This is a genomic window from Gordonia sp. WA4-43 (assembly GCF_020520305.1).
Taxonomy (GTDB): domain Bacteria; phylum Actinomycetota; class Actinomycetes; order Mycobacteriales; family Mycobacteriaceae; genus Gordonia; species Gordonia hongkongensis.
In genome coordinates this window covers 2,181,263-2,296,605 of sequence record NZ_CP084736.1, presented here as the reverse complement: position 1 = coordinate 2,296,605, position 115,343 = coordinate 2,181,263, and the positions used below count along the sequence as shown (strand labels likewise).

General features: G+C 67.6%; 105 protein-coding genes and 2 pseudogenes (2 of these 107 running past the window's edge). 59 read left to right on the top strand and 48 right to left on the bottom strand.

Annotation, left to right across the window (positions count from 1 at the left end; genetic code table 11):
* Positions 1–531, bottom strand: the 5' portion of a protein-coding gene (locus LEL84_RS10270; RefSeq protein WP_226513968.1) for an OB-fold nucleic acid binding domain-containing protein. Its footprint begins 501 nt before the window's first position; only the first 531 of its 1,032 coding nucleotides appear in the window; its start codon is at positions 529–531; the stop codon falls past the left edge of the window.
* Between the two features lie 91 nt (positions 532–622).
* Between LEL84_RS10270 and LEL84_RS10265 the strand changes: the two genes are divergently transcribed.
* Together LEL84_RS10265 and LEL84_RS10260 are read left to right on the top strand one after the other, a co-directional pair.
* Positions 623–1,660: an LLM class F420-dependent oxidoreductase gene (locus LEL84_RS10265; protein WP_137810444.1), complete on the top strand. Its 1,038-nt coding sequence runs from the start codon at positions 623–625 to the stop codon at positions 1,658–1,660.
* 235 nt (positions 1,661–1,895) lie between these two features.
* Positions 1,896–2,525 carry a PAS and ANTAR domain-containing protein gene (locus tag LEL84_RS10260; RefSeq protein ID WP_226513967.1) on the top strand — a complete coding sequence of 210 codons (630 nt, stop codon included), beginning with the start codon at positions 1,896–1,898 and terminating at the stop codon, positions 2,523–2,525.
* Positions 2,526–2,572: 47 nt separating this feature from the next.
* Here the strand turns inward: LEL84_RS10260 and LEL84_RS10255 are convergent, their stop codons facing one another.
* Entirely contained in the window at positions 2,573–3,394 is an 822-nt protein-coding gene (locus LEL84_RS10255) for a crotonase/enoyl-CoA hydratase family protein (protein ID WP_058253560.1), read from the bottom strand.
* Between the two features lie 101 nt (positions 3,395–3,495).
* Between LEL84_RS10255 and LEL84_RS10250 the strand changes: the two genes are divergently transcribed.
* The gene (locus LEL84_RS10250) at positions 3,496–5,121 is read left to right on the top strand and encodes an acyl-CoA synthetase (protein WP_078113618.1); all 1,626 of its coding nucleotides are present in this window, start codon (positions 3,496–3,498) and stop codon (positions 5,119–5,121) included.
* Between the two features lie 22 nt (positions 5,122–5,143).
* Positions 5,144–6,283 (top strand): NAD(P)H-dependent flavin oxidoreductase, encoded by a 1,140-nt coding sequence (locus LEL84_RS10245; protein ID WP_226513966.1) that lies wholly within the window; start codon positions 5,144–5,146, stop codon positions 6,281–6,283.
* Positions 6,284–6,328: 45 nt separating this feature from the next.
* Here the strand turns inward: LEL84_RS10245 and LEL84_RS10240 are convergent, their stop codons facing one another.
* From LEL84_RS10240 to LEL84_RS10185, 12 genes are all read right to left on the bottom strand, one after another.
* Positions 6,329–7,087 (bottom strand): DUF1275 family protein, encoded by a 759-nt coding sequence (locus tag LEL84_RS10240; protein WP_226513965.1) that lies wholly within the window; start codon positions 7,085–7,087, stop codon positions 6,329–6,331.
* 548 nt (positions 7,088–7,635) lie between these two features.
* Complete coding sequence (locus LEL84_RS10235) at positions 7,636–9,240, bottom strand: IS1182 family transposase (protein WP_226514242.1); 1,605 nt, start codon at positions 9,238–9,240, stop codon at positions 7,636–7,638.
* A 76-nt stretch (positions 9,241–9,316) separates the two neighbouring features.
* Positions 9,317–9,913 carry a hypothetical protein gene (locus LEL84_RS10230; protein WP_226513964.1) on the bottom strand — a complete coding sequence of 199 codons (597 nt, stop codon included), beginning with the start codon at positions 9,911–9,913 and terminating at the stop codon, positions 9,317–9,319.
* Positions 9,914–10,055: 142 nt separating this feature from the next.
* A complete protein-coding gene (locus LEL84_RS10225; RefSeq protein ID WP_226513963.1) occupies positions 10,056–10,262 on the bottom strand; it encodes a hypothetical protein in 207 nt (68 codons plus the stop codon).
* Between the two features lie 50 nt (positions 10,263–10,312).
* Positions 10,313–10,603 (bottom strand): hypothetical protein, encoded by a 291-nt coding sequence (locus tag LEL84_RS10220; protein ID WP_205334486.1) that lies wholly within the window; start codon positions 10,601–10,603, stop codon positions 10,313–10,315.
* A complete protein-coding gene (locus tag LEL84_RS10215) occupies positions 10,590–10,931 on the bottom strand; it encodes a hypothetical protein (RefSeq protein WP_205334487.1) in 342 nt (113 codons plus the stop codon). The genes LEL84_RS10220 and LEL84_RS10215 overlap by 14 nt, the downstream gene beginning before the upstream one ends.
* The gene (locus tag LEL84_RS10210; protein ID WP_205334488.1) at positions 10,928–11,200 is read right to left on the bottom strand and encodes a hypothetical protein; all 273 of its coding nucleotides are present in this window, start codon (positions 11,198–11,200) and stop codon (positions 10,928–10,930) included. The genes LEL84_RS10215 and LEL84_RS10210 overlap by 4 nt, the downstream gene beginning before the upstream one ends.
* 50 nt (positions 11,201–11,250) lie before the next feature.
* On the bottom strand, positions 11,251–12,627 hold the full coding sequence (locus tag LEL84_RS10205; protein ID WP_205334489.1) for a hypothetical protein: 1,377 nt from the start codon (positions 12,625–12,627) through the stop codon (positions 11,251–11,253).
* Position 12,628: 1 nt separating this feature from the next.
* Positions 12,629–13,039, bottom strand: a complete 411-nt coding sequence (locus LEL84_RS10200; protein ID WP_205334490.1) for a hypothetical protein — start codon at positions 13,037–13,039, stop codon at positions 12,629–12,631.
* 606 nt (positions 13,040–13,645) lie between these two features.
* A complete protein-coding gene (locus LEL84_RS10195; RefSeq protein WP_226513962.1) occupies positions 13,646–15,178 on the bottom strand; it encodes a long-chain-fatty-acid--CoA ligase in 1,533 nt (510 codons plus the stop codon).
* A complete protein-coding gene (locus tag LEL84_RS10190) occupies positions 15,175–16,299 on the bottom strand; it encodes an acyl-CoA dehydrogenase family protein (protein WP_226513961.1) in 1,125 nt (374 codons plus the stop codon). The genes LEL84_RS10195 and LEL84_RS10190 overlap by 4 nt, the downstream gene beginning before the upstream one ends.
* Before the next feature lie 168 nt (positions 16,300–16,467).
* Positions 16,468–17,670 (bottom strand): acyl-CoA dehydrogenase family protein, encoded by a 1,203-nt coding sequence (locus LEL84_RS10185; protein WP_058253575.1) that lies wholly within the window; start codon positions 17,668–17,670, stop codon positions 16,468–16,470.
* Between the two features lie 147 nt (positions 17,671–17,817).
* Here LEL84_RS10185 and LEL84_RS10180 point away from each other — a divergent pair, with 147 nt between their 5' ends.
* The 14 genes from LEL84_RS10180 to LEL84_RS10115 all read left to right on the top strand — a co-directional run bounded on the left by LEL84_RS10180 (position 17,818) and on the right by LEL84_RS10115 (position 33,348).
* Positions 17,818–18,012, top strand: a complete 195-nt coding sequence (locus LEL84_RS10180) for a ferredoxin (RefSeq protein WP_065629750.1) — start codon at positions 17,818–17,820, stop codon at positions 18,010–18,012.
* An 82-nt stretch (positions 18,013–18,094) separates the two neighbouring features.
* On the top strand, positions 18,095–18,985 hold the full coding sequence (locus tag LEL84_RS10175; RefSeq protein ID WP_137810435.1) for a 3-oxoacyl-ACP reductase: 891 nt from the start codon (positions 18,095–18,097) through the stop codon (positions 18,983–18,985).
* 63 nt (positions 18,986–19,048) lie between these two features.
* Positions 19,049–19,813 (top strand): MlaE family ABC transporter permease, encoded by a 765-nt coding sequence (locus LEL84_RS10170; protein WP_065629749.1) that lies wholly within the window; start codon positions 19,049–19,051, stop codon positions 19,811–19,813.
* A gap of 3 nt (positions 19,814–19,816) precedes the next feature.
* Positions 19,817–20,668 (top strand): MlaE family ABC transporter permease, encoded by an 852-nt coding sequence (locus LEL84_RS10165; RefSeq protein ID WP_137810434.1) that lies wholly within the window; start codon positions 19,817–19,819, stop codon positions 20,666–20,668.
* Between the two features lie 57 nt (positions 20,669–20,725).
* Entirely contained in the window at positions 20,726–21,877 is a 1,152-nt protein-coding gene (locus LEL84_RS10160; protein WP_226514283.1) for an MCE family protein, read from the top strand.
* Positions 21,841–22,899 carry an MCE family protein gene (locus LEL84_RS10155; RefSeq protein ID WP_065629748.1) on the top strand — a complete coding sequence of 353 codons (1,059 nt, stop codon included), beginning with the start codon at positions 21,841–21,843 and terminating at the stop codon, positions 22,897–22,899. The genes LEL84_RS10160 and LEL84_RS10155 overlap by 37 nt, the downstream gene beginning before the upstream one ends.
* Positions 22,896–24,116 carry an MCE family protein gene (locus tag LEL84_RS10150; protein ID WP_065629747.1) on the top strand — a complete coding sequence of 407 codons (1,221 nt, stop codon included), beginning with the start codon at positions 22,896–22,898 and terminating at the stop codon, positions 24,114–24,116. Before LEL84_RS10155 ends, LEL84_RS10150 begins: the two co-directional genes overlap by 4 nt.
* A 1-nt stretch (position 24,117) precedes the next feature.
* Entirely contained in the window at positions 24,118–25,392 is a 1,275-nt protein-coding gene (locus tag LEL84_RS10145; protein WP_226513960.1) for an MCE family protein, read from the top strand.
* Positions 25,389–26,672: an MCE family protein gene (locus LEL84_RS10140; protein WP_226513959.1), complete on the top strand. Its 1,284-nt coding sequence runs from the start codon at positions 25,389–25,391 to the stop codon at positions 26,670–26,672. The genes LEL84_RS10145 and LEL84_RS10140 overlap by 4 nt, the downstream gene beginning before the upstream one ends.
* Positions 26,672–28,105, top strand: coding sequence for an MCE family protein (locus tag LEL84_RS10135; RefSeq protein ID WP_058253545.1), 1,434 nt, complete (start codon positions 26,672–26,674; stop codon positions 28,103–28,105). The genes LEL84_RS10140 and LEL84_RS10135 overlap by 1 nt, the downstream gene beginning before the upstream one ends.
* Entirely contained in the window at positions 28,102–29,028 is a 927-nt protein-coding gene (locus tag LEL84_RS10130) for a hypothetical protein (protein ID WP_226514282.1), read from the top strand. The genes LEL84_RS10135 and LEL84_RS10130 overlap by 4 nt, the downstream gene beginning before the upstream one ends.
* On the top strand, positions 29,028–29,723 hold the full coding sequence (locus LEL84_RS10125; RefSeq protein WP_223259067.1) for a hypothetical protein: 696 nt from the start codon (positions 29,028–29,030) through the stop codon (positions 29,721–29,723). Before LEL84_RS10130 ends, LEL84_RS10125 begins: the two co-directional genes overlap by 1 nt.
* A 341-nt stretch (positions 29,724–30,064) precedes the next feature.
* Entirely contained in the window at positions 30,065–32,188 is a 2,124-nt protein-coding gene (locus LEL84_RS10120; RefSeq protein WP_226513958.1) for a heavy metal translocating P-type ATPase, read from the top strand.
* A gap of 113 nt (positions 32,189–32,301) precedes the next feature.
* Complete coding sequence (locus LEL84_RS10115) at positions 32,302–33,348, top strand: hypothetical protein (protein WP_226513957.1); 1,047 nt, start codon at positions 32,302–32,304, stop codon at positions 33,346–33,348.
* Positions 33,349–33,354: 6 nt separating this feature from the next.
* Here LEL84_RS10115 and LEL84_RS10110 read toward each other — a convergent pair whose 3' ends face one another.
* The 4 genes from LEL84_RS10110 to LEL84_RS10095 form a co-directional block, all read right to left on the bottom strand.
* Positions 33,355–34,056: an FABP family protein gene (locus LEL84_RS10110; protein ID WP_058253542.1), complete on the bottom strand. Its 702-nt coding sequence runs from the start codon at positions 34,054–34,056 to the stop codon at positions 33,355–33,357.
* A 345-nt stretch (positions 34,057–34,401) separates the two neighbouring features.
* On the bottom strand, positions 34,402–34,707 hold the full coding sequence (locus LEL84_RS10105) for a DUF1416 domain-containing protein (RefSeq protein WP_010840619.1): 306 nt from the start codon (positions 34,705–34,707) through the stop codon (positions 34,402–34,404).
* 5 nt (positions 34,708–34,712) lie between these two features.
* Positions 34,713–35,552, bottom strand: coding sequence for a sulfurtransferase (locus LEL84_RS10100; RefSeq protein WP_058253541.1), 840 nt, complete (start codon positions 35,550–35,552; stop codon positions 34,713–34,715).
* Positions 35,553–35,940: 388 nt separating this feature from the next.
* Positions 35,941–36,798 (bottom strand): DUF2993 domain-containing protein, encoded by an 858-nt coding sequence (locus LEL84_RS10095; RefSeq protein ID WP_226513956.1) that lies wholly within the window; start codon positions 36,796–36,798, stop codon positions 35,941–35,943.
* A gap of 211 nt (positions 36,799–37,009) precedes the next feature.
* Here LEL84_RS10095 and LEL84_RS10090 point away from each other — a divergent pair, with 211 nt between their 5' ends.
* Together LEL84_RS10090 and mshD are read left to right on the top strand one after the other, a co-directional pair.
* Complete coding sequence (locus LEL84_RS10090) at positions 37,010–37,816, top strand: winged helix-turn-helix domain-containing protein (protein WP_226513955.1); 807 nt, start codon at positions 37,010–37,012, stop codon at positions 37,814–37,816.
* Positions 37,797–38,726, top strand: a complete 930-nt coding sequence (gene mshD, locus LEL84_RS10085) for a mycothiol synthase (RefSeq protein WP_226513954.1) — start codon at positions 37,797–37,799, stop codon at positions 38,724–38,726. Before LEL84_RS10090 ends, mshD begins: the two co-directional genes overlap by 20 nt.
* Here mshD and LEL84_RS10080 read toward each other — a convergent pair.
* Complete coding sequence (locus LEL84_RS10080) at positions 38,717–39,298, bottom strand: hypothetical protein (protein ID WP_226513953.1); 582 nt, start codon at positions 39,296–39,298, stop codon at positions 38,717–38,719. The two genes, mshD and LEL84_RS10080, sit on opposite strands and share 10 nt — an antisense overlap.
* Positions 39,299–39,493: 195 nt before the next feature.
* Here LEL84_RS10080 and pstS point away from each other — a divergent pair, with 195 nt between their 5' ends.
* The 4 genes from pstS to pstB all read left to right on the top strand — a co-directional run bounded on the left by pstS (position 39,494) and on the right by pstB (position 43,467).
* Entirely contained in the window at positions 39,494–40,573 is a 1,080-nt protein-coding gene (gene pstS, locus LEL84_RS10075; protein ID WP_226513952.1) for a phosphate ABC transporter substrate-binding protein PstS, read from the top strand.
* 141 nt (positions 40,574–40,714) lie between these two features.
* Entirely contained in the window at positions 40,715–41,743 is a 1,029-nt protein-coding gene (pstC, locus tag LEL84_RS10070; RefSeq protein WP_065629737.1) for a phosphate ABC transporter permease subunit PstC, read from the top strand.
* Positions 41,744–41,745: 2 nt separating this feature from the next.
* The gene (pstA, locus tag LEL84_RS10065) at positions 41,746–42,645 is read left to right on the top strand and encodes a phosphate ABC transporter permease PstA (protein ID WP_226513951.1); all 900 of its coding nucleotides are present in this window, start codon (positions 41,746–41,748) and stop codon (positions 42,643–42,645) included.
* 45 nt (positions 42,646–42,690) lie between these two features.
* Positions 42,691–43,467, top strand: a complete 777-nt coding sequence (pstB, locus tag LEL84_RS10060; RefSeq protein WP_004022008.1) for a phosphate ABC transporter ATP-binding protein PstB — start codon at positions 42,691–42,693, stop codon at positions 43,465–43,467.
* Between the two features lie 77 nt (positions 43,468–43,544).
* Here pstB and LEL84_RS10055 read toward each other — a convergent pair whose 3' ends face one another.
* The 6 genes from LEL84_RS10055 to LEL84_RS10030 all read right to left on the bottom strand — a co-directional run bounded on the left by LEL84_RS10055 (position 43,545) and on the right by LEL84_RS10030 (position 50,176).
* The gene (locus tag LEL84_RS10055) at positions 43,545–43,694 is read right to left on the bottom strand and encodes a hypothetical protein (protein ID WP_165629676.1); all 150 of its coding nucleotides are present in this window, start codon (positions 43,692–43,694) and stop codon (positions 43,545–43,547) included.
* Positions 43,695–43,859: 165 nt separating this feature from the next.
* Complete coding sequence (gene phoU / locus LEL84_RS10050; protein ID WP_058253532.1) at positions 43,860–44,522, bottom strand: phosphate signaling complex protein PhoU; 663 nt, start codon at positions 44,520–44,522, stop codon at positions 43,860–43,862.
* Positions 44,523–44,629: 107 nt separating this feature from the next.
* On the bottom strand, positions 44,630–46,882 hold the full coding sequence (locus LEL84_RS10045) for an LCP family protein (RefSeq protein WP_226513950.1): 2,253 nt from the start codon (positions 46,880–46,882) through the stop codon (positions 44,630–44,632).
* 176 nt (positions 46,883–47,058) lie between these two features.
* Positions 47,059–48,225, bottom strand: a complete 1,167-nt coding sequence (gene dusB, locus LEL84_RS10040; protein ID WP_280361797.1) for a tRNA dihydrouridine synthase DusB — start codon at positions 48,223–48,225, stop codon at positions 47,059–47,061.
* A 59-nt stretch (positions 48,226–48,284) separates the two neighbouring features.
* Positions 48,285–49,277 (bottom strand): acyl-ACP desaturase, encoded by a 993-nt coding sequence (locus LEL84_RS10035; protein WP_226513949.1) that lies wholly within the window; start codon positions 49,275–49,277, stop codon positions 48,285–48,287.
* A 347-nt stretch (positions 49,278–49,624) separates the two neighbouring features.
* Positions 49,625–50,176, bottom strand: a complete 552-nt coding sequence (locus tag LEL84_RS10030; protein ID WP_078113633.1) for a nuclear transport factor 2 family protein — start codon at positions 50,174–50,176, stop codon at positions 49,625–49,627.
* Between the two features lie 105 nt (positions 50,177–50,281).
* Here LEL84_RS10030 and LEL84_RS10025 point away from each other — a divergent pair, with 105 nt between their 5' ends.
* The 3 genes from LEL84_RS10025 (at position 50,282) to LEL84_RS10015 (ending at position 54,543) form a co-directional block, all read left to right on the top strand.
* Entirely contained in the window at positions 50,282–52,174 is a 1,893-nt protein-coding gene (locus tag LEL84_RS10025; protein WP_226513948.1) for a serine/threonine-protein kinase, read from the top strand.
* A complete protein-coding gene (locus LEL84_RS10020) occupies positions 52,174–53,010 on the top strand; it encodes a hypothetical protein (RefSeq protein ID WP_065629731.1) in 837 nt (278 codons plus the stop codon). The genes LEL84_RS10025 and LEL84_RS10020 overlap by 1 nt, the downstream gene beginning before the upstream one ends.
* 132 nt (positions 53,011–53,142) lie before the next feature.
* Positions 53,143–54,543 (top strand): WS/DGAT/MGAT family O-acyltransferase, encoded by a 1,401-nt coding sequence (locus LEL84_RS10015; RefSeq protein WP_078113636.1) that lies wholly within the window; start codon positions 53,143–53,145, stop codon positions 54,541–54,543.
* Positions 54,544–54,860: 317 nt separating this feature from the next.
* Here the strand turns inward: LEL84_RS10015 and LEL84_RS10010 are convergent, their stop codons facing one another.
* Positions 54,861–56,882, bottom strand: coding sequence for an NAD(+) synthase (locus tag LEL84_RS10010; protein WP_226513947.1), 2,022 nt, complete (start codon positions 56,880–56,882; stop codon positions 54,861–54,863).
* Between the two features lie 89 nt (positions 56,883–56,971).
* On the opposite strand from LEL84_RS10010, the gene LEL84_RS10005 reads away from it, so the two are divergent.
* Complete coding sequence (locus LEL84_RS10005) at positions 56,972–58,576, top strand: IS1182 family transposase (protein WP_226514281.1); 1,605 nt, start codon at positions 56,972–56,974, stop codon at positions 58,574–58,576.
* Between the two features lie 167 nt (positions 58,577–58,743).
* Here the strand turns inward: LEL84_RS10005 and nadE are convergent, their stop codons facing one another.
* From nadE to LEL84_RS09990, 3 genes are read right to left on the bottom strand one after another with little or no spacing between them, the layout of a single operon-like run.
* Positions 58,744–59,568: an ammonia-dependent NAD(+) synthetase gene (gene nadE, locus LEL84_RS10000; protein WP_068970977.1), complete on the bottom strand. Its 825-nt coding sequence runs from the start codon at positions 59,566–59,568 to the stop codon at positions 58,744–58,746.
* 21 nt (positions 59,569–59,589) lie between these two features.
* Positions 59,590–60,084, bottom strand: a complete 495-nt coding sequence (locus LEL84_RS09995) for a SixA phosphatase family protein (RefSeq protein ID WP_078113639.1) — start codon at positions 60,082–60,084, stop codon at positions 59,590–59,592.
* Complete coding sequence (locus LEL84_RS09990) at positions 60,081–60,374, bottom strand: hypothetical protein (protein WP_226513946.1); 294 nt, start codon at positions 60,372–60,374, stop codon at positions 60,081–60,083. The genes LEL84_RS09995 and LEL84_RS09990 overlap by 4 nt, the downstream gene beginning before the upstream one ends.
* A gap of 115 nt (positions 60,375–60,489) precedes the next feature.
* Between LEL84_RS09990 and LEL84_RS09985 the strand changes: the two genes are divergently transcribed.
* Complete coding sequence (locus LEL84_RS09985) at positions 60,490–61,392, top strand: DMT family transporter (protein ID WP_226513945.1); 903 nt, start codon at positions 60,490–60,492, stop codon at positions 61,390–61,392.
* A 25-nt stretch (positions 61,393–61,417) separates the two neighbouring features.
* Here the strand turns inward: LEL84_RS09985 and LEL84_RS09980 are convergent, their stop codons facing one another.
* A complete protein-coding gene (locus LEL84_RS09980) occupies positions 61,418–61,858 on the bottom strand; it encodes a flavodoxin domain-containing protein (protein ID WP_058253830.1) in 441 nt (146 codons plus the stop codon).
* Positions 61,859–62,017: 159 nt separating this feature from the next.
* Between LEL84_RS09980 and LEL84_RS09975 the strand changes: the two genes are divergently transcribed.
* The 3 genes from LEL84_RS09975 to mmsB all read left to right on the top strand — a co-directional run bounded on the left by LEL84_RS09975 (position 62,018) and on the right by mmsB (position 65,687).
* The gene (locus LEL84_RS09975) at positions 62,018–63,550 is read left to right on the top strand and encodes a CoA-acylating methylmalonate-semialdehyde dehydrogenase (protein WP_226513944.1); all 1,533 of its coding nucleotides are present in this window, start codon (positions 62,018–62,020) and stop codon (positions 63,548–63,550) included.
* A gap of 6 nt (positions 63,551–63,556) precedes the next feature.
* Positions 63,557–64,738, top strand: coding sequence for an acyl-CoA dehydrogenase family protein (locus LEL84_RS09970; RefSeq protein WP_226513943.1), 1,182 nt, complete (start codon positions 63,557–63,559; stop codon positions 64,736–64,738).
* 79 nt (positions 64,739–64,817) lie between these two features.
* Positions 64,818–65,687 carry a 3-hydroxyisobutyrate dehydrogenase gene (mmsB, locus tag LEL84_RS09965; RefSeq protein ID WP_078113642.1) on the top strand — a complete coding sequence of 290 codons (870 nt, stop codon included), beginning with the start codon at positions 64,818–64,820 and terminating at the stop codon, positions 65,685–65,687.
* Between the two features lie 69 nt (positions 65,688–65,756).
* On the opposite strand, the gene LEL84_RS09960 is transcribed toward mmsB, so the two are convergent.
* The 3 genes from LEL84_RS09960 to LEL84_RS09950 form a co-directional block, all read right to left on the bottom strand.
* Positions 65,757–66,626, bottom strand: a complete 870-nt coding sequence (locus LEL84_RS09960; RefSeq protein WP_226513942.1) for a DUF559 domain-containing protein — start codon at positions 66,624–66,626, stop codon at positions 65,757–65,759.
* A 114-nt stretch (positions 66,627–66,740) separates the two neighbouring features.
* Positions 66,741–67,244: a MarR family winged helix-turn-helix transcriptional regulator gene (locus tag LEL84_RS09955; RefSeq protein WP_058253826.1), complete on the bottom strand. Its 504-nt coding sequence runs from the start codon at positions 67,242–67,244 to the stop codon at positions 66,741–66,743.
* 72 nt (positions 67,245–67,316) lie between these two features.
* Entirely contained in the window at positions 67,317–67,913 is a 597-nt protein-coding gene (locus LEL84_RS09950) for a TetR/AcrR family transcriptional regulator (protein WP_226514280.1), read from the bottom strand.
* 51 nt (positions 67,914–67,964) lie between these two features.
* Between LEL84_RS09950 and LEL84_RS09945 the strand changes: the two genes are divergently transcribed.
* Both LEL84_RS09945 and LEL84_RS09940 read left to right on the top strand, forming a co-directional pair.
* Positions 67,965–68,456 (top strand): DUF4188 domain-containing protein, encoded by a 492-nt coding sequence (locus tag LEL84_RS09945; protein ID WP_078113659.1) that lies wholly within the window; start codon positions 67,965–67,967, stop codon positions 68,454–68,456.
* 643 nt (positions 68,457–69,099) lie between these two features.
* Positions 69,100–70,704: pseudogene (locus tag LEL84_RS09940) on the top strand (condensation domain-containing protein); the annotation flags it as partial.
* Positions 70,705–71,209: 505 nt separating this feature from the next.
* On the opposite strand, the gene LEL84_RS09935 reads toward LEL84_RS09940, so the two are convergent.
* The gene (locus LEL84_RS09935; RefSeq protein WP_137810304.1) at positions 71,210–71,839 is read right to left on the bottom strand and encodes a TetR/AcrR family transcriptional regulator; all 630 of its coding nucleotides are present in this window, start codon (positions 71,837–71,839) and stop codon (positions 71,210–71,212) included.
* A 278-nt stretch (positions 71,840–72,117) separates the two neighbouring features.
* On the opposite strand from LEL84_RS09935, the gene LEL84_RS09930 reads away from it, so the two are divergent.
* The 9 genes and pseudogenes from LEL84_RS09930 (at position 72,118) to LEL84_RS09890 (ending at position 82,945) form a co-directional block, all read left to right on the top strand.
* Positions 72,118–73,707, top strand: a complete 1,590-nt coding sequence (locus LEL84_RS09930) for an amino acid permease (protein ID WP_226513941.1) — start codon at positions 72,118–72,120, stop codon at positions 73,705–73,707.
* Positions 73,708–73,741: 34 nt separating this feature from the next.
* Positions 73,742–74,593, top strand: coding sequence for an urea amidolyase associated protein UAAP1 (locus LEL84_RS09925; RefSeq protein ID WP_068971123.1), 852 nt, complete (start codon positions 73,742–73,744; stop codon positions 74,591–74,593).
* Positions 74,594–74,620: 27 nt separating this feature from the next.
* Entirely contained in the window at positions 74,621–75,301 is a 681-nt protein-coding gene (locus tag LEL84_RS09920) for an urea amidolyase associated protein UAAP2 (protein ID WP_068971122.1), read from the top strand.
* A gap of 58 nt (positions 75,302–75,359) precedes the next feature.
* Entirely contained in the window at positions 75,360–77,429 is a 2,070-nt protein-coding gene (locus tag LEL84_RS09915; RefSeq protein ID WP_226513940.1) for a 5-oxoprolinase/urea amidolyase family protein, read from the top strand.
* A complete protein-coding gene (gene atzF / locus LEL84_RS09910) occupies positions 77,426–79,099 on the top strand; it encodes an allophanate hydrolase (RefSeq protein WP_226513939.1) in 1,674 nt (557 codons plus the stop codon). The genes LEL84_RS09915 and atzF overlap by 4 nt, the downstream gene beginning before the upstream one ends.
* A 120-nt stretch (positions 79,100–79,219) precedes the next feature.
* A pseudogene (locus LEL84_RS09905) lies at positions 79,220–80,956 on the top strand (hypothetical protein).
* Positions 80,957–81,132: 176 nt separating this feature from the next.
* Positions 81,133–81,327 (top strand): hypothetical protein, encoded by a 195-nt coding sequence (locus tag LEL84_RS09900; RefSeq protein ID WP_058252431.1) that lies wholly within the window; start codon positions 81,133–81,135, stop codon positions 81,325–81,327.
* 182 nt (positions 81,328–81,509) lie between these two features.
* Positions 81,510–82,397, top strand: a complete 888-nt coding sequence (locus LEL84_RS09895) for a DUF3558 family protein (protein ID WP_226513938.1) — start codon at positions 81,510–81,512, stop codon at positions 82,395–82,397.
* Positions 82,394–82,945, top strand: coding sequence for a DUF3558 domain-containing protein (locus LEL84_RS09890; RefSeq protein ID WP_226513937.1), 552 nt, complete (start codon positions 82,394–82,396; stop codon positions 82,943–82,945). The genes LEL84_RS09895 and LEL84_RS09890 overlap by 4 nt, the downstream gene beginning before the upstream one ends.
* 7 nt (positions 82,946–82,952) lie before the next feature.
* Here the strand turns inward: LEL84_RS09890 and LEL84_RS09885 are convergent, their stop codons facing one another.
* Positions 82,953–83,780 carry an acyl-[acyl-carrier-protein] thioesterase gene (locus LEL84_RS09885; RefSeq protein ID WP_068971118.1) on the bottom strand — a complete coding sequence of 276 codons (828 nt, stop codon included), beginning with the start codon at positions 83,778–83,780 and terminating at the stop codon, positions 82,953–82,955.
* Positions 83,781–83,880: 100 nt separating this feature from the next.
* Here LEL84_RS09885 and LEL84_RS09880 point away from each other — a divergent pair, with 100 nt between their 5' ends.
* The 5 genes from LEL84_RS09880 (at position 83,881) to LEL84_RS09860 (ending at position 90,351) form a co-directional block, all read left to right on the top strand.
* Positions 83,881–85,557 carry an FAD-dependent oxidoreductase gene (locus LEL84_RS09880; protein ID WP_226513936.1) on the top strand — a complete coding sequence of 559 codons (1,677 nt, stop codon included), beginning with the start codon at positions 83,881–83,883 and terminating at the stop codon, positions 85,555–85,557.
* 2 nt (positions 85,558–85,559) lie between these two features.
* On the top strand, positions 85,560–86,834 hold the full coding sequence (locus LEL84_RS09875; protein ID WP_226514279.1) for a glycosyltransferase family 4 protein: 1,275 nt from the start codon (positions 85,560–85,562) through the stop codon (positions 86,832–86,834).
* Positions 86,821–87,552, top strand: coding sequence for a class I SAM-dependent methyltransferase (locus LEL84_RS09870; protein ID WP_205334103.1), 732 nt, complete (start codon positions 86,821–86,823; stop codon positions 87,550–87,552). Before LEL84_RS09875 ends, LEL84_RS09870 begins: the two co-directional genes overlap by 14 nt.
* Before the next feature lie 25 nt (positions 87,553–87,577).
* Positions 87,578–88,633, top strand: a complete 1,056-nt coding sequence (locus LEL84_RS09865; protein ID WP_226513935.1) for a prenyltransferase — start codon at positions 87,578–87,580, stop codon at positions 88,631–88,633.
* 113 nt (positions 88,634–88,746) lie between these two features.
* Entirely contained in the window at positions 88,747–90,351 is a 1,605-nt protein-coding gene (locus LEL84_RS09860; RefSeq protein ID WP_226514278.1) for an IS1182 family transposase, read from the top strand.
* Positions 90,352–90,791: 440 nt separating this feature from the next.
* Here LEL84_RS09860 and LEL84_RS09855 read toward each other — a convergent pair whose 3' ends face one another.
* Together LEL84_RS09855 and LEL84_RS09850 are read right to left on the bottom strand one after the other, a co-directional pair.
* Entirely contained in the window at positions 90,792–91,649 is an 858-nt protein-coding gene (locus LEL84_RS09855; RefSeq protein ID WP_058252424.1) for an LLM class F420-dependent oxidoreductase, read from the bottom strand.
* Between the two features lie 112 nt (positions 91,650–91,761).
* The gene (locus LEL84_RS09850) at positions 91,762–92,364 is read right to left on the bottom strand and encodes a TetR/AcrR family transcriptional regulator (RefSeq protein WP_171011674.1); all 603 of its coding nucleotides are present in this window, start codon (positions 92,362–92,364) and stop codon (positions 91,762–91,764) included.
* 162 nt (positions 92,365–92,526) lie between these two features.
* On the opposite strand from LEL84_RS09850, the gene LEL84_RS09845 reads away from it, so the two are divergent.
* From LEL84_RS09845 to LEL84_RS09835, 3 genes are read left to right on the top strand one after another with little or no spacing between them, the layout of a single operon-like run.
* Complete coding sequence (locus LEL84_RS09845) at positions 92,527–93,903, top strand: flavin-containing monooxygenase (RefSeq protein WP_065629706.1); 1,377 nt, start codon at positions 92,527–92,529, stop codon at positions 93,901–93,903.
* Positions 93,900–94,853 (top strand): alpha/beta hydrolase, encoded by a 954-nt coding sequence (locus tag LEL84_RS09840; RefSeq protein ID WP_065629705.1) that lies wholly within the window; start codon positions 93,900–93,902, stop codon positions 94,851–94,853. The genes LEL84_RS09845 and LEL84_RS09840 overlap by 4 nt, the downstream gene beginning before the upstream one ends.
* Positions 94,850–95,605, top strand: a complete 756-nt coding sequence (locus LEL84_RS09835) for an SDR family NAD(P)-dependent oxidoreductase (protein ID WP_065629704.1) — start codon at positions 94,850–94,852, stop codon at positions 95,603–95,605. Before LEL84_RS09840 ends, LEL84_RS09835 begins: the two co-directional genes overlap by 4 nt.
* A 21-nt stretch (positions 95,606–95,626) precedes the next feature.
* Here the strand turns inward: LEL84_RS09835 and LEL84_RS09830 are convergent, their stop codons facing one another.
* Positions 95,627–96,325 (bottom strand): class I SAM-dependent methyltransferase, encoded by a 699-nt coding sequence (locus LEL84_RS09830; protein WP_065629703.1) that lies wholly within the window; start codon positions 96,323–96,325, stop codon positions 95,627–95,629.
* Between the two features lie 50 nt (positions 96,326–96,375).
* Here LEL84_RS09830 and LEL84_RS09825 point away from each other — a divergent pair, with 50 nt between their 5' ends.
* The 4 genes from LEL84_RS09825 to LEL84_RS09810 all read left to right on the top strand — a co-directional run bounded on the left by LEL84_RS09825 (position 96,376) and on the right by LEL84_RS09810 (position 100,916).
* Positions 96,376–97,350 carry an NADPH:quinone oxidoreductase family protein gene (locus LEL84_RS09825; RefSeq protein WP_065629702.1) on the top strand — a complete coding sequence of 325 codons (975 nt, stop codon included), beginning with the start codon at positions 96,376–96,378 and terminating at the stop codon, positions 97,348–97,350.
* 75 nt (positions 97,351–97,425) lie between these two features.
* Positions 97,426–97,695 carry a DUF2277 domain-containing protein gene (locus tag LEL84_RS09820; RefSeq protein ID WP_058252418.1) on the top strand — a complete coding sequence of 90 codons (270 nt, stop codon included), beginning with the start codon at positions 97,426–97,428 and terminating at the stop codon, positions 97,693–97,695.
* A gap of 577 nt (positions 97,696–98,272) precedes the next feature.
* A complete protein-coding gene (locus LEL84_RS09815) occupies positions 98,273–100,102 on the top strand; it encodes an ABC transporter substrate-binding protein/permease (protein WP_171011673.1) in 1,830 nt (609 codons plus the stop codon).
* A 4-nt stretch (positions 100,103–100,106) separates the two neighbouring features.
* Positions 100,107–100,916 carry an amino acid ABC transporter ATP-binding protein gene (locus LEL84_RS09810; RefSeq protein WP_065629701.1) on the top strand — a complete coding sequence of 270 codons (810 nt, stop codon included), beginning with the start codon at positions 100,107–100,109 and terminating at the stop codon, positions 100,914–100,916.
* Between the two features lie 13 nt (positions 100,917–100,929).
* Here LEL84_RS09810 and LEL84_RS09805 read toward each other — a convergent pair whose 3' ends face one another.
* Genes LEL84_RS09805 through LEL84_RS09795 form a run of 3 tightly spaced genes read right to left on the bottom strand, consistent with a single transcriptional unit; the run spans position 100,930 to position 103,555 of the window.
* Complete coding sequence (locus LEL84_RS09805) at positions 100,930–101,844, bottom strand: amidohydrolase family protein (protein ID WP_058252415.1); 915 nt, start codon at positions 101,842–101,844, stop codon at positions 100,930–100,932.
* A 44-nt stretch (positions 101,845–101,888) separates the two neighbouring features.
* Positions 101,889–102,914 (bottom strand): alcohol dehydrogenase catalytic domain-containing protein, encoded by a 1,026-nt coding sequence (locus LEL84_RS09800; RefSeq protein ID WP_226513934.1) that lies wholly within the window; start codon positions 102,912–102,914, stop codon positions 101,889–101,891.
* Positions 102,914–103,555 carry a PaaI family thioesterase gene (locus tag LEL84_RS09795; RefSeq protein ID WP_205334098.1) on the bottom strand — a complete coding sequence of 214 codons (642 nt, stop codon included), beginning with the start codon at positions 103,553–103,555 and terminating at the stop codon, positions 102,914–102,916. Before LEL84_RS09795 ends, LEL84_RS09800 begins: the two co-directional genes overlap by 1 nt.
* Before the next feature lie 196 nt (positions 103,556–103,751).
* Between LEL84_RS09795 and LEL84_RS09790 the strand changes: the two genes are divergently transcribed.
* Genes LEL84_RS09790 through LEL84_RS09775 form a run of 4 tightly spaced genes read left to right on the top strand, consistent with a single transcriptional unit; the run spans position 103,752 to position 108,851 of the window.
* Complete coding sequence (locus tag LEL84_RS09790; protein ID WP_058252413.1) at positions 103,752–104,549, top strand: lysophospholipid acyltransferase family protein; 798 nt, start codon at positions 103,752–103,754, stop codon at positions 104,547–104,549.
* Between the two features lie 16 nt (positions 104,550–104,565).
* The gene (locus LEL84_RS09785) at positions 104,566–106,218 is read left to right on the top strand and encodes an AMP-binding protein (protein WP_226513933.1); all 1,653 of its coding nucleotides are present in this window, start codon (positions 104,566–104,568) and stop codon (positions 106,216–106,218) included.
* 3 nt (positions 106,219–106,221) lie between these two features.
* Entirely contained in the window at positions 106,222–107,676 is a 1,455-nt protein-coding gene (locus LEL84_RS09780; RefSeq protein ID WP_226513932.1) for a wax ester/triacylglycerol synthase domain-containing protein, read from the top strand.
* Complete coding sequence (locus LEL84_RS09775; RefSeq protein ID WP_226513931.1) at positions 107,673–108,851, top strand: alpha/beta hydrolase family protein; 1,179 nt, start codon at positions 107,673–107,675, stop codon at positions 108,849–108,851. Before LEL84_RS09780 ends, LEL84_RS09775 begins: the two co-directional genes overlap by 4 nt.
* A 250-nt stretch (positions 108,852–109,101) precedes the next feature.
* Here the strand turns inward: LEL84_RS09775 and LEL84_RS09770 are convergent, their stop codons facing one another.
* The 7 genes from LEL84_RS09770 to LEL84_RS09740 all read right to left on the bottom strand — a co-directional run.
* Positions 109,102–110,166 carry an LLM class flavin-dependent oxidoreductase gene (locus LEL84_RS09770; RefSeq protein ID WP_068972520.1) on the bottom strand — a complete coding sequence of 355 codons (1,065 nt, stop codon included), beginning with the start codon at positions 110,164–110,166 and terminating at the stop codon, positions 109,102–109,104.
* Positions 110,163–111,197 (bottom strand): ABC transporter substrate-binding protein, encoded by a 1,035-nt coding sequence (locus LEL84_RS09765; protein ID WP_226513930.1) that lies wholly within the window; start codon positions 111,195–111,197, stop codon positions 110,163–110,165. The genes LEL84_RS09770 and LEL84_RS09765 overlap by 4 nt, the downstream gene beginning before the upstream one ends.
* Before the next feature lie 46 nt (positions 111,198–111,243).
* Entirely contained in the window at positions 111,244–111,594 is a 351-nt protein-coding gene (locus LEL84_RS09760) for a ferredoxin family protein (RefSeq protein ID WP_058252408.1), read from the bottom strand.
* Complete coding sequence (locus LEL84_RS09755) at positions 111,591–113,213, bottom strand: FAD-binding protein (RefSeq protein WP_226513929.1); 1,623 nt, start codon at positions 113,211–113,213, stop codon at positions 111,591–111,593. The genes LEL84_RS09760 and LEL84_RS09755 overlap by 4 nt, the downstream gene beginning before the upstream one ends.
* The gene (locus LEL84_RS09750; RefSeq protein WP_226513928.1) at positions 113,206–113,979 is read right to left on the bottom strand and encodes an ABC transporter ATP-binding protein; all 774 of its coding nucleotides are present in this window, start codon (positions 113,977–113,979) and stop codon (positions 113,206–113,208) included. Before LEL84_RS09750 ends, LEL84_RS09755 begins: the two co-directional genes overlap by 8 nt.
* Positions 113,980–113,984: 5 nt before the next feature.
* Positions 113,985–114,860 (bottom strand): ABC transporter permease, encoded by an 876-nt coding sequence (locus LEL84_RS09745; protein ID WP_226513927.1) that lies wholly within the window; start codon positions 114,858–114,860, stop codon positions 113,985–113,987.
* 124 nt (positions 114,861–114,984) lie between these two features.
* Positions 114,985–115,343, bottom strand: the 3' portion of a protein-coding gene (locus LEL84_RS09740) for an alpha/beta hydrolase domain-containing protein (protein ID WP_211538285.1). 970 nt of this gene lie beyond the right edge of the window; 359 of the gene's 1,329 nt are visible here — the last part of the coding sequence; its start codon lies off the right edge, out of view; it ends in the stop codon at positions 114,985–114,987.

Sequence of the window (115,343 nt, the reverse complement as noted above, 5' to 3'; positions counted from 1 at the left end):
CTGGGGGGCGTCGGCGGTGTTGGCCGGAGCGGTGGCGGGTTTCTCGCCGGGGGCGAAGTACGCGATGTCGTCGATCCGGCCGATGCGCGCGGCGCCGAAGACGGCGTGGACCCGCAGGCCGGTCGACAGGTCGTCGGGCGAGTCGGTCGAAACCGCGTGCAGCAGTGTGGTGTCCGCGCCGTCGAGACGGATCAGCGCCCACGCGAACGGCGTGTCCAACGGTTGGCCCGGCACCGGCTCGGGGTTCCACGTCCACGTGGTCACCGTGCCGACGGTCGACACCTCGACGAACTCGGCGGACTGGGTGCCGGTGACGGGGTCGAACTCGACCGGGGGAACCGACACCTTGCCGTCGCTGCCCTTGGACCCGATGATCCGGCCATCGCGCAACGCGAGCGCGAACTGGCTCAGGACCGGGCCCAGCGACCGTGTGTAGTCGAAGGAGTTGGTCAGGGGAGCGGTCAGGATGGGGGACTTCGGCTCGGGCACCTCGGCGACGGGATTCGGGGCGGCCGGAGACGTTACGCTCATGCTCACATCTTGAGTAGAACACGTTCTAGTATTGGGCACAAGATGCATGTCAGGCCGTGGGAAGCGCGGCCCGGCGAGAAGGGGAGTGGTTGTGAAGCTCGGTCTGCAACTGGGGTACTGGGGTACCGATCCGATTCGCGAAGCGCCGGAGTTGATCGCCACCGCGGAGGAATGCGGGTTCGACGCGGTCTTCACCGCCGAGTCGTGGGGCTCCGACGCGTACACGCCGCTCGCCTGGTGGGGCGCGGCGACCTCGCGCATCCGTCTGGGCACGGCGGTGGCCCAGCTGTCGGCGCGGCCGCCGACCTCCCTCGCCATGCACGCGCTGACCCTCGACCATCTCTCCGGCGGCCGGCACATCGTCGGACTCGGGGTGTCGGGCCCGCAGGTGGTGGAGGGCTGGTACGGCGAACCGTTCGCAAAACCGTTGGCACGCACCCGCGAATACGTGCGCGTCGTGCGGGACGTGCTGGCCCGAGAGGACAAGGTGACCAGCGCGGGTCCGCACTATCCGCTGCCGTACCCGGGCGACGCACCCGGGGCGACCGGACTCGGAAAACCACTCAAGCCGATCACTCATCCGCTTCGCGCCGACGTCCCGATCTGGCTGGGTGCCGAGGGCCCGAAGAACGTCGCGCAGACCGCAGAGATCGCCGACGGCTGGCTGGCCATCTTCTTCAGTCTCGGTCTCGCCGACCAGTACAACGCGTGGCTCGATGAGGGTTTCGCGCGGCCGGGTGCGCGTCGTTCCCGGGAGGACTTCGAGGTGGCCGCGACGGTACAGGTGGTGATCACCGACGACGTGCCCGCGGCCATCGATCGCTACCGGCCGTCGACGGCGCTCTACGTCGGCGGAATGGGCGCCAAGGAGAAGAACTTCCATGCCGAGCTGTACAAGCGGATGGGTTACGCCGACGCCGTCGACGAGATCGTGAGCCTGTTCCTCAGCGGCAAGAAGGCCGAGGCGATCGCCGCAGTGCCCGACGAGATGGTCCGCGAGACGATGCTCGTCGGCACGGCCGACGAGGTGCGCTCTCAGATCAAGGAGTGGGAGGCGGCCGGCGTCACCATGCTCATGGTCACCGCCCGCGACACCGAGACGATCCGGGAACTCGCGACGTTGGTGTGACGACGCACCCGGTGTCGGCGTGTGCCCGACGGGACACGGTATCGGTGATCCGCCGCGTGCGACAGTCGTCGACGACTTCCTAACTGCAGAACCTGCGGCCGTGCATGCCGATCGAACATAGAATTTCTCGCGTGCAGCCAAGTGATCACGGCCCCGTTGCGGAGACGCCGACCACGGACGGGATGGCCTCCCGGCGGGTCGGCAGACCGACCGGTCCGGCCGGATGCCGTCGGGCATGCAACGTATCGGCGACTTCCGCTTCTTCTACGAGGGCGAGAAGTGGGAATGGTCCGATGAGGTCGCCGCCCTGCACGGTTATGCGCCGGGGGAGGTCGAACCGACCACCGAACTCATGCGCCGCCACAAGCACCCCGACGATCGAGCCCACTTCGACGCCGTGCTGGCCGAGATGCTCACCAATCACGCGCCGTTCTCGAGTCGGCACCGCATCGTCGACACGTCCGGGCGGGTCCGACCGGTCGCGGTCATCGCGCATTCCATCACCGACGCCACGCGGCGCGCCATCGGCACCGAGGGCTTCTACCTCGACCTGACCGACGCCGAGATGGCCGTGTGGCAACGGCGGGTCGACGACCAGGTACGAGCCTTCCGCGACAGCAGCGGCGTGATCGAGCAGGCCAAGGGCATGCTCATGCTGGTCTACGGAGTCAACGCCGACCGGGCGTTCGACGTGCTCCGGTGGCGCTCACAGCAGGAGAACGTGAAGATCCGCGACGTCGCCGCAGCCCTCGTCGACGAGATCCAGGCGGGCATGACCATCGAAGAGCATCATCGTCGGCGTCTCGACGAGATCGTGCTGCGCCCACGTAGGTCGTCGGAGGATACGTCGGACGCCGTCCGCTGACCGGGGGCGTCGCGGAAGTCGCTGCGCGGCGCGACCGCCCGGTGCCGCTACTCCCCGGTGAACTCCGGCGTGCGCTTCTCCGCGAACGCGCGGGGTCCGACCTTCGCATCCTTCGACTTGAAGACCGAGATGCCGATCTTCGCATCGATCTCGAAGGCGTCGAGTTCGTGTAGGCCCTCGGTGTCGCGGATGGTCTTGAGGATGCCCTGCACCGCGAGCGGACCGTTGGCCGCGATTTTCCCGGCGAGTTCGAGTGCCTTGTCGAGAGCGGTCCCGTCGTCGACGACATGGCCGATCAGTCCGTATTCGAGCGCCTCGCGCGCGGTGATGTGGCGGCCGGTCAGCAGGATGTCGCACGCCACGGTGTACGGGATCTGCCGGACGAGGCGAACCGCGCTGCCACCCATCGGGTACAGGCCCCAACGGGCCTCGGAGACACCGAACTTCGCGCTCTCGCCGGCGACCCGGATGTCGGTGCCCTGCAGGATCTCGGTACCGCCGGCGATGGCGGGTCCCTCCACTGCGGCGATGAGCGGCTTGGTGAGACGGCGTCCCTTCAGCAGGGCCGGCAACGAGGCCGGATTCCACGCACCGGAGTCGACGGTGTCGCCGGGAGCGTTCTTGTTCATGCTCTTCAGGTCGGCGCCCGCGCAGAAGTACCCGCCGGCGCCGGTGAGGATGGCCACCCGGATGTCGGGATCGGCATCGACCTGGTCCCACGCCTCGGTCATGATCCGCATCATCTCCGTCGACAGCGCATTGCGCGCCTCCGGTCGGTTCATCGTCACGATCAGGATGTGCCCGCGCTTCTCGACGAGGCACTCGGGTGCCTTTTCGGTGACGGACTCGGCGGGGGTTGCTGTGGTCATCGCTGCACTCCGGTGTCGCTGTGCTCGGGTGGTGATCAGGTGATGGTGGCGGGCGCGTATTGCCGCTTGCCCAGAACGATAACACGTTCTAATTTTGAACCATGGCCTACACAATCGCCGACCTCATCGAGCATGCCGTCGACCTTGTTCCCGAGCGCGTCGCGCTCGAGTCGGGCGACCGCTCGCGCTCCTACGCCGACCTGGAGGCGCGTGCCAACGCCCTCGCCCACAAACTCCGGGAACTGGGCGTACAACCGGGCGACCGAGTGGGCCTGTACAGCAGGAACACCATCGAGTCGGTCGAGGCGATGGTCGCCATCTTCAAGGCTCGCGCGGTGATGGTCAACGTCAACTACCGCTACGTCGAAGCCGAGTTGGAACACATCTTCACCGACTCCGGGATGAAGGTGCTGATCCACGAGCGGAGCTTCGCCGGTCGCGTGTGCAACACGTTGCCGAAAGCGCCCGATCTCGAGTACCGCGTCGTCATCGAGGACGGGTCGGACGAGGACCTGTGCTGCGCGGGCCACAGCGATGCGATCCGTTTCGAGGAGGCGATCGCGGCGTCGTCGACCGAACGCGACTTCGAGGAACGCAGCGACGACGACCTGTACATGCTCTACACCGGCGGTACCACCGGGAAGCCGAAGGGCGTGGTGTGGCGGCAGGAAGACGTGTGGCGCGTCCTCGGTGGTGGAATCGACTGGTACACCAGCGAACCCGTACCCGACGAGTGGCATCTTGCCAAGACCGGTGCCGAGGGCGGACAGCTCGTCCGGTACCCGATTCCGCCGTTCATTCACGGCGGCTCGCAGTGGGCGATCTTCCAGTCCCTCTTCGCCGGCGGAAAAGCGGTGGTGTACCCCGAGTTCAGCGGATCGTCGGCGTGGGACATCGTCGAACGACACAAGGTCAACGTCGTGTTCATCACCGGAGATGCGATGGGGCGCCCCATGATCGAGGCGCTGGAGAGCGGTGGGGACCGTGACCTGTCGAGCGTGCTGTCGATCGCGTCGTCGGCCTGCCTGTTCTCACCGAGCGTCAAGGAACAGTTCCTCGACCGGTTCCCGAATTCGGTCATCATCGACGCGATCGGATCGTCGGAGACCGGCTTCGGCGGGATGGGCGTCGTCGCGAAGGACACGCCGCACACCGGCGGTCCGCGGGTGAAGGCGGACAAGGAGACCCACGTCTTGCGGGAGGACGGTACGCCGGTCGAGCCGGGCAGCGGCGAGGTCGGTGTGCTGGCGCGATCCGGCCACGTACCGCTGCGCTACCACAACGACCCGGAGAAGTCGGCGAAGACGTTTAAGGTCTTCGACGGCGTGCGCTACTCGCTGCCCGGCGACAACGCCGTCCTCGAGGCCGATGGCACGATCACCATGCTCGGCCGTGGGTCGGTGTCGATCAACACCGGCGGCGAGAAGGTCTTCCCCGAGGAGGTGGAGGGGGCGCTCAAGGCCCACCCGGACGTGTTCGACACCGTCGTGGTGGGTGTGGCCGATGACCGGTGGGGTCAGCGCGTCGCAGCGGTCATCGCGACTCGGGACGGTGCGCGCCCGTCGCTCACGAGTCTCAACGACGTTGTCCGAAAAGAGTTGGCGGGCTACAAGTGTCCGCGCAGCGTGTGGTTCGTGGACGAGATCAAGCGTTCTCCCGCAGGCAAACCCGACTATCGATGGGGAGCGTCGGTCACCACCGAACGTCCCGCCGACGAGGCGCAGTAGAGCGCCGAAAGGGAGCTGAAACATGCGTACTGAACTGGTCGAGAAGTTCGGCATCGAGTATCCGATCTTCGGATTCACCCCCAGCCAGGACGTGGCGGCGGCGATCAGTCGGGCCGGTGGCCTCGGTGTCCTGGGTTGTGTCCGCTTCAACGAGGCCGAGGAGCTCGACGAAGTCCTGGAGTGGATGCACGAGAACACCGACGGCAAACCGTTCGGCGTCGATGTGGTGATGCCCGCCAAGATCCCGACCGAGGGCTCGAAGATGGACCTCGACTCGATGATCCCGCCGGAGCACCGCGCGTTCGTCGAACGCACGCTCGACGATCTGGGTGTGCCCCCGCTCCCGGGTGGAGACCGGGTCGACGCCGGGGTGCTCGGCTGGTTGCACTCGGTCGCGCGCTCGCATGTCGACGTCGCGATGGAGCATCGTCGTAAGTACGGACAGATCAAGCTGATCGCCAACGCACTCGGCTCGCCGCCGGCCGACGTCATCCAGACCGCGCACGACAACGGCGTCCTGGTCGCCGCGCTCGCGGGCGCGAAAGAGCATGCGCTGCATCACGTCGAGGCGGGCGTCGACATCGTCATCGCCCAGGGCTACGAGGGCGGCGGGCACACCGGTGAGGTCACCTCGATGATCCTGTGGCCGGATCTCGTCGACGCGGTCGGTGACACCGCGCCGGTCCTCGCGGCCGGTGGCGTGGGCAGTGGCCGCCAGATCGCCGCGGCGATCGCGCTCGGTGCGCAGGGCGTGTGGATGGGCACGTACTGGCTGACGGCGGCGGAGTACAAGCTCGGCGTGCCGGAGGGTTCCGACAAGCCGTCGACTGTCCAGCAGGCACTGCTGAAGGCGACGTCGCGGGACACCGTGCGCCGCCGCATCTACTCGGGAAAGCCTGCGCGACTGCTGAAGACGGCCTGGACCGATGCCTGGGACGCCGAGTCCGCGCCCGAACCGTTGCCGATGCCGCTGCAGAACCTCCTCGTCGCCGAGGCGCACGCACGGATCTCACAGGCCGACAATCCCGATGTCGTCGCGATGCCGGCCGGTCAGATCGTCGGACGCTGCAACGCGATCACGCCCGTCGCCGACCTCATCGCCGATCTCGTCAGCGAGTACGACGAGGCCGTAGGGAGGATGAACAAGACGCTGGGCGGCTGACCGGCCTGCCCAGGAGTCGACGCGACCGGCCGACGACGCGGCTGGTCATCTCAGCGGACGTCGGCACGCAAGAACTTGGGATGATCCAGACGCCAGGTGATCGCCGCGGCGACCACCGCGACCACGGCCAGGGTCAGCAGCGAGTTCCGTTCGTCGAAGGCGTTGAACAGCAGGCCGCCGAATCCTGCACCGGCGAGGAATCCCGCGTAGGTGCTCAAGTGAGCGACCCATCCCCATCGCTTGGCGCCCGGACACGTGCAACCCGGCGCCCTGGCCGATTTTCACCAGGGTGCCGGTCACGTAGGACAGAGGCATGACCACCTCGCCCTTGCGGCTGATCGAGGTGTTGAGTGCGCCGAGACCGAAGGCCAGGCAGAGAACCGGGCCGGCGCCGAATTCTCGGTTGCCGTTGTCGAGGTTGATGTCGATGAGCCACGCGGCGATCGTCGAGCCCGCGGTCAGCATTGTCGCCCCGTGCCGGGCCTTGCGCCAGACGTACATCCTGGCCAGGGTGGCCACGAACACGCCGAGAACGAACACCACCACGGTGAGCAGAGCGGTGAAGCCGAGCTGATGGGCCCCCTTGACGTGTTCGAGCACCAGTCGCTCGCTGTTGCCCGTCATGAAGGTCACGTACCACCCGGAGGAGTACAGCCACGCCGCCGCGCCGGTGGCCCCGGCCAACGCGGCGAGGACGGCGGCGAGAATCATTTCCCGCCCGTCGTGGAAGGGGCCCAGCAGCTCCGTTCGGGTTGACTGTCTGCGGGAGTCGGATTCGGGTGCGGTGCGTTCGGCTACGGTCATCGGTCGGCTCCAGTCCTGTCGATAGGGCTGTGGTCGTGATCGGCTTTCGAACGGGGGAGTGCGTCCCGGCGGCATCGGCGGTCTGTCCCGTCGGGGAAGCCCGAATTGAGCGGTTCCCTATCTCCCAGAGCACCGGAAGTCGGCCGTCGGCGCCACGTGAGTCCGACCACATGCGGGACCAGCCGGGCAATCGGTCACCAATCGACCCGTCTTCGGAACCAACGCGGTGGCACGACCGTTGCGTCGTGGCCGCCAGTCGTCTTGATCCCGCGCCAGCGGCCACCCCGCGCTGGTTGAGCCGGCAGGCAGGTGCCCGCGCGGTCGGCCACCCCCGCTGGTTGAGCCGGCACCGAGCGGAGCGAGGAGCCGAGTCGAAGCCACTGGGTGACCGGGCGAGTGTCCCCGACGGAAACGGCCTCGCCGCTTCGCTCAGGCTAGGAGCCTGCTGAATTAGGGTCCAGCCTGGGTTGAGGTTCCTGCTGCGGGGATGTGTCGGTTCCGGGGTGTGGTCGTGGTGATCGATCTAGGTGGGGCGGCGGTGCCGCGGTTCAGGCGGTGGCCAGTGTCCAGGTGCCGTTGGTGGTAGTCAGTCCGAGGGTGATCAGGCGGCGTAGGTTGATCGCGGCGGCGCGGTGGTGCAGCCAGTTGTTGTTGCGTTCGATTCCACGGTAGGGCACCCGCCGGTTACCGCGGGTGAGCCAGGCAATCGTCCGTTCGACCATGGGTCGATGCTGGCGGTAGGTGTCGGCAATAGTGTTGTCAGAGAAGTGTTGTCGGTGTTCGCGCTGGAGTTGGTGGTGTTCGCCGAAACTGATTTTGCGTCCACGAACCGCGGTGGTGCACCGTGCCCGAAGTGGGCAGTCGTGGCAGGCCGCACCGTAGGTGACGTGGCCTTTCGCGCTGACCGGTCGGGTCAGGTTGTTGGGGCAGGTCAATGTGTTCGAGTCGGCGTCGAAGGTGAAATCGTCGACGACGAAACCACCAGCAACCGCCGGCATGTGTGGCTTGGGTTTGATCACCGCGTTCCATCGTGTCCGCGCCAGCGTGGCCAGCATGTCACCGGAGGCATACGCTGAATCACCCAGCACCTCACGATCGTCGGCGTCGTCGGCGACGGTCGGATCGCTCAGCAACAACCGTGCCCCGACTGCTCCGTCGGAAGTGTCCGGACCAGCGGCTTTGGTCATCTCGATCGCGGTGACCAACCCGGTCTCCGGTTCATTGACGATGTGGCCCTTGAACCCGTCCTGCTGGCGTGCCCGGGTTTTGTGGGCGTGCCGGGTGTCGGTATCGACGGTGGAGATCACCCGGTCCGGGGCGGTCCGGGGCGCGATGCGCCAGCGTCCGTCGGTGCCATCAGAACCTGGTGCCGGTTCCACATCCTGGCCGGTCACCAATGCCAGCAATGCCACCGCCTGCGCCTGGGCCTCGTTACTCGGTTCCTTGTCGATGGCCTCGAGGTCCAGACCGTCGAGCACGGCCAACCCATCTTCGACAAGGGCGCTGATCAGGTCCTGTTGAGCACACTCATCATCCCAGGCGATCCGCGGCTTGCCGGGCCGGTCATAGCCGCCGCCGGTCAACGCGGCCAGACGAGTCGCGTGCTGCTCGACCACCACCGCACCACCGTCGACCTCTCGGGCGACCCGCCGGATCGCCGCGATCACCTGGGTGATGGCGTCCTGGCGGGCCACCGCGTCATCGAAGATCGTCGAATCCAGCGCTCGACGACTCTTACCCGCGAGCACCCCGGTGGTGGTGATGACCTCGCGTACCACCTCGAAAATGCGGTGCGGCCGGTCGCTGGCTGCCAGTCGCCGACGCCAGTACGTCAGAGTCGACGGATGAAAACCTTTGTTACCCAACACGAATCCACACGCCGCTTTCCACCGCAGATCGAAAGTGACCGCATCAGCGGCTTCGCGATCGGACAAACCCTGCAGCGTTTGCAGCACGATCACCGACGCCATCGTGGCCGGCGGGATCGACGGACGGCCCCGGCCGCTGGGAAACAGGTCCGCGAACATCTCCGCAGGAAACAACTGCTCGCGATGAGCAGCCAAAAACGCGAACACACTGCCCTCGGCCAGCAAATGCCCGACGACCGAGTTCACATCCAGAAACTCACCCTGACGATCCGGCTCACCCTGCATACCCACCAGGATCCCAGCCCACCAGGCAAACCCGCTCACCCCACACCGAAACGACACCGACTATTTCAGCAGTCTCCTAGGGCGAGGTGTACTCGCCCCACAGGTCGTCGACGATGTCGGCGACGTCGGGCGGGAGGCAACTCGCGTTGGGGCACGGCCCCGGCGGCATGGGGGTCGGTGCGATCAGGGTGCCGACTTCGGCGGGAAGTGTCAGCCGCGTGGTTCGTGCGGTCGACGGCTTTCCGGCCGGGCCCAGCGTGCCCCACTGTTCGACGCCTTCGAACCCCGGCACCGTCGTGCACCCCCAGTACAGGTCGTAGGCGCCGTCGGGCAGGACGGTGGACCCGCTCGGGCCCTCGTCGGTGAACACCTCGAGCGCCACGGTGCGCGTGCCGCCCGGCGCGATCAGTGCGCGCGGGTCGACCGGGTTGACGTATCCGAAGGGTGGTCGCGAGTCGCTGTCGGCCACGGACCCGGCCGGGAGCCCGAACATCTTGCACCCGATCACCGCCGTGGACCGGTTCGTGACGGTCACGGTGACCGAGTTGCCCGACACCGAGGGTGTGATCGTCACGTCGTTCGGTGCAGCGTTCGCGATCGTGGGGGAGAGGATTGCCGCGGTTGCGCATCCGAGTGCGATGCCCAGGGTGCGGAGCAGGTACCTACCGGTCATGGTTTCGAGCCTCTCGTCGGGCGTACCGGTGCCAGTCTCACCCATTCGGAGCGCATCCACCACCAATGGACAGAATCCTCATCGTCCCGGCGGGCGCAGGTGTCGAACCGTGGGGGGTTTGTGAGGCGGCGGGGTCGCTTCCTCAGGCGCTGGCGTACACGAGCAAACCTGCGAGAACCAGTACGTAAGTCAGGCTGCCGGCCACGAGGCCGGTGCCGATCTGGCGGGATGTGCCGGTGACGAGCATTGCCGCGCCGAGGACAAAGAGAAACAGAAACAGGAAGACGTTGGCGACCCACACGAACAGAAACGTGCACGGTGCTGCTGCCAGCGTAATGATCACTGTCATCGGAGTCGCGGGTCCGAAGAATCGGTTGTCGGGTGGCTCATCGCACGGGTTCACGGCCAACCCCCGTAGGGAATGACGGCCACACTCATGGTCACGGTAGCCGTCGTGATCGTGATAACCCAGCTGCGCGCAGCGGGACGTTTGACGATGGCGACGACACACGCGGTGGCCAGCGAGATCGTTACGAGGACGGGGAGAACGCGTGACGTGTCGGAGTTGAGCGCAGCGAGAAAGATCGCGACGGACAGAAGCAACGACACGAGTGTCTGTGCCGCGTAGCTCAATTGGGTTGGCTTGACAGATTCTCCGCCCACAGAGGCGACTTCGTCAGTCACTTCCATGTGACGTTTCTGGGTTGGGCGGAGCCGACAAAGACGATGTCGTGGACGGGCCGTCGCCAGTCTTGACGTAGTCAACGAGTATCAGGATGCCAAGTGCGGCAACGAAGGTGAGGTACGCGACAGTGATCCCGGTACCGACTTGACGAGCCACCCCCCGATTCGCCATGAGCGCGATGCCGACGAATACGAACACGATATTGAGCAATATTCCGATCACCCACAGGTAATTCACCGCAATCAAAGCGAGGGTGATCGCGGCAACGCAGATGTAGGGCGTGATCGGTCCGAAGAATCGGTTGGCCGATTGGCGGTCGTCGCGATTTGTCACATCACACCAGTTATGAGGTAGACGGGCACCGCGGCCGCAATGACCACGCCTCCCCACGAGCGGGTGCGACGAGGTAGGGCAAGGGCGCATCCGATCAGCAACGTCGTCGTGGCCAGCACCAAGGCTATTACGACTCGGTTATCGGCGAATAGGAACGGAACGCCGAAACTCGAACATAGGATCGCAACGACGGTTGCCGTTTGGGCAGCGAAGACGCGTTGACCAGCCTGGTCGTCGGGTGGTGCGTTGCTGCTTGATTCGTTGGTCATGGACGCCGTCCTCATTTTTTGCGGTATCTGTCAAGAACTGGTTTGAATGGTCATTTGGCCTGATTGACCCTAGGAGGGTCGTCCGCACCGCCGAACTCGGTCATCTCGTCGATGGGGTGGGGCGGTGGGCCGTAGACGACAGACCCGGCGTCCTTGGGGAATCGAGATAAGTCTGAGGTGTATTGCCCATAATGATGCTGAGAGGGGAGGTCGCGCAGTGGCCCGTATTCCGTATGATCGCCAGCGTCGTCCTGGAACATTATTCGAGTACGACCGTCAGGCATGTACTGGTACGTCTCCATCGAGGGAAAGTCCGTTCTTTCACCCGATACGCTGGCACCGTCGGCGCCCGGCGTGACAATGGTCTGGCCCCGTACACTCCAACCGATGTCCTCTGTATGAGGTGGCGCCAGGGGATCGGACGCGTCATATTTGATTGCCACGGTACCGTCGGGCAGTTGGCCCGCATGGACGGAAGGTGTTCCGGTCTTGACGTTGCCATCCTCATCGACCGAAGGGTTTTGCCGTGCCACGATCACGCCGTTCTCGTAATCGATGAAGTATGAGACGCGAGCGTCTTCTGGAGCGAAGTTCGGATCGAACCCGCGGGCGTCGCCGAGATTCCTCTTGAGTTCGAACTCGGAGAAGTTCAGCCCTGACACTACGCGCTCGGAGGGAATGAACAGCCCCGTGGCAACGACGCCCTGCCCGGGTACAGGATCGATCTTGATCACGCTGACAACCGGCGGGGCCCCTTTGTTCTTCGGATTGTAACTATGCGGGTCCAATGCAGCGGCGATCCGCCAGTCGTTGTCGCTGACCGGAACTCGATCGTAGACTTCGCGGAATGCGTCCACTTGGTTCGACACGCGTGTCATAGAACCGCTTGATGTGGAGATCGACGCCGGTGTTATTCCGCTCAGCGCAGCCAAAGCGGAGTTGACGGCTGCGCTCGTGTCGCTCACAGCCTGGTCCGCGGCGATACCGAGATTGCGCAAGGCGGTTTGATGTTGAAAGGCGACGTTCGCGTCGTACTCGGCGCCCGGCGGAGCCTTCGCTTTCTCGAAGGTCACCTCGTACTCGCGGCTTCCCCTATTCAGCACATAACCCTGGGACTCTGATGACGTTGTCCCGTTCTCGAGGGCAGTGACTGCTCCTTCGATGGAAAACGCGCCGCGGTTCATCGCATCGGCGAGATCGCCGTATTCGTCCGCGACGCCGCGGAGCCAGCGTGTGATGGCCTCCGCTCGGTCGTCGGCTGGTCCTCTGGCCTTACCCGTCCACTCCGCACCCGTCAGGTTGAGGACTGGGTTTCCAGCCTTGGGTGCCTCGGCGTCGAGACGAGCCTTCATGGCGAACAGTCCATTGGCGATGAACCGGAGTTGATCAGGCGTCCATGCCGTGACCTCGTTGTAGCTCGGCGGCATGCTACCGCGGTCCCCTCTCCGTGACGCCCAGGAGAATTTCGAGCGGAACTGGGTGGTCCGTCAGTGAGCCGGTCCTCGAAGGGAAGGCGATCGCGCTCGAAATGCGGTTCGCTCCGGATTGATCAGTGTCGACGGTGGTGTCGCGGGCGTTGATCACCAACTCAGCAAAAGCAGAGATTGCCTTCGAAGCATTCGACATCGACCTCGTGATCTGCGAATCACCGGAGCTCGCGATATCGCTCATGTCGTCGGTCGCGCCGCGGAATGAGCCGGCGAGCCCACCGAACGTCTGGGTCGCGTAGGTGGTCCCCAGTCCTGCACTGAGGTGCAACCCCCCGATGTTCGAGGCGCACTGTTGTATCTCGATAGCGGCTGTGATTAGCGCCGCCGGATCCACGGTCAGATCTGCCATCGTCTCCCCCCCCGAGAGTGTGCGTAGAAGCTAGCACGATCAGCGCATACCAGAACTGTGCGCTGTCAACGTAGTGCGTGATGATCGCGAATGGGGAACGGTATCCACAGGGGCGCAGAAGATCCGTATGACGTGATGCCCGGAAACCGGGCGTTACGTCATACGGATCCAAACGGGGCCCTTCGTGGCTCGTCGCTTGCGCTCCGCGGACCTCAGGGAGCAGGGGTGCTGTCGCCTTGCGCTCCTCGCAACTCAGGGAGCAGGGGTGCTGTCGCCTTGCGCTCCGCGGACCTCAGGGAGCAGGGGTGCTGTCGCCTTGCGCTCCGCGGACCTCAGGGAGCAGGGGTGCTGTCGCCTTGCGCTCCGCGGACCTCAGGGAGCAGGGGTGCTGTCGCCTTGCGCCCCGCAGACCTCAGGGAGCAGGGGTGCTGTCGCCTTGCGCTCCGCAGACCTCAGGGAGCAGAAGGGCTGTCGCTTCGTTCCTCGCACCTCAGGTAGCAGGGGTGGGTCGCCTTCGCTCGTCAGCTCAGGGAACTGTGCAGGAGCAGGTCTGTTGGTTCTCTCGGATCAGAGCACTGCACGGCCAGGGGAACGGCGGCGGCCGGCCTACGTCGGGGCCCGGTAGGCCCGACCGTCCCGAACCCACGTCGGTGGGGTGGCATCGGAGGCCAGGAGCCGCTTGACGGTCTTGAAGGTCGCGGTCTCGGGGAGTTCGTCGACGAGCCGCACCCGGTGCGGCCACTGTTTCGGGCCGAGATCTTCTTGCGCGGAGAGGAACTGGCTCAAGTCGTCGGCCGTGAGCACGTCGGCGACGAGGACCGCCTCGATCTCGTCACCGATCTCGACCGGCACGCCGTGCACCGCGACCTGCCGTATCGCCGGGTGACGCAGCAGGATTCGCTCGATGGGGCCGGTGCCGATGTTCTCGCCGTCGACGCGCAACCAGTCGCCGAGACGTCCGGCGAAGTGCAGGTAACCGGCGTCGTCGACCCAGGCGAGGTCGCCGGTGTGGTAGATCCCGCCGCGCATGCGGTCCGCGGTGGCGTCGGGATCGTTGTGGTAGCCGGCGAAAAGGCCGGGCCCTGAGAGGTTCACGATCTCACCGACCACGCCGGCCGGAACGGGCTCGGCGGTGTCGACGTCGACGACCGCGGTCGGTTCGCGCAGCGGGCCCAGGGCATCATCGGGTGTGTCGGGGGTGCGCGTGATGGCCACCCCGCCCTCGGTGGATCCGAATCCGTCGACGACGCGGCAGCCGAATCGTTCGGAGAACCGGAGCCGATCGCGGGCAGATGCCTCGTTGCCGTACATGATCCGCAGTGGACTCGCCGCGTCGTCGGGGCGCGGATCGGTCGCGAGGATGTAGTGCATCGGTTTGCCGACGTAGTTGGCATACGTCACGCCGTACCGGTGGACGTCGTCGACGAACCCACGCGCGGAGAAGCTGCGCCGCAACGCGATCGACGCCCCGCCCGCCACCGCGACGCACCACCCGGCGATCATCGCGTTCGAATGGAACATCGGCATCGAGAGATACGCGACATCGTTCGGCCCGATATCGAAGCGATCGGCCAGCATCGGACCGCTGGTCGCGAAGGTCCGGTGCGTACACCGCACGGCCTTCGGGTCGCCGGTCGTCCCCGACGTGAAGATCAGCATCAGCAGGTCGTCCGGCGCCGCGTCGGCAAGGGGTGCCGGCTTACCCGCGATCACCGCGGCCGCCCATTCGGGCGAATCGACATCGACAACGCGGGTTCCGCCCAGGTCGAGGCCGTCCAGCAGATGCCGGGTGTCGTCGCCGCACAGCACGATCTGGCATTCGGCACGGGCGATGTCGGCGGCGAGCGCGTCGCCACGCCGGGTGGTGTTCAGGCCCACCAGCACGAATCCGTGACGTGCCGCCGCGGCGAAGAGCGCGCTGAACACCGGCGTATTCGCCAGCAGCACGCCCACGTGACGCGGGCGGTCATCCGACAACCGGCCGCGCAACACCCCGGCCAGCAACGCCGCATCGGCGAGATGATCGGTCCAGGAGCGAAATCCGTCTTCGAACCAGACCCCGCGGTCGTCGATCTCGATCAGCGGAGCGAGCAGATCGGCGACCGTCGAGGCTTGCGTCGCCGCGACCGGTCGGTTCACGCCGGCGTGGCGGCCAGTTCGGCTCCGATGGCCCGCACCGAGGCGGTCGCGGAACCGAATGCGAACTCGTTGTGCTTGGCGCGCAGGAAGTAACGATGGACCGGGTGACTGGTGTCGAGGCCGACACCACCGTGCACATGTACGGCAGTGTGCGCCACCCGGTGCCCGGCCTCGGCGGCCCAGAACTTGGCGGTGGCGACCGCATTCTGCAGTTCCGGGGTGTGGCCGGTCGAATGGTCGAGCAACCAGGCCGCCTGCGTCGTCGTGAGTGCCAGCCCCTGGGCATCGATGTACCCGTCGGCGAGACGTTGGGCGACCGCCTGGAACGACCCGATGGCGCGGCCGAATTGCTCGCGATCGCGGGCGTACTCGGCGGTGAGCTCGAGGCCGCGTTCGACGACGCCGGTCTGTTCGGCGCAGCAGGCCAGGGTCGCACGCGCGATGAGCGTCGCGGCCGTGTCGGCGCCGCCGTCGAGAACGGCGTCGTCGGACACCGGCGTGCCGTCGAATTCGACCTGCGCCGACGGGATCAGCCCGGTGGCGGGGGTCGGGGTGACGACGACGCCCGGGGCATCGGCGGCCACGACCACCGCGACGACACCGTCGGGTCCGGACGCGGTGACCACGAACATGTCCGCGGCCTCGGCGTAGGGGACGTCGACCTTCACGCCGGTCAGGCCACCGTCGGACGAGAAGGTGGTTGCGGGCGAGGTGAAGTCGGTGGCCAGGTCCTCCTCGACCGCGACCGTGAGCACCGAGTCGCCGGTGGCCCCGGACCCGAGGATCCGCTCCCGGAGTGCCGACGAGCCGTGCGTGGCGATCACCGGAAGGGCGGCGATCGCGTGCGGACCGAACGGTACGCGGGCCAGCACGCGTCCGAGTTCGGTTGCCACGAGCGCATTCTCGACGATCCCGAGGTCGCCGCCGGCATCCCCGGCCGTCTCGGAGGACAACTCGAGGCCCAGGAGTCCGGCGCCGCCGAGTTCGCGCCACAGGTCCGCGTCGAGCGCGGCACGAGCCGTCTCCAGTTCGGCGACCCGCTCGGGGGTGCTGATCGACGTCGCGATGTCGCGGGCCAGCCCGCGGACGTCGGCGCCGGATTCGGGAAGCGAGAAGTCCATGGTGGGTCTCCAGGTTCGGGGTGCGGTTGGTGGTTTCGATACGCCGCGTGCTCGCTGCGCTCGCTCGGGGCTACTCAACCAGCGGGTGGGGCGGGTGCTCGCTGCGCTCGCTCGGGGCTACTCAACCAGCGGGGGCGTGCTCGCTGGCTGCTCAACCAGCGGTCGGGGCTATCTGCGCTGGTGCGGCAGGCCGAGGGCGAGCATCGCAATGATGTCGCGCTGGATCTCGTTGGTGCCGCCGCCGAACGTGAGGATCAGCGACGTGCGCTGGAACCGCTCCAGGCGACCGTTCAGGTGCGCGCCGGTGCTTCCGGTTCGCAGCGTCGCGGCCGGTCCGACGACCTCCATGAGGAGTCGGTAGGCCTCGGTGGCGAACTCCGTGCCGTAGACCTTCGTCGCGGAGGCGTCGGCCGGGCTCGGCGATCCGCCGGAACTCGCGACCGAGGCGATCTTCCAGTTGATCAGCTTGAGGAACTCGACCTTGGCGTGGACGCGGGCCAGGTTCTGCTGCACCCATGGGGCGTCGATCACCCGATGACCGTCGCCGGTCTTGGTCTGCTGAGCCCACGCGATCGTCTCGCGCAGGGCGGTCTGGATCGGCGCCGCGCTGCAGAGCGCGACCCGCTCGTGGTTGAGCTGGTTGGTGACCAGCGGCCACCCGCCGCCCTCCTCGCCGACGATCGACGACGTGGGGACCCGGACGTCCTGGTAGTAGGTCGCGCTGGTGTCCACCCCCGACATGGTGTGCACCGGCGTGTAACTGAAGCCCTCGGCGGTGGTGGGCACGATGAGCATCGAGATGCCCTTGTGCTTCTTGCCGCCCGGTTCCAGCGTCGACGGATCGGTGCGGCAGGCCAACCAGATGTAGTCGGCGTAGGCGACCAGACTGGTCCACATCTTCTGGCCGTTGATGACGTAGTCGTCGCCGTCGCGGACCGCGGTGGTCCGCAGTGCGGCGAGGTCGGTGCCGGCGCCCGGCTCGGAGTACCCGATGGAGAAGTGCAGTTTGCCCGCCGCGATCCGGGGGAGGAAGTACGCCTTCTGCTCGTCCGACCCGTAGTTCATGATCGTCGGCGCCACGGAGTTGATGGTGAGGAACGGGACGGGTGCACCCGCGATCGCCGCCTCGTCGGTGAAGATCAGCTGGTCCATCATCGACCTGTTCTGGCCACCGAACTCGGTGGGCCAGCCCAGGGCGAGCCAGCCGTCGGCGCCCATCTGCGCGACGACGTCACGGTACGCGTCGCCCTCGCCGAGTTCACCGTCGCCGCCCGACAGGGCGGCACGACGTTCCTCGGTCATGAGGCCGGAGAAGTAGTCGCGGAGTTCCCTTCGGAGCTCGGCTTGTTGGTCGGTATAGGCGATGCGCATCGACACTCCAAGGGGTGGATCGGCTAGCGTCCGGTCCCGGCTTATGGTCAAGTTGACAGACGAAGTGCTCGTGCACTTCTGAAACACGTTCTAACCTGTTCTCACAGCCCAGTCAACAGGTGACTTATCGACGAGGAGACGGTTCCGATGCGTATCAAGGCAGATTTCGACCTCTGCGAGTCCAACGCCATCTGCGTGGGGATGGCTCCGGACTTCTTCGATCTGGATGACAACGACTACCTGGTGATTCTCCAAGAAGACATCCCCGCGGACCGTGTCGAGGAACTGCGTCAGGTCGCCGCCAACTGTCCGAAGTCGGCGCTGACCGTCGTCGAGGACTGACCCGAGCGAAAACGCCGATATGTTCCATCCATCCGCGAACCATGCTAGAACAGGTTCTAGTTTTAGCTCAGGAGGAAATCGGGTGGGTTACACGTTGGACGGTCGCGTCGCGGTCGTCACCGGTGCAGGTGCTGGTCTCGGTCGTGCGGAGGCCATCGGACTGGCGGCCGAGGGGGCCACGGTCGTCGTGAACGACCTCCCCGCGGCGCTTGATCAGAGCGACGTGATCGACACGATCACCGCCGCCGGCGGCCGCGCGGTCGCGGTGCCCGGCGACATCGGCGACTCGGCCACCGCCGCCGCCATCATGACGACGGCGACCGACCAGCTCGGCTCGCTCGACATCGTCCTGAACAACGCCGGCGTGGTGCGCGACAAGATGCTGTTCAACATGACCGACGACGAGTGGGACCTGGTGATCCGCGTACACCTGCGCGGACACTTCCTGCTCACCCGCAATGCGGCGGCGCACTGGCGCGCGGCCTCCAAGGAGGCGGGCGGCCCGGTGTTCGGCCGGATCATCAACACCGCCTCGGAGGCCGGGCTGCTGGGTCCCGAAGGGCAGGCCAACTACGGCGCCGCGAAGGCGGGTATCACCGCACTCACGCTGTCGGCCTCGCGTGCCCTCAAGCGATACGGCGTGCGCGCCAACGCGATCTGCCCGCGGGCGCGGACCGCGATGACCGCCGCCGTCTTCGGCGACGCACCCACCGACGGAGTGGACCCTCTCGATCCCGAGCATGTCGTGCGGCTGGTCACCTACCTCGCCGGCTCCGACTCCGACGCCGTCACCGGTCAGGTGTTCGTCGTCTACGGTCCCAAGGTCACCCTGATGGCCGCGCCGACCGTCGACGAGGTCTTCGTCGCCGAGGGTGATGCGTGGTCCGCCGATGACCTCGCGAAGACCCTGACGGGACACTTCGCCGACCGCGATCCGGGACGCACATTCTCGGCAAGCGCTCTGGTCAACTGACCAATTCAGCTCGATTGTGCGTGATAGGTTTCGCGATGGTGCGAGGGTGAAGGGGGTTGGGCGATGCTGAGCAAACTGGCCACACCCCTCAGTGGAATCGGTGATTTCGTGGCGCTCGGCGTCGAGTCGGCGCGCGAGCTGTTCCACCGTCCGTTCCAGTGGCGGGAGACCGTCGAACAGTCCTGGGCGATCGCCCGCGTGTCGATGGTGCCCACCCTCCTGGTCGCCATCCCGTTCACGGTTCTCGTCAGCTTCACCCTGAACATCCTGTTGCGCGAGATCGGCGCGCAGGACCTGTCCGGCGCGGGTGCCGCTCTCGGCACCGTCACCCAGATCGGCCCGATCGTCACCGTGCTGATCGTCGCCGGTGCCGGCGCCACCGCGATCTGCGCCGACCTCGGCGCCCGGACCATCCGCGAAGAGATCGACGCGATGAAGGTGCTCGGCATCAACCCGATCCACCGGCTGGTGGTCCCGCGCATCGTGGCCTCCACCGGGGTGGCCTTGCTGCTGAACAGCCTCGTCTGCACGATCGGCATCGGCGGCGGATTCATCTTCTCCGTCTACCTCCAGGATGTGAATCCCGGTGCGTTCGTTGCCAACCTGACCCTGCTCACCGGGTTCGGCGAGCTGATGATCTCGATGGTCAAGGCCGCTCTGTTCGGTCTGTTCGCCGGGATGGTCGGCTGCTACCAGGGACTCAACGTCAAAGGCGGCGCGAAGGGCGTCGGCGATGCCGTCAACGAGACCGTCGTGTACTCGTTCATGGCGCTGTTCGTCGTCAACGTCGTCGTGACGGCGGTCGGTCTCAAGGCAACGGCGGGCTGAGCGATGGTACTTCCGTTCACCACCCGGTTCCGGACCGCGCGCGTCGCGGCCAAGCGAGCCGGCGAGGACTGGGATCAGATCGGCGACCAGGCGCTGTTCTACTGGGACAGCGTCGTGTCGATCCCGCGTGCGATCAAGCACTACAAGAAGGAGACGCTGCGGCTCATCGCCGAGATCTCCATGGGCACCGGCGCGCTGGCGATGATCGGCGGCACCGTCGTGGTCGTCGGGTTCCTGACCCTCTTCACCGGCGGCACCATCGCCGTCCAGGGTTACAGCTCGCTGGCCAACATCGGCGTCGAGGCCCTCACCGGCTTCTTCTCGGCGTTCATCAATGTGCGCATCGCCGTCCCGGTGATCTCCGGTATCGCCCTCGCCGCGACCATCGGTGCGGGCGCGACGGCGCAGCTCGGTGCCATGCGCGTCTCGGAGGAGATCGACGCGCTCGAGACGATGGCGATCTCGTCCATCCCGTACCTGGTGTCCACGCGCATCATCGCCGGGCTGATCGCGATCATCCCGCTCTACGCGCTGGCGTCACTGGCGTCGTTCCTCGCGAGCCGCTCGGCGACGGTGTTCCTCTACGGACAGTCGCCCGGCGTGTACGACCACTACTTCGACACGTTCCTCATCCCGTCGGACATCCTGTGGTCGTTCGTGCAGGCGATCTGTATGGCGGTCGCCGTCATGCTGATCCACACGTACTACGGCTACAACGCCTCGGGCGGGCCGGTCGGCGTCGGTGTCGCTGTCGGGAACGCGGTCCGCGCATCGCTCGTTGTTGTGGTCGTGATCACACTTCTGACCTCCCTCGCCATCTATGGCGCCGACGGCAAGTTCAACCTGGCGGGCTGAGCGATGAGCAGGAGACAAGAGCGTTCACGGGCGACCCGCCGGACGGCGGCGGTGGTCATGGTCGCGGTGCTGCTGGCCCTGATCATCGGGGCCAGCGCGTCGTTCCTCGGTGCTTTCCAGGGAACCCAGCAGGTCACCCTCGTGGCTCCCCGGGCCGGCCTGGTGATGAACCCCGACGCCAAGGTCAAGCTGCGCGGCGTCGAGGTGGGGCGCGTCGCGGAGATCACCGAGCGCGGGGGCGACGCGATCCTCACCCTCGACATCGCCGACGGTGATATGGCGAAGATCCCCGCCAATGTGGCCGCCGACATCAAGTCGAACACCATCTTCGGCGCCAAGGCCGTCAACTTCGTGGTGCCCGGCGAGCCGGAGGGTACGCTGACCGCGGGTGCCGAGATCCCCGCCGACCGCGTCGTCGTCGAACTGAACACCGTGTACCAGCAGCTCGTCTCGGTGCTCGCACAGCTGCAGCCGGAGAAGCTCAACGCGACGCTCGGTGCGATCGACACCGCGCTGCAGGGGCAGGGTGAGGAGATCGGCGTCGCCCTCGAGCAGCTGACCGCACTGCTCGGCAAGACCAATCCCCATCTGCCCGCGCTGAACCGGCTGTTCCGGGAAGGTGCGACCGTCACCAACGTGTACGCGGACTCGATGCCGGATCTGCTGCGCACCGTCGACAACTTCACCGTCGTCGGGAACACGTTGGTGGACAACACGTCCAACCTCGACGCCCTGCTCATCAATGCCACCGGGATGGCGAACACCATCAACGGGGTCATCGCGCCGTCGAAGAACACGCTCATCGGTGCGCTGTCCGACCTCGATCCCATTGCCGCGCTGCTCGGTTACAACGCGCCCGGGATCAAGTGCTTCCTGACCGCGAGTGCGGTCGCGTCGGAGGTCGCGGCACCGTTCCTCGGTGAGCGCAACGGCATGCTGATGCTCGACGCGAGCATCCTCCCCGGCAAGGATCCGTATCAATATCCGTACGACCTGCCCCGTGTCGGGGTAGAGGGCCCGCCGACGTGCCAGGGCGGGCTGGGTGATCCGGCGACCAAGGTGCACGCGCCGTTCTACGTCGGAAACAATGCGCCGCAGCCCTATCAACCCAGAACCAAGCCGAAGGCGAACTCACAGAAGCTGTTCCAGATCCTGTTCGGAGAGCCCCCCCCGTGGATAATCGCGCCCGCGCGTTCCGCGCGACCCTGATCAAGCTGGGCGCCTTCACGGTGGTGATGGTCCTGGTGTTCGTGGCGCTGGTGGTCGTCTTCAGCCGATACCGCTCCGGGGCGTCGAACGAGTACAGCGCCGTCTTCACGAGCGCCTCGGCGATGCAGTCGGGCAGCAAGGTCAAGATCGCCGGCGTCGAGGTCGGGTCCGTCGGCGGCGTCGAACTGAACCGTGACAACGACGCCGTCATCACCTTCAGCGTCGACCAGCAGTATCCGCTACCGGAATCGGTCCGCGCGCTGATCCGATACGAGAACCTCACCGGCGACCGGTATCTCGAGCTGCAACAGGGGACCGGCGACACCTCCACCTTCCTCGCCGACGGCGCCCAGATCCCGGTCGCCCAGACCGAGCCCGCGCTCGATCTCGACAAGCTCGTCGGTGGCTTCAAACCGCTGTTCCGGACTCTGGACGCCGACGAGGCCAATGCGCTGACCAGCTCGCTGATCGCGGTGTTCCAGGGACAGGGCGGCGCGTTGAACACGCTGCTGGAGAACACCTCGTCGTTCACCAACACGCTCGCCGACCGCGACGAACTGATCGGCGACGTCATCGACAACCTCAACACGACCCTCGCCACGCTCGACGGCGACCGCGAGGGCCTCGACACCAGCGTCGACCTCCTGCAACAACTGGTGACCGGGCTCGCCGAGCAGAAGGGCACCATCGGCAACGCGCTGACCCAGACCTCCCGTGTCACCAACGGTCTCGCCGACCTGCTGGGGACGACCCGCCCGACCCTGCAGTCGATGGTGACCAACACCGGTCGGGTCTCGGAGGAGCTGCTGGCCGCGGAACCCTTTGTCCGCAACCTGATCTCACGACTCCCCGAGGACTACAAGACGTTGTCGAACCTGGGCTCCTACGGCGCGTGGCTTCAACTCTACTTCTGCCGCATCCGGCTGATGCTGCCGGCGCCCGGTGGCCAGACGATCCTGTACACGTCGAACAACGTGATGGGCAATACCACGACGGCCGGCGGAAGGTGTGACGGCTCATGAGTCTTCCGTTCGGGGGCCTGTTCTCGAGCCGCAGATCCGAATCCGACGAGGCCGACGTCGCCCGCGAGGTGAAGCGCGGGCAGCGCAGCCGCGCCCAGGTCGGCGTCATCGGCATCGTCGTGATCGGTCTGGTGGTGATCACCGCCATGCAGATGGACAAGTTGCCCTATCTCTCGCCGATCAGCACCTACAGTGCCTATTTCGACGACGCCGGCGGACTCGCCAAGGGCGACATCGTGTCCGTGTCCGGGGTCCAGGTGGGCACCGTCGAGTCGATCGAACTGGCCGGTACCGACGCCGGGACCAAGGTCAAGGTCGGGTTCCGCATGGACGACACCGTCGAGATGGGGTCGGACTCCCAGGCCGCGATCCGGACCGAGACCGTCCTGGGCCGACGCAATCTCACGGTCATCCCGCACGGAGGCGACCGGATCAAGCCCGGTGGCTCGATCCCGGTCGGCAACACGATCTCGCCGTATTCGCTGCAGGACGCACTCGAAGGAGCGACCGACACCGTCGCCGACACCGACACCGACCAGCTCAACGAGGCGCTCAACACGCTGACGATCACGTTCTCCGAGACACCGGATCAGGTCCAGGGGGCGGTCAACGGTGTTGCGCGGCTGTCGAAAGCGGTCGCCGACCGCGACAAGGAACTGCGGGCGCTGCTCGCCAAGGCCAACCAGGTGAGCAAGATCGTCGGCGACCGCAACGAACAGATCAACCGGTTGCTCATCGACGCCAACGCGCTCGTCGGGGAGATCGAGATGCGGCGCTACGCGCTCAACCAGCTGATCAAGGGGATCGGTGACGTCACCGCTCAGCTGCGGGGCTTCATCGCCGAGAACAACGCGCAGCTGACGCCCGTGCTGCAGAAGTTCGACCGCGTCGCGACGATCCTCACCGACAACGAGAAAGAGCTGAAGGAGACGATCGACCGTCTCGGACCGTTCGCAAACACCCTCGGCGAAGCAGTGGCGTCGGGCCCGAACTTCGATTCCCTCGTCGGCGTGAACACCTTCGGCGACTACACCGCGGTGTTCCTCAACGCCCTGCGCGGTCGGTACCCGCAGCTGTGGCAGTCGCTGATGTACACGGGCAACCCGCTGCTTCCACAGGGCTGGAGCCTGGGACCTCCAGCGGGTAGCGATACGCCGCGCGGACCACTGCCCAGCCCGACCTATCCCACGCCCGCGCCGACCACGAGGGGGAGGTGACATGACCGTCGGAAGTATGTCCATCGGACGCAAGGTGCTCTTCGGGGTACTCGCCGTGATTCTCGCGGTCGCCCTGGTCCTCGTGGGCTGGAAGGTGTTCACCAAGTCGACGACGAATACGTTCACCGCCTACTTCGCCGGGGTCGCCAGTCTGTACAAGGGGGACCCGGTCCGGGTGCTCGGTGTGAACGTGGGTAGCGTCTCCGCGATCACCCCGCGCGAGAACGACGTGAAAGTCGAACTGCGCGTGGACAAGAGCGTCGACATCCCGCAGGACGCGAAGGCCGTCATCGTCGCGCAGAGCCTGGTCTCCGGTCGGTTCGTACAGCTGACGCCGGTCTACTCCGGTGGGCCGGAGATGTCCGACGGCGCCGACATCCCGATGGACCGCACCGCGGTGCCGATGGAGTGGGACGACATCAAGGCCCAGCTCACCCGACTCACCGAGGCCATCGGTCCGCAAGGGGCCGATCCGGGCTCGGCGGCCAAGGCGGTGAACGTCTTCGACGAGAATCTCGAGGGCAACGGCGAGGCGATCAACGCGTCGATCCGGGAGGTGTCCGACGTGATCGGCACCCTCGCAGCCGGCAGCGGCGACCTGTTCGCCACCGTCCAGAGTCTTCAGAAACTCACCGATGCATTGTCGGGAAGCCACGAGCAACTCGTGCAGTTCAACGGCCGGATCGCCTCGGTCAGTTCCGTGCTCGCGGACAACACGACCGAGCTCGATGAGGCGCTCAAAGGTCTCGACGCGGCGATGACCGATGTGCAGACCTTCATCGACACCAATCAGACGGCGCTGTCGTCATCGGTGGAGCGTCTGGCCGCGAGTACGAAGATCGTGGCGGACAAGGACGAACAGGTGCGTGGCGTGTTGCATTCGGCGCCCAACCAGCTCGCGAACTTCTACAACATCTACAACCCGCTTTCGGGATCCCTGTCGGGTGTCTTCGGTTTGGGGATGGGAACAAATCTCATCACTCTGTTGTGCGGAACCATGGAATCCACCAAGCGGCCGGGATCGACGATGGCGGATGTCGACAAGTGTGTGGAGATCCTGGCTCCGGTCCTGTCGTCGATCTCGATGAACTACCCACCGTTCCTGACCAATCCGGTGCAGGGTCGCAACGCCACGCCGAGCCAGCTCGAGTACCAGAACGCGAGCGTCCGGGCTCGTGCGAATGCCGGGGTCACCCGGCTCGACAACGAGACCCGTCGTGACAACCGGGGCAGCCCGCTCGAGGATCTGCTGGTGCCGTTCGGGGGTGAGCGATGAGATCGGTACGACCCCGTGGTTCGCTCATCGCGGGCGCGGCGAGCCTCGCGCTCGTCCTCGCCGGATGTTCCTTCGACGGCCCCAACTCGCTCCCGGTCCCTGGAGCCGAAGGTACCGGCGGTGAATCCTACGAGATCACCGCGGTCATCCCGTCGGCGGCCGGACTGGTCAACAACGCGCCGGTGCTCATCGACGACGCGACGGTCGGCAGCATCGGCGACATCGAGGTCCAGGACTGGAACGCGCTCGTCACGATGCGGCTCAACGACGGGGTGATCGTCCCGCGCGGTTCGCATGTCATGGTCGGGCTGACCAGTGTGCTGGGTTCGACGCACCTCGAGATCGTGCAACCGGCCGAGCCCGAGGGCGGCCGGCTCGAACCCGGCGACCAGATCCCCCTGACCAAGTGTCCCGAGCAGTCCAACATCGTGACCGACCCGTCGGTGCCCGCGGTGCCCGACATCAATGCGGCACAACAGGTGTCGGCGTGTACCTACCCCAGTACCGAGCAGGTGCTGAGTTCGCTGTCGGTGGTCCTCAACGGCGGTGGGTTGTCGCAGATCGGCGACATCGTGCACGAGATGAGCGACGTCTTCGGCGGACGCGAGGAGCAGATCAAGGAGCTCATCCCGCGGTTGAACACCCTCGTCGCCGATCTGGATGCGCAGAAGGGCAACATCATCCGCGCGACCGAGGGACTCGACCGGTTGTCGCGCACCATGAACGAGCAGAAGGGCACCATCGAGCGGGCGCTCGCCGACGCCCCGCAGATCCTGCAGTTGCTCGTCGACCAGCGTCAGCAGTTCCTCGACACTCTCGGTTCGGTCGCGACGCTGTCGAAGACCGCCAACGACATCCTCGACGCCAACTCCGAGGACATCGTGACGATCGTGGAGGGGATCGAACCGGCCCTCGATCAGCTCCAGGCCGCGGGTCCCGCGATGACTCAATCGCTGAACATCCTGCTGACCTTCCCGTTCTACGAGCCGACGATCCGACAGATCGTCAAGGGTGACTACGTGAACTCCGATCTGGTGCTCGACCTCACCGTCGAACGACTGAGCAAGAGCATGTTCGCCAGCCTCGGCGTCACCGGCCCCGAGGGCGTCTTCGGACGGCCCGCAGGCGCCGCCGCGCGCGGACTGAACCCGTTCATCGCGCCCCTGCAACCGGGCGGCGAACGCGTGCCCGACTCGGCCGAACCGATTCCGGCGAACATGGTCCCGCGGGTCTCGCCGACCACGCCGGCGGCAGTCCCGGCCGCGGGAGGTGGCCGCTGATGAAGATCACGAGATTCGTCCGGATGCAGCTGATGATCTTCGCCATCGTGACCGTGGTCGCGATGGTGGTGATGGCGCTGTTCTACATCCGCATCCCGTCGATGTTCGGGGTCGGCAGTTACCAGGTGCAGCTGCTGCTGCCCACCAGCGGTGGGCTGTACCAGAACGCGAACGTCAGCTACCGCGGCGTGTACGTCGGCAAGGTCGACTCCGTGCAGCTGACCGACACCGGCGTCGAAGCGGTGCTGACGATCGAGAACAGCGCGGAGATCCCGGCTTCGTCGACCGCGTCGGTGCGCAGCGTCTCCGCGATCGGTGAGCAGTTCGTCGAGTTCACGCCGGATCCCGAGGCGGGCGAGTCCGGCGAATACCTGCAGGACGGCGCGACGGTGTCGACCGACGAGGTCCCGGTGGAGATCTCGGCGATGCTCGACCAGGCCGACCGCCTGCTGGCCGAGATCGGTGACACCCGTTTGCGGTCGCTGATGGACGAGGCGTTCATCGCGTTCAACGGCACCGGGGAGGCGTTGCAGCGCCTGCTGGACTCGATGGTGCTGTTCGTCGACGAGGCGAACAAGAACACCGACACGACAATCCAACTCGTCGAACAGGGCGCACCACTGCTGGCAACCCAGTCACGTACGGCCGACGACATCCGTTCCTGGACAAGAAACGTCACCGCGTTCACCGATCAGTTGCGGGCGAACCGGCCCGAGATCGGCGACATCCTGCGCAAGGGGCCGTCGACCGCGTCGAAGAGTCAGGAACTCTTCGAATCCCTCGGTGCCTCATACCCGTTGCTCGTGTCGAACCTCGGTACGATCGCCAAGACCCAGGTGGTGTACCTGCCGAACTGGAAGCAGGTGCTCGTTCTCTATCCGCGACTGGTCAGTTCGTTGATCACGGCCGTGAACACCGGCACCAACCGGTTCGGTCCGAACGTGAACTTCTCGCTCGGTTTCCAGGACCGGCCGCCGTGCAACATCGGTTTCCTCCCCAAGGAGGACTGGCGTTGGCCGTCGGTGCAGACCGCCCGGGAGCTCCCGCCGGGAATGCTGTGCCGGGTGCCGCAGAACTCCAACATCGCCGTCCGCGGTGCGCGTAACTATCCGTGCGCGGAGTTTCCGGGCCGTCGCGCACCCACCCCCGCAGAGTGTGCCACAGGCTACGTACCGAAACCGGGCTCGGTCGACCCGTTCCAGAGTGGGCTGCCGTTCGGCCTGAAATGGCAGCCGGCCTCCTCCGGTACCGTGACACCCGGCACACCGAAGGACTTCGACGCGGAGCCCGCGGTGTATGCGACGACCTACGACCCGGACTCGGGTGACTTCATCGGGCCCGACGGGAAGACCTACAACGCCGGGGCCGGCAGTGATGAGCAGGAACAGAGCAGTACATGGCAGACGATGATCAGCGGGACGGTCACCCCGTGACGCCGGACGGTCCCGGCACGACGTCCCCGAGTCGGAGCGGCGCGGATCGTGCGGGTTCGGGCGATCGCCGGAATGCGAAGCGGCCCGTGCGATCGGCGCCGATCCGGCGTGGACGCCCGGTGGGGAAGAAGCCGTCGACGGCGGCCGTGTCGACGCCCGCACCCGAGGTTCCCGCCGACGCGAGTGCCGCGGCCGTCGAGCCGGCGGCCGGTGTCGAGGACGTGGCGCGGGAGACGACTTCGGTGGCATCCCCGGCAAAACCGGACTCGACATCCCCGGCAGAGCCGGATTCGGCGGAACAGGCGATCGCGCCCGACCCGTCCGAGGTCGAGAAGACCGTCAGCTACCGTGAGCGCCGGCGTGCCCGGACGGCCGCGGCGTCCACGGGCACACCGAAACGCAAGCGCGGCATCAGGTATCGCGGGTCCGGGCGGCGCTCGCCGCGAGCGGTCGTGGGCGTTGTGGTGGCACTGGTGGTCATCGTCGTCTGTGCCATCGCATCTGTCGTGTTCGCCCTGGGTATCGCGCGCCAGGACCGGACCGACGACCTGCGCGCCGAGTATTCGGCATTCGCCTCACAGGTTCTCGTGAATCTCACCAGCATGAATCCCGACACCGTCGACCAGACGCTGACCTCGGTGCAAGAGGACACGAGCGGCAAGGTCAAGCAGGAGGTTCAGAACAACATCCAGCAGGTGGCGGCCCTTGTCCGGGACGGCAAGCTCGAGACCCGCTCGCTCATCCTCTCGTCCGCGGTGACCAAGGCCGAACCCGACGAAGGCTCGGTCATCATGGTGTTCGGCTGGCATCAGCGATCGCTCGACGGCGAGGTGCCGTCACAGGAGAAGGTGTTCCGCTGGCGGGTGGACATGACGCGGATCAACGGCGACCTCAAGATGACCGACTTCGAGTGGGTGGCGTGATGTCGGCCCGCTCCGAGTCCGCGCCCCGATCCGAGTCCGCGCGGAAGTCGACCGGATCTCGATTCGCCCTGCGCAAGGGGCGCCTGGGTCTGATCGCACTCGGCGTGGTGCTGGTCGCCGCGATCGCCGTGACCGCATTTCTCGGTTTTCGCTTCACCCAGGGCCGCGCGGTCGAGGACGCTCGCGCATCGTCGCTGGCGGCGGCCCGGGACTATGCGACGACGATGTTCGGGTACAACGCCGAGAACGTCACCGAGCACATCGATCAGTCGATGAGTGTGCTCACCGGGCCGGCGAAGCCGGAGTACACGAAGCTGATCACCGACAACAATCTCGCCGCCGAGGTGCGCAAGCAGTCGGTGGTGTCCGAGGTGACGATCCAGGACGCGGGTGTGGTGACCAACACCGCGGACACCTCGCAGGTCCTGATTTTCATGAATCAGTCGGTGACCCGCGGCAACAAGGAACTCGTGAGCATCAACCCGTCGCGGCTGACCTTCGACATGAAACGTGAGGGCGACCGCTGGATGATCAACTCGATCGAGGTGATCACCGACGACACGTTCCGATCGAAGATCGAGGTCGTCGAGTCATTGCCGCCCGATGCGAAGCCGCTGCCCGGCCCGAGTTCGGCACCCTCCGGTGCGCCGTCCCCGGCTCCCGGTCCGTCCGTGGCGCCGGTGCCGACTCCCTGACCGCCTTAATCCGTTGCGGCCCGCCCGAATCGGGCGTACGTTCGCGGGTACACAAGGAAGGAGGTGGTCTGATAGTGATTTCTCATCGGACATGTGAGGTGACCATCCGTTAGCAGTTGACCGTGTGGCATTCGTGTCGCACCGAGGCGGGATTCCCGCCGGTCGGCGCAAGCGAATACCAGGTGGTCACCCGGCCCCCGCATCCCGACCCGGTCCGGTCGGCGCAGGCCCTTCGAGGGCGGTGCGGGGGCCGTTCCATGTCTACAGACGGCCCGGCAATACCCCTACCGGGTAGACGTACCACTGGCGTGGATACCCTAGGGGGGTATATCCTCGACTTCATGAACACGCACCACGACCATCCACCGACAACGCCGGCACCGGCCGACCACGCGCACCGCCCCCAGGTCGATCCCGGGCACGACGGCCACGAGGGGCGCGCCGATCACACCGGCCACGGCGGACATGCCAGCCATGCGGGCCACGGCGACCACGTCGCGCAGTTCCGGCGACTGTTCTGGATCATGCTCGTGCTGGCGGTCCCGACCGTGGCCTTCAACGACATGTTCGCCGACATACTCGGCTACGGTCTGCCCGACGCGGAGTGGGTCCGGTGGGTGTCACCGCTGCTCGGCACAGTTCTCTACCTGTGGGGCGGGCGCCCGTTCCTCGTCGGCGCGGCCGCCGAGCTCCGAGCTCGTCGCCCGGGGATGATGCTTCTGATCTCCCTCGCGCTCACCGTCGCCTTCGTTGCGTCCTGGGGTTCGACGCTGCACCTGTTCGACCACCACCTGAACTTCTGGTGGGAGCTGGCACTGCTCGTCGTGATCATGCTGCTCGGCCACTGGATCGAGATGCGCTCGCTGGCCCGGACGACATCGGCTCTCGACTCACTCGCCGCGCTCCTCCCGGACGAGGCCGAGAAGGTCGTGGGCACCGACATCATCTCGGTAGCTCCCGACGAACTGGTCGTCGGCGACGTGGTGGTCGTCCGGCCCGGCGGGTCCGTGCCCGCCGACGGCGCCATCGTCGACGGTTCGGCGAGCATGGACGAGTCGATGGTCACCGGGGAGTCGGCACCCGTTCGGCGGGAGGTCGGTGACGTCGTGGTCGCCGGCACCGTCGCGACCGATTCCGGACTGCGGGTCCGCGTGACCGCGACCGGCGACGACACCGCGCTGGCCGGGATCGGACGCCTCGTCGCCGATGCGCAGGCTTCGTCGTCACGGGCCCAGCGACTCGCCGATACCGCGGCCGGGTGGCTGTTCTGGTTCGCACTCGGCGCCGCGGTGCTCACCGCGATCGCCTGGACCGCGGTCGGATCGCCCGACGAGGCCGTCGTTCGCGTGATCACGGTGCTGGTCATCGCATGCCCCCACGCGTTGGGGCTCGCGATCCCGCTCGTCGTCTCCATCGCGACAGAGCGGGCCGCCCGCGCCGGGGTCCTGATCAAGGACAGGCTCGCCCTCGAGTCGATGCGCAACGTCGACGCCGTGCTCTTCGACAAGACCGGCACCCTGACGAAGGGAGAACCGACCGTCCTCGAGCTCGAACCGGCTCCCGGACAGGACCGGCGTCGAGTGCTGACCCTCGCGGCCGCCGCGGAGACGGGCAGTGAGCATCCGCTGGCCTCGGCGATCGTGCGGGCCGCTCGAGATGAGGGAATCGATCTGCCCGTCGCACAGGACTTCTCATCGTCGCCCGCGGTGGGGGTGTCCGCGTCCGTCGACGGCCACGGGGTCCGGGTGGGTGGACCCAACCTGCTCGCCGAGCACGGCTTCGACGAACTGCCCGTCGCGTCGTCGTGGCGGGAGCAGGGGGCGATCATCCTGCACGTGCTCGTCGACGATCGTGTCGTGGGGGCGTTCCGGCTCGCCGACGAGGTCCGTCCGGAGTCGCGTGTGGCCGTGGACGAACTCCACGCTCTCGACGTGCAGGTCGTGATGATCACCGGCGACGCGCAGGCGGTGGCCGACGATGTCGCCGGCCGGTTGGGCATCGACCGGGTGTACGCCGGGGTCCGGCCCGAGGACAAGGCCGCCATCGTCGCGGACCTGCAGCACGAAGGTCGTCGCGTCGCGATGGTCGGCGACGGCGTCAACGACGCCCCCGCACTCGCGCAGGCCGACGTCGGGATCGCGATCGGTGCCGGCACCGACGTGGCCATCGGCTCGGCCGGCGTCATCCTCGCCTCCTCTGATCCGCGATCGGTCCTGTCGGTCATCGAGCTGTCGCGTGCCGGCTACCGGAAGATGGCGCAGAACCTCTGGTGGGCAGCGGGTTACAACCTCATCTCGGTGCCGTTGGCGGCCGGGATCCTGGCGCCGATCGGGTTCGTCCTGCCCATGAGTGTCGGCGCGATCCTGATGTCCGCCTCGACGGTGGTCGTGGCGCTGAACGCACAGCTGCTGCGTCGACTCGATCTGCGTCCCGGTTCCATCCGAAACCGATCCGGGCGCAGGTAGGGCAGCGCTACGAGATTCGCGTAGCGCAGTACTCGCGAAACCGCGGCGCGAAACCGCTGGACTGGGAGCAGAGTCCACGGCGCCCGCCGGGGCGTCGAGAGGGAGAAGAAGAGATGGTGACCATGCATGTCGCCGCGGCGGTCGGGACGCAGGATCGCGATCGCATCGAACCCGTGGTGGGCGAGAACTACTGGACCCCGGGCGACCCGGACTTCGGGGCGGCGTCGGCACCCCGATTCGCGTTCGCCGACCCGCACGCCGCCGGCTTGTTCCACGCCGAGGACCTGTCGCGGGAGGCCGGTGACCGCATCGCCGTCCACAACCGCGGTGTGCACGACGTGGCTGCCGTGGTCCTGCTCGCGGATGGCCGGTCGTATGTCGAACTCTTGACTCCCGGTTCGGAAATCGCTCTGCCGGAGATGGATTCGCTCACCTACCTTCAGGCCCCCCGCACCGCGGACGGCCGGCCGGTTCTGTACGGCGCGGTGTGGGTGCGCGACGGGCGGGTGATGCCGGTGACGGTTCCGATCCCCACCCGCCGCGAGTTCCTCGACCAGCGATATCTCACCCCGTGGAGCGCGGAGTGGAACGGCGGTGTCTCCGGTCGGCACATACGCGATGCCGCGGCGGCCGGTGTCTCGTACCAGTACCGGACGGGCGGTTCGACGTTCGTCGTACGCAACTCGGGCAGCGACTGGATCGGGGTGGTCCACCGGTCCGGCACGGAGTTCACCTTCGTCGAATGCCCACCGGGTGGGCGTGCCGTCTTCGAATTCTCCCCGCAGTCCGCCCGCGCCGAGGTGTTCTCGGTCGTCGGTCGCCGGGGTGGCGGCACGGCCGGGCACGCCCCGTACATGTCGAGGTCGGGAACCGTGCATCCCGGTTGGGCGGGACGGCCGGGGGAGGTCACCGCCTACGGTTCGGTCGTCATCATGCTCGGCGCGCCGGTGTACAGCGCGCTACCGAAACGCAATCTGTACCTTGCGTTCTCGGATCGGCGGCCGAGCCGCCGGGAGCGAAGCGAGCGGGGCGAATGTGCGAGCCGCCGGGAGCGAAGCGAGCGGGGCGAATGTGGGAGCCGCCGGGAGCGAAGCGAGCGGGGCGAATGTGCGAGCCGTCGGGAGCAGGGCGCGCGTCCCTGCCGCGGGTTCCGTCGATGAGGTGGATCAGCCGACGTGGCGGCGCAGCTTGGCGGAGAGCCGTGGGGTGAGGTCCCCGTCGGCGTCGACGCGCTCCTCGACGTAGGCGAGGTCGCCGTCGGCGACGAGTCCGTACAGGCGTTTGGCGCCGCCGGTGCGTTGACCTGATTCGGCCTTGATGACGACGTCGGTGGCGAGTTCCCAGGTGGTCTGGTTCAGGGGAGTGCCGTAGAATAGTTCGATCGAGCCCTCGGCGTGGGCGAGGAGCAATTCGATGGTGTCGTCCTCACCGATCCGCCAGAACCCGGACTCGCGGAGGTCGGGCCGCTGGTAGGCAGCATCGTCGTCGATCACCCATGAGCGGGACTCCCAGGTGAGGAAGTTCTGGCCATCGTGGGACACGACGATCTGCTGAGCGAAGTGATAGTCGGTGTCCGTCTGGGGATCGTGCCCTTCGCCCTCGCCGCGCCATACGCCGACGAGCGGGAGGAGTGCGAGGAGGCCCGGATGGAGGTCGGCGCCGAGGCGGAGGTTGGCGGTGTCGGCCGGGAGCGGCAGGTCGTCCCATGTGGGGACGTTGCGTTCACGGCTGCCGGACTCCACCGCCCGGGCCTCGGCCTGACTGATCGCCTCGTCGCCCGACCGGCGGGCTTCGGCGGCGAACCCGTCACCGGATGACTCCGCGCCGGCGGGGCCGTCCGCGGCCGGATCTCCGGGTGAGGACGTCACGACTCGTCGGTCACCAGACGGTACAGGGTGTAGACACCGAACCAGGTGATCAGCACGGCGGCCAGGATCAGCAGGATTTCGAAGAAGAGGACCACGAGGGAAATTCTAACCCCGGCGTGGTCAGGGCGCCGTCGAGGGGTGGGCCCTTCGTGACGGTCGCAGGCTCCCTCCTCAGGGGGCGGCGGTGGCGGTCGCAGGCTCTCTCCTCAGGGGGCGGCGGTGGCGGTCGCAGGCTCTCTCCTCAGGGGGCGGTGGCGGTCGCGGGCTCCCTCCGCAGGGGCGGTGAGAACGAGACAGCCCGGTCACCGCGGGTGCGGTGACCGGGCTGCCGGGTCGAGCGTGGCGTCACTTCGAGACGGTGATGTCCTTCTCGTGGATGCCGGGGCCCTCGGGGCTGATCGTCACGTCGCCGTTGCCCACCGCAGACAGGGCGCGCAGCGTCCAGGTGCCGGGGGCGGCGAAGAAACGGAAGTCGCCGGTGGGCGATGCCACGACCTCGGCGGTGAACTCACCGGTCGAGTCGAGCAGACGCACGAAGGCGCCGGCGACGGGCGAACCCGAGCCGTCGGTGACCTGTCCGGTCAGGACGGTCTCCTTCTCCACGTCGACGCCAGCGGGCAGCTTCTGTCCCTGCTTGGGTGCAGCACACATATCTCTTACTTTCCTTCTCCGAGTTCGATCGGGACGCCGATCAGCGAGCCGTACTCGGTCCAGCTGCCGTCGTAGTTCTTGACGTTCTGCTGGCCGAGCAGTTCCTTCAGCACGAACCAGGTGTGGCTCGACCGCTCGCCGATGCGGCAGTACGCGATGGTGTCCTTCGAGCCGTCGAGTCCGGCCTCGCCGTAGAGCTCCTTGAGCTCCTCGTCGGACTTGAAGGTGCCGTCCTCGTTGGCGGCCTTGCTCCACGGCACGTTGATCGCGCTCGGGATGTGACCGGGACGCTGGCTCTGCTCCTGCGGGAGGTGGGCCGGCGCGAGGATCTTGCCGGAGAACTCGTCCGGGCTACGCACGTCGACGAGGTTCTTGGTGCCGATGGCATCGACGACCTCATCGCGGAACGCGCGGATGCTGACATCCGGCTCGCCGGCCTTGTAGGTCGTGGCGGGACGGCTGACGGCGTCGCTGGACAGCGGGCGCCCGTCGAGTTCCCACTTCTTGCGGCCGCCGTCGAGGAGCTTGACGTCGTTGTGGCCGTACAGCTTGAAGTACCAGTAGGCGTACGCAGCGAACCAGTTGTTGTTGCCGCCGTAGAGGATCACGGTGTCGTCGTTCGCGATCCCGCGCTCGGAGAGCAACTTGCCGAACTGTTCGGCATCGACGAAGTCGCGGCGGACCGGATCCTGCAGGTCGGTCTTCCAGTCGAGCTTGACGGCGCCGGCGATGTGCCCGCCGTCGTAGGCCGAGGTGTCCTCGTCGACCTCGACGAAGACGGTCTTGTCGGCATTGAGGTTCTGCTCAGCCCATTCGGTGCTGACCAGGACGTCGGAACGTGCCATGGCGGTGTCCTTTCGGAGTGGATCGGTGATGGTCGTCGAACAGATGGAGATGGTGGAGACGGTGAGGCGCGAGAAGGATGCCCGCGTCTCGGGGAGATGAGCACGGGTGACGGCGCATGGGAACGAGGTCGCAGACCTCGGTGGAGACGCCCCCGTTCTCATCGACGGTGTGGGCGGACCGGCTGCTCACGCAGCACGGGTTGGTCACACCGTCAACGGCGAGTGCGACAACAGCAGTCGGCGACACGACAGAAGTCGATCGCCCGGCGTCGTGTGAGCAAGTACTCACGGCGCTGCTGCATGCCCACGAGGGTACAACAGAGCCGATCGAGCCCCCAACGGCCGGGGTGCTTTGCCGCCGAGGCCGGGAGAACACGGTCTGAACTGCTCAGAAGCGGTCGAGGCGCACCGATGCCGGACCGGAGTCGCCGACCAGTTGGACGTCCCCGCCGAAACTCTCCGCGCGATCGGGTTCGACATCCCAGGCCATCGGCAGGCGCGGGAGCGTCAGGCTGAACCGATCGAGCACGGCGGCGCGGACTTCCGCCGGGACCTCGGCGTCGACGTGGCGTTCGGGGCCGGTGTAGAAGCCGGTCGCCCGGATGTCCAGTGCGCCGTCGACGACGGAGAGGTCGACGGAGACACTCACGCGCACCTTGGGGCCGTCGTAGGACGACGCCGACGGCGGGTCGGCGGGATCGAGCCCGTCGCCCGGCGGCAGTGCGACCGTGCCGGTGAGCACGACGCCGGTCTCGCGACTGACGATGCCGTCCTGGGGCCCGCCTGCGCCCGCCGTGTCGTCCGGTCCCGGGGTGCTGACGGTCAGGTCGACGATGCGCAGATATCGGGCCAGGGTGACGGCATCGAGGCGGGTGTACGCCGAGATCGAGGAGGTGTGGAGAACATCACTCGCCGAGAATCCGCTGCCGTCGGCCACGTCGAACGGGCCGAGAGAAGCACCCAGCTCACCGCGGCAGACGCCGCGGGCGGGCGGACATCCGGGTAGTTCGACGCCGCGGGCGGCGATCGTGGCCCCGTCGAAGTGACCGGCGGACGACTGCGAGGTGAACGGGAAACCCGCGATGGTGACCTCGGGATCGAATGTCACGCGGGGGGATTGGGCGAGGGCGCGGGAGAACTGATGCTCCCCGCGAACGGCGGCCCCGACGTCGACGCCGAGCGCGACCCCCGCGGCGGCCAGGGCGGCGACCACACCGATGACAAGCACTTTCCGGATGCGCGGCATGCTCGGCCGATCACCCTCCCCGTCGTGGTCATCCGGCGGTCGTGGTCGCCTTGTTAACAGGTGAGCGCGCCGGTGGCGCTATTCTGTCACCTATCTCGCACACGTTGGTAAGGCGGCGTAAACAATCGCCGAGCCACGCGCGGGTGGCGTTCACGTCGTGGTGAGCGATCTGGATGGTCCGGGACGGGGACGAACGAGATCGGAGTGCTGGGTGGATCTCTTGTTGTTGACGGCCGACCCGAATCCGGAGTCGGTCTTGCCGTCGTTGTCGCTGCTCGCGCACACGGTGCGGACCGCTCCGACCGAGGTGTCGTCACTCATGGAGGCGGGGAACGCCGATGTGGCGCTGGTCGATGCCCGCGCCGACCTGGCGGCGGCCCGCGGGCTGTGCCGCCTGTTGGGCAGCACCGGCTCCTCGGTGCCGGTGGCGGCGGTGCTGACCGAGGGCGGGCTGGTCGCGGTCAACGCGGACTGGGGCATCGACGAATTCCTGCTGCCGGGTACCGGCCCGGCCGAACTCGACGCCCGGTTGCGCCTGCTCGTGGTCCGCACCCGCGGAGTCGCCGCGGAGGAGTCCTCGGGCAAGGTCACGCTGGGGGAACTCGTCATCGACGAGGGGACCTACACCGCACGCCTGCGCGGACGTCCGCTCGACCTGACCTACAAGGAGTTCGAGCTCCTGAAGTACCTGGCGCAGAACGCGGGTCGCGTGTTCACGCGCGCCCAGTTGCTCCAGGAGGTGTGGGGGTACGACTTCTTCGGCGGCACCCGCACCGTCGACGTCCACGTCCGTCGACTCCGCGCCAAACTCGGCAGCGAGCACGAGTCGCTGATCGGGACCGTCCGCAACGTCGGATACAAGGCCGTTCGTCCGACGCGTGGCCGGGCGCCCGCGGCCGACGCCGACCTGTCCGAGGACGCATCCGGTCCCGATGCGGTCGACACCGATGACTTCGACGACGCGCTCGACCGTCCCGATCCGTTCGACGAGGAGTTCAGTGCCAGTGCCGGGAACTGAGGACCCGCAGGTGCGTCGAGGCGCACTGCCCGACGACGTCGCTGATTTCGCTCACCGGCTGGTGCGCGAGGCGAACGACGCCGATGGTGTCGCCCCGCTCTCGGAGGGGGCGGTCGCCGCGATCGACGCCCCCGAGGGTTCGCCGATCGTGCACGTCTGGTCGAAGGCGGGGTACGCCGTCATCGTCCCCGGTCGCGACGGTGAGGCGGCGATGATCGAGGCGGTTGTCGACCCGGCGCACCGACGGGAGGGACATGGCCGGGCGCTGCTCGATGCGGCGTTCGCGGCGGCGTCGGCGCCCGAAACGGGGTCCGGGGTCCGGGTGTGGGCTCATGGGGACCTGCCTGGCGCGGTGGCGCTCGCCGCGGCGATGGGGCTGACGAAACGTCGCGAACTACTGCAACTGCGTCGGCCGGTCGGCCCCGGCCACGAACTCCCCGAACTCGTCGTCGACCCGACGGTCGACCTGCGAACCTATGCCGGACCGGCCGATGACGCCGAGATCCTGCGGGTGAACAACGCGGCCTTCGACTGGCATCCCGAGCAGGGCGGCTGGTCGCCGGAGCAGATCCGTGAACGGGTCGCCGCGGACTGGTTCGATCCGGCGGGTTTGTTCCTCGCCTTCGACCGTGCCGGAGACGGATCGGGCGGGGGAGATGGCAAGCTCCTCGGGTTCCACTGGACCAAGCGGCACGATGCGGACCTCGGCGAGGTGTACATCGTCGGCGTCGATCCTGCGGCGCAGGGTCGCGGACTGGGTCGGTTGTTGACGCTCGCCGGCCTGCATCATCTTGCGCGCGAGGGCGTCTCGGAGATCAACCTCTACGTGGAGGGTGACAACGTCGCCGCGCTGCACACCTACGAGCGCCTCGGGTTCACCCGATACGCCGTCGACGTCGCCTACGGCTGAGGCTGCCCGAGTGCGGCGCCGATGGCGTCGACGATGTCGACGATGTGGGGCTCGCGAACCACGGACAGGTGGTTGCACTCGAGACGGAGGACGTCGACGTCCCCGGTCACGATGTGCCGCCGCCACACCGACGGGTCGTCACGATTCTCGCTGCCCTGCACCACGAGCGCGCGACCGGTGTACGGGCGGGGGCGGTGCAGCCGCGCCACTCGGACACCGAGTTCCTCGAGTGCCTGCGCGTCGGCGGTCGGCGAGGTTCTCACCACACCGGCGAGTGGAACACGAATTCGTCGGCGCCACAGTTCTTTTCGGGGTAGCGGTTCATATGTGGTGGTCGTCGTGAGAGACGGGTCGGCGCGCTTGGCGCGATGCAGCACCCGCGGTGGGACGAACGTGTCCACCACGACGACCAGATCGACACGGTGCCCGTCGGCCTCGAGGCGTCGCGCGGCCGCCGGTCGTCGGGCAGGCCACCGGGCGGTCTCGCCGGTGGGGCGAGGGCAGGAGCCCGCCCCGGGTGTGCGGGCCGATTCGCGCGAGCCCGACGATCCGTCCTGTAGCCAGGTGCCCAAGTCTCGAATGTCGGGTTACGCAGATCACGTACGATCACGCCTGGGCAGGTCGCACCCCGTCTGCCTTGGCCAGTTCACCTGTCGTTCATCTTTTGGAGGGGATCAGTCCACCACGCCCCCATAGCTTTCCACTCGGACACTCCGGAACCGACGCCAGTCGGTGCGGGGAACGCGAACGGAAAGGCAACACCAGCGGTGAAAATCAATCGGAACGGCGCCCTGGCGTCGGTGTCGGCGATCGCGGCACTGACACTCGTCACGGCGTGCGGCGGTGGGGGAAGCGAACAGACTGTCAGCGGCGAGGGCTCGACCGCGCAGCAGAAGGCCATGGAGCACTTCAGCCAGGTCCTCACCGACAACAGCGACATCGTGCTCGACTACACCGGCAGCGGCTCGGGCGACGGCATCAAGAAGTTCATCGCGGGCGACGTCGACTTCGCCGGCTCGGACTCGGCCCTCAAGGACGACGAGGTCACCGACGCCACCGCACGTTGCAACGGCAACGCCCCCTGGCACCTCCCGCTGGTCGTCGGGCCCGTCGCGGTCGCCTACAACCTCGACGGTGTCGAGGACCTCAAGCTCAACCCCAGCGTCATCGCGCAGATCTTCAACGGCAAGATCACCACCTGGAACGATCCCAAGATCGCCGCGCTCAACCCCGGTGTGTCGCTGCCCACCACCGACATCGTCCCGGTCTACCGCTCGGACAGCTCGGGCACCACCGACAACTTCCAGCGCTTCCTGGAGAACTCGGCCCCCGCTGACTGGCCGTACGAGCACAGCAAGGAATTCGCACCCAAGGGTGTCGGTTCCGGTGCCTCGAAGTCGACCGGCGTCGGCGACACCGTCAAGAAGACCCCCGGTTCGATCACCTACGTCGAGTGGGGCTTCGCCACCGAGAACGATCTCGGTGTCGCCCAGGTCGACTTCGGTGCCGGCCCGGTCGAATTGAACGCGGAGAGCGCGGGCAACGCGCTCGAGTCGCTGGCCTTCGCCGATCCGGCCAGCAAGGACCTCGTCGTCGACACCGACGCGCTGTTCGCCTCGAAGGCCCCGGGTGCGTACCCGCTGCTGCTCACCCCGTACTCGATCGTCTGCTCCGCGGGCTACGAGGACGAGGCCACCAGCCAGACGCTGAAGGACGCGTTCACCGCGGTCCTGAACGACGGCCAGGCCGGTCTCGAGGAAATCGGCTACGTGCCGGTACCCGACGCCTACAAGACCAAGCTGCAGGGAACCATCGACTCGCTGTCCGGTGGGTCCGGGAACGCCTGATCAATCCCCTCAGATCGCGTGCGCGGGGCCGCCTCGGTTGCGGCCCCGCGGATGTGGTTGACACACTGACACGACATTTCGCGTGTCCACGAGACGGCGGGAAGTGACTCAATGACCAGAGCCGAATCACAAGAAGGACGCATGACCTCGCTGAGCAAAGAGGGTGGCACGACTCCGCCGGACACCGGCGAGTTCCGCCCCACCGGGTCATCGCCCGACCAGCCCGAATCCTCGCTTCATTCGGCCGCGCATCACCGCGTCGCCGACCGGGTGTTCCGCACCCTGGCCGTCGGCTCGGGTTTCGTGGTCTCGATCGTCATCGGGCTCATCGCACTCTTCCTTCTGGCGCAGGCGATCCCGTCGCTGGCGAAGAACGAGGAGAACTTCTTCACCTACACCGGCCAGTGGATCACCAGCGGTGATCAGCTCGCCTTCGGAATCCCGCAGCTCTTCTACGCGACAGTCGTGGTGTCGGTCATCGCGCTGCTGATCGCCATGCCGGTCGCGCTCGGTATCTCGATCTTCCTGACCGAATACGCGCCGAAGCGGTTCGTCGGACCGATCACCTACACCGTCGACCTCCTCGCCGCGGTCCCCTCGATCGTGTACGGCCTCTGGGGCATCCTCGTGCTCGGCCCGGCGCTGGTGCCGGTCAACGAGTGGCTCGTCGGCAATCTCGGCTTCCTGCCGTTCTTCCAGGAACCCACTCAGGTCGCCAACATGAGCACCGGCGGAACGCTCCTGACCGCGGGCATCGTGCTCGCCGTCATGATCCTGCCGATCATCACCGCCGTGACCCGCGAGGTCTTCATGCAGACCCCGAAGGGCCACCGCGAGGCGGCACTGGCGTTGGGCGCCACCAAGTTCGAGGTCGTGAAGGTCGCCGTGCTGCCGTTCGGGTTCTCCGGCTACATCTCCGGTTCGATGCTCGGCCTGGGACGCGCGCTCGGTGAGACGATGGCGCTGCTGCTCATCATCTCGACCGTCGGCCCCATGAACTTCAACCTCATGGAGAGCGGCGAGACCTTCGCGACGAAGATCGCCAACAACGCGGCGGAGTTCGACTCCCCGGCCAAGACCGGCGCCTACATCTCGGCCGGCCTGACCCTGTTCGTCCTGACCTTCATCGTCAACGCCGCCGCCCGCGCGGTCGTCGCCGGAAAGAAGTGACCATGTCTGTGACCACGACATCTTCCGCCGCCGATCCGGTCAAGAAGCCTTCTGGCTTCACCCCGATGTCCGGGCGCCGGCGATTCACCGACGGGACCGTGCGCGTCGCCGTCATGGCCGCCCTCCTGCTGGCGCTGGTTCCCCTGCTCTGGCTGGTCTTCACGCTGGTGTCGCGCGGTATCGGCGCGATCATCGACATCGACTGGTGGACCCAGGCCGAGCGTCGCGGCGGTGCGGCCAACGCGATCATCGGCACCCTGATGCAGACCGCGCTGGCCGCGGTCATCTCCATCCCGCTCGGCATCTTCGTCGCCATCTATCTGGTGGAGTACGCGACGAAGAAATCGCTCCTCGCGCGTGTCACCACGTTCATGGTCGACATCCTCTCGGGTGTGCCCTCGATCGTCGCAGCGCTGTTCGTCTACGCGGTGTGGCGCACCACCCTCGGATTGCCCCGCTCGGGATTCGTGGTCGCGATCGCGCTGGTGCTGCTGATGGTCCCGCTCGTGGTGCGCGCCACCGAAGAGATGCTGAAGATCGTCCCGCAGGACCTTCGCGAGGCGTCGTACGCCCTGGGTATCCCGAAGTGGAAGACGATCGTCAAGATCGTCCTGCCGACGGCCCTGTCGGGCATCGTCACCGGCGTGATGCTGGCCATCGCCCGGGTCATGGGCGAATCGGCGCCGGTCCTCATCCTCGTCGGTGCCACCCGCGCGATGAACTGGAATCCCTTCGACGGCAACCAGCAGTCGCTGCCGCTGATGATGGTGCAGCAGTACAACAACGGACCGGGCGCCTTCGATCAGGTATGGGGCGCGGCGCTGACATTGGTGATCCTCGTTGCCATCGTCTACTTCGGCGCCAAGGCGGTGTCGAAGATCTTCGCCCCCAAGACTTCCTGACCTCCCACCCTTCTCGGGTCATCTTTTCCAGAACGGACCAATGACATGGCAAAGCGCCTCGACATCAAAGACCTGAACATCTATTACGGCGACTTTCACGCGGTCAAGGACGTCACCCTCGAGGTGCCGCCGCGCTGCATCACCGCGTTCATCGGCCCGTCGGGCTGCGGTAAGTCGACCGTGCTCCGAACCCTCAACCGCATGCACGAGGTCACCCCGGGTGCCTACGCCAAGGGCAGCGTGCTGCTCGACGGCGAGGACATCTACGGCAAGACCGTGGACCCGGTGAGCGTGCGCGCGACCATCGGCATGGTGTTCCAGCGGCCGAACCCGTTCCCGACGATGTCGATCCGCGACAACGTCGTCGCCGGCCTGCGTCTGCAGGGTGTGCGGAACCGATCACAGCTCGACGACGTCGCCGAGAAGAGCCTGCGCGGCGCCAACCTCTGGGAAGAGGTCAAGGATCGCCTGGACAAGCCGGGTGGCGGACTATCGGGTGGTCAGCAGCAGCGTCTGTGCATCGCCCGCGCCATCGCGGTCTCTCCCGACGTCCTGCTCATGGACGAGCCGTGTTCGGCGCTCGACCCGATCTCGACGCTGGCCATCGAGGACCTGATGGGTGAACTCAAGAAGGAGTACACCATCGTCATCGTGACCCACAACATGCAGCAGGCCGCCCGCGTCAGCGATCAGACCGCGTTCTTCAACCTCGAGGCGGTCGGCCAGCCGGGACAGCTCGTCGAGATCAACGACACCGAGACGATGTTCTCGAACCCGACGAAGAAAGAGACCGAGGACTACATCTCCGGCCGCTTCGGCTGAGCCTCCGCGCGCGAACAGGCCCGCTCACCCGTCCGGGGGAGCGGGCCTCGTCGTGCCTGGGTCGTCGTGTCGGGGTGTCACATGTTGAGCAGCAGGATCACCAGCAGGGCGACCAGCGACGCGGTCACACCCAGGTAGGCCAGGATCTTGCGGCGGTGGGCGGCAGCCTCTGCGTCCTCGTCGGTCACCGCATTGAAATCGGGCTCGGTCGGATAGTGCTGGGCCATGTCGCCACCCTAACGACGACCTCGGCGCGTGTGAAATCTCCTCGACGTCGCTGGGGCCCAGATATTCACGGACATGAAAAAAGGCCGAGATTCAGTGTCGGAAACTGAATTCTCGGCCTCTTTCGGTGTGGCCCTCGCTCGATGTTCAGCACCGAGCGAGAGAAATCACCCCACGCTCTGGAACTGCTCCGGGGTCTTGCCCGTCGCGGTGAACACCACGCGGCGCCCGATGAGTACGGCGTGGTCGGCGAACCGTTCGTAGTAGCGGCCGAGCAGGGTCACGTCCACCGCGGCGGCGACGCCGTGCTTCCATTCGCGGTCCATCAGGACGGTGAACAGGTGGCGGTGGAGGTCGTCCATGGCGTCGTCGTCTTCCTGGAGACGAAGGGCGGCCTGCGGGTCGCTGGTCACGAGGACCTCATGTGCGTTCTTGGCCAGGGTGACGGCCAGGCGGCCCATCTCGGCGAAGTAGCCGTTGACCTCCTCCGGCAGTGCCTTGGCGGGATGCCGGCGGCGGGCGACCTTGGCGACGTGCAGCGCCAGGGCACCCATCCGATCGGCGTCGGCGACGATCTGGAATCCACTCACGACTCCACGCAGGTCACCGGCGACCGGGGCCTGCAGGGCGAGGAGCGCGAAGGACTGTTCCTCCGCGCGAGCCGTCAGCCGGCTCATCCGGTCGGTGTCCCCGATGACCTCTTCGGCGATGGCGAGATCGGCCTGCAGCAGTGCCTGCGTGGCGCGCGCCATCGCGGTGCCGGCGAGCTCGCACATCTCACCCAATACCGAGGTCAGCGCCTCGAGTTGCTCTTGATAGGCGGTACGCATGGTCCCAGGATACGTGCGTGATCACTCCAGGCCGACTCCGACCGATGAACGTCCAGTGAACGTCGGGTGCAGATCCGTCCACCTGCGAGTGCACCGACACCCTGAGATCACGTGCAGGTGGTGTCGCCCGCGTTCGTGATGGCCAGGTCGTTGGGCAGATTGCCGGTGTTCTCCGCAGGTGCGAGCTGGTTTGCCGTCAGGGTCGCCCCGGAGGCCGGTACCGACTCCAGGGAGCCGGTGAAATCCGCACCGACGATGAGCTCGACACCCGACTTGACCGTGCGGTCGAGCTGGATGCTCGAGTTCGGGAACATCTCGGCCAGCGTCGCGGCGGCGTCGCGCTGTCCCGGCCCGTAGCGCACGACGGTGTCGTCGCGGTTCTCCGAGGCATCGGCTACACCCCGAACGTCGAAACCGTACGGCGTGAGCTGCTCGGACACCTCGGTGGCGAGGCCCGTCTGGCCCGTGCCGTTGAGAACCCGGACGCCGACATTGCCGGGGTTCTGGGCGGTCGCGGTCACGGGTCCGGGAGCACTGGCGTTCGAGTCGGTACTCGGGGCGCCGGGACTCGTCGGCGCCTTCGACGACGACGGCGGCTTCTTACGCGCCTGCTCGCCGGGGAGTGGCAGGTCGTCGATGATGGCGTCGAAGATCGCGTCGATGTCGCTGGTGCGCGGGATCTCGTTGTTGGCGCCGTCGGTGGAGGTACCCGACGTCGGGATCGTCAGGAACGAGACGCGGCCGGCCTCGATGCCCTGCATCGACTCGGCCAGGTTGATGAGCGACTGGGTGTCGACGCCGTCGACGTAGCTGTATTCGATGAACGTGTTGACGATCCCGTTGAGTTTGTTGGGGTTCGACAGCACATTGCCCGACAGGCTCGACCGCAACAGCGACGACATGAAGAGCTGCTGGCGTTTGATCCGGCCGTAGTCGCCGTTGCCCTCCGTGCTGATGTTGCGGGCGCGCACGTAGTTCAGCGCGCGCCGGCCGGTCAGCTTCTGCTTGCCCGGCTTACGCAGGATCTGGCCGATCTCGTAGTCGTAGAGCGGCACCGTCGAGCAGACCTCGACGCCGCCGATCGCGCGGACCACCTTCTCGAAGCCGACGAAGTCCATCCCGATGAAGTGGTTGATGTTCAAACCGCTCATCGCGGTGATCACGCGCACGAGACACTGCGGGCCGCCCGCGGCGTAGACGCCATTGAGTTTCACGTCGTAAGCCGGTTGCATCTCGGCGCCATAGGCGCCGGTCGTGTTGTCCCAGGCGCGGCAGGCCGGCTGGTCCACCTGCAGGTCTCGCGGGAACGACACCGCGACGACGCGACTGCGGTTGGCCGGGATGTTCACCAGGATGACGGTGTCCGAACGGGCGCCCTCGGCGTCGGCGGTGGTGCCGGCGCCGACTCTGGAGTTCTGGCCACCGCGGGTGTCGGTACCGACGATGAGGTACGTCTCGTCGCCGTACTGGGCGTCCTTGTTCCGGATGTTCTGGTCATCGGGGTCGACGGCGGTGACGTTCCGCCAGTTGCCGTTCCACGACTGCAGGTAACCCCAGACGAAGCCGGTGCCCACCAGTGCGAGCACGCACGCGATGGCGACCAGGATGCGTCCGGTCGCGGCGGTCTTGCGCAGCATCGCGCCCTGCCGGTCCTCGTCGCGTCCGGGATGGCGCCGAGGCGCCGAGCGCAGGGCGAGGGGTTCGGTGAGGTCGGGTGTGCGTTCCAGCGGGGGCTGGGCCGGCGGTCCGGCCGGGCCGCCGGCGACCGGCTCCTGGGCGCGGGATTCCTCGATCACCCGCTGCTCGGTGGCGCGATCGGACAGGTCGGGCGCGGCGTCGCCGACGGTGGGGATCTTCTGGGTGACCTCGTTGTCGAAACGATGGACGGCCGTCGGGCGGTCGTCGGGCGCCGGCTGCGGAGCTGCGGGGACCCGCCCGCCCGGGGCCGCCGGTGGCGTGGCACTTCCGCCGAACGGCGGTCCGGTGCGACGGGACCGCCCGCGGGTCGACGACGGGGGCTCGGACGTCCGCGACTCCGGACGCGGCGGAGTCGCGCGGCGGGTGCCGGACCGGCCGGAGCCGGCGGGGGGCTCCGACGGCGACGACTCCTCCGCGTTCATCTGCTCCATGAGCTGGCGGACCGTCAGGCGAGTGCGTCCCCGGACGAAGCGATCTGCCGAGCGTGGCTCGCGGAGGCTGGGGTGCGCCGGGGGACGGGAGCCCTGGTCGGTGGAACCGGGCGCGTCCGGACCGGGGACGGGCTCGAAGTCGTCGCGGGAGCGTCCGGCGCGTCGACCACGACGAGAGCGACCGGCGTCGCCCACCTCGGGGTCGTCCGGGCCCGGTGTCCTACGACTCAATGCACGTTCCTCATGCCCCGTGGTCGTGTCGCGGAGTCACCGCGGATCGGGGCTCGACCAGCGCGGTGCGCACAGAATGGAGGCCCCGGCGGCCGGGACCTCCGCGCAATAGTACTGATCCCACCTGAGAAAGCGTCTCAGCCGGGCACCGGTTGTGACGGTTTTCGCAATCCGGTTCAACCGCCGGAGTGCATGATCTCGGCGCCTGCGGGGATCACGTCCTCGTCGGGGTCGTCGAGCCAGCCGTCCGGCAGCGCGACCTTCGCCGGCGAACCCTGCCGGCCGCGCGGGCCGTGACCGTCGGAGGGGAACGGCGCGTCGGCCGGCAGCTCGGCGAGCAGTTCACGTAGTTCGTCGACACTGCCGACGAGCGCCATCCGCCGCCGGATCTCCGAGCCGGCCGGGAAACCGCGGAGGTACCAGGCGACGTGCTTGCGGATCTCGCGGCAACCCTTCATCTCGCCGTGGTGATCGACGAGGAGCTGGCAGTGCCGGACCATGATGTCGGCGACCTCGCCCAGGTTCGGCGGCGCCGGCGCGTCGAAACCGCCGAGTTCGGCGGCCAGTTCGGCGAACAGCCAGGGCCGGCCGAGGCAACCGCGGCCGACGACGACGCCGTCGCAGCCGGTCCGGCGCATCATCGCGACCGCATCGGCGGGTTCGAAGATGTCGCCGTTGCCGAGAACCGGCACGGTGGTGACGTGCTCCTTCAGGCGGGCGATCTCGTCCCAGTCGGCCTCACCGGAGTATCGCTGCGATGCGGTGCGCGCGTGGAGGGCGACGGCCGCGGCACCTTCTTCGGCGGCGATCCGGCCGGCGTCGAGATGGGTGCGGTGATCGTCGTCGATGCCGATCCGGAACTTGACCGTCACCGGGATGTCGGTACCCTCGGTGGCCCGGACGGCCGCCGCGACGATCTTGCGGAACAGCGTGCGCTTGTAGGGGATCGCCGACCCCCCGCCCTTGCGGGTCACCTTGGGGACCGGGCAGCCGAAGTTCATGTCGATGTGGTCGGCGAGATTCTCGTCGACGATCATCTTCGCGGCTTGGTACGTGTACTCCGGGTCGACGGTGTAGAGCTGCATCGACCGCGGATTCTCGTCGGGTCCGAAGGTCGTCATGTGCATCGTGACCGGGTGCCGCTCCACGAGCGCGCGCGCCGTGACCATCTCACAGACGTACAGCCCGGAGACGGTTCCGGTGCGGGCGAGCTCGAGTTCGCGGCACAGCGTCCGGAACGCGACGTTGGTGACACCCGCCATCGGGGCCAGTACGACCGGGCTGGCCAGTTCGATGGACCCGATACGCAGTCCCTTCGAGACGCTCGCAAGCTCGCTCCTCAGGGAGCTGGGAAGCGAGCCTTCGGTGGTCGAGGGCGCCGGGTGGCTGTCGATGAGGGTGCTCAGGATGCCTGCTGCTCCCGCTTCTTGGCCTCGCGGGCGAGCGAACGGTCGCGCATCTCCTCGAAGCGGATGGTGTCCTTCTCGAGCTGCTCGAGGAAGGCGGCGAGCTCCTCGCGGGTCTTCTCGCCCTCGCTGCTGAAGTCGTCGCGTTCGAAGACGTTCCACTTACGCAGGACCGGCATGACGACCTCTTCGAGGTGCTGACGCAGGTCGTAGATGCCGTGCTTGGCCATGAGCACGCCGTGGCGACGGAAGTTGGGCATACCGGCGCCGGGCATCTGGAAGTTGGTCACGATGTCGGTGACGGCGCGCAGCGTCTGGTCGGGGGAGATGTCGAAGCCCGCACCGCAGATGTTGCGGTAGAAGATCATGTGCAGGTTCTCATCGGCCGCGATGCGCTGCAGCATCTTGTCGGCGATCGGGTCGTTGCACGCCTTGCCGGTGTTGCGGTGGCTGACGCGGGTCGCGAGTTCCTGGAAGGTCACGTACGCCACGGAATGCAGCAGACCGAGCTCGTCGGCGTGCTCCTCGAGCTCGTCCACGCGTCCGGCGGCAGCCAGCATCGGGTCGAAACCATTGGTCATGTGGATCATCCGCGCCTCTTCGAGGGCGACGGGATCGACGCCGCGGGTGACCACGAGGTAGTCGCGCATGACGATGCCGTGGCGGTTCTCCTCGGCGGTCCAGCGACCGACCCAATGGCCCCAGGCGGAGTCCATCGAGAAGTTGTCGGCGATGACACGGTGGTACGACGGCAGGTTGTCCTCGGTGAGGAGGTTCGTGATCATCGCGGCCTTGGCGACCTCGTCGAGCTGCGACTGCTCGGGATCGTAGTCGACGCCACCCAGGGCGGCGAAGTTACGGCCCTCGTCCCACGGCACGTAGTCGTGCGGGTTCCAGTCCTTGGCGATCTTGAGGTGGCGGTTGACGTTGTCCTCGGCAACCGGGGCCAGCTCCTTGAGTAGCTCGAGTTGCGTCAGGTCGCGTGCCATATAGATGTCCTCCGAACGGTGTCCGCGTGTGTTGTCATTGCGTGTCGTCGTCGTGCGTCGTGTCGATCGATCCGCGTGCGTGGCCGGCGGCCACGACCGTGGTTCGCGACGTCGTCGTGGGGAGGTGCGCACCCCGCCCACCGGACCGTGGTGTGTCGGGCCGGGTCCCCCGCGCCGCCCCGTCGCCACTGGTCAAAGTTCTAGCGTACGCCACGCACACCGGTGTCCCAAGTCCGTCGCCTGGGTGTCGTTCACGCCCGCGCGTCGCGTTACGCGTCCGGCCGGTGGTGTCGGTCACGTTGGTACGGGCGACGCCGGAACCGGTGTTCGCGCAGGTCGGCGGGCCCTCAACCGGAACGTGGACGCGAGGCGAACATCGCGCCCGTCGTCTCCATCCACGCCGTGGCCGGTTCGTCGATGGTGCCCAGTTCGCGTGCCTTCTCACACCAGCGCATCGCCGCGCGCCCGAACTCCATCGGGTTGTAGACGTCCTCCTCGCGACTCCACCGACCATCGCCGGCGTAGGTGAGGATGGTGATGTTGGTGGCGGTGATGTGCGTCGAGTCGCCCGGATCGCGCATCGGGTTGTCGACTTCGCAGATGACGCGGCCGGTCGGCGCGTCGACCACATGCCACAGCGAGGGGAACCCGGTCATGTGACTGCCGGGGAACGACGTCATCGTCCGCCAGATCCAGGTCCGGATCTCCTCGCGGCCGCGCATGGTGCCCAAGGCGTGCTCGATGTAGTCGGCGTCTTCGGTGAACAGTTCGGCATAGCGATCCCAGTCCCGGCTCACGGCGATCTCGGCGACCGTGCGCTGGAACTGTGCGAAGGCCTCGTCGAGCTCTGCCGGGGTGAATTCGGCGGTCGTCGGGGTCGGGTTCTCGGTGGTTTCCATCGCCGCCGATCGTAGAGTCCGCACCGGTGTGGTCCACCGCGTTTCGCGACACTCGGTACCATTCGTCCCCAGCACAGCCACCGCACACGGATCGGTGAGGACGTCATGTACCAGGTAGGGGACCTGATCGCGGGGTACCGCGTCCTCGACGTGCTCGGACGCGGCGGCATGGGCGAGGTCTACCAGGCCGCGCATCCCCGGCTGCCGCGCGCCGACGCCCTGAAGGTGCTCCGTTCGGTCCACGCCGCGGACCCGGTCTTCCGCGCGCGGTTCGAACGCGAAGCCGACATCGTCGCGCCGCTGCACCATCCCAACATCGTGGCCGTCTACGACCGTGGTGTGTTCGACGAGTTGCTGTGGATCGCGATGGAGTACGTGCCGGGCACCGACGCGGCCCGGATGCTCGCCCGCGAGTCGCCCCTCGACCCCGGTCTCGCGTGCACGATCATCGCCGGGGCGGCGGCGGGCCTGGACGCGGCGCACCGGCGCGGCGTCATGCACCGGGACATCAAACCCGCCAACATCCTCATCACGCCGGGGTCGGACGGCGCCACCGACAGCGCCCCGGAGGCCGTCAAACTCACCGACTTCGGCATCGCCCAGGTCCTCGACGAGGTGACCCACCTGACCGGCACCGGGATCACCATCGGGACCATGCGCTACGCCTCCCCGGAGCAGATCGAGGGGTTGCGCGTCGACGGCCGGAGCGACATCTATTCCCTCGCTGCCACTGCGTACGAACTCCTCACCGGTGCACCGCCGTTCGATTCACCGTCGCTGCACGGACTGATGACCGCGCACATGCACCACGAACCCCCGTCGGCGAGCGCCCGCAATCGGGCGTTGCCCGCCGGGGTCGACGCCGTGCTCGCGCGGGCGATCGCCAAGGAGCCGGGTCGCCGTCACCCGACGGCGGGGGAGTTCGCCGCCGCGCTCGCCGACGTCTTCGATTCCCGCGCAACGCTCATCGGCCCGGCAATCCGGCCCGAGCCCTCGACCGAGCCCCCGGCCGGGACCGCCGCCGGGACCGCGCCGGTCGGTCCGGAACCGAGTCCGGGGTTCCGGCACGTCGGCGCCGGCATCGCGGGGAGCACGGGGTACACGCCACCGCCTGTGCAACCGGGTCCGTCGCAGATTTGGCCATCCGATGACGATGCGACGCAACCCACTTCGGTCCGTCGGCCTCGCCACCTCGCCGCGATCGGCATCGTGGCGGTGCTCGTCGCCGGGATCCTCGGCGCCGGAATCGGTTTCGCACGCATGTCGGCCACCTCCCTGGACACCCCCGATCCCCCGGACGTGGAGGTCACGACCACCGCTGTCGAACTGACCTGGAACGGCGTGGCCGGGGCCACCGACTACGTGGTGACCCAGAACGAGGACGTGATCTATTCCGGGCCCGCCACCGAGTTCACGGCGCCCCGGCCGGTTCCCGGCATGTACACGTATCAGGTCGCGGCGCACGACGGCGGCCGGGTGTCGGACTTCTCCCGGAACTCCGAACAGGTCGATGTCTTCATGAAGTGGGGCGAGCTGCAACCCATCGCCGACCTGTACCACGACCTGATCCCGGCCACGCCGCTGAGCACCAACGGCTTCGACGCGATGCGCTGCTGGGGCGAGGACGGCGATCTCGCGTTCTCGTCGAGCAAACGCACCGTGTCGTGTACCCGCGACGCCGACGCCGCGACCGGCGACGACAGCGGGCGGCCGTCGGACCCGGGTGTGGCGGCGTATCAGGTGATCGTCGACACCTACGAGACCCCGGAGGAAGCGGTCGCGGCGGCGAAGGTGACCGCCCACGACCTCCGCGGCGTCGACTACACCACCGCGCAGGGGCACACTGGCACGCTGTACCTGTCGGACAAGCAGCGGGATCAGGGGCAGGCGATCCTCACCTTCGACGACGGCGACCATGCCCGCTCGGTGGTGTGGGTGGTCGTCCCGGGTGAGCCCGCCGCCGCAGCCGGCGACGTCCTGAGAAGGCTGCCGATCTGATGACCTCGCCGACACCCTCGACGTCCCCCACCACGACACCGCGCTCGCCACGCCGGTTCGAGTCGGGTCCGTGGCTCATCGGGCTGATCGTGCTCGTCGCCGCGGTGGTCGCCGTCGGCGGCTTCGTCGTGGTCCGGTCGGTGACCGCGCCCGACGCGCCGGACACCCCCGGCGGCCTGACCCTGCAGGCGCGACCGGGACGGGTGGTCGCGTCGTGGGACCCGGTGTCCGGGGCGTCGGCCTATCAGCTGCTCCGCGGCGACGGCTACGTCGTCCACCAGGGACCCGAGACCTCCGCCGAGGACGTGAGTGTGCCTGCCGGAGAACATGATTACCGGGTCATCGCGATCCGCGCGGGTGTGTACTCCGAGCCCGGGCCCGTGCAGCGGGTCCGGACGGGCGCGAGCTGGGGGGAGTTCGCGCCGCTGGTGGCGCAGTTCCCGGAGCTGCTCCCGCAGGCCCCCGACACCGCGGCGCAGTGGATGAACACCGAGTGCATCCGCCGATACTCCGGCGGTCGCGACGAGGTCGGGCCGTCGGAGACCGGAGCGGGTCAGGTGCGCACCGTGTTCGTCGTCCGATGTGCCGCGGGCTCGGTCGATCGCCCCTTCGGGGTGTTCTGGTTCGCGTCCCGAGATGCGCTGAACGCGGAGTACTCGCGTTCCTCGGAGACGTCGCGGCCGGTGCGATGGCGGCACGGGACGGGGTTGATCGACGAGAACGGACGCGGGGTCTTCAAGATCACCGACGACCCGTCGCGCGAGCTGGCCATGATCGTCGTCCTCGAAACGGATGGACAGGACATTCTGGACATGGTCGACTCGCTGCCGCTCTGAGCCGGGATCATCTGGCATCTCGACGCCGTCACGGCTGTGCCGGAACCGACCCCGCCGGGGTCGTCACGTGCGGCATGATGGCGTGGGGTGCCCACGGGGTCGGGTGCCCGACGTCGAGGGAAGGCGAATCCCATGCAGCGCTTGAGCGGACTGGACGCATCGTTTCTCTACCTCGAGACGCGCTCGCAATTGATGCATGTCATCGGTCTGTTCGAGATCGATCCGAGCACCATGCCGGGCGGCTACCGGTTCGACAAACTCCGCGCCGAGATGGAACGACGCATCGCTGCCATACCCGCGTTCCGGCGGAAACTCGACAACTCGCTGTTCAACATCGACCACCCGGTGTGGATCGAGGACGACGACTTCGACATCGAGCGGCACGTGCACCGGGTCGGCGTGCCGGCCCCCGGCGGCGCCCGCGAGGTCGCCGAACTGTGCGGTCACCTGGCCGGGCAGACGCTCGACCGCGGCAAGCCGCTGTGGGAGCTGTGGATCATCGAGGGTCTCGCCGACGGCCGGGTCTGCGCGATGCTGCGCATGCACCACGCCGGGACCGACGGTGTGACCGGCGCCGAGATGCTCGCCCAGATGTGCACGCTCACGCCCGAACCGCCGGATCTCGACGCCGAGAAGGTGGGGGAGTCGGCCGGCCCGTCGTCGCGCGTCGCGATGGCCGCGGGCGGCGCGGTCAACTACTTCGTGCAGCGGCCCCTCGCCATGGCCAAACTGCTCCCCCGCACGTTGAGCGTGCCCGTCGGCTGGTTCCGTCGGGCACAACAAGATTCGGCGATGCCCGCACCGTTCCGTGCCCCGCGGACCCGGTTCAACGCGCCCATCACGCCGCACCGCAGCATCGCCGTCACCCAGCTCTCGCTCGACGATGTGAAGCGAGTGAAAGACCACTTCGAGGTGAAGCTCAACGACGTAGTGCTCGCGATGGTCGGCGGGGCGCTGCGCACCTACCTGCTCGGCCACGACGAGCTCCCCGATCGTCCGCTGGTCGGGATGGTCCCGGTCTCGGTGCACGGCGCCGACGAGAAGGACCTCGTCGTCGAGGGCACCAACAAGGTGACCGGCATGTTCACCCTGCTGTCCTCCGACGAGCCCGACCCGGTCGCGCGGCTGCGGAAGCAGGCAGAGCTGAGCCGGACCTCGAAGGAGCACCACGCCGAGATCGACGCGAACATCCTGCGGTCCTGGGCGCAGTTCGCTCCCGGTACGACACTGTCCACCGCGATGAAGATCTACGGCGACCGCAACTGGGCGTCGGCGCATCCGCCGGTGTTCAACGTCCTGGTGTCCAACGTCGCCGGCCCGGATTTCCCGCTGTACTTCCTCGGCGCGCGCGTGACCGGCGTCTACCCGCTGGGCCCGATCATGCATGGCCTGGGACTCAACATCACGGTCTTCTCCGCCGACGGCAACCTCAACATCGGCATCGTCGGCTGTACCGATCAGACCCCGGACCCGTGGGCCATCGCGAACGCCTTCGACGACGAGATCAAGCAGCTGCTGGCCGCCTGCGACTGAGGCGAGAGAACCGCATGACCCCTGGTCACGTGTGTTCTCCGAGGAGCGGCCGGAGCTTGCGGAGGGCGCGACCACCCTGCTCGCTAACCCGAAAGAACGACCTAACCATTGCTCCCTGAGGTGCGAGGAGCGCCAGCGACGAGCCACGAAGGGCCTGGTGAGACAGGTTGCGGAGCCCTTCGTGGCTCGCTTCGCTCGCACCTCAGGGAGCAGAGATGTGGACGCTCAAGAGTGTTCTGTCGTAGTCCACGACGGCCGCCTGGCCGCAGGTACTGAGGAGCGGCCGGAGCTTGCGCAGGGCGCGACCACCCGCCGCACTAGCCCCCGGCGAGCTGGTCCAGCCAGACCCGCGCCGACGCATCCGAGGGTGAACGCCAGTCGCCGCGCGGGGACAGCGACCCGCCCGATCCGATCTTGGGGCCGTTGGGCATCGCCGAGCGCTTGAACTGATTGCCCATGAACCGCTTCAGGAACACCGCGAGCCAGTGCTCGATGGTCGCGGTGTCGTACTCGTTGCGCTTGTCCTCGGTCAGCAGATCCGACCACGGGCCACGGCTGCGGTCACCCCACGCCTGCCGCGCGAGATAGGCGATCTTGCTCGGGCGATAACCGAAGCGCGTCAGGTGATAGAGGAAGAAGTCGTGCAGCTCGTAGGGGCCGACGGTGTCCTCGGTGCTCTGGATCCGGCCGTCGTCGCCGGCGGGGACGAGTTCGGGGGAGATGACGTCGCCGAGGATCTCGACGAGCGTCTCGGTGGTCTCGGCGGTGTGGTGTCCGCTGGTGATCATCCACCGGATCAGGTGCTGGATCAGCGTTTTCGGCACCGACCCGTTGACGTTGTAGTGCGACATCTGGTCGCCGACGCCGTAGGTGCACCATCCGAGCGCGAGTTCGGAGAGGTCGCCGGTCCCGAGCACGATGGCGCCGTTGGCGTTCGCGAGCCGGAACAGGTGTGAGGTCCGCTCACCGGCCTGCACGTTCTCGAAGGTGACGTCGTAGACCTTCTCGCCGCGCGCGTACGGATGGTCGAGGTCGGCGAGCATCTGCTCGCAGGACGGCCGGATGTCGATCTCCGCGCCGCTCACCCCGAGCGAGTTCATGAGTGCGTGGGCGCGCCGCAGCGTCGGGCCGCCGGTCGCGAAGCCGGGCATCGTGTAACCGAGGATGTTGGTGCGCGGCAACCCGAGCCGGTCGAAGGTGTCGACTGCGACCAGGAGCGCGAGTGTCGAGTCCAGGCCGCCGGACACCCCGATGACGATCTTCTCCAGACCCGTCGAGCGTAGTCGCTGGGCCAAGCCCTGCACCTGGATGGAGCGTACCTCCGCGCAGCGTTCGTCGCGGTCGGCGGAATCCGCTGGGACATAGGGGAATCGGGGAACCGCCCGCCGGACGACATCGTCGTCGGGCAGGTCTCCGAAGTCGAAACCTATGCGACGCAACGACTTCAACCGGTCGGAGTGATCGCCGACCTGGTCCCGGAGGCTGATCATCCGCATGCGTTCCTGCCGCAGGCGGTCGAGATCGATGTCGGCGGTGATGATCTGGTCGGTCGTCGCGAACTGTTCACTGCGGGCGAGGAGCGAACCGTTTTCGGTGATGAGGGCATCGCCGTCCCAGGCGAGGTCGGTGGTCGACTCGCCGTACCCGGCAGCGACGTACACGTGGGCCGAGATGGTCCGCGCGGAATGCCCGGTGCACAGGTTGGTGCGGTAGCTCTCCTTGCCGATGGTGACCGGGCTGCCCGACAGGTTGGCCAGCACGGTCGCGCCGCCGAGAGCTGCCCATGTACTCGGTGGGATCGCCACCCAGCCGTCTTCGCAGATCTCGACGAACAGTGCGAAACCCGGCAGATCGCGGGCCTCGAAGACGAGATCGGCACCGAATGGGACCTCGACGTCGCCGATCCGCACGGTCGTGGGGACCGCGTCGCGCGCCGCGGCGAAGAAGCGCTGCTCGTAGAACTCGCGGTAGTTCGGCAGATACGACTTCGGGACCACCCCCAGGACCGCGCCGTCGTGAATCACGGCGGCGCAGTTGTACAGGCCGTCACCCACGCGCATCGGTAGTCCGACGCAGAGAACCGGCTTGAGTCCGGCACTGGCCGTCACGATGTCGTCGAGTGCGGTGCGGCAACCGTCGAGGAGGGCGTCCTGGTGGAAGAGGTCGTCGACGCTGTACCCGCACAGCCCGAGTTCAGGGAAGACGACCAGGCAGGCGCCGTCGTCAGCGGCCCGCGTCGCGAGTTCGACGGTGCGCGCGGCGTTGACCGCGGGTTCGGCGAGCGTCAGGACGGGTACGGCTCCGGCGACGCGGGCGAACCCATTTGCGTAGACAGACACTCCGACACCCTAAGAGACTGCTGAAATAGTCGGTGTCGTTTCGGTGTGGGGTGAGCGGGTTTGCCTGGTGGGCTGGGATCCTGGTGGGTATGCAGGGTGAGCCGGATCGTCAGGGTGAGTTTCTGGATGTGAACTCGGTCGTCGGGCATTTGCTGGCCGAGGGCAGTGTGTTCGCGTTTTTGGCTGCTCATCGCGAGCAGTTGTTCCCTGCGGAGATGTTCGCGGACCTGTTTCCCAGCGGCCGGGGCCGTCCGTCGATCCCGCCGGCCACGATGGCGTCGGTGATCGTGCTGCAAACGCTGCAGGGTTTGTCCGATCGCGAAGCCGCTGATGCGGTCACTTTTGATCTGCGGTGGAAAGCGGCGTGTGGATTCGTGTTGGGTAACAAAGGTTTTCATCCGTCGACTCTGACGTACTGGCGTCGGCGACTGGCAGCCAGCGATCGGCCGTACCGCATTTTCGAGGTGGTACGCGAGGTCATCACCACCACCGGGGTGCTCGCGGGTAAGAGCCGTCGAGCGCTGGATTCGACGATCTTCGATGACGCGGTGGCCCGCCAGGACGCCGTCACCCAGGTGATCGCGGCGATCCGGCGGGTCGCCCGAGAGGTCGACGGTGGTGCGGTGGTGGTCGAGCAGCGCGCGACTCGTCTGGCCGCGTTGACCGGCGGCGGCTATGACCGGCCCGGCAAGCCGCGGATCGCCTGGGATGATGAGTGTGCTCAACAGGACCTGATCAGCGCCCTTGTCGAAGATGGGTTGGCCGTGCTCGACGGTCTGGACCTCGAGGCCATCGACAAGGAACCGAGTAACCAGGCCCAGGCGCAGGCGGTGGCATTGCTGGCATTGGTGACCGGCCAGGATGTGGAACCGGCACCAGGTTCTGATGGCACCGACGGACGCTGGCGCATCGCGCCCCGGACCGCCCCGGACCGGGTGATCTCCACCGTCGATACCGACACCCGCCACGCCCACAAAACCCGGGCACGCCAGCAGGACGGGTTCAAGGGCCACATCGTCAATGAACCGGAGACCGGGTTGGTCACCGCGATCGAGATGACCAAAGCCGCTGGTCCGGACACTTCCGACGGAGCAGTCGGGGCACGGTTGTTGCTGAGCGATCCGACCGTCGCCGACGACGCCGACGATCGTGAGGTGCTGGGTGATTCAGCGTATGCCTCCGGTGACATGCTGGCCACGCTGGCGCGGACACGATGGAACGCGGTGATCAAACCCAAGCCACACATGCCGGCGGTTGCTGGTGGTTTCGTCGTCGACGATTTCACCTTCGACGCCGACGCGAACACATTGACCTGCCCCAACAACCTGACCCGACCGGTCAGCGCGAAAGGCCACGTCACCTACGGTGCGGCCTGCCACGACTGCCCACTTCGGGCACGGTGCACCACCGCGGTTCGTGGACGCAAAATCAGTTTCGGCGAACACCACCAACTCCAGCGCGAACACCGACAACACTTCTCTGACAACACTATTGCCGACACCTACCGCCAGCATCGACCCATGGTCGAACGGACGATTGCCTGGCTCACCCGCGGTAACCGGCGGGTGCCCTACCGTGGAATCGAACGCAACAACAACTGGCTGCACCACCGCGCCGCCGCGATCAACCTACGCCGCCTGATCACCCTCGGACTGACTACCACCAACGGCACCTGGACACTGGCCACCGCCTGAACCGCGGCACCGCCGCCCCACCTAGATCGATCACCACGACCACACCCCGGAACCGACACATCCCCGCAGCAGGAACCTCAACCCAGGCTGGACCCTAATTCAGCAGGCTCCTAATCGCGGACAGGCCGTCGTGTGGGGTCCGCCGAACGCGCCGGCTGGGTGCAGCGCTAGGACCGCCACCACGTGTCGTCGACCTCGACGGGGGTGGTGCGCTTGTGCCGGTTGCGGTGCCAGGCGGCCTCGATCTTCTCCGCGGCGTCCTCGGGGATCTCGCGCCCCTCGAGGTAGTCGTCGATGTCGTCGTAGCGCAGGCCGAGTTCGTCCTCGTCGGTCTGTCCGGCCTTCTCGTCCAGCAGGTCGGCGGTCGGGACCTTTTCCCACAGCTGCTGCGGCGCATCCAGGTGGCGCAGGAGGGCACGCCCCTGCCGCTTGTTCAGGCCGGAGAGCGGCAGCACGTCGGCCGCACCGTCGCCGTGTTTGGTGAAGAAGCCGGTGACGTTCTCGGACGCATGATCGGAGCCGATCACCAGCAACCCGCGGTCACCGGCGAGGGCGTACTGCGCGACCATGCGGTGCCGCGCCTTGGCGTTGCCCTTGGTGAAGTCGGTGAGCCGGGTGCCGGTGGCCTGTTCGATCTCGTCGTCGAGGGCATCCACGCCGGGTGCCACGTTGACGGTCACGACCTCGTCGGCGCCGATGAACTCGAGGGCCGCGGCCGCGTCGTCCTCGTCGTGCTGCACGCGGTAGGGCAGCCGCACGCCCATGAAGGTCGCGTCACCGCCGTCGGACCGGATGCGTTCGGCGGCGAGCTGGGCGAGCTTCCCGGCCAGGCTGGAGTCGACGCCGCCGGAGATGCCGAGTACGTAACCCTTGGCGCCGGTGGCGCGGAGGTAGTCGACGAGGAATCCGACCCGCCGCTCCACCTCCTCGCCGGGGTCGATCGAAGACTTCACGGCGAGGGCGTCGATGATGGTTCGCTGGATCTCACGCATGATCCCAGTGTGCGCCACCGGTCACCCCTCGCGTGGGATCCGCACGCCGACGAGGTGGGCCTCGGGGTCCGGGGCCAACCCGATCCGGTCCCACTCGTGGGAGATGCCGACGACCGCATAAGCCGAGGTGGGGAAGCGTTCGATGTAGCCGTGCGGATCGAGCGTCAGCGCGGTCGACGGCATCCCGGGCTCGTGGCCGACGACGAGGACCGTCCGCGCGTCGGCGGGCGCGTGGACGCGGATGGCCTCCAGGATCTCCTCGGGCGCGCCGCCGTAGATGTCCTCGACGAAGGTCACGGGCGCATCGATGCCGGTTCGGGCGAGCGTCTGCCGCGTTCGCGTCGATGTCGAGCACAGCACCGCGTCGATCCGCAGGCCCTCATCGGCCATCCAGCGTCCGGCGAGGGCGGCCTGCCGATCGCCGCGCTCGGCCAGCGGACGGTCGTGATCGGGCGTCGCGGGCGGATAACCCGACTTGCCGTGCCGCATCAGGACCAGCGTGCGGGTCCGGCTCATGCGGCGCCGTGCCGGCCGCGGTCCCGGGCGTCGGATTCGGACCCCGACTCGGCGCCGATCATCCGCAGGACCCGCACGGTCGCGCGCCAGGCGGCGGCCTCCTGGCGGAGGTAGGCCGCGTGTTCGTCGTGACCGCGGGCCTCGGCCTCGTCGGCGGCGACGTCGAACTCCAGGTACTCGTCCACGGCACAGTCGATGAGCTCACCCACCGAGGTGCAGTCGGTGCAGGCCACCTCGATCGCGGCGGCGTCGAGGGTGGCCAGTCGTTCCAGATTTGACCGATAACGCATGGGTTCGAATCTACGTTGTCCGGGCAGGCCGTTGGTGTTACGACACCGTCGATGTCGCCCGGGACGACCCCGGCCGGGACCGCGACCGCGGCTCACCGCCGTTACCCTGGGGATCGTGCACACCTGGGTACCCGCGCTCCTCGCGGTGCTGGCCGCGTTGATGATCGCCGCCGGTACCGTGTTGCGCCAGCGCGCCTCCCGGGTCAACGGTGCGATCACCCCGGGATGGTGGGCCGGTGCGGCGATCGCGCTGTGCGGCTTCGGTTTGCAAGCCTCGGCACTCGGACTCGGCTCGATCCTCCTCGTGCAACCCCTCGTCGTGCTCGCCGTGCTGTTCGCCCTTCCGCTCGAGGCGTGGGCCGATCATCGGCACCCGGCCCGCATCGAGTGGGCCTGGGGCGGGGTTCTCGTCGCGTGCGTGGTGACGTTCCTGATCGTGGCGCGTCCCGAACCGTCGATGCGACGCCCCGATGCTCTCCTGCTGTGGGGCACCGTGGGAGCGGTCATCGGCGTCGTGGTCGCGCTGGTGATCCTCGCCCACCGCTCGAGTCCGCACTACAAGGCACTGTTCTACGGGCTCGTCGCCGGCATCCTGTTCGGCGTGTCGGCGTTGCTGGTGAAGACCGTGATCTACCAGATCACGCACCACTTCTGGCGTACCTTCGTCCACCCCGAGATCTATCTCTTCGTGCTGGTGGTGGTCTGCGCCATCCTCGCCCAGCAGATGGGGTTCGGCGCCGGTGATCTGCAGACGTCGTTCCCGTCGATGACCGTCGCCGAGCCGGCCGTCGCGATGGTGCTCGGTGTGCTGCTGCTTGGTGAGAACCTGAAGGTGTCGGTACCGACCGCGCTGTTCCTCGGCATCGTGCTCGCGATCATGGTGCGCGCCGTGTGTGAACTCGCGAAGCTGTCGGCCGTGCGCGGATACGAGCAGGCGGTGGCGGCGGAGGAGTCCGCCGCAGCCGACGCCGACGCCGCAGGCCCGGCGGCGGGCGCGACGTCGCGACCGGCGGGTTGACCGGCCGCGTCCACGTCGGGCGTGCTCAGATCTCCTGGGAGATGCCCTCGGCCCACTCGGCGGCCTGTTTCGCCGGCTTGATGGGCGAGGAGTTGTCGTGGCGGGCGTGCTCGCCGACCTGGACCGCGCCGCGCTTGGTGAGCATCTCGGCGACGATCTCGCCACCGCGGTTGAACGTGTCGTAGATCGAGTCCCCGAGACCGAAGACCGCGAAGCGGAGGCCGGTGAGGTCGGGGTTCACGCTCTCGAGTTCGTCGGCGAAGGGCTCGGCACCGGTCGGCAGCTCGCCTTCGCCGTAGGTCGAGCACACGATGACGAGGAAGTCCTCGGGGTCGAGATCCTCGACCGCGTACTCGCTCATGTCGTAGATCGACGGATCGTGGTCGGCGGCCAGCGTGTCGGCGATGGCGTCGGCGACGAGCTCACCGTTCCCGGTTTCGGTTCCGTAGAGGATGACGACCGACATGTGAACTCCTCTCGACGTCGGCGTTTTCGCTAAGCGAGGGTAGCCTAACCCGCCCGCCGAGGCGAAATCCCAGTTGAGAGGGGTTGGAAGAAATACTTGGATGTCCTACTATGTGGTGACACCGGCCATACCCCCCCAACGAAGTCGAAGGTGATCTCCGTGTCCGCTCCTGCTGTCCCCTCGATCCCGCACTACCTGAACGGCAAGCGCGTCACCGCCGAGGGTGGCCGCTTTGCTGACGTCTTCAATCCGAGCACCGGCGCCGTGCAGTCCCAGGTTCCGCTGGCGTCCACCGACGAGGTCGCCGCCGCGATCGCGACCGCATCGGCCGCGCAGAAGGAGTGGGCCGCCTGGAACCCGCAGCGCCGCGCCCGTGTCCTCATGCGGTTCGTCGACCTGGTGAACAAGAACGCCGACGAGCTCGCGACCACATTGTCGCTGGAGCACGGCAAGACCCACGCCGACGCGCTCGGCGACATCCAGCGCGGCGTCGAGGTGATCGAGTTCGCGATCGGCATCCCGCACCTCATCAAGGGTGAGTTCACCGCGGGTGCCGGCGGCGGCATCGACGTGCACTCCATCCGTCAGCCGCTCGGGGTCGTCGCGGGCATCACCCCGTTCAACTTCCCGGCGATGATCCCGCTCTGGAAGGCCGGGCCCGCGCTCGCGTGCGGCAACGCCTTCATCCTCAAGCCCAGCGAGCGCGATCCGTCCGTGCCGGTGCGTCTCGCCGAGCTGTTCACCGAAGCCGGCCTGCCCGACGGCGTGTTCCAGGTCGTCCACGGCGACAAGGAAGCGGTCGACGCGCTGCTGACCCACCCGGACGTCAAGGCGCTCGGCTTCGTCGGCAGCTCCGACATCGCGCAGTACATCTACTCGACCGCGGCCGCCCACGGGAAGCGCTCACAGTGCTTCGGTGGCGCCAAGAACCACGCGATCATCATGCCCGACGCCAACCTCGACCAGGTCGTCGACGCGCTGATCGGTGCGGGCTACGGCAGCGCCGGTGAGCGCTGCATGGCGATCAGCGTCGCGGTCCCGGTCGGCGAGCAGACCGCAGACCGGTTGCGCGCCAAGCTGATCGACCGGGTCAACGCACTGCGCGTCGGTCACAGCCTGGACCCCAAGGCCGACTACGGCCCCCTGGTCACCGCCGCCGCCCTCGAGCGGGTCCGCGGGTTCATCGACAAGGGTGCCGAGGAAGGTGCCGAGGTCGTCATCGACGGACGTGAGCGCGCCAACAACGAGCAGATCTTCGGCGACGAGGACATCTCGAAGGGCTTCTTCATCGGCCCGACCCTGTTCGACCACGTCACCAAGGACATGACCATCTACACCGAGGAGATCTTCGGACCGGTCCTGTCGATCGTGCGTGCCGGCGACTACGAGGAGGCCCTCGCGCTGGCGTCGGACCACCAGTACGGCAACGGTGTCGCGATCTTCACCCAGGACGGCGACGCCGCCCGCGACTTCACGGCCCGCGTCGACGTCGGCATGGTCGGCGTGAACGTGCCGATCCCGGTTCCGGTGGCGTACTACACCTTCGGCGGATGGAAGCGCTCGGGCTTCGGCGACCTCAACCAGCACGGCCCGGCGTCGATCCAGTTCTACACCAAGACCAAGACGGTCACGACGCGGTGGCCGTCGGGCATCAAGGACGGCGCCGAGTTCGTCATCCCGACGATGGACTGATCGGCGTTGACGACTTTCGCCGACGCCGCACTCGCCCGGCTCGACGGTGACGAACGTGTCATCGTCGAGACCGCGGCGGGTTTCGCGGCCAAGAAACTGGCGCCGTTCGCGCTCGAATGGGATGCCACGAACCACTTCCCGGTCGACGAGTTGCGTGAGGCGTCGGAACTCGGGATGGGTGCCATCTACTGTGCCGAGGACGCCGGCGGCAGTGGCCTGCGGCGCCTCGACGGGGTGCGCATCTTCGAGCAACTGGCGTACGCCGATCCGGCCGTCGCGTCGTTCCTGTCCATCCACAACATGTGCACGTGGATGGTCGACGAGTACGGCACCGACGAACAGCGTTCGACCTGGGTGCCGCGCCTGGCCACGATGGAGACGGTGGCGAGCTACTGCCTGACCGAGCCGGGTGCCGGCTCCGACGCGGCGGCGCTCGCCACGCGTGCCGAGCGGTCCGGCGACGAGTACGTGCTCACCGGGGTCAAACAGTTCATCTCCGGGGCCGGGTCGTCGGACCTCTACGTCATCATGGCGCGCACCGGTGACGCCGGACCCAAGGGCATCTCCACGTTCTTGGTCGAGAAGGACTCGCCCGGACTGAGTTTCGGGGCCCAGGAGCACAAGATGGGCTGGCATGCGCAGCCCACCGCCCAGGTCATCCTCGACGAGGTGCGGGTGCCCGCGGGCAACCTCCTCGGTGGCACCGAGGGCATCGGGTTCGGCATCGCGATGAACGGTCTGAACGGCGGCCGCATCAACATCGCGGCGTCGTCGCTCGGTGGGGCGCAAGCCGCCTTCGACAAGGCGGCGGCCTATGTCGCGAGTCGCCGCGCGTTCGGCAACGCGCTCATCGACGAGCCGACCATCCGGTTCACCCTCGCCGACATGGCCACCTCGCTGCAGGCGTCCCGGCTCATGTTGTGGCAGGCGGCGACGGCGCTCGACGACGGCGCGCCCGACAAGGTCGAACAGTGCGCGATGGCGAAGCGTTTCGTCACCGACACCTGCTACGAGGTCGCCGACCAGGCGCTACAGCTGCACGGCGGATACGGGTATCTCACCGAGTACGGAATCGAGAAAATCGTCCGCGACCTCCGTGTGCACCGCATCCTGGAGGGGACCAACGAGATCATGCGGGTCGTGCTCGGCCGTTCGATCGCGACCCGCTACCGGTCCCTCGCCCCCTGAGGTGCGAGGAGCGTTAGCGACGAGCCTCGAAGGGCTGACACTTCGCTTTAGACAACCACTTTCGTAGGAAGCAGAGACAATGACGACGATCGCCTTCCTCGGCCTCGGCAACATGGGTGGCCCGATGGCCGCCAATCTGGTGAAAGCCGGTCACACCGTCCGCGGTTTTGATCCGGTACCCGAGGCGGTGAAGACCGCGCAGGACAACGGCATCGCGACCTTCCCGGCCGCCATCGAGGCCGTGTCCGCCGCCGAGGTCGTGGTGACGATGCTGCCCAACGGCGGCATCGTGAAGAAGCTGTATGACGAGATCCTGCCGGCAACTCCGACCGGAGCCCTGTTCATCGACTCGTCGACGATCTCGGTCGACGACGCGCGGGACATCCACCAGCGCGCCACCGAGCACGGCTTCGCACAGGTCGACGCCCCGGTCTCGGGTGGGGTGAAGGGTGCCGTCGCCGGCACCCTGGCGTTCATGGTCGGCGGCGAGGACGAGGCCTTCGCCGCAGCGCGCACCACCCTGGATCCGATGGCGGGCAAGATCATCCACTGCGGTGCCGCGGGTGCCGGCCAGGCCGCCAAGGTGTGCAACAACATGGTGCTCGCCGTCCAGCAGATCGCGGTGGGGGAGGCCTTCGTGCTCGCCCAGAAGCTGGGCCTCGACGACCAGGCGCTCTACGACGTGATCACCGGCGCCACCGGCAACTGCTGGGCCGTCGAGACCAACTGCCCCGTCCCCGGGCCGGTCCCGACCTCGCCGGCGAACAACGACTTCAAGCCGGGCTTCGCGACCGCCCTGATGAACAAGGACCTCGGCCTCGCGATGGACGCCGTCGCCAGCACCGGCGCCCGTGCGCCGTTGGGCACCCACGCCGCACAGCTCTACCGCGGCTTCGCCGAACAGCACGCGGACCTCGACTTCAGCGCGATCATCACGTCGCTGCACTAAGTCGTTCGCCGACCTCACGAGATTCGTATGACGTTGTGCCCGGTTTCCGGGCACAACGTCATACGGCTTTCAGGCGGCGGGTCGTCGGAGCACGGCCCTGACGTCCGCGGCGACCTGGGCGGGCCGGTCGACGAGGTCGGTCCACGTGAAGTTGAGGACAGTCCATCCGTTGGCGGTGAGCAGGTTGCGCTTGGTGCGGTCGCGCTGGAAGGCTGCGGTGTCGCGGTGGAAGGAGAAGCCGTCGATTTCGACTGCGATCTTCCTGTCGGGAAAGGCGAAATCGATGACGTAGCCGTAGGCGGGCATGTTCGGCATCCAGCCGGAGATCCCAGCGGCGGTCAGCAGTTCGGTGGTGAGTCGTTCGGCTTCCGATCGTGCTCCGTCGCCGAGGAGTTTCAGATAGGCAGCGACGCGCGGTGCTCCGTGGCGATTGGGGTAGCGGTCGTGGGCGGCGCGGAGGGCGTCGAGGGTGACGCGGGTGCCGAGTAGTGCTGAATCGAGGATGCTGATCCCGAGGTCGAGGGAGGCGTCGAGGACGGACAGCGCGGCGCTCGTTGTTCGGAGGCCTTGATGCTCGGTGATGTCGTCGTCGTGTAGTCGCCGGAACCGGACCACCGCGGTCGCGGACGAGCGTCGGGCGCTGCCGCGGGTCGGGGTGTAGACGAGGTGTTTTCGGGGTTCGGTGTCGTGCAGTCCGAGCCACCAGGCGGCCGCTGGTCCGCCGAGTACCGCCGTGTTGTGCACCGACAGGACCGCGATGCGGGCTTGAGCCCGGGCTGTGCGGTGGTGCCCGGCGACGAGGTACACCCCCCGTGCTACCGCTTTCCACTCGCCGGCAGCGACTTTGCGTTGGATAGTCGACGAGCTCGCACCGCAGTCGCGCGCTTCTCTGGTGGAGAACACGCCGTCCCGGCGGGCAGTGAGTTCGGCGAGATCCATGGGGTTTCGACGCAGACGATGACCGCGCGGTTCCATCGCCGAGCAGCTGTGCGAATCCGTATGACGTCGAACCCGGATTCCGGGCACAACCTCATACGGATTCCGCGCGCCGATTCAGAAGTCCCCGTTGTGCTTGCGAAGCGACTGGATGGCGCCGACCAGGCCGGTCATCTCGTCGTCGGACATGCCGACGTTGCCGAACACCTCGCGGTTGAGGGTCTCCGTGGCGTCGCCCACCGTCTTGCGGCCGAGGTCGGTGATCTCGACGAGCGTGGTACGTCCATCGGTGGGGTGCGGGACGCGGCGGACGAGCCCGCCCTCCTCGAGGCGACGGATCGCGTGGGTCACGCTGGTCACGTGGACCTGGAGCCGGTCACTGGCCTTGGTGATCGGCAGGGACCCTTGACGCGAGAACGCCAGCAGTCGGAGCAGTTCGAAGCGGGAGAAGCTGAGATCGAACGGACGCAGGGCGGCCTCGACACGGGCGAGCAGGATCTGATGGGCGCGCATCACCGACGTCACCGCGACCATGCCGTCGGCCACCTCGCCCCACCCCGCCTGGGTCCAGTTCTCCCGTGCTTCGGCGATGGGGTCGAAATCCATGCTGCGCCCTGCCATACCGACACCCTAGTGGGGTGTCTCCGAAGGAGGCGAGACGTACCGACGGTGCGCGTGCCCTCGTCCCGCCGGTCAGGCACCAGGAGTTCGCCATCCGTCGATGATGGCCGTCGCCGCGGCCATCGGGTCGGCGCCGGCCGGGTAGTTGCCGGACAGGAGCAGCGTCGCGGTCCCGTGCACCTGTGCCCACAACGATGCGACGACGGTGTCGATGTCCGCGGTGCGGAGTGCGCCCGAGGAGATGGCTCGCTCGACTCCCTCGCGCAACGGCGTGATCGCACGGGTCGCGGCCGAGCGGGTTTCCTCGGTGCGCTCGACCCCGGCGAGCACGTCCCCGAACATCAGCTCGTAGAGGCGCGGATTCTCGAGCGCCCACCCGACGTAGGCGACCCCCAGGCCGGCGAGCGTCGCCGGGTCGGTTGCGGCGTCGCTCGCGGAGCGCTGGGCCCGCGCGAACGAATCGAAGGCCCGCACCAGGATCGCCCGGGACAGGCCCTCCTTGTTGCCGAACAGCGAGTAGACGGCGGTGGTGGAGGTGTCGGCGGCGCGAGCGACCTCCCGCACCGACAGCGCACCGATGCCGTCGGCGGCCACCATGCGAACCGCCTCGTCGAGGAGCCGGACACGGACGTCTTCGGTGTGGGATCGAGGTCTTGCCATGTCCGCAATCGTTTCATAACATCGTTTCGTAACAAGGTTACGAAATGTCCTGGAGGTCTCATGTCCGCTCGCCGAGCCGCCCGCATGACCAACGACACCCCGCCCCCGGGCACGACGGTGTTCTTGATCGGGATGCGGGTGACGCGACCCTGGCGGGTCCGCGCCTGGCTGCCGGTGCTGACGTCGATGTCCCGGATGCTGATCCACCTCCGGCGCCGACCGGATGCGGGCATGCTCGACGCGCGCCTCTATCTGGGCGGTTCGCCGATGGTGTTGTCGTACTGGCGCAGCGCCGACGATCTCCGACGGTTCGCGTCCGACCCCGACGCCCCGCATCTGTCCATGTGGCGGTGGTTCAATCGCGAGCTCGCCGACACCGACTCGGTCGGGATCTGGCACGAGACCTATGTCATCGGCGAACACGAGACCATCTCGAGCGGGATGCCCCCGCAGGGCCTGGCCCGGGCGGTCGGGTGGCACCCCGTGGGGCCGGGGACCGCAACCGCCTCGGCTCGGTTGACGCGCAACCGGCCGGCCCCGCAACGTGGCTGACCCAGGTGCAGCTGCGTTCACTCTTTCTCATTCATCAGTCGTGTCGTCTCAGCGAATGACATCGATGATCATCTGGTTCCGAGTCGTCGACATCGGCGTCGAATTCCCGATGAGTCCGGTCCGGCGCCAAACGCTGAACATGGATAAGCGATTCGTTAGCAATGACACCTAAAGATGATCCGTCCATTCTGGGCGATTTGCGCGAGAAGGGCGTGATGGACCGATTGATCGGTCGCCCGAAAGAACAACTGCTTCTTGTGGTTTGACAGCCTCCGTGTGAATAATGAATCCACATTCGCTTTTCGAATGAGTTGATCTGAAAATCAGAGACACGGGCGAAAATCCACGCCTTCCGGAAAACTCATCCGAATGAACCATCGAATTCTCCGTGACCAGTCTGAGACGTTTTATCGCGATCCATTACCTCGACTTTACTGACGTTTTGCCTTTGCCGAAAAGGGATGTCGGCGAAAGTTAATCGGGAGTATGGTCCGATTTGTCGACGGGGCGACAGCTCTCCAGGGGGGCTTATCTGGCTTGATCTCGCGCGGGTTGTGAATTGTCCATCCCGTGGTCTGCGGGGGGCGCCCGGGTGGTCCTGATACCCGGACGAGTGCGATCGATACGAACGCATGGAGGCCACGTGACCATCTCAGACAAGGATCTCGTCACCCTGTCCGCGCACTCCTCGTCGACCCGGATGCCGGCCGATGACCATCCCACGGAGACGACCGGGGCCGCCACGCCGGCGAGACCGGATCCCGGTGTGGACTCACTTCCATTGTCCGCCGCGCAGCGCGGCATCTGGTTCGCCCAGCATGTGGCCGGTGACCTGCCGATCTCGGTGGCACAGTACGTCGACATCGACGGCGAACTGGACACCGAGTTGCTGACGGAGGTCTGCCTGACCACCGGGCGGGAGTTCGGCTCGGGACACCTGCGCCTGGTCGTCGTCGATGGCGAACCGCGGCAATACGTCGCCTCCCAGAGCGCCCCGGTGAGCACCGTGGATCTACGCGACGAGGCCGATCCGACCGCGACAGCGCACCGGCTGATGCTGCTCGACTACACGAGACCGCTCGACCTGCTCACCGATGACCTGATGACGAGCATCGTCTACCGCGTCGGGGACGCGCACTACATGTGGTACCTGCGGGCGCACCACATCGCGCTCGACGGATTCGCCGCGGTGACGATGGTCCGGCGGATCACCGAGCTGTACAACGCGGCCGTTCGCGGCGATCCCGCGCCGCCGTCGAAGGCGAGCGACATCGCCGACATCATCGCCCAGGACGCGTCCTACCCCGGGTCGACTCGTCACGACAACGACCGCAGGTACTGGAGCGACCATCTCGACGGCGCCCCGCCGGTCGTGACCCTCGCCGGCCGGCACGGCAAGCCGACGCTGCACCCGATCCTCGTGAGCGCGCCGATTCCCGCGGAGACGGCCGCGCTCCTCGATGCGGCCGCGCAGGAGGGAGGTGGCGTGACCCCGGTGGTCGTCGCGGCGTTCGCCGGGTACCTCGCGCGGATGACCGGCAGTGCCGAAGTCCTTCTCAGCCTTCCGGTCTCGGGTCGCCACTCCGCCGTGCTGCGCCGGTCGGGCGGCATGGTGGCCAACGTCGTGCCGCTCCGTGTGCCGGTCGCCGGCCGCACGCTCGGCGACGTGGTGACCTCCGTGCAGGGGGAGTTGCTGAGTGCGCTGCGGCGGCAGCGGTACCGGCAGGAGGACATCTTCGCGGACATGGGGATGGCCCGAGACGAGTCGGCGTCCTTCGGGCCGGCGGTGAACCTCATGATGGTCGACAGCGAGGTCGTGCTGGGTGAGGTCACCGGGCGGTTGCACGTGTTGACCTCGGGTCCGACGTCCGATCTGTTCGTCAACATCTACCCGGGCGCGGGAAAGAGCAGCACGCACATCGACTTCCAGGGCAACCCGAACATCTACACCCCGGACGAGCTCACCGGGCACCACCGTCGCTTCCTGATGTTCCTGCACGCCTTCCTCGGCGGGGCGTCCGACGATCGCGTGGGACAGCTCTCGTTGCTCGACGAGCATGAGCGGGCGACATTGCTCCCCGTGCGGGGCGCGCGTTGCGCCCCGCCGCGGGTACTCGCCGACATTCTCGCCGAAACGGTTGCGCGACAGGGAGAATCTACCGCGGTGTGCGCCTCCGGGCGTTCGATGACGTATCGCGAACTCGACGCCGCCTCGTCGCGCCTCGCGCGGCGCCTGCTCGCCGCGGGCTTCGCCCTCGCGGTCGGCGGTGTCGTCGGCGGCGGACTGGGTCTGCTCTTCGGTATCCCGTTCCTGCCCACCGGACTCGTCGTCGGTCCCGTGGTGGGGACGGCTCTGGTCGCCACCCTCGTCGCGCTGCCCGCGGTCGCGGCCGGTGTCGCGATCGGCGCCGCGCACGGTTACGACAAGGGCTGGAAGGTGCCGGTCGACAAGCCGCGACACCTGCGCGCGGACGCCACTGAGGTGTCGGCCGAGCGGGTCGTCGTCCCGCATCAGCCGCGGCATGCCGCCCCGGAGCCGGTCGTACCGCAGGTCACCGGGCCGGTCGGCCGGCAGCTCGCCCCGACCCCCGCGGTGAAGCAGGTCGAACCCATGCGGAGTGTCGGGAGTGGTCCGGCGGACTGCTCCATAGTGCGCAAGATGGAGGTGGCGCTGCAGGGTGGCGTGATCGGAACCTGCTAGCCGTCACGCTCGCGGGAATCCCGTAGCGACGTGGGCCATGTGCGCTCTGTTGCTACAGGATTCGCGAGATCGCGTCGACGACGGTGGCGGCGAGACCGGCAGCCGTGTGCTCGCCGAGCTCGCCGCGCTGTTCGTCGGCGCGCATCATGATGACCGACTCCACCAGCCGGAAGGGGAGCAGCGTCCGCTTGTCGGTGGCATCGCCGAGTGCCGCGGCCGCCAGGGCGGCATACGAGTCGGCCAATTCCTGGCGCGCCGAACGGAATTCGACGAACCGCTGGTCGGCGACCTCGGGCAGCAGGTACAGGGCACCGAGGTTCCACCGCGACTGCGCCAGCTGATCGACGTCGAAGCGTGCGAGCTCCAGCAGTCGCGCCAGCGCGGGTCCATCCCCGTCGAGGAGTACCCGCGCGCGGTCGAGTGAGGCGACGACTGTCGTCTCCAGCAGGGTCGCGAGAATGTCGTCTTTGGTGCCGAAGTAGTGGTACATCGACGCCTGTCTGATGCCGACCGCCTCGGCGATCATGCGTGTCGACGTCCCGGTGTACCCGTGGCGGGTGAACAATTCGGCAGCGGCGTCGAGGATCTCCTCGCGCGCGGTCTGCCCGCGGCGTCGGGCCTGTACCAGGCGCGGGCGGCCGCGGCCGGTCGGCGTCGGGGCCGTACTCGAGCCGGACGGCATGTCGTCTCCTCAATTGCGTCAACAGATCTCGCAACCCGGGCATCTTGTGACCCGGATTTCTCGACCCTAGCCGACAGACCGCGTGCTTCGGCCGTTCGCGGACCCGCCGACCGGGGAAATCCCAGGCACGTTACGCGGACGTAACGGGAGTTTTCACGACCGGAACAATTCTGTCAATCGATAGAAATCAGCGAGGGCTTACCTATCAGGTGACAGGAAACAGTGCCTGCCTCAACCGTGCTCAACGTGGAGCTTCTTCTCGGAAAGGAAGACCGCGCATGACCTCCACCCCCGAAGTGGCTCCCGCGGCATCGCCCTCCTCGGCCGCTGGATCATCGTCCGGCCCGGGCGCCGGAGATGCCGACGCACACGACCTCTCGGCACTCGGCTACGACCAGCAACTCCATCGTTCGCTCGGCAAGTTCGCGTCCTTCGCCGCCGGGTTCTCGTTCGTCTCGATCCTGACCACCATCTTCCAGTTGTTCGGTCTGGGTTTCGGTTTCGGCGGCCCGGCCTTCTTCTGGACCTGGCCGATCGTCTACGCCGGCCAGTTCCTGGTGGCGCTGTGCTTCGCCGAAATCGCGGCGCGATACCCGATCTCGGGCGCGATCTACCAGTGGTCCCGCCGAATGGGCGGCGAGGTCGTCGGTTGGTTCGGCGGCTGGTTCATGATGATCGCGCAGGTCGTCACCGCTGCCGCGGCCGCGATCGCCCTGCAGGTCGTCCTGCCGTCGATCTGGATCGGCTTCCAGATCATCGGCGACGACCCAACCCTCACCACCACGAGCGGTGCGGCCAACGCGGTGCTGCTCGGCTCGGTTCTGCTCGTGGTCGTGACCGCCATCAACTGTGTCGGCGTCCGGTGGATGAGCCGGGTCAACAGCATCGGCGTCGTCTGCGAACTCGTCGGTGTCGTCGCGGTGATCCTGGCACTGTTCACCCACGCCCAGCGCGGTCCCGACGTCGTCTTCGACACCGGCGTTCCCGGTCAGCAGCCCGGTTACATCTGGGCGTTCATCGTCTCCGGTCTGATGGCCGCGTACGTCATGGTCGGTTTCGGGTCGGCGGGTGAGCTGGCCGAAGAGACGAGGGACCCGCGCCGCGTCGCACCGCGCACCATCCGGATGGCGCTGACCGTCTCGGCCATCGGCGGCGGACTGATGCTGCTCGGCACCTTGATGGCGGCACCCACCCTCGATGAGCAACTCGCGACCGGCGGTCTGCCGTACGTCCTCGATTCCGTGCTCGGCAGCTTCTGGGGCAAGGTCCTGCTCGCCGACGTGGCCGTGGCGATCTTCATCTGCACCCTCGCCATCCAGACCGCCTGCTCGCGTCTGATGTTCTCCATGGCTCGCGACGGCCGGCTCCCGTTCTCGGCGCAACTGGCACATGTCAACAGCCGCACCGGGACCCCGATCCTGCCGTCGATCCTGATCGGTGTGCTCTGCATCGGCATCCTGCTCGTCAACGTCGGCAACTCGGCGATCTTCGCGACCCTCGCCAGCGTGTGCATCATCCTGATCTACCTCGCCTACCTGGCCGTCACCGGCCCGATGCTCTACCGGCGGTTCCAGGGCTGGCCGCATCGCGGCGGCCGGGACACGCCGGCCGTCGACGCCGGTGGCCGAAAGCTGTTCAGCCTGGGCCGACTCGGGATCGTGGTGAACGCCCTCGCGGTGCTCTACGGCGTCCTGATGGTGATCAATCTGGCGTGGCCGCGGGCCGAGGTCTTCGACCCGTCCGGTGAGATGCCGATCCTCCGCTGGGCCGGCCCCATCTGCATCGTGGCGACCGTCCTCGTCGGCATCGCCTGCTACCCCCGCGGAAAAGAACACCCGCGACCGGTGACGACCTCCCCGTCCGCCTGAGGCCGCTGCGACCATCTACAACAAGGAGTTCCGAATGAGCACGATCACCGCGGCAGGTACTGGGACGACGACCGGCGCCCGCGAACACGCCCGTGCGCAGGCCGGTGCCATCACCGACAGCATGCCGGTGGTGCCGGCATCGGCTTGGCCCAACCCGCCCGCCGACGTCCCGGCCACCTCGCTGACCTGGGCGGAGGCGGTGCCCGGTGGCCGCTACACCAGCAAGGTCCTGGCACGGGGGACCCGGTTGCGGCTCACCGATGTGGCCGGCGCGGCCTGCGCACATCTGCTGCTCTGGCGCGCCGACGCGCCGTGGGAGCGTCTCAACGTCGCCGACACCGTGAAGGTCCCGTGGCAGGCGTACCTGGGTGCGGGTCATCCGCTCCTCAGCGATCAGGGCCGCGTGCTGGCAACCGTGGTCGCCGACGATTCCGGTCACCACGACGCCCTGTGCGGTACCTCGACCCTCGCGGGCAACACCGCGAGATATGGAGCCGGGGAGGTGCATTCGGGTAGTCCGGCCGGACGTGAGCTGTTCACGCTCGCGGCCGCGAAGCACGGTCTGACACCTACGGATGTGGCGCCGTCGCTGTCGTTCTTCCACGGCGTCACCGTCGACGCCGACGGGACACTGCGCTCGACGGGCAGCGCGGGCCCCGGGCGTTCGGTCGATCTGATCCTGCATCTGCCGTGCACGGTCGCGATCGCCAACACCGCGCATCCGCTCGACCCGTCGCCGCATTTCGACACCACCTCGCTGGAAGTGCTGGCGTGGCAGGCGAAGAGCGATCTCGACACGCTGCTGGCCGAGGTCGCCGGCACCGACCCCGAGTACCAGCGCGCGGTCGCCAACTCCGAAGACGTCTGGGCCGCGGCTCATCACTGAGCCGACCCGCAGAGAGGACCACCCATCGTGACCGAGACAAACACCGCACTCATCACCGATTTCGCCTCGGCGCCGGCCGCCGAACTCGCTCTCGTCCCCGGCACCGTCGTCGACGACGCGCATGTGGGCGACCGGGCTCCGTGGTCGGGCGTCGTCGCCGCCGGCGACGTGCTGACCATCGTCGACCTGCACGGCAACCAGGCCGTCGACACATTGTTCTACGCCGCCGCCGACACTGCCCAGCGGTATTCGGCCCAGGCGACGATCGCCGCGCAGGGCAACATCTTCCTCACCACCGGCAGCGTGATCCGTGACCACGACTCCACTCCGCTGATGACGATCGTGGCCGACGAGGTCGGCAACCACGACACCCTCGGCGGCGCCTGCTCGCAGGAGTCCAACACGCTGCGCTACGGCCACCACACCAAGCACCAGCACGCATGCGTCGAGAACTTCCTCATCGAGGGCAGCCGGCACGGCCTCGGCAAGGCCGACCTCGTCGGCAACGTCAACTTCTTCATGAACGTCCCCGTCGATCCCGACGGCTCGCTGGGGATCGTCGACGGGTTGTCCGCCCCCGGCAAGCGACTGGCGCTGCGCGCCGAGGTCGACACCCTGGTACTCATCTCGAATTGCCCGCAGATCAACAACCCCTGCAACGGATTCGATCCGACGGCGGTGCGCGTCATCGTCACCCGGCCGTCCTGACCTCCGTTCATCTCCACGCCCCCGGGCGTCGCCTGACTCCGACGAGGATCCCACCATCATGTCTGCCACCACCACGGGCGCGGTGACCGTACTGCGGTCCGGTCCGCTCACCACCATCCAGGACTGGCCCGGCCGGGTCGGGTTCTGGAAGGTCGGCGTACCCCCCTCCGGTCCGATGGACGACCTGTCCTTCCGGCTCGCCAACATCGCTGTCGGCAATCCGGGGACGGCAGCCGGTCTCGAGATCACGCTGATGGGGCCGGCCCTGCGGTTCGACCGGTCCGCGGTCGTGGCCGTCACCGGGGCTCCGGTCCCGGTGACGATCAACGGAACAGTTGCACCGCAATGGGTTCCGCTGACTCTCGAACCAGGTGACGTGCTCGACATCGGATCGATCGGCACCCTCGGCATGCGGGCGTATCTGGCGGTGGGGGGCGGGTTCGACGCCGCCGATCACCTCGGGAGCCGGTCCACCTTCACCATGGGGAAGTTCGGCGGGCTCGACGGGCGGGCGCTGGTGGCCGGCGACGATCTCGCGTTGCTGGGTGCGCCGGCCGGCGCGCCCCGGCGCATCCTGTCCGACGAGCAGCCGGCGTTCACCAACAGCTGGCAACTGGCGGTGACCGTCGGACCCCACGGCGCCCCGGAGTTCTTCACCGAGGACGACATCGCCGATCTGTTCGCGACCGACTACGAGGTGCACTTCAACTCCGACCGGACCGGTATCCGGCTGATCGGCCCCAAACCCCGGTGGGCGCGCGACGACGGTGGCGAGGCCGGTCTGCACCCGTCGAACATCCACGACACCGCGTACTCGGTCGGCGCCCTCGACTTCACCGGGGACACGCCGATTCTGCTCGGCCCGGACGGCCCGAGTCTCGGTGGGTTCGTGTGCCCGGTGACGGTCACGACCGCGCAGCGCTGGAAGCTCGGCCAGCTGAAGCCGGGTGACACGATCCGGTTCGTCGCGGTGCGCGGTGACCGTGCGGCCTCGCCCGCCGAGGTGGGGCTGGGCCGGCGGGCGTGCTTCGTCGACGTCCTGTCGTCGGGCGGCGACGCCGACAACGGAATCCTGGGCACCACGACGACCGCCGACGGGTCGACCACCGTCACCTATCGCCGGTCCGGCGACGACAACGTGCTCGTCGAGTACGGCGAGATGCACCTCGACCTGGCCCTGCGGGCCCGGGTGCATGCGCTGGCCGAGCGGATCGCCGCCGAGAAGCCGCGCGGGCTTGTCGATCTCACGCCGGGAATCCGCTCCCTGCAGGTGAAGGCGGACCCGGATGTGTGGTCGCAGGCGCAGATGCTGGAGTGGCTGACCGAATGCGAGAGCCAACTGCCGGCCGCCGAAGACCTCGTGGTGCCGAGCCGCACGGTGCATCTGCCGCTCTCGTGGGACGACCCGGCCACTCGCGAGGCGATCGAACGGTACATGCTCGGCGTGCGGTCTGACGCCCCGTGGTGTCCGTGGAACATCGAGTTCATCCGCCGGATGAACGGCCTGGACTCCGTCGACGACGTGTACCGAACCGTCTTCGACGCCAGTTACCTCGTCCTCGGCCTCGGCGACGTCTATCTCGGTGCGCCGGTGGCCGTTCCGCTGGATCCACGCCACCGCCTGGTCACGACCAAGTACAACCCCGCCCGCACCTGGACCCCGGAGAACGCGGTGGGTATCGGCGGCGCCTACCTGTGCATCTACGGCATGGAGGGCCCGGGCGGTTATCAGTTCGTCGGACGGACAACCCAGGTGTGGAATCACCGGCATCCGTTGCCGGCCCCGGGTTTCGATCCCGAACATCCGTGGCTCCTGCGGTTCTTCGATCGAATCCACTGGTATCCGGTCAGCGCCGAAGAGCTCTTGGACATGCGGGCCGACGTCGCCGCCGGGCGCGGCGACAGCACGAAGATCGTCGACGGTGAGTTCTCGCTGGCCGCGCACCAGCGCTTCCTCGACGAGCACGCCGGCGACATCGCGGCTCGCCGGGAGACGATGGAGATCGCCCGTGCGGAGGAGCGCGAGAGATGGTCGTTACAAGGTGAATTCGCTGCGCGAGCGGCCGGTGTGAGCGTGGCCGACGGCGGCGCGTCGGAGCGCGCGGACGACGAGGAGCGGGTGGCATGAGCAGGATCGACGAGGTGTACGCGCGGATCGCCGAGGCGGATCGTCCGGAGGTGTTCATCACGCTCCGGCCCGAGGCCGAGGTGCGTGCCGAATACGAGCGGTCCGTCGCGACCGGCGGCCCGCTGGCGGGCATTCTTCTCGCGGTCAAGGACAACGTCGACGTCGGCGGTCTGCCGACCACCGCCGGGTGTCCCGGTTTCGCTTTCACCCCCGAGGCCGATGCGCCCGCGGTCGCCGCCCTGCGTGCGGCCGGCGCGGTGGTGCTGGGCAAGACCAATCTCGACCAGTTCGCGACCGGACTGGTGGGTACTCGCAGTCCCTATGGTGCGGTGCGGGATTCCCGACGCCCCGACCGCATCTCGGGTGGATCGAGCTCGGGGTCGGCGGTGGCGGTGGCCCTCGGATTCGCCGACATCGCCATCGGGACCGACACCGCCGGGTCGGGTCGGGTGCCGGCGGGCCTGCAGGGCATCGTCGGCGTCAAACTGACCCTCGGTGTCGTCTCCACCGACGGAGTCGTACCCGCCTGTCGGAGCTACGATGTCCTCACGATCTTCGCCGCCGACCTCGCGCTGGCCGACCGATCGGTTGCGGTGATGGCGAAAGCCGCTGGGACTCGCCCCTTCCCGAAGTCCGTGCCCTACGCCGCGCCCGAACGCCCGGTCGTCGCCGTGCCCACCGAGCTGCCCGGTCTGGACGACAGGTGGCGCGCCGCGTTCGACGACGCGGTGCATCGTGCCGAGGCGGCGGGGCTCATGATCAAGACCATCGACTTGTCGCCGTTCCTCGAGGCCGCCCGGCTCCTCTACGACGACGCGCTCGTCGCCGAGCGATACGAGGCGGTGGGGGACTACCTCGATTCCGTTGCCGATCCCGGCGCCGCCGGTCTCGATCCGACGGTGTCGGCCATCATCGGTGCGGCGGACCGATTCTCGGCGGTCGACCTGTTGCGCGCCCGTCGTCGTCTCGCGGACCTTCGGGTGGCGGCGATGGAGCAGTGGGGCGATGCGACGGTCCTGATGGTACCGACCGCGCCGGCGCACCCGACGCTCGCCGAGGTGGCCGCCGATCCGGTGGGCGTGAACTCACGAATGGGCACGTACACCAACTTCTGCAACCTCTTCGACCTGTGCGGACTCGCGGTGCCGGCCGGGACGGTCATCGAAGGAGACGGCAGCACAGCACAGTTCGGCGTCACGTTCCTGGGCGTCGCGCATGCCGACGCCGTGCTCGTCGACGTGGCACGTCGCTTCGTCGGTGACGACTCGGTGGCGCCCTCCTGGGCGGAGCCCGACGATGCGATCGAACTCGCGGTCTTCGGGGCGCACATGCGGGGTGGGCCACTGACGCACGAGCTCAGCGGACGGGGTGCCCGGTGGGCCGGCGAGGTCACCACGACCCCGTCGTACCGTCTGGTCGCACTCGACACGACCCCGCCCAAACCGGGACTGATCCGCGATCCCGAGGCCGGCCGTGCGATTCGCGGCGAGGTGTGGACGCTCGCTCCGTCGGCGCTGGGGGAGTTCCTGGCCGCCCTGCCCGAGCCGATGATGCTGGGCAAGGTCGAGATCGCCGCGGGAGAGAGCGGTCCCGCCCGCTGGGTCGTGGGATTCGGGTGCGCCGCCGACGCCGGTGCCTCTGGTCAGGGTCTCGACCGCGACCGCTGGTAGGGGTGGGACGTCTGACCAGAACCGCCGATTCGTGCCATTTCCTCCGATCGACCATCTGTTCACCGAGCGTGATGATTCACTTACTCAGCTCGGGCGGTCGGGGAGAAGAGGGTGGGACGGATGACCAGGTTGGGGCGCAGCGGAATTCAGCGATCGGAGAAGGTCGCTTGACGAGAGAACCGGAAGCAGCGGCGGCAGCATCGTGCGATCGCGGGGGCGGCCGCGTTGGCGACCGTCGCCGCGATCGGCGCCGGACAGGTCGCGGAACCGGCGGTGGCCGAGGCCGCGGTGATACCACCGGCGATCGGCGAACTCGATGACTGGCTGAACGGTTTCGACAGCGGAAACCCGCTCGGCGGTCTGATCTCCGAGATCGGGAACGGCGCGCTCGCCGACATCGCGGAGCAGTGGCGCATCCAGAGCTGTATGTCTGGCGGCGTCCGGGACGGGGCCGACTGCTCTCAGTCGAGCACCGAGCTCGGCGGCATCGGACTCGCCGTCGTCCTGCCCGACCGCATCGAGGTGGTGCCGGTCGCGATCTACGATCCGGTCAAGCAGGTGTTCGACACCGTGTCCGGTTCGGTCCTCGGAGACACTCTCCGCTTCCTCGGCATCGACCTGCCACCGACGATGACCGACGCCCCCGCCACCGAGGGCTCGGCGACGGTCGCCGGGAACGGTTTCCAGTTCGCGCTCGCATACCGCGGCGGCGACGCGACTGCGACATCGTATCTGCCGCTGAGCATCGCGACCGCGGGGGCGAGTGACGGACGGACGGCGAGGTCGTTCGCACTGATCGGGATGGCACACGCGTGGAACACCGGGCCGCTCGACGTCACGGTCCTCGGCGAGACGATCACGACGATCCCCGGCGTCAAGGGCGTGGGTTGCTATGGCGGCCTCACCGGTGCCCATGCCGACGGCGTCGGAGCCTGCGCGAACGTGCTGGGCTCCGTCGACTTCCGGTGGCAGCAGCCGAACGGCGAACTCCAGTTCGCGCTCACTGACCCGACAGCGCTGATCGCCGATCCGGGAGGGGTTCTCGGCGGACTCGGCGCCGACGTTCTCGAGGGTCTGCTCGCCGGCGTCCTGAGTGGCTCCGGAATCGACTTCGACGGCGACTGGATGTCGCTTTCCAAGGACTTCGCCCGCCTGAGCATCGGGGGCGACTACGACCTGTTCAGCGGGAACTTCCTCCGGCTGACGAGCGATTACGGATTCACGGCTCCGATCACCGTCGACTGGCTGGGTTCGACCGTCACCTTCCGCCCGCTGGTCGAGGTCAACGGCGAGCTCCGGCCGAATCGACTGGGCCTGCCGGTCATCGAGTTCGGGCAACTCGACACCGGCGAGCTCGTCCCCGTGATCCGCATCCCGAGTTACGAGTTCCCGTTCGGTCTGCCCGCCACCGATCCAATAGACACCGGCGCGTCGAACACTGTGGCGCGCACGAGCATGTCGGTCGTCGACACATCGGCGGATTCGGCCGCCACCGACGATGAGGCCGACGAGGCCGAGAGCTACGTCGGCAAGCACCGCTCGGCCGAGGATTCCTACGTCGGCAGGCACCGCGCGCCGCTGGCCTCCGAAGAGGGTGGCATCGGGAACCCGGATGCTGGAGACTCCGACGCGCCCGAGCCCGACACCTCGGATCCTGACACTTCGGATTCCGACGGTGCCGGTTCCGACGCCGCTGACTCCGACGGTGCCGGTTCCGACGCCGCTGATTCCGACGCCGCTGATTCCGACACCGCTGATTCCGACACCTCTGATTCCGATGGCAACGACTCCGGTAGCGACTCGGACTCGAGCGCCGATTCCGATTCCGGCAGTGATTTCGGAGATGCCGCGGCCTGATCCGTTCTCGACCGACAGACTTCGACTCGACTGACAGACCTCGATCGAAGTCCATCGGTCGAGTCGAGGTCTGCCGGTCGCGGGCCCCGGGCCTGTCGCGACGCGCGGCTACCCTGGGCACACGACCCCGGGCCGTTCACGGACCGGTCCGGGTGCAACCGACCAGGGAGGGCATCATGGCCATCGATCGGGACAAGAGCAGAGCGGTGTCGGAGGTCGTGCGTCAGCACCCGGCGATGAGCCTGGTCGCGGTGTCACCGGGCATCGCGGTGTTCGTGACGTTGCTGCTGCTCGACCAGACCTTCCTGGCGATCCTGTTCCTCGTCCTGGCCGTCGGCGGGGGCGCATACCTGCTGACGCGCAAGCGCTGACGGTGTCGCCTGTTCAGCACCCGCGGCGGGCTGGGCGACCCCGCTACAGTGGTGCCCAACGAGCACCCGGCAGGGTCGAGGAGAGCGGTGAAGGGAGTCGGCGTCGTGGGCACTGAACCGGGTCGGGGCGCCTGCGCCGGACGGACTCCCGGGTTGCGGACGAGTCGGCTGGGCGGCTGACCATGTCCACCCGCGTCGATGCCTACATCTGGGCCATCCGTCTGACCAAGACCCGATCGGCGGCGGGCGCCGCGTGTCGGGGCGGGCACGTCCGCGTGAACGGGGTGACCGCCAAACCGGCCCAGCCGGTGGTGCCGGGTGACGAGGTCCGCGTACGGCTCGCCGGACGGGAGCGCATCGTCGAGGTCACCAGGACGATCAGTAAACGGGTGTCGGCGCCGATGGCCGCCGAGTGCTTCGTCGACCGGTCTCCACCACCGCCGCCCAAGGAGATCCTGGCGAGTCAGCCGCGCCGCGACCGCGGTGCCGGTCGGCCGACGAAACGTGAACGGCGTCAACTGGATCGGCTGCGCGACGGCACCTTGCTCATCGCGGTACTGGCAGCGATCACGCTTCTCGTCGGCGCCTGCTCGGACGACGAGCCGACGTCGGATCCAAACACTCCGAACACGCCCGAGGCGCCCGCCCAGGCCGGTTCCGGACCGTTCTTCGGCGAATGCGGCGGCGTGTCCCTCGAGGAGGTGGTCCGCATCACCGGGTTCGGTGGACTCACCGAGACCGTGAACAACACCTCGGTGTGCGAATGGGACACGACCGGTTCGAGGACGGGTGCCGTCGCCTCGTTCAACTGGTATCGCGGATCGCCGATCGGTCGTGAGGAGGCGAACGTGAAGTTGTCGCGCGACGTCACCAACAGACTCGAGATCGACGGCCACGAGGGATTCATCGGTTACACGCAATCAGGTCAGATCTGTGAGGTCGGCATCGGTTTCGGCGCGGACTTCTTCGAATGGTCGATCCGCGGCGACGCGGCGACACCACGGCCGATCGACGAGATCTGTGACGCCGCACGCGAGCTGGCGACGCTGTCGATAGAGCGTGCGTCGTGACGCGCGCCCTCATCGTGATCGCCGCGGTGCTGCTGGGACTGACCGCCCTGGCCGGGTGTGCGCGCACCGTCGACGGTGAGGCGGTGCCGTTGGGGGCCGCGGACCAGTCCGGCAGCAGCGACATCGACACCGACCAGTTCGACCGGCTCTTGCTCGAATGCGATGTGCTACCCGACGCGATGATCGCCGATGTCGTCGCCGGCGGCGGGTTCGCCGAACGGTCGTTCAGCGGGGCCATCTGCCGATGGCTGGTCTCCGGCACCACCGACGTGGTGAGTGTGACGTTCAACTGGTTCGAGTGGGGCAACGTCAACGTGGAGAAGGAGACGGCCAAGAAGCTCGGGTTCCAGACCGAGAACATCAAGGTTGCCAGCCAGTCGGCGTTCACCCAGCGCAGTCCCGACCGGCCGGGCGTCTGCGGTGTGACCGCCCGTGCGCCGAGCCGCGGCATCTTCACCTGGTTCGTCGAACCTCGCAGCGCGCCCCAGGGCGATCCGTGCGAGGCGCCGATCAAGCTGATGGAGTTGCTGCTCCAGGGCGGTCAGTAGAAGTTGCTCACCCCGGGAGCGGCCCGACGACGACGCTGGCCGCGACCACGAGTTCGTCGCCGGTGCCCGGCATCATCAACCACACGGTGAGCCGGTCGTCCTCGCGCACCCGGCGCAGGACCAGCCGCGTGCCCGGCACGATGGGCCGCAGGTACTCGATGACCACCCGGTGCGGAGCGTCGACCAGGTCGGGATGCTCGACGAGTTCGTCCTCGATCGCCTCGAGGTAGGCGGCATTGTTGAGGTGCTTGAACGGGTCGAAGTCGGTGATCCGGAGAACGTGTTCACGGTCGGGGAAGTCGATGTCGGCGGCGTCGGGGGCCTTCTCGGGGTTCATCGACCGCCAGCGGAGGCGGTGCTCGTCGGTCATCGCCGACAGCATCGCGAAGGCGTCGTCGGACAGGCGTGACGGCACGCCCTGCTCGTTGACGTTGATCCAGAACGCCTCGGTCTCGATCAGGCCCGCGGGACGCGGTCGGGGGTTGAACCGGTTGGTCTCGTGCTCGGCGGTCAGGCGCACGCGCATGTTGGTCCAGCGCGTCGACAGGGCACCGCACCACCGCTGCGCGGTCACCGTACCCGGCCAGGTGATGGGCTCGATGACATCGATGATGGTGCGCCGAACGATCCAGAACGGGTCGGTCGCGCTGAACTCGGTTGCCTCGAGGTTGTCGTTGGCGACGTCCTGCAGGTAGCGGGCCACGGCATCGAGGCGCACACGCATGTCCTGATCGACGTCGCCGGTGCGGACGCGATAACCCACCTCGTAGAACTGAGCACCAGGCTTGCGATCCGGAAGTGATGCAACCGACACTGCTGGCGTAACCTGGCTCACTCGAGTCCCTCCGATAGGTCGCCGGTATCTTTGCGGCTAAGATACATTCAATCGGAAAAATAGAACACGTTCTACGTGTCGGATCACGAGGAAACAGCAGATGGCGCATGTGATTACCCGCCCATGTTGCAACGATGCCAGTTGCGTGAGCGTGTGTCCGGTGAACTGCATCCACCCCACGCCCGACGAGCCGGAGTTCCTGACGGCGGAGGCCCTCTACATCGATCCGGAGACCTGCATCGATTGCGGCGCCTGCATCGACGAGTGCCCGGTGGAGGCGATCATCCCCGACGATCAGCTGGACGAGCGTGACGAGCCGTATCTCCAGATCAACGCGGACTACTACAAAGACCACGACGTCGAGGGCGGCCTCGTGCCACCGCGCAAGGCACCCAAGCTGCCCGAGAAGGAACTGCACGTGGCCGTCGTGGGTGCCGGGCCGGCGGCCTTCTACGCCGCGGAGGAGCTCGTCCGCAAACCGGCCATCAAGGTCGACATGTTCGATCGGTTGCCGACGCCCTACGGACTCGTGCGCGCCGGGGTCGCACCGGACCACAGCGCCACCAAGGGCGTGGAGAAGACCTTCGCCTCGGTCGCGGCGAAGAAGAACTTCACCTACTACCTCAATGTCGAGGTCGGCAAGCACATCAGCCACGACGAGCTGGTCGCCCGCTACCACGCGGTGATCTACGCGGTCGGCGCCGCGACCGACAAGCGGCTGGGCATCGAGGGCGAGGATCTGCGCAATTCGGTCGCCGCGACCCAGTTCGTCGCCTGGTACAACGGTCACCCGGACTTCGCCGACCTCGACGTCGATCTGTCGGGTGAGCGGGCCGTCGTGGTCGGCAACGGCAACGTGGCACTCGACGTCGCGCGCATCCTCGTCACCGACCCCGACGAGCTCGCCAAGACCGACATCGCCGACCACGCCCTCGCGAAGCTGCGTGAATCCAACATCTCCGAGGTGGTGCTCCTGGGCCGCCGCGGCGTGGCGCAGGCGGCCTACACCAACAGCGAGTTCCTGGCACTCGGTGACGTCGACGGTGTCGACGTCGTTATCGACCCCGACGAGCTGGTCCTCGACCCGGCCTCGGAGGCGGCGCAGTCCGATGACACGCTCGACTCGACGATAGCCACCAAGGTGCGTCTCGCCCGAGAATTCGCCGAGCGTCCGCAGACGCCGGGGAACAAGCGCATCGTGTTCCGGTTCCTCACGTCTCCCGTCGAAATTGCCGGTGACGGGGAAGTGGCTACGCTTACGTGCGTGCGCAACGCCTACGCCGACGCGACCGGGACAGTCGCGGTGACACCCACCGAGGATCGGTTCGACCTCGAGACCGGACTGGTCCTGCGGGCCATCGGTTACCGGGGCGTGCCGGTCACCGACCTACCGTTCGACGAGGGGCACGGCGTCGTCCCCAACACCGAGGGGCGGGTCCAGACCGCGGCCGACGGCGATGTGATGCCCGGCCTGTACGTCACGGGTTGGATCAAGCGAGGAGCGACAGGGGGTATCGGCATGAACCGCATCTGCGGTCAGGAGACCGCGCAGGCGGTCATCGCGGACTTCGTCGCCGCCGCGTTCGACGACCCCTCGACCTCGCGGGACGACGTCGCCGCACTCGTGGCCGACCGCGGCGCCAACCGCATCGACCTCACGGGCTGGAAGGCGATCGACGCCGCCGAGAAGTCCGCGGGCAGGGCCACCGGCCGGGTCCGCACGAAGTTCGTCAGCATCTCCGAGTTCGAGGCGGCTGCCACCGCCGGGGCGCAGTGACCGTGCGCATCGCACTGCTCTCGTACCGAAGCAAGCCGCACTGCGGTGGCCAGGGCGTCTACGTCCGCCACCTCTCCCGCGAACTGGCACTGCTGGGGCACAGCGTCGAGATCTTCTCGGGGCAGCCCTACCCCGAACTGGACCAGGTGGCCATCGACGCCGGGGTCACCGTCACCAAAGTGCCGAGCCTCGGTCTCTACGACGAGCCGGACCCGTTCCGGACGCCTCGTCCGGGCGAGTACCGCGATTGGATCGACGTGCTCGAGGTCGGCTCGATGTGGACGGCGAGCTTCGGCGAACCGCTCACGTTCAGCCTCCGGGTGGCGCGCCTTCTCAGAGAGCGCCGCGACGACTTCGACATCGTGCACGACAACCAGTGCCTCGGTTACGGACTGCTCGACATCCAGAAGGCCGGGTTCCCGCTGATCGCGACGATCCACCACCCCATCACCCGCGACCGCACACTGGCGGTGAAGGCGGCCAAGGGATGGCGCAAGATCAGTGCCTGGCGGTGGCATTCGTTCCTGCGCATGCAGGGGCGCGTCTCACGCCGTATCCCCGAGCTGCTCACCGTTTCCCGCAGCAGCGAGGTCGACATACGCAAGGCCTTCGACATCCCGTCGGGTCGGATCACCACCATCCCGCTGGGGGTGGACACCGAGATCTTCACGCCGGCCGCCACGCGCGTTCCCGGACGTATCGTGTGTGTCGCCAGTGCCGACGCGCCGCTGAAGGGTGTCTCGTACCTGCTCGAGGCGGTCGCGAAGCTGTCCTCCGAGCGGGATGTCGAATTGGTACTGGTGTCCAAGTTGGACCCGAACGGTCCGTCCGCCAGGATGATCGAGGATCTGGCGATCGGCGATCGCGTCTCGGTGGTGTCCGGCCTCGAGGACTCCGAGATCGCCGGCCTGCTCGCCTCCGCCGAGGTGGCGTGTGTGCCCTCGTTGTACGAGGGGTTCTCGCTGCCGGCGGTCGAGGCCATGAGTTGCGGAACGCCGCTGGTGGCAACCCGGGCCGGTGCGATCCCCGAGGTCGTCGGCACCGCCGAGGAGGCAGCGTTGCTGGTGCCGCCGCGGGATTCCGGACGCCTGGCGCAGGCGATCGGCCGGCTCCTGGACGATGCCGATCTGCGGACGCGTCTCGGCGACGGAGGTCGTCGACGCGCCGAGGAGAACTACAGCTGGGCAGCGGTGGCCGCGAAGACTGCGGCTCACTACGAAACCGTGCTCGCCGGACATCGGCGGGCAACAGAAGGGACATCGAGTGCTCACAGTTGATTTCGACCGGCTTGGCGTTGGACCGGGCACCAAGGCGATCGACATCGGGGCGGGGCAGGGTAGGCACTCGTTCGAGATGTTCCGTCGTGGCGCGGAGGTCATCGCCTTCGACATGTCCGAGAGCGACATGTCCGACGTCGGTGAGATGTTCGACGCCATGATGGCCGAGGGTCACGTGCCCGCGTCGGCCAAGGCGCGCGCCGAGGTCGGGGATGCGCTTCGACTCCCGTACGCGGACAACAGTTTCGACGTCGTCCTGATGAGCGAGATCCTCGAGCACATCCCGACCGACGAGGGCGCGATCAGTGAGATGGTGCGCGTGCTGAAGCCGGGTGGCGTCGCCGCGGTCACCGTGCCCCGGTACTGGCCGGAGAAGGTGTGCTGGGCCCTGTCGGACGAGTACCACGAGGTCGAGGGCGGACACGTCCGCATCTACAAGGCATCCGAGCTCGCGGGCAAGTTGCAGCGAGCCGGACTCGAGGTCACCGACACCGACCACGCCCATGCCCTGCATGCCCCGTACTGGTGGCTGAAATGCGCTGTGGGAGTCGAGAACAACGACAATGTCCTGGTGAAGGGCTACCACCAGCTGTTGGTCTGGGACATGATGAGCAAGCCGTGGCTGACCCGGGTCGGCGAGCAGGTGCTCAACCCGCTCATCGGCAAGTCGGTGGCCCTCTACCTGCGCAAGCCCGAGACCGCCACCGCGTCTTCATGACGGGGTCCTCCAGGACGGGAGCCCCATGACGGCCGTCCCGGCGATCCCCGGTGTGGTCACGGCCGAGCAGATGCGGGCCACCGGTGCCGCGATCGTCGGCATGCAGGAGGCCGACGGTGCGTTGCCGTGGTTCCCGGGCGGGCAGACCGACCCGTGGGACCACATCGAATCGGCGATGGCGTTGTCCGTGACCGGGTTTCACTCCGAGGCAGAGGCGGCTTACGAGTGGTCGCGGCGTAAACAGCGCGACGACGGGTCGTGGCCGATCCGCACCGTCGTAGGAAAGGTGGAGGACGCCGGCACAGACAGCAATTTCTGCGCCTACATCGCGGTCGGGGTCTGGCATCACTATCTGATCACCGGTGACGACGCCTTCTTGCAGAAGATGTGGCCGGTGGTCTGGTCGGCGATCGACTGCGTGCTGCGCTTCCAGCGTGAGGACGGTGCGTTCCGCTGGGGCGGCGACCACCGGACCGGAGCGATGTTCGGTGAAGCGCTGATCACCGGGAACGCCAGCATCTTCCAAGCGCTGGACTGCGCGATCCGGATCGCCGGTGAGATGGATCAGCCCGACGCCGACTGGATCGCGGCGCACAGCGTGCTCGGCGACGCGATCCGTGCCGACGTCACGCGTGACGAGTGGCAGACCTTCACCCCGCCGTCCGAACACTCCATGGACTGGTACTACCCGATCCTCGGCGGCGCCGTCCGCGGACGCGACGGGCAGGAACTCATCGCGCGGCGGTGGGAACAGTTCGTGGTCCCCGGCAAGGGCGTTCGTTGCGTCGACCATCGTCCCTGGGTCACCGGCGCCGAGACCTGTGAGCTGGCACTGGCACTCGATGCCCTCGGTGACACCGCCGATGCCATCGATCTCATCGCGTCGATCCAGCACCTGCGCGACCCGGACGGATCGTATTGGACCGGACTGGTTTTCGCCGACGGCAAACGCTGGCCCGTGGAGAAGAGCTGCTGGACCTCAGCGGCTGTGATCCTGGCGGCCGATGCGGTGAGCCGCACCAGCGTGGCGAACGGGATCTTCCGGGACGTCCGCCAGCGGCTCGTCGCACCGACTCCCTGAGCCGACTGCGGAGGGCGCGGCCATCCCTGTTCCCTAAGAGACTGCTGAAATAGTCGGTGTCGTTTCGGTGTGGGGTGAGCGGGTTTGCCTGGTGGGCTGGGATCCTGGTGGGTATGCAGGGTGAGCCGGATCGTCAGGGTGAGTTTCTGGATGTGAACTCGGTCGTCGGGCATTTGCTGGCCGAGGGCAGTGTGTTCGCGTTTTTGGCTGCTCATCGCGAGCAGTTGTTTCCTGCGGAGATGTTCGCGGACCTGTTTCCCAGCGGCCGGGGCCGTCCGTCGATCCCGCCGGCCACGATGGCGTCGGTGATCGTGCTGCAAACGCTGCAGGGTTTGTCCGATCGCGAAGCCGCTGATGCGGTCACTTTCGATCTGCGGTGGAAAGCGGCGTGTGGATTCGTGTTGGGTAACAAAGGTTTTCATCCGTCGACTCTGACGTACTGGCGTCGGCGACTGGCAGCCAGCGATCGGCCGCACCGCATTTTCGAGGTGGTACGCGAGGTCATCACCACCACCGGGGTGCTCGCGGGTAAGAGCCGTCGAGCGCTGGATTCGACGATCTTCGATGACGCGGTGGCCCGCCAGGACGCCATCACCCAGGTGATCGCGGCGATCCGGCGGGTCGCCCGAGAGGTCGACGGTGGTGCGGTGGTGGTCGAGCAGCACGCGACTCGTCTGGCCGCGTTGACCGGCGGCGGCTATGACCGGCCCGGCAAGCCGCGGATCGCCTGGGATGATGAGTGTGCTCAACAGGACCTGATCAGCGCCCTTGTCGAAGATGGGTTGGCCGTGCTCGACGGTCTGGACCTCGAGGCCATCGACAAGGAGCCGAGTAACGAGGCCCAGGCGCAGGCGGTGGCATTGCTGGCATTGGTGACCGGCCAGGATGTGGAACCGGCACCAGGTTCTGATGGCACCGACGGACGCTGGCGCATCGCGCCCCGGACCGCCCCGGACCGGGTGATCTCCACCGTCGATACCGACACCCGGCACGCCCACAAAACCCGGGCACGCCAGCAGGACGGGTTCAAGGGCCACATCGTCAATGAACCGGAGACCGGGTTGGTCACCGCGATCGAGATGACCAAAGCCGCTGGTCCGGACACTTCCGACGGAGCAGTCGGGGCACGGTTGTTGCTGAGCGATCCGACCGTCGCCGACGACGCCGACGATCGTGAGGTGCTGGGTGATTCAGCGTATGCCTCCGGTGACATGCTGGCCACGCTGGCGCGGACACGATGGAACGCGGTGATCAAACCCAAGCCACACATGCCGGCGGTTGCTGGTGGTTTCGTCGTCGACGATTTCACCTTCGACGCCGACGCGAACACATTGACCTGCCCCAACAACCTGACCCGACCGGTCAGCGCGAAAGGCCACGTCACCTACGGTGCGGCCTGCCACGACTGCCCACTTCGGGCACGGTGCACCACCGCGGTTCGTGGACGCAAAATCAGTTTCGGCGAACACCACCAACTCCAGCGCGAACACCGACAACACTTCTCTGACAACACTATTGCCGACACCTACCGCCAGCATCGACCCATGGTCGAACGGACGATTGCCTGGCTCACCCGCGGTAACCGGCGGGTGCCCTACCGTGGAATCGAACGCAACAACAACTGGCTGCACCACCGCGCCGCCGCGATCAACCTACGCCGCCTGATCACCCTCGGACTGACTACCACCAACGGCACCTGGACACTGGCCACCGCCTGAACCGCGGCACCGCCGCCCCACCTAGATCGATCACCACGACCACACCCCGGAACCGACACATCCCCGCAGCAGGAACCTCAACCCAGGCTGGACCCTAATTCAGCAGGCTCCTAATCCGGAAGAACCGCATAACCGCTGGTTTGTGGGGTGCGAGCGACGCCCTCCCTCTGCTCCCTGAGGTGTGAGGAGCGATGGCGACGAGCCACGAAGGGTAGGCGACATCATCTCACCAGGACCCTTCGTGACGCGCCCTCCGCAAGCTCCGGGCGCTCCTCAGGGAGCAGGGGTTGATGCGCCCTCCGCAAGCTCCGGGCGCTGCTCGGGGCAGGGGTTGACGCGCCCACCGCAAGCTCCGGCCTCCCCAGAGAGCAGGAGCCAGGTGGTTCTGTCGGATCAGGGAGCGGGGGTGGGTCGCTTCGCTCGCACCTCCCCCAACGGGCCTACACGACCGCCGGGGTGATGCCGAGCTTGCCGGCCAGCTTGGCGAGGTAGCCGCTCGCGCGCTCGACCGAGTCGTCGGGGAGGCCGTACAGCACTGTCGTGACCCCGATCTCGCGCCACTTCTCGAGCTTCTCGGGTACCGGCCGGAAGTCGAGGACGACGATCTCGGGGTCGCCCGCACGACCGGCGTCGGACCAGATCTGCTTGAGCAACGACACCGACCCCTCGATGTCCTCCTCGCCGGGTGTGGTGATCCAGCCGTCGGCGCTGCGCGCGATCCACTTGAAGTTCTTCTCGTTGCCTGCCGCGCCCACCTGGACCGGGATGTGCGACTGCGTCGATTTGGGCCACGCCCAGCTGGGGCCGAAATTCACGAACTCGCCCGCGAACTCGGCCTCTTCCTTAGTCCAGAGCGCGGTCATCGCCTCGAGGTACTCGCGCAGCATCGTCCGCCTGCGCTTCGGCGGGACGTTGTGGTCGGCGAGTTCGTCCAGATTCCAACCGAATCCGACGCCGAGGGTGACCCTTCCGTTCGAGATGTGGTCGAGCGTCGCAATGGTCTTGGCGAGCGTGATGGGGTCGGACTGCACCGGCAGTGCGACCGCGGTGGCGAGCCGGATGCGTTCGGTGACGGCCGCGGCGGCGGCGAGTGACGTCCAGGGATCGAGGGTGCGCATGTAGCGCTCGTCGGGCAGGGTCTCGTCACCGGTGCGGGGATGCGCGGCGTCGCGTCGAGTCGGGATGTGGCCGTGCTCGGGAACGTAGTACGACGCGAAACCTGCGTCCTCGATGAGCGGGGCCAGGACGTGGGGCTTGAGCCCGCGGTCGCTGGTGAACTGCACGATCCCGAAATCCATGGGGCCCTCCGACGGCGTCGTTCGGTCGTCCGCGTTTTCCGGACGGTTGACTGGACACTAGTCTAGGTGATCGGCGTCACCCAGGCCAGAGGGCATCGGGGGCCTCATTTACTCATCCCTGCGGGTCGGTGGCCAGACCCGGCATGACGAACCGCTCGAGATGGCGTCGGACCTGCCGCGCGTCGTCGATGTCGAGGGCCTCACCCGGGGAGGTGCCGAGGCTGATCAGGACGCGCGCAACCCATTCGGACACCTCGTACGGATCGTGCGCGGGGTGTATCTCCCCTCGGGCAGCGGCCTGTTCGACGAACGGGAACCAGAACGCTGCCAGGTCGGGAACCAGCTTGACGACACCGACACCGGCGCATTCGGCGAACTCCGTGGGTTCCTCCGTGCGGAGTCGGAGCAGCAGCGTGCCCGGGTCGTCGTAGGCACCCCGGCCGATCCGGACGCCGGCGGTGAGTTGCCCGACCAGGTCGGGGATGGCGTCGAGTTCGGCCCGGGCGTCGCGCCAGAACGACTCGGTGAGACGGACGATGGTCGCGCCGATCATGGACGGTTTGTCCGGATAGTGCCGATACAGCCACGCGCGGGACACACCTGCCGACTCCGCGACCTGCTGCATGGTGGTCGCCCGGATTCCCTTGTCGGCGAGCAGCTTCTGCGTGGCGTCGAGCAGTCGTTCGTGGACCGTCGTGGTCGAGGCCTCGGTCACTGACTCCTCCTGTGGTCGTGGTCGGTGCGCGCCGCGTCCCCACATGTCTGCTCAGGAGGGCGCTGCGTAGACAGTTCGCGGATTCTGTGAACACGATACGTCTCATCGTGTAGACACAAATCAGATTGTGTCTACATCCAACGGGTCCACCGAGGGGGCAGTGTGCCTTTACCAATCACCGCGATCATCGGCGCCGGTATCAGCGGGCTGACCGCCGGCAAGATGCTCACCGACTACGGCGTGCCGTACACCTGCTTCGAGAGTTCGGACCGGGTCGGGGGCAACTGGGCCTTTGGCAACCCGAACGGTCACAGCAGTGCCTACCGGTCGCTGCACATCGACACCTCGAAACACCAGTTGTCGTTCCGCGACTTCCCGATGCCCGACGAGTATCCCGACTTCCCGCACCACACCCAGGTCAAGGCCTACCTGGACTCCTACGCCGAGGCCTTCGACCTCTACTCCTCGATCGAGTTCACCAACGGAATCGAGCATGCGACCCGACTGGACGGGGGCGGCTGGGAACTGGAGACCCAGGGCGGCGAACGTCGACGGTTCGACCTGTTGGTGGTGGCGAACGGCCATCACTGGGATCCGCGGTGGCCCGACTTCCCGGGCGACTTCGACGGCATCGAGATGCACGCCCACCACTACATCGATCCGCGTACCCCGCACGACTTCACGGGTAAGCGCATCCTCGTCGTCGGCCTGGGTAACAGTGCCGCCGACATCGCCGTCGAACTGTCGTCGAAGGCGCTGGACAACACACTGACCCTCTCGACGCGGTCGGGAGCGTGGATCGTGCCGAAGTACTTCGGGGGCAAGCCCGCCGACAAGTACTACCGGTCGACGCCGTATCTGCCGACCTCGTGGCAGCGCAAGTTCGTCCAGGTCATGCAACCCGTGACCGCGGGCCGGCCAGAGGATTACGGTCTGCCGACGCCGAATCACAAGTTCTTCGAGGCACATCCGACGCAGTCGGTGGAACTGCCACTGCGACTGGGTTCGGGCGACGTGATCCCCAAGCCCAACATCAGCCGGTTCGACGGGTCCACGGTCCACTTCGACGACGGAACCGCCGACGACTTCGACATCATCATCTACGCAACGGGTTACAACATCACGTTCCCGTTCTTCGACCCGGACTTCATCAGTGCGCCCGACAACCGGATCGACCTCTACAAGCGGATGTTCTACCCGGGGATCGACGACCTCGTCTTCGCCGGTTTCGCGCAGGCGGTTCCGACGCTGTTTCCCTTCGTGGAATGCCAGGCGCGGCTGATCGGGGCCTACGCCACGGGTCACTACCGGCTCCCGTCGGTACCGGAGATGCGGCAGACGATCGAGGCGGACATGCAGTACTACACCGGACACATGCTCGACCGCCCGCGGCACACGCAGCAACTCGATCACTATCTCTACGAACACAACATGCGGACCACGGAGATTCCGGCGGGGATCCGGCGGGCCCACCAGCAGGGGCCGCCGACGTGGGCCGGGGTGGCCGACGATCTGGTCTCGAAGGGAGCATCCGCATGACCATCCCCAATGGTGCGACCACCGTACGCTTCCGATCGTCCGACGCCGACTGCGACGCCTGGTTCTTTCCGGGCGCGGAGTCCTCGCCGTTCGAGATCGACGGCAAGCGCCCCGTCGTCGTGATGGCGCACGGTTTCGCCGGGACCAAGGACTCGGGTCTGGCGCCCTTTGCGCAGCGGTTCAACGACGCGGGGTTGGCCGTGTGCGCGTTCGACTACCGCGGCTTCGGGCTGTCCGGTGGCGCACCGCGACAGTCGATTTCGCTGGAACGGCAGGCCGACGACTACCGCGCCGCGATCGGCGCCGCCAAGAAACAGCCGGGAGTGGACCCGGAACGGATCATCCTCTGGGGAGTGTCGCAATCCGGCGGGCATGCGCTGACCGTGGCGGCCGACCGGACCGACGTGGCCGCGGTGATCGCGGTGGTGCCACTGGTCAACGGGCTCGCCGCCGGTCGCGTCGCCTACGCCCAGGTCGGCGGGGCGGCGATCGCCCGCTCGACCGCCACGGCAGTGGCCAGTTCGGTGGGTCGACGGCTGGGCCGGGGTCCGAAGATGATGCGGGTCGTCGGCGAACCCGGCGACGTGGGCGCCGCGCTGACCGCACCAGGGTTTCTGGAGAGCTACCGCGCGATCGCGGGGCCGTCGTGGCGCAACGAGGTCGATGCCTCGGTCGGTCTCGAGATCGGCTCGTTCCGAGTCGACAAGCACGCCGCGCGCGTCGATGCCCCGGTGCTGTTCCAGATAGCCGACTTCGATTCCGCCGCGCCGCCGTACGCGGCGTCGAAGACCGCGTTCAAAGCTCACGCCGAAGTGCGCCACTACCCGTGCGACCATTTCGACATCTTCGCGGGCAACGACTTCTTCGAGCCCTGCGTCACGCACGAGATCGGTTTCCTGCGCCGTCATCTGGCATCGAACGCCGACGTTGTGGAAGCGGCTACGCGATGAACCGGGCGGTCGTGATCGGGGGTGCCTCGGGGATCGGACTGGCCACCGTCGACGCGTTCGTCGGCGAGGGGATGCAGGTGGTGGTGGCCGACCGCGACGTCGAACGTGCCGAGCAGGTGGCGGCGACGCGCGACGGGGCGCGGGCGGTGCACATGGACGTGACCGACGAGGACTCGGTCGCAGCGACTATCGCCGGCATCGGCGACTTCGACACGGTGGTGAACTGTGCCGGACTGTCGAATCCGGGTGCGCTGACCGAACTCGAACTCGATGCCTGGCGCAACACCGTCGACATCTGTCTGACCGGAACGTTCCTCGTGATCAAACACGCCGGCGCCCGGATCGCCGAGGGCGGATCGATCACCTGCATCGCGTCACTCAACGGCCGCCAACCGGGCGCCGGGATGGGGGCGTACTGCGCGTCGAAAGCCGGTGTGCTGATGCTCGTCGAGGTGGCCGCACTCGAACTCGCCGACCGTCGGGTGCGGGTCAACGCGGTGTCGCCGGGGCTTGTGATGACCCCGCTGACCGAGGGCATCGGCTTCGTACCGGGCCTCACCGAGGACTATCTCGACAACACCCCACTGGGCCGGAGCGGGGAACCCGCCGAGATCGCCGACACCATAGCCTTTCTCGCCTCCGACAAGGCGCGCTGGATCACCGGTGCCGCCTTCGACGTCAACGGCGGTGCGCACCTGAAGCGCTATCCCGACGTGCTCGGCAAGGTGCGGGCGCTGGCCGGCGAGGTCTGACGCTGACGGCCTCCGACGTGGTCAGGCTTTCCGCGGTAGCGGTGCGCCCACCTCGCCCGAGTCGCGGCGGAGGACGCGCAGCGATCCCTCCGCCCGCACCTCGGTGAACTGTCCGGTTTTCAATGCCTGGCAGTAGATCTCGTACGGCGGGCGGCCGCCGTCCGCGGGGTCGGGGAAGACGTCGTGGATGAGCAGGGCCCCGCCGATGCGCACCCACGGCGCCCAGCCGTCGAGATCGGTCTGTGCCGCTTCCATGCTGTGCCCGCCGTCGATGAACACGAAATCGGCCGGACGGCCCCAGATCTTCGCGGCGACGGCCGACGGTGCGAGCAACCCGACGACGGTGTTGTCGAGCCTGGCGTCGAACATGGTGCGGCGGAAGCGTGCCGAGGTGTCGAGCGTCCCGGTGTGTGCGTCGACGAGGGATTCGTCGTGGTACTCCCAACCGGGCTGGTGTTCCTCGGAACCGCGGTGATGGTCGACGGTCACGATGACGGCGTCGTTCGCTTCGCCGGCCGATCCCAGGAAGACGGTGGATTTCCCGCAGTAGGTACCGATCTCCACGCCGACCTTCGTCGAATCAGGTTGGGACAGATATTCTCCGGCGATCTCGAAGAGCGTCTGGGCCTCGTCGAGCGGCATGAATCCGGGTGCCTCGTCCGCGACGCGGAGGCGGTCGGGGGAGGGTGCGTTCGGCGACTGTGCCGCAGGTTGTGACATGGCATCAGATCCTATCGGGTGTGTGACGGTCGCCGCGTAGGGTGAGCCGTATGAAAGCTCAGGTACTCACCGCAGAGACAGGCCCGTCCGGACTCGAGTTGCAGGACGTTCCCGATCCCACCCCGGCCGACGGCCAGGTCGTCGTCGACGTGAAGTCGTGCGGCGTGTGCTTCCCCGACGTGCTGATGAGTCAGGGCAAGTACCAGCTGCGCGTGCCGACGCCGTTCACGCCGGGCACCGAGGTCGCCGGCGTGGTGCGCTCGGCTCCCGACGGGGCGTCGGTGAAGGTCGGGGACAAGGTGCTCGTGGCGTCGATCGTCGGCGGATTCGCCGAACAGGTCGCGGCCGCGCCCGAACAGCTCCTGCCGCTTCCCGAACGCCTGACCTTCGAGCAGGGCTCGGCCATGGGCATCAACTACCAGACCGCCTTGTTCGCGCTGAAGACCCGCGCGCACACCCAGCCCGGTGAGGTGGTCGGCGTGCTCGGCGCCGCCGGCGGCGTCGGGACCGCGTCGATCATGGTCGCCAAGGCGATGGGCGCGAAGGTCATCGCCATCGTCCACCGGAAGGGTGCCGAGGACCTGCTGCGCAGCGCCGGGGCCGACGAGATCGTCCAGCTCGAGGAGGGCTGGGGTACCAAGCTCAAGGAGATCGTCCCCAAGGGCGTCGACGTGATGATCGACCCGTCGGGCGGCGAGGTGTTCGACGAGGCGCTCCGCCAGGTCGCCCCCGACGGCCGCTACGTCGTGGTGGGCTTCGCGGCCGGCGGCATCCCGACCGTCAAACTCAATCGAGTCCTGTTCCGCAACATCGCCGTCGTCGGGGCCGCGTGGGGCGAGTACGTGCGCACCCATCCGGAACTGAACCTGCCCGCGAAGCTGCATGAAGAGCTGACGCAGATGATCGCCGACGGGATGGAACCTCAGGTCAACGTCACCTACACGCTCGATCAGCTGCCGGAAGCGTTGACCGATCTCGCCGAAGGGCGGATTCTGGGGAAAGCGGTCGTCAAGATCGGCGAGTAGGCCCTCGGCGGGTCGGCCCGGTTGCGACGTCGCATCGCCTTCCGCCCAGCGCATCCGTCATCGAAGGGATCTGCCATGTGCCGCAACATCACCGAACTCCGCGGGCTCGAACCGCCGGCCACCGAGGACGAGATCGAGGCGGCCGCACGGCAGTACGTGCGCAAGGTGAGCGGCGTGCGGCATCCGTCGCCGGCGAATGCGGAGGCCTTCGAGGCCGCGGTGGTCGCCGTCACCGCGGCTACCCGCACGCTGCTCGACGTCTTGCCCGAGCGTCGTCAGCCGCCGAAGACGGTGCCCCCGCTCCGGCGCCCCGAGGTGCAGGCGCGGATCGCCGCTCGGGGCTGAGGAGTCCCACACACAGGTTCAGCAGTAGATATCGCGAGGCGATACCTACTGCTGAACTCGTCCTGAGGTGGTGGAGCCTACGAACCGGCGGCTTCGTCGCTGCCGGTGACGATCATTTCCGCGAAGTCCCACAACAGATTGTCGAAAGCCTCGATTGCGTAGAAGATTGCAGACAGCATGATTTTCCCGCTTTCACTTCGAATTCGACAGTGGACGCAGGCCGCAACAAGGACGCACGTCGACGGCCTGTGGGATAGCGGGATGGGTGCCAGATGATCAAGAGGGGGTTGATTTCTGGCGCGGTGAAGAAATGATGTTACAAATCCCGAATCCCTGTATCATTGGTAACACGCGAATCATTTTCCGACAAGCAATTCGCAAATTCCGATAGAGAAGTATCGGCGTCGACCCCACGCAAGAGTCCCCGATGATCGGCGTGAGATGGCCAGGCCGACGGTGGCCTCCGCAGCGCGCCTCGCAGGCGCCCCGTGACGACGACGATCCCCAGCTCAACCGGGTTAAACCCACCGGCGAGCAAAAATTTGGGACACCTCCTGCGCGTGGGGATAGTGTCGACATGGTGTCCAACCACCGATCCCATCGCGCCCGAGGGGCCGCGCCGCGCGCCGTGCGCGTCGTCGCGCTGGCACTGACGGTCGCCATCGTCGGCCTGCTGACCATCCTCGGCGGACCTGCGCCACGAGCCCAGGCGGCTCCCGCCGACAGCTGTGCGCCCGCTGGACTCGCGTCGGCCTCGGCCGCGCCGGTCAACCTCGCCGCAGCCGATCAGGGCGGTGAGGACCGCTACACCACCGAGTCCACCACGCCGCTCGACCAGATCGACGTGAGTCGTCTCGAGTTGCTGTCGCCTGGCAAGATCTCCGTCGGCACGCTGTCGGACGCCGGACCGAGCATCTGCGTCAACGGCGCGGGCGACTTCACCGGCTTCGACAACGAACTCCTCAAGGCCGTCGCCGCGAAGCTGGGCCTGCAGATCGAGTTCAACGGCACCGAGTTCGCCGGCCTGCTGTCCCAGGTGGCCAACAACCGCTTCGACGTCGGGTCGTCGTCGATCACCACCACCGACGACCGGCGCAAGACCGTCGACTTCACCAACGGCTACGACTTCGGCTACTTCTCACTCGTGGCGCCGACCGACGGGGCGATCAAGGGCTTCGGCGACCTCTCCGACTCGACGCGCATCGCCGTGGTCCAGGGCACCGTCCAGGACGACTACGTCGTCAACACCCTGGGCCTCGACCCGGTGAAGTTCCCGGACTACGCCACCGCCTACGCCAACCTCCGGAGCGGTCAGGTCGACGCCTGGGTCGCACCGTCGCAGCAGGCGGAGGGTGCGGTCCGAGAGGGCGACGGCACCGCGATCGTCGAGAACACCTTCAGCGTCAACAACTTCGTCGCGTGGGCCGTCGGCAAGAACAAGCCGCGGCTCACCGAGGCCCTGAACTCCGGACTCGACGCCATCATCGCCGACGGCACGTATGCCGACCTCTACGTCGACTGGGTGCCGCGCGAGCTACCCGAGGGGTGGAAGCCGGGCAGCAAGGCCGCGCCCGCGCCCGAACTCCCCGACATCGCCGCCATCGCCGCCGAGAACGCGGAGAAGGCGGGCCCGGCCGAGGAGACCGCGCCCAAGAGCACCCTGGAACAGCTCGGCGACACCTTCTTCAACTGGGATCTCTACAAGAAGTCGTTCCCGGAGCTGATCAAGACCGGGCTCGTGAACACCTTGATCCTGTCCGTGGTGTCCGGGGTGCTCGGCACCATCCTGGGCATGATCCTGGCGCTCTGCGGCATCTCCCGCTCACGGTGGCTGCGCTGGCCGGCGCGCGTCTACACCGATATCTTCCGCGGACTGCCCGCCGTCGTAGTCATCCTGATCGTCGGACTCGGTGTGGGCCCGGTGGTCAAGGGCATCACCGGCAACAACCCGTACTGGCTCGGGGCGGTCGCCCTGGCCCTGCTCGCCGCGGCCTACATCGGCGAGATCTTCCGGTCCGGAATCCAGAGCGTCGACGACGGGCAACTCGAGGCCTCGCGGGCCATCGGGTTCAGCTATCGGCAGTCGATGCGTCTGGTGGTGGTGCCGCAGGGCGTGCGGCGGGTGCTCCCGGCGCTGATGAACCAGTTCATCAGCCTGATCAAGGACAGCTCGCTGGTGTACTTCCTCGGGTTGCTGGCCAGCCAGCGGGAATTGTTCGCGGTCGGCCGCGACCTGAACGCGCAGACGGGCAACCTCTCGCCCCTCGTCGCCGCGGGAATCATGTATCTGATCCTCACGATCCCGCTGACACACCTGGTCAACTACATCGACCGGCGCCTGCGCACCGGACGTCCCACCGACGTCCAGGACGACCCGCTGCCCCCGACCGTCGTCGAGAAGGGATAGGTCCATGCCTGATCTCAACAAGTCCGAGACCGACACCGAGGGCTCCCAGACGCCGGGCTCCCGGACGCCGAGTGCGACCGCCACCCGGACGGCCGTCTCGCTCACCGGCACCGACCTGCACCTGTCCTTCGGCAAGCACCACGTGTTGCGGGGCGTCGACATCCAGGTCGACGCCGGCACCACGACGACGGTCATCGGACCGTCGGGCTCGGGCAAGTCGACTCTCCTGCGCGTGCTGAACCGGCTGCACGAACCCGACCAGGGCGACATCCTGCTCGACGGCCGGTCGGTCCTGACGGACAACCCGGACGAACTCCGACGCCGGATCGGCATGGTGTTCCAGCACTTCAACCTGTTCCCGCACAAGAGCGTCGTCGACAACGTCGCGCTCGGACCGCGCAAGCTGAAGGGGCTGAGCAAGGACGAGGCCCGCGAGGTCGCGCTCCGTCAGCTCGAGATCGTCGGGCTGACCAACAAGGCCGATGTGCGCCCGGCACGCCTCTCCGGCGGCCAGCAGCAGCGGGTGGCCATCGCCCGTGCGCTCGCCATGACCCCTGAGGTCATGTTCTTCGACGAGGCGACCTCCGCGCTCGACCCGGAACTGGTGAAGGGCATCCTCGCGCTCATGGCCGACCTCGCCAGCGAGGGGATGACCATGGTGGTCGTCACCCACGAGATGGGCTTCGCGCGCAACGTCTCCGACAACGTGCTGTTCATGGATCACGGTGCCGTCGTGGAGACCGGGCGTCCGGAACAGGTCTTCGACGACGCGACGTCGGATCGGCTGCGGGCCTTCCTGTCCCAGGTGCTGTAGGCGCTCGCCCCGGTCAGCCGATCCCGAAGAGTCTGGAGCCGTTGCGGTAGAACACGTCTCGGAGCCACTCGGCCCCGAGGTCGAGGCGGATGATCGCCTCGAGGGCGTGGGTGTAGCCGTAGGGGATGTTCGGGAAGTCGCTGCCGAACAGGATCTTGTCGCCGGCATCGGCCAGTCGCGGCAGGTAGTCCGACGGGAACGGGGCGTCCTCTTCGGCGAAGTCGGTGAACGCCATCGTGGTGTCCAGGCGCACGTTGGGGTACTCCAACGCGAGGTCGAGGAACGCGGTGTACTCGGGCATCCCCATGTGCGCGACGATCAGTGGCAACGATGGAAACCGGTGCAGCAGTTCGCGGATGGGGTCGGGTCCGGTGTACGTCCCCGGGGCGGGCCCGGAACCGCAGTGGATGATGACCGGAACCTGGGAGTCGGCGATCTGCGACCACACCCCGTCGAGCAGCGAATCCGTCGGGGCGAAGTCGCCGACCTGGATGTGGCATTTGAAGACCTGCGTGCCGGCTTGGATGGCGCGGGAGACGTAGGTGTGGGCGGACTCCTCGGGATAGAACGTCGCCGTGTGCAGGCAGTCGTCGTGGTTGGCGGCGAAGTCGTGCGCCCAGCCGTTCAGCCACTCGGCCATGTTCGGTTTGTGTGGATAGACCAGGGACGAGTAGGCCCGCACCCCGAAGTCGCGCAGGGTGGCGACGCGGACGTCCTCGTCGGCGCGGTAGGTGATCGGCCACTCCCGTCCGACCAACGGCCCGACGGAATCGAAATAGGCCCACACCTTGTCCATCACCGGTCGCGGCATGAAGTGGGTGTGGACGTCGACGATGCCCGGCAGGCCCAGCTCGGCAGAGATCGCGCGCACCTGCCGCGCCTCGTCGGTGCTGAACGGCTCGGGGGCTTCGGGGACGGCACTGTTCACCCGAGTGACCGTACGCCGGTTGCGCGGGCGGCCGCGAGTGCCGATCAGCCGACCGTGGACACCCCGGGCGCGATCAGCACCTTGCGGTGGTCGTTGGGCGCCGAGAGCTCGCGGACGACGCGATCGGTCTCGTCGAGCCCCACGATCCCGCTGACCAGCGTCGACGACCCGATCGCGCCCTTGTTCAACTCCGCTGCGGCGGTGTCGAACTCGCGCTTGGTGTAGTAGGAGACGAAGTGCATGGTGATCTCCTTGACGACTCCGGCCACCGGCATGAACGTGTCCGGGCTCAAGCAGACGCCCGCGATGACCACTGTGCCGTGGGTCGCGACCGCGTCGAGGGCGGACGCGATCATCCCCGGCTTGCCCACGCACTCGACGACCACGTCGAAGCCCGATTCGACCTGGGCGGGGAGTTCGTCCGGAGCGCACACCGCGGACGCGCCGAGATCGAGTGCGGCCGCGCGCCTGCCCGGCGACGGGTCCGAACACACGAGTTCGGTGGCCACGCCGCGGGAGAGCCAGTGCAACGCCGCGAGGCCGACGGGACCGGCGCCGAGGACCAGCACCCGGTCGCCGGGCCGGACGGACGCGCGGGTGACGGCGTGCAGACCCACCGCCAGCGGCTCGACCAGCGCGCCGTCGACCGGGTCGATGTCGTCGAGCAGGACACTCTCGGCGGCACCGACCACCGCGAACTCGGCGAGTCCGCCGGGTAGGACGCCGAGTCCGAGGGTGCGCGCAGACGGGCAGCGGGCGACGTCACCGGTGAGACAGGCGCGGCACCGATGGCACCCGATGACCGGCATGGCGGCCACGGCGTCGCCGACCCGGAAGGCGTGGGGGACGTCCGGGTCCGCGGGCCCGATGCCGACGACCTCGCCGGCGAACTCGTGGCCCATGATCGTGCCGGCCGGGAGCAGCGGCGCGGTCGACAGGTCGGAACCGCAGATCCCGTTCGCCGCGACCCGCAGAACGAGTTCGCCGGGTCCCGGCGTCGGATCCGGACGGTGCTCGACGACGAATCCGCCGGCGCCGGACTCTCCGGGGGCGGTCACCGCGGCTCGCATCAGCCCGCCGACCAGCGCACCGACGGGACGTCAACCGCGGAGCGGGGCACGATGAACACCCCTTCGGCCTCGCAGGTCACCCCGTCGGCGTCGGAGATCGTGCCGCGGACGATGCGTTTGCGTCCGTTGTGCTCGGTCACCGACGCCTGCGCGACCAGTGCGCCCAGGGGCGTCGGTCGCCCGTACCGGACGGTGAGGGTGCCGGTGTAGCACGGCCCCTCGACACTGGCCGCGTTGCCGAGGACGTGATCGAGGACCATCGCGCACACCCCGCCGTGCACCTGACCGGGCGGCCCCTCGTAGGCCGCTCCCAGCGTGAACTCACTGCGGACCCCGTCGGCGACATGCACCACGTCGAGCGGTGGCGCGAGCGCATTGCGCACGCCGATGACCGCATTTCCCCAGGCCATCCCGGTGTTCTCGCGGGTGTGTCGCACCCCGAAGGCCCCGTCCATCTGGCTTCTCCGCAAATCGGCCACCACGTCGGCGATCCGTCGGCGCGCTTCGTCGAGGTCCTCCTCGGCGACCTCGGTGCGGATCACCGCGTCGACGAGGTCCCGGACGGTGTCGGTGAGAGGGGTGTAGACCGCGCGGCGACGCGCGACCTCCGCTTCGGAGATGTCCTCCAGGATGAAGTCCATAAGGCTACCGATCAGTCAGTTGTGGCATAGGTAACGAAGTGTGGCGACGCAAAGTAGAACGTGTTCTAATTCAAACACTAGAACGTGTTCTCATTTTGCGGTTCCGAGGACATCGACCCCGGTCGGACATCTGGCTCCGACCGATCCAGCGGTGATCCGCGCGAACCGCGAAATCGATCCCACAGGAGATGGACCGATGAGTGCCGAGACCTTCGACCTCACCGCACGCGACGAGACCTGGGTGAAGCGGGTGCTGCCCGTGCTCAAGCTCGTGGCCAAGACCTACTTCCGCTCCGAGGTCCGGGGCATGGACAAGGTGCCCGACGGCGGTGCCCTCCTCGTGTCCAACCACTCGGGCGGTCTGATGGCCTTCGACGTCCCGGTGATCAGCGTGGCCTTCGCCGACGAGTTCGGGGCGGACCGGCCGTTGTACACCCTGGCCCACGACCTCATCTTCACCGGATCGGGCAAACAGATCTTCGGAAAGGTCGGGTTCCTGCCGGCTCACCCGAAGAACGCGGTCGCCGCCCTGCGGTCCGGCGCGGCCACCATCGTGTTCCCCGGCGGGGAGTGGGAGGCGTTGCGGCCGAGCAGCCAGAGCGCGACGATCGACTTCCACGGTCGGACCGGGTACATCCGCACCGCACTCGAGGCGGGCGTGCCGATCGTCCCGATCGTCACCATCGGGGGCCAGGAGACGCAGCTGTTCCTCAACCGCGGTGACACGCTGGCCCGGATACTGCGGCTCGACAAGCTGATCCGCACCGACACCGCTCCGTTTGCGCTCGGCTTCCCGTTCGGTCTGACCGCGCACCTCCCGCCGAACATCCCGTTGCCGTCGAAGCTGGTCACCGAGGTCCTCGACCCGATCGACATCACCGCCGAGTTCGGCAACAACCCCGAACACGACGAGGTGGACCAGATGGTCCGCAAACGCATGCAGCACGCACTGGACGACCTCGCCCGCAAGCGCCGATTCCCGGTCATCGGCTGATCACCAGGAGACGACGATGATCTCGCAACTCCGCGATCGCGTCACCACGCAGATGTGGCTCGTTCGCACCCTCGTCCGCAGCGGCTTTCTCGGTTCGCTCCGGGTCGATCGCTATGTCCGCATGGGGCTCAACCTCCGTCGGCACGGCGGCGCCTCGCCGGTGAGCGGGATCGGCCTCGCCGCGGCGCGCGATCCCGACGGACTCGCCCTCATCGACGAGGCAGGACAACTCACCTGGCGCGAGCTCGATGCCCGCTGTGACGCGCTCGCCGTCGGTCTGCGCGATCTTCCCGGCACGGCGGTCGGTACCGTCGCCATCCTCTGCCGCAACCACCGAGGTCTCATCGAGGCGCTCGCCGCGACGTCCCGGCTCGGTGCCGACGCGGTACTCCTCAACACCGGGTTCGCCGGACCCCAGCTCGCCGACGTCCTCGAACGTGAACAGGCAGACGTGCTCATCGCCGACGACGAGTTCGACACCGTCGTCGAGGCTGCGACGCAACGACTTCCGGATCTCCGGCGCGTCCGGGCATGGACGGAGTACCAGTCAACGCGGGGTGTCACCGTCAACGGACTGATCGACGCGAATCGCGGCGCGCGACCCGCGCGGCCCCAACGTGCCGGCCGGATCGTGTTGCTGACCTCGGGAACCACCGGAACGCCGAAGGGTGCGCGCCGAGGCGGAAGTACCGACGTGGCGTCCCTCGCCGCGATGCTGGACCGGATTCCCTGGCGCGCAGGCGAGTCCATCGTCATCGCGGCCCCGGTCTTCCACGCATGGGGTTTCGGGCAGGTGGCCATCGCGGCGACGATGACGTGCACGATGATCATGCGCCGTCGCTTCGATCCCGTGGCGACGCTCGACATGGTCCGCGACCACGGGGCCACCGGCCTCGCCGTGGTTCCGGTGATGCTCGAACGCATCACGGACCTCCCCGACGACGTCCTCGACGACCGCCCGATGCCGACGCTGCGCTTCGCCACCGCGAGCGGATCGCGGATGCGCTCCGATGCTCTCGTCGCATTCCTGGACCGGTACGGCGACGTGGTCTACAACAGCTACAACGCCACCGAGGCGGGTCTCATCACCACCGCCACCCCAACCGATCTGCGCACCGCGCCGGAGACCGCCGGGCGGCCGCTCGCCGGTACGAGTGTTCGCATCCTCGACGACGACGACCGCGAGGTCCCCGTCGGCGAGGTCGGGCGCATCGTGGTCGCGAACAACTCCGGGTTCGACGGTTACACCAGCTCGGACACCAAGGCATTCAGCGACGGACACATGGTGTCGGGCGATGTCGGCCGCTTCGACGAGAACGGGCTGCTGTTCGTCGTCGGCCGCGACGACGAGATGATCGTCTCCGGCGGGGAGAACGTGTATCCCCTCGAGGTCGAGTTGGTCATCGGGGCTCTCGACGAGGTGGTCGAGGTCGCGGTGACCGGGGTCGACGACGACAGGTTCGGCCAGCGTCTCGTCGCCCATGTGGTGCGAGCACCGGAGGCCCAGATCGGCGAAGAGGACATCCAGCGGCACGTGCGAGAACAGCTCGCCGGGTTCAAGGTCCCCCGCGACGTCCACTTCCTCGACGAACTGCCGCGCAATGCCACCGGCAAGATCCTCAAACGCGAACTCCCGTCCGCCCCGTCGACCGAACGAAAGGTGAGCTGAATCATGCACGCTGTCAAGCAGATCGACCGCTCCGCCGAAGTTCTGGACGCCGAACGGATGTCCGGTCCCGACGCGCTGATGCTGAACATGGAATCGGCGTCGACCCCGATGCACACACTGAAGGTCGCGGTGCTCGACACCTCCCGTCGTGGCCGGCCCCTCGATCTCACCGAGATCGCCGACGTCCTGCCCGACTACCTCGGCATGTTCCCGCGCGCGACCCAGCGGCTCGCGTGGGCGCGCGGACACGGCGCCCGCCCCTTCTGGGTGCACGACAACGACTTCGACGTGCGCCGGCACCTGGACGAGCGTTCCGCCGCCGCACCGGGGGGACGTGCCGAGCTGGACGCGATCCTGTCCGAGCTCGCCGTCCGGCAACTCGATCGGAGTCGGCCGCTCTGGGGACTGACCCTCGTGCACGGTCTCGCCGGTGGGCGGCAGGCGGTCGTCGTCCGCGTCCATCACGCCGTCGCCGACGGTCTCGCCGCACTCAACACGTTCATGGCCGCGACCGCCGGTCCGGATGAGCGGGTCGAGCAGGCGCCGATCGGCGCGACCCGCATCGAGCACGACGACGAGCTCACGCGCGCAGCGCGTTCGGAATCCTGGCGTATGGTTCGTCGCCTGCCGTCGGCAGCGTCGGCACTGGCGCGTGCGGTTGTCGCGAAACGCCGGGCCGGCGATGCCGAACTCATCCCGAAACCCCTGACGGTCCGTCGGACGAGTTTCAACGCCCGCAGCGGCGCCGAACGCGTGTGTGCGTCCGGCGACATCCCGCTCGCCGCCGTCCAGCGACTCGCGCTGGCCACCGGAACCACCGTGAACGGGGCTCTGCACGGTGTCATCGCCGGTGCGATCCGGGCGGAACTCATCGCCCGCGGCGAGGAGCCGGGAGTGTCGGTCTCGATCTTCGGGGTATGCAAGGACCTGGCCTCCACCCGTGTGCACGGCAACGAGATCGCCACCGCGATGGCCTATCTCAGGTCGGATCTGGCCGACCCGATCGAGCGGATCGCGGCCACCGGTGAGAGCTGCGCGGCGACCGTGCGATGCCGGCGCCAGGTCGGCTTCGACCTGACCGACGCGCTGGCCACCTACACCGGACGGCTCGGCCCGACCTTCCGCGGTCTGGCCGCGAATCGCGCACCGCTGGTGATGAACAACATCACCACCGCCAACATGCCGGGTCCGCGCACCACGCGGTGGGTCGGGGACATCGAGGTCGTCGACTGGATCTCGTTCGCGCTGGCCATCGCACCCGCCGACGTCAACCTCACCACCTACAGCTACGCCGGCAGGCTCAGCATGGGCCTCATCGCGACACCGGAGTCGATGCCCGACCCCGCCGGCTTCTTGCGGCGGGTGGCCGACGCGGTCGCCGAGGCCGCCGATGCGCTCGGACGGACGACCGCCGACGAGGACGAGAACAGTACCGCGATGGCGCAGGAGGCGAGTTGATCGACTGGGAGTCGGGAGCAGCACGACTGGGGTTGTTCGCGAAAGTGCTGCCCCGTGCGATCGGCAGTTCGCGTGCGGCCGGCCGCGGAGATCCCGCGACGGGCGTCCCGCCGGCGGACTGCGGTCCGCGGATGGTCGGGGAGACCGCCGTCGACGAGCTGTTCATCGCGGTCAACTCGGTGATCCGGGACATCCCGCCGATCGACTTCGTGGAAGACTGCGTCGACCGATGTGTCGGTGTCGCAGATGAACTGGCTGCCCTCGGTCCGTCGCGAGTCCACCTCGACCCCGGCCCACCCGGCATCGTCTCCCGCAACCGGAAGACCTTCGGGACCACCTCGTTCGATCACATCGACTACTCGGTGGCGGTGCCGCTCCCGGAATCGATCGCCGCGGCCGACCCCTACGCCGACGGGATCGCCTCGGTGCGGGTGCTGTCACGACGACGCGCCGGTCGCCGCTGGTTGATCTGGGTCCATGGGGCGGCTCAGGGTCGGGCCGACGATCTCTACGCGTTCCGCGCGGCCAACCTGTACAACAAGCTCGGTTACGACGTGGTCTTCCCCGTCCTGCCCGCCCACGGTTCCCGGCGAGTCGAGAAGGTGGCCTATCCGGGGTTCGACCCATTGGTCAACACTGTCATCACCATCCGGGCGATTGCCGAGATCCGCTCGCTCATCACGTGGATCGAGAGTCAGGAACCCGCCGACATCGCTATCGCGGGCACGTCGCTCGGCGGACCGATCGCCGCGATGGTCGCCTCGATGGACCCCCGTATCAGCTCGGTGTTAGCCGTCGTGCCGATGCTGGAGATGCATGCCACCCTGGCTCATCACATGGAGCGCGGCGGGTCCAAGGGGCGCCATCTCGCGTCGTTGATGCGGAGCGAGCCGGTTCGTGCGGTCTCGTCGGTCATCAACCCACTGTCCGTGGAGCCGGTTCCGACACCAGAACGCCGCATGGTGGTCGCGGCGCTCAACGACCGCGTGACCTCCGTGACCGCCGCCCAGCAGCTACACAATCACTGGGGTGGGAAAGTCCACTGGTACTCCGGTAGCCATGTCGGACATGCCATCTCGGGCAGCATCCGACAGGCCACCGACGAATTCCTCCGCGCCGCCCCGCCCCCGGCCCCGCGGTCCGACAGCGAACCGGGCCTGCGGTCGCTGATGTGAGGCAGCGCTGACCTCTTCTGCTCCCTTATCCGAAAGAACGCCCTGCCCCCTGCTCCCTGAGGAGCGCCCGGAGCTTGCGGAGGGCGCGTCACGAAGGGTCTTCGCAACCCGACTCACCAGGACCCTTCGTGACGGCCTCCGCAAGCGCCGGCCTCCTCAGGGAGCAGTAGTTGGGCTCGCACCCAGAGAGCGGGGTGGGTTCGCTTCGTTCGCACCTCAGGGGGCGGGGTGGGTTCGCTGCGCTCGCACGTCAGGGAGCCGCGACAACCGCTCCCAGACGTTCGTGCACGCGGGGGATCACCTCCGCCGCAAAGCGTTCCATGTCGGCCTCGAAGGGTTGGAACTGCAGCATGAACGTCTCGATCCCGGCCCGATGGAAGTCCGCGATGCGGTCGGCCACCTCGTCGTAGGACCCGACGAGGCCGGCTGCGGTACCGCCGTTCGTGCCGATCGCGGGGTAGCGCGCGAACGTCTGGAACATCACCGCTTTCTCGTCGGCGCCACCGGCGATGTTCGTCAGGACGGGTTGATCGAGTTCGTTCAGCTTCCAGTGGTGATCGAGCTCGCGCTGAGCGGATTCGGCGTCGTCACGGGCGATCACGAAGGCCGACAGTCCGTAACGGACCGGCGAACCGGTCCGTTCGCGCCGGCCGACATCGGCGATGAGTTCGCGAACCCGCTCGATCGGCTGGCCGTTGATGAACCACACGTCGCCCTGCGTCGCCACGAGATCGCGAGCCTGATCTGACTCGCCGCCGACGTAGATCTCCGGACGTGACCGGAAACGTCCGGTGGGGTTGATCTGATAGTCGTCGATCGAGAAGTACCGTCCCTCGTGCGAGACTCTCTCCCCGCTGAGCAACCTACGGACGATGGTCAGCCATTCGACGCCGTACCCGTAGCGGTCGTCGTGCTCGGGGAATGCGATCCCGGCCTTCTCGAGCTCTGGACGGAACCACGCGTTGACGACGTTCAGAGACAGTCGACCACCCGAGATCTCTTCGATGTTGGCGGCCTGTTTGGCCAGCACCACCGGATGAAACAGCAGCGGCTTGATGGCGGCGATCAGTTCGATCGTTGACGTCGACGCCGCGAGAGCGGCTGCCGAGGTCCATGTCTCGAGCTGATCCCATTCCGACGAGAACGGGTTGATCACGTGCTGGGCGATCAGCGTGCTGTGATACCCGAGTTCCTCCGCGCGTCGAACCAGTGCGAGATTGCGTTCCCAGGATGCGTCGACCGGGTCGTCGGGATGGTGTGCCGACGCCCAGGTGCCGTACACATTGGTCCACACCCCGAACCGGGGCCCGGTCACGAGTTCGCTCCCGTCGCTGGACGCTGCAACCAGGAGTCGAGTTCGAAGTCTTCTTCGATGCTGCCCTGCTCGACCAGGAATGCCTTGGTGCCGGTGAGCAATTCGACGGCGCGGGCCGGGAACGGCTCCTCAGAGTAGCCCTCGGGGTTGGCGGCGGCACGGACGGCGGCTTCGGGTGCCTTGGAGTTGCCGAGCTCGAACTGGAGGTACTCCTCCCAGTTCGCCTTCGCGTAGCGGACCGACGACGCGTGCAATTGCTGCCACGTCGCGGCGAAGTCCGGGTTCTTCTCCACGAACTGGTCACTGCTGACCGTCACGCTGGTGCCGGCCAGATCGGGATGGTCCCGGTAGACCGAGTCGACCAGGTGAAATCCCTTGCCTTCGAAGGTCTGCAGCGCCACCGACGGGATGACGCCGGGCAGCGCCGCTCCGTCGATCTCACCGGAGTTCAACGGTGCCTCCTGATCGGCCGGATACAGGTGGATCAGGTTGGCGGTGATGCCCTGTTCGGCCAGTGCGCCTTGCAGATAGCGGTCGATGTAGGACCCCTTCGGCACACCGATGTTCTTGCCCGCCAGGTCGGCCAGCGAGCGGATCGACGGGTCTTTGGCCACCACGCCGGCATCGTTGTCGAACTGGTTGATCGACAGCAGGCGGGTTTGTAGTCCCGAGCCGCGGGCGACGAGGGCGGGGGTGTCACCGTAGCTCGCGACGTCGAGGCGTCCGCCGATGAGAGCCTGGTTGAGATCGGGTCCGTTCGGGAAGTTGAAGACCTCGACGTTGTTGACACCGAGCGGGGCGAAGGCCTCGAGGAGTTCCCCGCGACTGTGGGCGAAGCCGACCGGACCGGCGATCACGTTGCTCGAGCCGATGACGCCGATCCGGAGTGTGTCGATGACCTCGCGCTGCGTAGACGACGCGTCGTCGGAACCGCACGCGGCCACCGCTGCGATTGCCACGCCCGCCGACAAGAGGGCGAGGGCGCGTCTGATCCGGCGCAGCGGTGATCCGAAAGATGATGTGGTGGGCATGATTTCTCTGTTCTGGCGATCTGAAGGGATGAACGGGGTGAGCCGGTCAGTCGGCGTGTTGCTCGACGAGCCGGGGTGGCGGGTCTCCATGCGGGATCGGGGGCCCGACCGCGGTGAGGCTTCCTGGTGCGCGCCCCTTGCCCCAGCCGAGCCGCTCCCGGTAGCTGCCGATCAGCTCGAGCGGCAACGATTCTCGGGTGCCGAGTGGGGACGACTCCGGGCTGACGTAGAGAGCGTCGGTGGGGCAGTACGCCTCGCACATGAAGCAGGTCTGGCAGTCGGACTGCCGTGCGATGACCGGTACGCCGTCGGGTCCGGTGTCGAAGACGTTGGTGGGACAGGCATTCACGCATTTGTCGCAGGCGATACACGCCGACGCGACGACGAGCTCGATCACGCGGGAATCCTGACGGCGAGCCGAGGCGCCGGGTCTGGCCGGCGGACAGCCGATCCGGGCGCAGCGACCCAGACATCGCCGAGTCCGCCGGTGCGGACGTGGTCGCCCAGTGCCGGGTCGAGCTCGGGGTGGTCGGCGCGCTTGCTCATCCCGCGGGATTCGGTGCGGGCGAGCGCGGATCGGTAGATCCACCGTCCGACGGCGGTGATCGCCGCCGCCTCCCGCGCGCGCACGCGCCCGGCCGGCGTGCGCGCGCCGTAGGCCGGCCCGGAGATTTCGTCCCACAGCGAGTCCAGGGCGTTCAGCGCCGGTGCCATACGGTCGCCGTGACGCAGGTAGTTCTTCTCGAAGGGGATCAGTTCGCCCTGTGCGGCGGTCACCACCTCGTCGGGTGTGATCCCGCTCCGGGCGGAGTCCAATCCGACGGTGCCGGCGCCCGAGAGCCGATCGAGTGGGGATGCCCCGCCCGCGTCGCGGGCCGCTCGTGCCGCGGCAGCGCCTGCGAAACTGCCCGACGACATCGCCCAGGCGGAGTTGTGGCTGCCGCCGCCGGTGAAGCCACCGCAGATCCGCTCGCGGGTGGCGGCGTCGCCGGCCGCGTAGAGACCCGGGACGCCGGTCCAGCAGTCCGCGTCGACGATGTCGATACCACCGGTTCCGCGAACGGTGCCCTCGGCGAGGAGATCGACCTCGAACCGGTCGGTGAACGGGTTGATGCCCCGGCGGTCGAACTGGAGGAAGAAGTTGGGTTGACCCTGGCGCATCTGTGCCGCCACCCGCTCATCGGCCCGGTCCAGCTGTGCGTAGACCTTCTCCTGCAGCAGAGTCCGTGCGATCACCGACCGCCCCTTCGTCGATCCCGCACCCTCGACGATGCGTCCGTCGGCGTGGAAGAAGGTGGCGTAGCCGTAGTACGCGGTCTTGGTCACCGTGGAGCCCTTCGGCACGATCGCGTACGCGTTGGCGAACTCCATCCCCGAGAACGAGGCACCCACCTCCGCCGCCATCAGTGCGCCGTCGCCGGTGTCGACGTTGCTGCCCAGTGCCTTGGACAGGAACGCACATCCGCCCGTCGCCACGACGACGGCGCCGGCCGAGATCCGGAAGTCCCGGCCGGTCTGCCGCTGGTATCCGGCGGCGCCCCGCACAGCGCCCTGGCTGTCGGTGAGGAGTTGCAGGACAGGGGAGTGATCGAGGATCTGTACACCGCGGCGCCGGACCCACGCGCGCATGCGACGCATGTACTCCGGGCCCTGGACACCGGTGCGGATGGGCTCCCCGGTGTGCTCGTCGATCGGGAACGGGTAGCGACCCTCGGTGCCCAGCCGGTGCATGTTCGCGTAGGTCCTGTCGAGAACCCGGTCCATCCAGGCGTGGTCCGCGAGATACCCACCGAGCGCTTCGCGACTCGCCTTCGCCGCCGAGCGCTTGTCCGGGTCCGGGACGACGTACCAGACCCCGGTCCCGGCCGGGGCCGTCGTACCCGACGAGCCGCAGTAACCCTTGTCCACGATGATCACCTCGGCTCCGGCGTCGCGAGCGTGGATGGCGGCCCAGGTCGCGGCGGGACCACCGCCGATCACCAGCACGTCCGTGGACAGGGTCAGTACGTCAGACATGGGTGAACTCCCGGGGTGTCGTTGTCGGTGTCGTTGTGGGGCCGGTGGATTCGGCGTCGGTTCCGCCGACGCCGAGCCCGGCGAGCAGTTGTGAACGGAGGGCGACGAATTCGGGATCGGTGACCTGGCGTGGGCGAGGTAGATCCACGACGATCTCCTGTGCAATCCGGCCGGCCCGCAGGATCAGCGCGCGATCCGCGAGGAGAAGGGCTTCCTCGACGTCGTGCGTCACCAGCAGTGTTGCCGGACGGTGCGCTTCCCACAACCGGGCCACCAGGCGTTGGGCATTGATCCGGGTCAGGGCGTCGAGCGCGCCGAACGGTTCGTCGAGCAACAGCAGGTCGGGCTCCCGGACGAGTGCGCGTGCCAGCGCGGTGCGCTGGGCCTCGCCACCCGAGAGCGTGGACGGCCAGGCGCCGGACTTGGCCGCCAGCCCCACCTCGTCGAGTGCGCGGAGCGCGCGGGCCTCGGTGTCACCGCCGCGCAGCCCGAGCGCGACGTTGCGCCACACCGACATCCAGGGCATGAGTCGGTGCTCCTGGAACACGATCGCCTTGGCCGAGGGTGCCTCGATCGTGCCGGTGAAACCGCGGTCGAGCCCGCCGATCCCCCGGAGAAGGGTGCTCTTCCCGGAACCACTTGCTCCGAGCAGCGCGACGAACTCGCCCCGGGCGATGGTCAGATCCACGCGGTCGAGAACCCGCCGGCCGTCGAACTCGCGCCCGGCCCCGAGGACGCGGACACCGTCGATTCGATCTGCGGACATTCCACTCACCTACCTTCGAATCCGTTGCGCCACGACAGGAACCGACGCTCGAGTATTCGCACGCCGATGTCGGTGAGCAGTCCGAGTACCGCGTAGATCACCAGGACCAGGAAGATCTGATCGGTGCGTAGGTACTCCTTGGCGTCGTTCATCAGGAAGCCCAGACCGACCGGGGTGGTCTGCATCTCCGCGACGACCAGGACAAGCCAACCGATGCCGAGCGCCTGTCGTAGCCCGACGAAGATCTGCGGTAGTGCGCCCGGCAGGACCACGTATCGCACGAGTTCGAAACGCGTCAGCTCCAGCGATTCGGCGGCTTCGATGAGCTTCTGGTCCACGCCCCGGATGCCGGCGAGGAAGTTGAGATAGATGGGGAAGATCGGGGCGACGATGATCAGGGCGATCTTGAACGAGTCGCCGATCCCGAACCAGATGATGAAGACCGGGACGAGGGCCACGGCGGGCATCATCCGCAGCACCTGGACCGGTGCGTTGACCAGGTCTTCGGCGACCTTGAAGAGGCCGGCGGCCGCGCCGAGCACCGCGCCGATGGCGATCCCGAGCGCCAGTCCGATCGCGACGCGCCGCCCCGACGCGGCCAGATGGGTCCAGAGTTCACCGGTGCTGATCAGTTCCCAGCCCGCCTCGACCACCTCGGTGGGCGCGGGGGTGGTCGCGCCGAGCCATCCCCGCGCGCCGAGCTGCCAGATGACGACGACCAGGATCAGGCCGATGGACTGACGGAGCGTGCGTGTGGCGGCGTGACGGGAGAGCCGTCGCCGACGTACTCGGGCCGCCGGGCCGCCGGACGGCACGTCGACGGGCCCGGCCGCGGACGGGGCGGGGGCGACACCGACGGGTGTCGTGAGTTCTAGAGTCATCGAAATCCGCCTGGGAGAGGGCTGGCAGGACTTCTGGGACGCTACTGAGAACTCGACTCCACCGGCACCGTTGGGGTCATGGTGATTTTCAAACCGCCGCGCGCCGAGACGAATCGGCGGACGGTCAGTTCGGGATCAGGTCCGGATTGGCGTCGGCGAGCAGCTCGTCACGGTCCTCGGCGAGGACGAATCCGCCGGCGATGGCGGCGTCAGCAGCGTTCCGGTAGTGCTTCTCGTATTCGTCGCGCGTTCCGTACCGGGCCGCCAACGCGTCGGCGGGGACCGGGAATGTCGTGCCGAACAGCAGGCAGATGCGGGAGACGGGGTCGGCGACGATTCCGCTGAGGACCTGGGTCGGTGCGTCGACGCACGGCGTCCGGACCCCGCCCCGGACGTTGCCGATGTCGTCCAGCTCGAACACGGGGTCGGCGCCGTCGATGTCCCGGAGGGCCAGCGGGTCGGCTGCCGGCGGCGGATCGCCAC

What these genes read in the sequence shown, in the direction of transcription:
- LEL84_RS10260 (WP_226513967.1), top strand. Translation starts at nt 1,896, where the DNA reads ATGCAACGTATCGGCGACTTCCGCTTCTTCTACGAGGGCGAGAAGTGG.
- LEL84_RS10255 (WP_058253560.1), bottom strand. Translation starts at nt 3,394, where the DNA reads ATGACCACAGCAACCCCCGCCGAGTCCGTCACCGAAAAGGCACCCGAG.
- LEL84_RS10250 (WP_078113618.1), top strand. Translation starts at nt 3,496, where the DNA reads ATGGCCTACACAATCGCCGACCTCATCGAGCATGCCGTCGACCTTGTT.
- LEL84_RS10245 (WP_226513966.1), top strand. Translation starts at nt 5,144, where the DNA reads ATGCGTACTGAACTGGTCGAGAAGTTCGGCATCGAGTATCCGATCTTC.
- LEL84_RS10240 (WP_226513965.1), bottom strand. Translation starts at nt 7,087, where the DNA reads ATGACCGTAGCCGAACGCACCGCACCCGAATCCGACTCCCGCAGACAG.
- LEL84_RS10235 (WP_226514242.1), bottom strand. Translation starts at nt 9,240, where the DNA reads ATGCAGGGTGAGCCGGATCGTCAGGGTGAGTTTCTGGATGTGAACTCG.
- LEL84_RS10230 (WP_226513964.1), bottom strand. Translation starts at nt 9,913, where the DNA reads ATGACCGGTAGGTACCTGCTCCGCACCCTGGGCATCGCACTCGGATGC.
- LEL84_RS10225 (WP_226513963.1), bottom strand. Translation starts at nt 10,262, where the DNA reads ATGACAGTGATCATTACGCTGGCAGCAGCACCGTGCACGTTTCTGTTC.
- LEL84_RS10220 (WP_205334486.1), bottom strand. Translation starts at nt 10,603, where the DNA reads ATGGAAGTGACTGACGAAGTCGCCTCTGTGGGCGGAGAATCTGTCAAG.
- LEL84_RS10210 (WP_205334488.1), bottom strand. Translation starts at nt 11,200, where the DNA reads ATGACCAACGAATCAAGCAGCAACGCACCACCCGACGACCAGGCTGGT.
- LEL84_RS10205 (WP_205334489.1), bottom strand. Translation starts at nt 12,627, where the DNA reads ATGCCGCCGAGCTACAACGAGGTCACGGCATGGACGCCTGATCAACTC.
- LEL84_RS10200 (WP_205334490.1), bottom strand. Translation starts at nt 13,039, where the DNA reads ATGGCAGATCTGACCGTGGATCCGGCGGCGCTAATCACAGCCGCTATC.
- LEL84_RS10190 (WP_226513961.1), bottom strand. Translation starts at nt 16,299, where the DNA reads ATGGACTTCTCGCTTCCCGAATCCGGCGCCGACGTCCGCGGGCTGGCC.
- LEL84_RS10185 (WP_058253575.1), bottom strand. Translation starts at nt 17,670, where the DNA reads ATGCGCATCGCCTATACCGACCAACAAGCCGAGCTCCGAAGGGAACTC.
- LEL84_RS10180 (WP_065629750.1), top strand. Translation starts at nt 17,818, where the DNA reads ATGCGTATCAAGGCAGATTTCGACCTCTGCGAGTCCAACGCCATCTGC.
- LEL84_RS10170 (WP_065629749.1), top strand. Translation starts at nt 19,049, where the DNA reads ATGCTGAGCAAACTGGCCACACCCCTCAGTGGAATCGGTGATTTCGTG.
- LEL84_RS10165 (WP_137810434.1), top strand. Translation starts at nt 19,817, where the DNA reads ATGGTACTTCCGTTCACCACCCGGTTCCGGACCGCGCGCGTCGCGGCC.
- LEL84_RS10160 (WP_226514283.1), top strand. Translation starts at nt 20,726, where the DNA reads ATGGTCGCGGTGCTGCTGGCCCTGATCATCGGGGCCAGCGCGTCGTTC.
- LEL84_RS10150 (WP_065629747.1), top strand. Translation starts at nt 22,896, where the DNA reads ATGAGTCTTCCGTTCGGGGGCCTGTTCTCGAGCCGCAGATCCGAATCC.
- LEL84_RS10145 (WP_226513960.1), top strand. Translation starts at nt 24,118, where the DNA reads ATGACCGTCGGAAGTATGTCCATCGGACGCAAGGTGCTCTTCGGGGTA.
- LEL84_RS10140 (WP_226513959.1), top strand. Translation starts at nt 25,389, where the DNA reads ATGAGATCGGTACGACCCCGTGGTTCGCTCATCGCGGGCGCGGCGAGC.
- LEL84_RS10135 (WP_058253545.1), top strand. Translation starts at nt 26,672, where the DNA reads ATGAAGATCACGAGATTCGTCCGGATGCAGCTGATGATCTTCGCCATC.
- LEL84_RS10125 (WP_223259067.1), top strand. Translation starts at nt 29,028, where the DNA reads ATGTCGGCCCGCTCCGAGTCCGCGCCCCGATCCGAGTCCGCGCGGAAG.
- LEL84_RS10120 (WP_226513958.1), top strand. Translation starts at nt 30,065, where the DNA reads ATGAACACGCACCACGACCATCCACCGACAACGCCGGCACCGGCCGAC.
- LEL84_RS10115 (WP_226513957.1), top strand. Translation starts at nt 32,302, where the DNA reads ATGGTGACCATGCATGTCGCCGCGGCGGTCGGGACGCAGGATCGCGAT.
- LEL84_RS10105 (WP_010840619.1), bottom strand. Translation starts at nt 34,707, where the DNA reads ATGTGTGCTGCACCCAAGCAGGGACAGAAGCTGCCCGCTGGCGTCGAC.
- LEL84_RS10100 (WP_058253541.1), bottom strand. Translation starts at nt 35,552, where the DNA reads ATGGCACGTTCCGACGTCCTGGTCAGCACCGAATGGGCTGAGCAGAAC.
- LEL84_RS10095 (WP_226513956.1), bottom strand. Translation starts at nt 36,798, where the DNA reads ATGCCGCGCATCCGGAAAGTGCTTGTCATCGGTGTGGTCGCCGCCCTG.
- pstC (WP_065629737.1), top strand. Translation starts at nt 40,715, where the DNA reads ATGACCTCGCTGAGCAAAGAGGGTGGCACGACTCCGCCGGACACCGGC.
- pstA (WP_226513951.1), top strand. Translation starts at nt 41,746, where the DNA reads ATGTCTGTGACCACGACATCTTCCGCCGCCGATCCGGTCAAGAAGCCT.
- pstB (WP_004022008.1), top strand. Translation starts at nt 42,691, where the DNA reads ATGGCAAAGCGCCTCGACATCAAAGACCTGAACATCTATTACGGCGAC.
- LEL84_RS10055 (WP_165629676.1), bottom strand. Translation starts at nt 43,694, where the DNA reads ATGGCCCAGCACTATCCGACCGAGCCCGATTTCAATGCGGTGACCGAC.
- phoU (WP_058253532.1), bottom strand. Translation starts at nt 44,522, where the DNA reads ATGCGTACCGCCTATCAAGAGCAACTCGAGGCGCTGACCTCGGTATTG.
- LEL84_RS10035 (WP_226513949.1), bottom strand. Translation starts at nt 49,277, where the DNA reads ATGGCACGCGACCTGACGCAACTCGAGCTACTCAAGGAGCTGGCCCCG.
- LEL84_RS10030 (WP_078113633.1), bottom strand. Translation starts at nt 50,176, where the DNA reads ATGGAAACCACCGAGAACCCGACCCCGACGACCGCCGAATTCACCCCG.
- LEL84_RS10025 (WP_226513948.1), top strand. Translation starts at nt 50,282, where the DNA reads ATGTACCAGGTAGGGGACCTGATCGCGGGGTACCGCGTCCTCGACGTG.
- LEL84_RS10020 (WP_065629731.1), top strand. Translation starts at nt 52,174, where the DNA reads ATGACCTCGCCGACACCCTCGACGTCCCCCACCACGACACCGCGCTCG.
- LEL84_RS10015 (WP_078113636.1), top strand. Translation starts at nt 53,143, where the DNA reads ATGCAGCGCTTGAGCGGACTGGACGCATCGTTTCTCTACCTCGAGACG.
- LEL84_RS10005 (WP_226514281.1), top strand. Translation starts at nt 56,972, where the DNA reads ATGCAGGGTGAGCCGGATCGTCAGGGTGAGTTTCTGGATGTGAACTCG.
- nadE (WP_068970977.1), bottom strand. Translation starts at nt 59,568, where the DNA reads ATGCGTGAGATCCAGCGAACCATCATCGACGCCCTCGCCGTGAAGTCT.
- LEL84_RS09995 (WP_078113639.1), bottom strand. Translation starts at nt 60,084, where the DNA reads ATGAGCCGGACCCGCACGCTGGTCCTGATGCGGCACGGCAAGTCGGGT.
- LEL84_RS09990 (WP_226513946.1), bottom strand. Translation starts at nt 60,374, where the DNA reads ATGCGTTATCGGTCAAATCTGGAACGACTGGCCACCCTCGACGCCGCC.
- LEL84_RS09980 (WP_058253830.1), bottom strand. Translation starts at nt 61,858, where the DNA reads ATGTCGGTCGTCATCCTCTACGGAACCGAAACCGGGAACGGTGAGCTC.
- mmsB (WP_078113642.1), top strand. Translation starts at nt 64,818, where the DNA reads ATGACGACGATCGCCTTCCTCGGCCTCGGCAACATGGGTGGCCCGATG.
- LEL84_RS09960 (WP_226513942.1), bottom strand. Translation starts at nt 66,626, where the DNA reads ATGGATCTCGCCGAACTCACTGCCCGCCGGGACGGCGTGTTCTCCACC.
- LEL84_RS09955 (WP_058253826.1), bottom strand. Translation starts at nt 67,244, where the DNA reads ATGGCAGGGCGCAGCATGGATTTCGACCCCATCGCCGAAGCACGGGAG.
- LEL84_RS09945 (WP_078113659.1), top strand. Translation starts at nt 67,965, where the DNA reads ATGTCCGCTCGCCGAGCCGCCCGCATGACCAACGACACCCCGCCCCCG.
- LEL84_RS09935 (WP_137810304.1), bottom strand. Translation starts at nt 71,839, where the DNA reads ATGCCGTCCGGCTCGAGTACGGCCCCGACGCCGACCGGCCGCGGCCGC.
- LEL84_RS09930 (WP_226513941.1), top strand. Translation starts at nt 72,118, where the DNA reads ATGACCTCCACCCCCGAAGTGGCTCCCGCGGCATCGCCCTCCTCGGCC.
- LEL84_RS09925 (WP_068971123.1), top strand. Translation starts at nt 73,742, where the DNA reads ATGAGCACGATCACCGCGGCAGGTACTGGGACGACGACCGGCGCCCGC.
- LEL84_RS09915 (WP_226513940.1), top strand. Translation starts at nt 75,360, where the DNA reads ATGTCTGCCACCACCACGGGCGCGGTGACCGTACTGCGGTCCGGTCCG.
- atzF (WP_226513939.1), top strand. Translation starts at nt 77,426, where the DNA reads ATGAGCAGGATCGACGAGGTGTACGCGCGGATCGCCGAGGCGGATCGT.
- LEL84_RS09900 (WP_058252431.1), top strand. Translation starts at nt 81,133, where the DNA reads ATGGCCATCGATCGGGACAAGAGCAGAGCGGTGTCGGAGGTCGTGCGT.
- LEL84_RS09895 (WP_226513938.1), top strand. Translation starts at nt 81,510, where the DNA reads ATGTCCACCCGCGTCGATGCCTACATCTGGGCCATCCGTCTGACCAAG.
- LEL84_RS09880 (WP_226513936.1), top strand. Translation starts at nt 83,881, where the DNA reads ATGGCGCATGTGATTACCCGCCCATGTTGCAACGATGCCAGTTGCGTG.
- LEL84_RS09865 (WP_226513935.1), top strand. Translation starts at nt 87,578, where the DNA reads ATGACGGCCGTCCCGGCGATCCCCGGTGTGGTCACGGCCGAGCAGATG.
- LEL84_RS09860 (WP_226514278.1), top strand. Translation starts at nt 88,747, where the DNA reads ATGCAGGGTGAGCCGGATCGTCAGGGTGAGTTTCTGGATGTGAACTCG.
- LEL84_RS09855 (WP_058252424.1), bottom strand. Translation starts at nt 91,649, where the DNA reads ATGGATTTCGGGATCGTGCAGTTCACCAGCGACCGCGGGCTCAAGCCC.
- LEL84_RS09840 (WP_065629705.1), top strand. Translation starts at nt 93,900, where the DNA reads ATGACCATCCCCAATGGTGCGACCACCGTACGCTTCCGATCGTCCGAC.
- LEL84_RS09835 (WP_065629704.1), top strand. Translation starts at nt 94,850, where the DNA reads ATGAACCGGGCGGTCGTGATCGGGGGTGCCTCGGGGATCGGACTGGCC.
- LEL84_RS09830 (WP_065629703.1), bottom strand. Translation starts at nt 96,325, where the DNA reads ATGTCACAACCTGCGGCACAGTCGCCGAACGCACCCTCCCCCGACCGC.
- LEL84_RS09825 (WP_065629702.1), top strand. Translation starts at nt 96,376, where the DNA reads ATGAAAGCTCAGGTACTCACCGCAGAGACAGGCCCGTCCGGACTCGAG.
- LEL84_RS09820 (WP_058252418.1), top strand. Translation starts at nt 97,426, where the DNA reads ATGTGCCGCAACATCACCGAACTCCGCGGGCTCGAACCGCCGGCCACC.
- LEL84_RS09815 (WP_171011673.1), top strand. Translation starts at nt 98,273, where the DNA reads ATGGTGTCCAACCACCGATCCCATCGCGCCCGAGGGGCCGCGCCGCGC.
- LEL84_RS09810 (WP_065629701.1), top strand. Translation starts at nt 100,107, where the DNA reads ATGCCTGATCTCAACAAGTCCGAGACCGACACCGAGGGCTCCCAGACG.
- LEL84_RS09800 (WP_226513934.1), bottom strand. Translation starts at nt 102,914, where the DNA reads ATGCGAGCCGCGGTGACCGCCCCCGGAGAGTCCGGCGCCGGCGGATTC.
- LEL84_RS09795 (WP_205334098.1), bottom strand. Translation starts at nt 103,555, where the DNA reads ATGGACTTCATCCTGGAGGACATCTCCGAAGCGGAGGTCGCGCGTCGC.
- LEL84_RS09790 (WP_058252413.1), top strand. Translation starts at nt 103,752, where the DNA reads ATGAGTGCCGAGACCTTCGACCTCACCGCACGCGACGAGACCTGGGTG.
- LEL84_RS09785 (WP_226513933.1), top strand. Translation starts at nt 104,566, where the DNA reads ATGATCTCGCAACTCCGCGATCGCGTCACCACGCAGATGTGGCTCGTT.
- LEL84_RS09780 (WP_226513932.1), top strand. Translation starts at nt 106,222, where the DNA reads ATGCACGCTGTCAAGCAGATCGACCGCTCCGCCGAAGTTCTGGACGCC.
- LEL84_RS09765 (WP_226513930.1), bottom strand. Translation starts at nt 111,197, where the DNA reads ATGCCCACCACATCATCTTTCGGATCACCGCTGCGCCGGATCAGACGC.
- LEL84_RS09755 (WP_226513929.1), bottom strand. Translation starts at nt 113,213, where the DNA reads ATGTCTGACGTACTGACCCTGTCCACGGACGTGCTGGTGATCGGCGGT.
- LEL84_RS09750 (WP_226513928.1), bottom strand. Translation starts at nt 113,979, where the DNA reads ATGTCCGCAGATCGAATCGACGGTGTCCGCGTCCTCGGGGCCGGGCGC.
- LEL84_RS09745 (WP_226513927.1), bottom strand. Translation starts at nt 114,860, where the DNA reads ATGACTCTAGAACTCACGACACCCGTCGGTGTCGCCCCCGCCCCGTCC.